This is a genomic window from Metabacillus sp. KUDC1714 (assembly GCF_014217835.1).
Taxonomy (GTDB): domain Bacteria; phylum Bacillota; class Bacilli; order Bacillales; family Bacillaceae; genus Metabacillus; species Metabacillus rhizosphaerae.
This window is the reverse complement of the sequence record NZ_CP055263.1, coordinates 735344-850686: the sequence shown is the minus strand read 5'-3', so window position 1 is coordinate 850686 and position 115343 is coordinate 735344. Positions and strand designations below refer to the sequence as shown.

Genomic DNA, 115343 nt, shown 5'->3' with positions numbered 1-115343 from the left:
ACAAGTTATATTACCGGTTTAACTGGCCCTAAGGATGAAGGTGATGTTGACGGTCCAGAGGAATTCCATCTTGTCATTGTTGATAATGGACGATCAAATATATTAGGTACTGAGTTCCAAAGTGCTCTTAATTGCATTCGTTGTGCAGCATGTGTCAATGTATGTCCTGTTTATCGCCATATTGGTGGTCATTCATATGGTTCAATTTATGCAGGCCCAATCGGTGCTGTCTTAACACCGCTATTAGGTGGTTATGAGGATTATAAAGAGCTTCCCTATGCATCATCTCTATGTGCTGCATGTACAGATGCATGTCCTGTGAAAATACCACTTCACGAATTGCTGATTAAACATCGTAGAAAAATTGTAGAGGATGAGAAAAAATCTCCTTTTGCAGAAAAACTTGCAATGAAGGGATATCAGTTAGCAGCCAGTTCACCAAGTCTATATAAGGCGGGGACAAAATCAGCTTCTACCGTTATGGCACCTTTTACACAATCAAACAGCATTCAAAAAGGTCCTGGTCCAATGAAACCATGGACAGATGTTCGAGATTTTCCTGCACCTAATAAAGAAAGATTTAGAGATTGGTATAAAAAGAGAGAGAAAGGTGAGGAATAGGAATGGGAAAAGGACAAGTTTACAATCGAGAATCATTCCTAAATACGGTTGTTGCTAAGCTTGGTCGTGAGCGAAAAACAAATGTCTCTAAGCCTGTTTGGACAACTACCCCACAATTCGAGGTACTAAAAGATGCATCACAAGATGAATTAGTGGATGTACTGAAAAAACACTGTGAAGTCATTCATACACAGTTTATTGAGACAAATCTAGAAAAGCTTACACAAACAATACGTAATGTATTTGAACAGTACGAGGTTGGTAGTATCGTGACTTGGAAAGACGAGCGCCATAGAGAATTTGGATTAGATGAAGGATTACTCACACAATTACCAAACGAAGGTACCAGCGTTCATATTTGGGATCCTGCATTAAAGGAAAAGAATATACAAGCCGCTGAAAAAGCAGATGTTGGAATCACCTTCAGTGATATTACCTTAGCAGAATCAGGTACGGTTGTGTTGTTCAGTAACGAAAATAAGGGTAGATCTGTGAGTTTATTACCGAAAACCTATATTGCAATTGTGCCAAAAAGTACGTTAGTTCCGAGAATGACACAAGCTACATCAATTATTAGTAAACAAGTACAAGCTGGAGAAAAAATCTCATCTTGTATTGACTTCATTACAGGGCCGAGTAATAGTGCGGACATTGAACTGAACTTAATTGTTGGAGTGCATGGTCCGATTAAAGCAACTTATATCCTGGTGAACGATAAATAAAAAGAATTTCAAAAATAAACAAAAAACATATTCAAAAATAAACAAACATATTGTATAATAAAAAACAGATAATCAAATGAAAAAACAGAAACAAACAATATAGAGGAGGAAACAAAATGGTACAAAGTTTATGGAATAAAGAGCAAGCTTCAGTATTACCTCAAGGGGTAGAGGAATTAGTATATCGTTCCAATCTAATCGGATCAGATCGCTCAGTTTGTAACTGGGGTGGCGGAAATACGTCAATGAAAACAATTGAAAAGGATTTCCGTGGCCGTGATGTTGAAGTTATGTGGGTAAAAGGAAGCGGATCAGATTTAGCAACGATGAAAACTCATAACTTTACAGGCTTAAAAATGGAAGACATCCGTCCTTTAATTGAAAAAGACGAAATGCCTGATGAAGAAATGGTTGCTTATCTTGCGCATTGCATGATCGATAGCAAGCACCCGCGTGCATCAATCGAAACACTTTTACATGCATTTTTACCATTCAAACATGTTGACCACACACATCCAGATGCAATCATCAGTGTTTGCTGTGCAGATAACGGTCGACAAATTGCAGAAGAAATTTACGGAGACCGCTTCGTATGGGTACCATATGTACGCCCAGGATTTACATTATCAAAAATGATCGCTGAAGGTGTGAAAAATAATCCAAATGCAGAGCTAGTTCTAATGGAAAAACATGGTCTAGTTGTTTGGGGAGAAACAGCAGAAGAAAGCTATGAAAAAACAATTTCAATTATCAATGAAGCAGAACAATATATTCAAGCTAGAGTTGTAGAGGAAAACGTATTTGGCGGACAAAAATACGAAGCACTTTCAGAAGAAGACCGCAAAAATGTTTTAGCGCAAGTAATGCCAGTTATCCGTGGTGCTGTTAGTGATGAAAAGAAAATGCTATTAACATATGACGATGCTGATGATGTCCTGCAATTTGTAAACAGTAACAATGCACCAGAACTATCACAAGTTGGAGCTGCATGCCCTGACCATTTAGTTCATACAAAAATGACACCATTATACATTGAGTGGAATCCACAAACAGAAGATGTTGCTAGCTTAGTAGAAAAAGTAAAAGCTGGAATTGAAAGCTTTAAAGAAGAGTACAAAGCATATTTTGAAAGAAATAAAAATGAAGGTGACCAAATTTCTGAAGCAGCTCCTCGAGTTATTTTAATCCCAGGAATCGGGATGGTTAACACTGGGAAGAATGTTGCGAATGCAAACGTGAGCGGAGCATTATACCACCGTGCAATTGCAGTTATGAAAGGGTCTACTACTCTAGGCAGCTTCGTTTCTCTGAACGAAAATGAATCTTTTAATGTTGAATATTGGCCACTTGAGCTTTACAAACTATCATTAGCTCCTGCTGAAGCTGAATTTTCAAGACAAGTAGCATTTGTAACTGGTGGTGCAGGTGGAATCGGAAGCGAAACTTGCCGTCAATTTGTTGCCGAAGGTGCACATGTAGTGATCGCTGACCTTAACCTTGAAGGGGCAGAAAAGGTAGCAGCTGAAATTAATGAGCAATATGGCGAGGGCCGTGCATTTGCTGTGAAAATGGATGTAACAAGCGAGGAAGCGGTTCAAGCAGCATTTGAACAGACTGCATTAACTTATGGCGGTGTTGACGTTATCGTAAACAACGCAGGTCTAGCAACATCAAGTCCATTTGATGAAACGTCTTTAAAAGAGTGGAACCTTAACATGAACGTACTTGGAACAGGATATTTCTTAGTTGCTCGTGAAGCGTTTAAACAAATGAAATCACAAGGCGTTGGCGGAAACATGGTATTCATTGGCTCTAAAAACTCTGTATATGCTGGTAAAAATGCAGCAGCTTACAGCTCTGTTAAAGCGATGGAGACTCACCTTGCAAGATGTATCGCAGCAGAAGGCGGAGAATTCGGAATTCGCGTAAACTCTGTACTTCCAGACGCAGTCCTTCAAGGATCAGCAATCTGGGGATCAAACTGGAGAGAAGAACGTGCTGCAGCGTACGGGATTCACCCAGACCAATTAGAAGAACACTATCGTAAACGTACAACTTTATTAGTGAACATCTATCCAAAAGATATCGCTCAATCGATTTTATTCTTTGCTTCTTCAAAATCAGATCGAACTACAGGATGTATGCTAACAGTTGACGGCGGAGTACCAGCAGCGTTTACTAGATAATTAACAAAAGCGCAAGCGACCGTTTAGCGACGAGAAACAAGAGCACTCCGTATGAGATAAAGCGAGACTTCCATCAGTGGTTTTCTGATGGATAGCGAGACTTATCGGATCTTTACTGGCAGTTATTATTTACTGACCGTTAAGGTGCGGCAAAGGAAACACGAAGAGCGTAAGCGATTCGATGTTGACTTAGCGTATAAGGAGTGTGAAGTTCACTAGTCGCTGGGAGCTGGGGCTGGATGTCAAAGCGCTAAATTCACATGTCTAGAAATTAATAAATTCCTAGTAAGTAATTAATTAACATCAAGGTGTAATAGGTTAAAATGCTATTACACCTTGATCTATAATTAAGAGATGAAAATAAATATAACCAATAATATGAAAACGCTTTACTTACGACGTTGACAAGGGACTATGCGTTAATTGTTTACTATGTGATAATATTTATTTAGAGCCTACAAGCGGAAGAATAACTTTTAGCACGTAAGCTCAAATCTCATAATATTATTTCCTCATTGTGAGTAACTGGGAGGGTATGAATACAGATGCTTGTAGCAGAAAGACATCGTAAAATTGTTGAAGTTGTAAATGAAAAACTAAGTGTAAGAGTAACTGAGTTAAGTAAGGCATTTAAAGTAACCGAAGAAACAATTAGACGTGATCTCGAGAAATTAGAAAAAGAAAATTTACTGCGCCGAAGCCATGGTGGTGCAGTTAGTATTCAAGATGAGCAATCAGAGGTTTCTTATACAGAAAGAGAAATAACAAACTCACTGGAAAAGAAATCTATTGCAATAGAAGCGGTAAAACTTATTAAACCTGGTGAGCAAATTGTTTTAGATGCAAGTACAACTGCATGGTATATGGCAAAGGAAATGCCAGATGTTCCATTAACTGTTATCACTAACTCAATAAAAGTGGCAGTGGAACTCAGTAAAAAAGAGCAGGTAAAAGTAATCTCAACTGGAGGTATGCTTCTACCAAAATCATTATCATATGTTGGCCCTTTAGCTGAAAGGTCACTTAACATGTATCATGTGAACAAGGCGTTTATTTCCTGTAAAGGAGTGCACATTGAAGGTGGATTAAGTGATTCAAATGAATGGCAGGCGTTACTGAAAAGACAAATGATGTTAATATCTGATCAAACCATTCTAATGGCTGATTCTACTAAGTTTGGCGTGCGAACCTTTGCTCATATTACTGAGATCGGGCAAGTTAGTTGTGTACTTACAGATTCAAATCTCGATGAAGCCTATAGTAGGGCATTAGAAGAAAAAGGTGTAAAGATCCAAACTGTTGGGGTTAGTCCGTAAAAGCGGAGGACTCAGGTGAAGAGGAAGCTTCCCCAACCTGATTAAAATAGTGTTAAAAGAGAGGGCGGACCTAAATTAGTCAGCCTCTTTTTCTAAAAAAATCAACAAAGAAAATCGTGAGGCATGATCATGAATTCTGACCTTTTACAAGAATTACTTCAATTAAATAGTGAGGAAAAACTGATGCTTCAACAACAAAATGAAGTAAAAAAGGAACTATACACAAGTCAGGATCATTTTGTCGTTGAAAGTGAGAAATTCCTAAAGCAAAATACAATGATTATGGTACGTAAGCATACGAGATTTGTTGATTTTCCAAAACATAAACACAATTATATTGAAGTAAATTATGTTTTTAATGGAATGCTTAAGCAAACAGTTGGAAATGAACGGTTTACCTTAAAAAAAGGGGATCTACTCTTTTTAAATCAACATATTGAGCACGAGCTAGAGGCATGTGGTGAAGAGGATATCATCATTAATTTTATTATCAGGCCCGAATTCTTTTCGTTTATCTTTTCCTATTTAACAACAGAAAACTTAATAAGTAATTTCCTAATTAATAGTTTATTTAACCGAACTCAAAATGGTCAATACCTTTATTTTGCTGTATCAGAAGTAGTAAGTATTCAAGAGTTGATTGGGAAAATAATTCTGGAAATTATGAATCCCTCTATTATGTCTGAATCGACGATCAAACTATACATGGGCCTTTTAATGGTAGAACTCATTAAGCATTCTGACAAGGTGAAATATAAGGAGGATTCACATAAACATCGAACAATTGTAGAGTCCTTAAAATATATAGAAGAGCAATTTAATCATGCTACATTATATCAATTGGCTGATAAACTAAATCAGCCACACTATACGTTAAGTAAGCAAATTAAAAAGGCGACTAATTTTACATTTAAAGAACTACTTCAAGAGAAAAAACTAAGTGTCGCAAAGGAATTATTAGAAAATACCTCGCTCTCTATTACTGCAATTATCGAGCAGGTAGGGTATGAAAATATTAGCTATTTTTATCGTGTGTTTAAAGGCAAATACGGATATACACCTAAGCAGTTTAGAGAGAAAATGCTTAAATAATTATGATGGAAAGTTCCTATCTTTCAAGTTTATAGAGGAAATATAGCTTTTATATCCTTAGAGGAGAGAAGTGCAAATAAGGACAATGAAATAGTTGAATTACGTTATTGGATCTTCTATTTATTTGTTCTATTATGTAAATAGGCAAACGTTTTCAATGAAGAGGGTGAAGATAATGAGCAAATATAGCTTAGCAGTTGATATTGGTGCATCAAGTGGGAGATTAATTCTTGGGCATCTTGAAAATGGAAAGCTGCAATTAAACGAAATTCATCGATTTGAAAACAATATTGTTCAGAAGGGTGAGCATTATTGTTGGGATGTAGACAAATTATTCAATGAAATAAAAGCTGGAATAAATAAATGCAAGGATTTAGATGTTAAGCCAGAAAGTATTGGCATCGATACTTGGGCTGTTGACTTTGTCTTATTAGATGAAAATAATAAGCCATTAACAGATGCGGTAGCATATCGCGATCCTAGAACAGATGGAATAATGGAAGAGGTTTTCAAGGTGATTCCAAAGGAAAAGCTTTACCTTGAAACAGGTATTCAATTCCAAAAATTCAACACGATTTATCAATTATATGCGCTAAAACAGAAGTCTCCAGAGGTTCTAAAAAAAGCGAAAGCGTTTCTTATGATTCCAGAGTATTTTAACTTTTTACTAACTGGTAAAAAAGCAAACGAATACACGAATGCAACATCGACACAACTAGTGAATGCATTTACGAAAAAGTGGGATCATGAATTATTGGACAAATTGGGGATAAATAAAGAGATGTTCCAGGATATTAAAACACCAAAAACGGTGTTAGGAACCCTTTCTGAAGAACTTGTATCCGAATTTGGCTTTGATATGAAGGTTGTTCTTCCTGCTACACATGATACAGGATCAGCTGTAATATCTGTCCCTGAATTAGAGGATACGATTTATATAAGCTCTGGTACATGGTCATTAATTGGCGTTGAAAATCGCTTCCCAATTTGTGTCCCTAAAGCTCTCGAATACAACTTTACTAATGAAGGTGGAATCGACTATCGTTTCCGTTTTCTAAAGAATATCATGGGACTTTGGATGATCCAGGAAGTAAAAAGGAATTACAACGACAAATACACATTTGCTGAATTAGTTGACCTAGCTCGCTCAGAGAAAGAATTCAACTCAATTGTGAATGTTGATGATGATCGTTTCTTGAAACCAGAAAATATGATTGAAGAAATTCAAAACTACTGTAAAGAAACAAATCAACAAGTGCCCCAATCTCCTGGGCAAATTGCAAAATGTGTGTATGAAAGTTTGGTAGACAGCTATAAACATGCTATCAATGAAATAGAAGAAATTTTCGAAAAGACATTCCCTAAGGTAAATGTCATTGGCGGAGGCTGTCAGAATGAAATGTTAAACCAAATCATCGCTGATGTGACTAATAAAGAGGTTGTTGCAGGGCCGATAGAAGCAACTGCAATCGGCAATATTGTTGCTCAGCTTATGGCTCTTGGGGAAATTAAGGATATTTCACAAGCTAGAACGATTATTAAAAATTCATTTGAGGTTAAAACCTACAAACAATCATTAGTGAGAGGATGAGAAATATGTCAATTAAACAAAGTTATGAATTAGCAAAGAAAGAATACGAAAAATGGGGCATCAACGTTGATGAAGCTTTAGAAAAGTTAAAACAAGTACCAATTTCAATTCATTGCTGGCAAGGTGATGATGTTAGCGGTTTTGAAGTAAACAAAGGTGAATTATCTGGTGGAATTGATGTAACAGGAAACTATCCTGGTAAAGCAAGAACACCAGAAGAGTTGAGAAGTGATTTAGAAAAAGCTCTTACGCTTATTCCGGGGAAGCACCGTGTGAACTTGCATGCGATCTATGCTGAAACAAACGGTGAAGTAGTAGAAAGAGACAAGCTTGAACCTAAGCACTTTGAAAACTGGGTAAACTGGGCTAAGGAAAACGGATTAGGTCTTGATTTTAACCCAACGTTATTTTCACATGAAAAGTCTGCTGATGGCCTAACTTTATCACATCCAGATCAAGAGATTAGAGAATTCTGGATTAACCATTGTATTGCAAGCCGTAAAATTGCTGAATACTTCGGGAAAGAATTAGGATCACCGACTTTAACAAACATTTGGATTCCAGATGGCTATAAAGATGTACCTAGTGATCGTCTTACACCAAGAGTACGTTTAAAAGAATCTTTAGATAAAATCTTTGAAGAAGAAATTGATGAACAATATAATATCGATGCAGTAGAAAGTAAGTTATTCGGTATCGGTTCTGAATCATATGTTGTCGGCTCACACGAATTTTATTTAGGCTATGCCTTAAAAAATAACAAACTATGTCTACTAGATACTGGACATTATCATCCAACAGAAATGGTATCAAATAAAATTTCTGCGATGCTTCTATACAGTGACAAACTAGCACTACATGTATCAAGACCAGTACGTTGGGACAGTGATCATGTTGTTACACTAGATGATGAGTTAAAGGAAATTGCTCTAGAAATCGTTCGTAATGATGCATTAGAAAAAGTCATGATTGGTCTAGACTTCTTTGACGCAAGTATTAACCGTGTTGCAGCATGGACGATTGGAACACGTAACATGATTAAATCCTTACTGAATGCAATGCTTGTACCGAATGATCATTTAAAACAATTACAAGAAGAAGGAAACTTCACTGAAAGATTAGCACTAATTGAGGAGTTCAAAACATATCCTTTCGGAGCAATTTGGGATTACTACTGTGAGCAAATGGGTGTTCCAGTAAAAGAAACTTGGTTAGAAGATGTGAAGAAGTATGAAAAGGAAGTTTTATCTAATAGATAAATTGCAAAAGGGCTTAAACCACTTATACGGTTTAAGCCTTTTTTTGATGATAAGAAAAGCTTTTTATTAACTTTTCATAGAAAACAAATGAAACACCCTGCAATTATTACATGAATTTTAAATATATAAATATACTTAAAATGATGATTTATATCGTAAAAATAATGTGTTTTAATAATATTTAACTAAAAAGTTGTTATGACAAAATAATGGCATTTTCTGATTGTGACAAAACTATGACATCTTAGTCTTTAATGTTTGTTTTCATCACCATATAATGAAAACGTATTCAAAATACATAAAAATTTCTAAGGGGGATATGGAATGAAAAGGGATATTTTATTTAAAATTATTGTATTTTTGGCAATCATTTCAATGGTTTTGACAGCTTGTTCATCAACATCTTCAACTAATTCTCAAAAGCCATCTGATACAAAGGCGAAAAATGCAGAAAACATTAACACTGAAGTACAAGTTGATGCACCGTTTGATGGATGGGTTGAAGGTTTACCTAAAATTACAGCTCCAGAAGGTTTTGATTGGAAGCAGTTTGAAGGAGTGGAGTTAAATGTTATCACTGAAAACACTCCACCCTCATCCGCACTTGCTGCAAACATCAATTTATTTGAAGATGTAACAGGAATTAAAGTGAATATTGAACAAAGTGATTTAGGAACAGTAGTTGAAAAAACAAGCCTGGATTTTAATGCAAAATCAGCGAAATATCATGTAATCTATGCGGATCCATATCAAATCTTAGCAAAGCATTCACAACATTTTGTAGACTTAAATGCATTTATTGATGAGAAAACAATGCCTGCTATCCCTGGCGGCTTAGAAGATTTCATCCCGAGTCAATTAGAAGTTAATGGATACATGGGGGATACGGAAGCACTTTACGCATTACCATATGATAACCCAACAATGGTTTTAGCATATCGTAAAGACGTATTTGAAAAATATAAAGACGAATTTATGGCTGATAAAGGATTTGATTGGACACCAGGACCTAATTTAACTTGGGAACAATATTATGAAGCTGCTAAGTGGATAACAGAAAAAGCAGCTGCTGGTGAAATCACTGAAGTAAAATATGGTGCAGGACACCAAGCAAAGCAACATGACTCCTTAATGAATGACTATAGTAATATCCTCGCTGGATATGGTGGAGATTATTTCGAAGATACAGAATTAGGGGCAGTAGGTAAATCAAATCCAGGAAAATCTGCAATGACTTCAGATGCTGCAAAAAAGTCTGCTGAACTTTATAAAAAAATCATTGATGTTTCAGCACCAGGAAGTACTTCTTGGGATTGGTCTGGATTAGGAGAAGGTTTTGCAGCTGGTGATATTGCGATGGCTCCAGAATGGCATGAGTTCTCATCTATGTTCGAAAACCCAGATTCATCCAAAGTTGTGGGAAAAGTATCATGGGCATCATTACCAAAAGGTGATGTTCGTCAAGCACATTCATACGGTGGAACAGGTATAGGTATTAACAAATATGGAACTGATGAAGAAAAGAAAGCAGCATGGTTATTCCTTGTTTGGGCAACCTCGCCTCAAGCACAATATATGATCTTAAAATCAGAAGTGGGTGGTTCAACGCCAACACGTCATTCTGTTTATGATATTGAAGAGGTACAAAAAGGTATGCAAGCAGGTACTGAAGAATCAAAACAAATGCCAAACTTATTACCAATGAAAGTTACGTTAGAGGCTTGGAAAGAAGAAAATGTGTACATGAGACCTAAAGTTCCTCAATGGCCACAAATAGATACATTTATTTTCACTGAATTATCGAAAATGTTAGCAGATCAACAAACTCCAGAGGAAACAGTTGAAGAAATTGCTAAACAAAGTGATCAAGCAACAGGAAATTAATGTATGTCTGAAAGATAGGAGGATTTCTCCTATCTTTCCTTAAAAGAAAGGAAGTGAAAATGCTTTGAGAACAAATGCGGAATATTCAAAATTAAAAGATAGCAACCAAACTAACTATAAAAAGGAAAAGTCAACTTCTTTTCTTAATCTATTAAACATAAAAAAATACAAAACAGAGCATTGGATGATTCTCCCATCGATAATTATTTTAGCTATTATCAGTATTTTTCCTTTCCTTTATTTGATTTATGCCAGTTTCATGGACTTTATGATCTCATCAGATCAGCCTACATTTAATGGGATTACCAACTGGAAGAAGGTACTAATAAATGACACGTTCTGGGCATCATGGGGACGTACACTTATTTTCGCTGTTGTCGGATTATTACTAGAAGTTATGATTGGCGTAGGAATTGCTTTAGCAATCTATGAGTTACCAAAAGGAAGGAATCTAGTTGTTACATTGTGGATGATTCCAATCTTTGTTGCCCCGATTGTAGCAGGTTTACTAGGACGTTTCCTTTTGAATTCAACATATGGACTTTATGCTTGGTTATTGAGTCTTGTAGGTATTGATGTCCAAATCTTGGGAGACGTAAAAACAGCATTAGCGGCTGTAATATTAATGGATGTTTGGGAATGGACTCCGTTGATTACCATGATTGTATTAGCAGGGCTTCAATCCTTACCAAAAGAACCACTAGAAGCTGCTCAAGTTGATGGTGCAAATTATATGCAACGTTTAATTAAAGTCGTGTTCCCGCTTGTTTCAAGAACAATTTTAGTTGCATTACTAATCCGTTCAATGGATATTCTCCGCTTTGTCGATACAATTAAAATCACAACAGAAGGTGGTCCTGCTGATTCTACCAAAGTAATAGGTTTCTATTTAATGGAAGTGGCTTTTAAATTCCAGGATTTTGGTGCAGCAGCTGCATTAGGATTAACGATGTTGTTTGCGACCATATTCTTAGGAAAACAATTCGTAAATTTCATGACGAAAGGAGACGAGTAACATGGCTGTACCAAATCATGTGAAAAAAACTGTTAAGAATACATTTCTTTATACAATTGTAACACTAGCATTAGTTTGGGCGCTCCTCCCAATTGTCTGGATGGTCATGTCATCAGTAAAAACCGAAGCGGGAATGTTTTCGATGCCTCCTAAGTTTTTCTTTAAGCCAAATTTTGAAACATTTAAATTCATGTTTTCAGAAGAAGGGAACTTTTTTAGCTTTTTAAGTAATAGTGTCATTGCATCAGTACTCTCAACCATTATTTCTTTAGTATTAGGTACTTTAGGTGGGTTTGCCTTAGCAAGAGGGAATTTTAAAAATGAAAAGGCCTTGTCTTTCTGGATCATTAGTACCCGTATGGCACCAATTCCAGCTGTTATTTTACCGCTCTACTTAATGTTTTCAAATCTAGGTTTAATTGGTACAATGCCAGGTCTTCTTTTTGCCTATACTACTTTTAATCTACCATTTGCTTTATGGATGATGATGGTCTTCTTTAAAGAAGTTCCTCAAGCATTAGAAGAGGCTGCAATGATTGACGGGTGCAGCCGTTTCCAAGCATTTTGGAGAATTGCCCTTCCACCAGTAGCACCAGGTTTGGTTGCAACAGGTATTTTATGCTTAATGTTTTCATGGAATGACTTTATGTTTGCTTCTGTGTTTTCAGGACATGACACACAAACAGTGCCTGTAGCAGCTTCTCTATTAATCACACAAAATGGTATTGCGTGGGGGCAAGCAATGGCAACAGGAACAGTTATTATTACACCAATGGTTATTGCAGGTCTAGCAGTCAGAAAATACCTTGTTCAAGGACTGTCAATGGGAGCTGTCAAATAGAATAATCTAAAGGAGAATGGATATGAGTATTCAAAATAAAGAAAGACCGATAGAAAAAATCGAAGTACCAAATGTAATGAAAGCAGCAGTAATGAATAAGCCATTTGATATTGAATTACAAGAGGTCGCAGTTCCAAAGGTTCTGGGTGAGGAAGTATTAGTTAAGGTAATGGCTGTTGGTGTTTGCGGTTCGGACATTCATTATTATGAACATGGGAAAATTGGTCGTTACGTTGTAGAAAAGCCAATTATTCTTGGTCATGAATGCGCAGGAATTGTAGCAGAGGTCGGTGAGAATGTTACAAAAGTTAAAGTCGGAGATCGTGTGGCTATTGAACCAGGAATTACTTGTGGCAGATGCGATTATTGTAAAGAGGGAAGATATAATCTTTGTCCAGATGTTCAATTTTTAGCAACTCCCCCAGTAGATGGAGCATTTGTGCAGTATATTAAACATCGTGAAGATTTTTTATTTCCTATTCCAGATGATCTTTCGTTTGAAGAGGCTTCATTGGTTGAACCATTTTCAGTAGGTATACATGCGGCCAAACGTTCTAAGCTTCAACCTGGTTCAACTGTAGCAATTATGGGGATGGGACCTGTTGGTTTGACTGCAATTGCTGCAGTTAAAGCCTTTGGAGCTGCAAAAATCATTGTCACAGATTTAGAAGCTAATCGTCTAGAAGCTGCAAAAAAGTTAGGTGCAACTCATGTAATCAATGTATTAGAAAACGATCCAAATGAAGAGATTTTTAACATTACAAACGGTAAAGGTGTTGACGTTGCTTTTGAAACCGCTGGAAATCCTAAGGCGTTAAAATCTGCTCTTCAAGCTGTCAAACGTGGTGGGAAAATGGCTATTATCGGACTCCCGCCACAAGATGAAATCGGTCTTAATGTTCCATTAATAGCAGACAATGAGCTTGATATTTTTGGTGTTTTCCGCTATTCAAACACATATCCTCAAGGAATTGAGTTCTTACAATCAAAATCGACTGATTTAAAAAGCTTGATTACAGATCGTTATTCCTTAGAAGAAACAAAGGCGGCCATGGAAAGAGCACGATTAAATAAAAAAGCAAGTCTAAAAGTAATCGTTTATCCAAATGGGATTATTGAAGAGTAAAGTCAAATGCATGGAAAGAATCGTAGAGTTCTAGATATAAAGGATTAATAGGTGGGGTTATCACAACCAAAAAGTACTAGTGAGTGTAAAGTGTTAGTCTATCTATTTAATTAATCTATTAATATTCCTGTTTTCATAGATTTTAAGTTTAATATATAATAGGGCATAAATAATATTCTAAAAACTTAAAATTCTATGAAAAGGGGAGATAGAATGAGTAAAATTCAATTACTTAGCTCAAGACAGGAATCATTACTACGGACACTATTATTTACAACTAAACCTGTTTCCTATAAACAAATATCTTCCCAGTTAAAATTAAGTACAAGAACGATCCAGAGGGAAGTTTCCGCTTTAAAATCAATCTTAGAAGAGTTTAATTTGAAAGTTGTAAGTAAGATGGGCTCTGGTATTATGATTGATGGTAATCTTGAAGACAAAGCTTTGCTTGATAAAACAATGTTAAAGGCAAATACATTTCAAATTTATTCCCCTGAGGAAAGACAAGAAGGTATGTTATTTGACTTACTTATTGCCACTGAACCCATTAAGTATTTTTTGTTGAGTAATAAATATGGAGTTACTGAAGCCACAATTAGTAACGATTTAGATAAGCTAGAATCTACATGTAAGAGAAATAATTTAACGATAATTCGAAAAGCAGGATTTGGTGTTTTGATTTATGGACTAGAAAATGACAAAAGATCTGCGTTATCTAAACTTCTTCATAAAGATATAACCTTTGAAGAGTGGTTTGAGTTATTTCAACTTTCAGAACAGGAGGGAAAAACAATTGAAAGCAGTCAACTTAATCAATCAGTTTGTAAGCGATTACGAAAATTTGTAGAAACTTCTAATATTTTAAAGGTAGAACATGCTGTAAAAGAAGTTCTTGACTCTCAAACTGTTATTGAGTTGTCTGATCGAAGTTATGTCAATTTAATTGTACATCTTATATTAGCGATAGAAAGAATTAATCATCAGGCCAATTATGCTTGTGAAGACGAAAGTATATTGCCTGAGATTGAAACAATGGAAGAGTATATTGTCGCAATACAAATTGTCCAAAAATTAGAGAGTATCTTAAATATTTCGATTCCTAAAAGTGAAATTAGTTATATTACACTCCATTTGTTTGGGGCTAATTTTTCTCAACAATATAATTCTTCAACCTTTAACAGTGATAACGATATCGAATGGTATGATTTAACGCAAAGTTTTATTCATGCTGCTGAAAAAGAGCTTTCAATTTCACTTAAAGAAGATTTATCTCTTTTTGAAGGATTGCTGGCACACCTAGTTCCCTCTGTAAATCGATTAAGATTAGGCTTGCAAATTCATAATCCAATGTTGAAAGATATTAAAGAACGCTATCCTGATATTTTTTCAGCGTGCCAAAAAGCAGGGGTTACGATATCTACTAAGATAGGAAAAGATATACCAGAAGATGAAATTGGTTATTTAGCTGTTCACATTGGTGCATCAGCCATTAGGATGAAAGAACATACAAAACATATTTATAAAGCAGTAATTGTTTGCGCAAGTGGAATGGGAACATCTACTTATTTAGCATCTAAAGTGGAAAAGGAGATAGCTAATCTCCAAATTGACTCTATTTTATCATTAACTGAACTTAAGGATAAGCTCAACAATCTCAAAATTGATCAGATCATTATTTCGACTGTTTCATTACCATTTTTACATCCTGATCATTATATACTAGTCTCTCCATTCTTGAGTGACGATGAGATCAAACTAATTTATAACAAATTAGGATCGCTTACAATGAAAAATGAAGCAGTATCGAAGGATAATATAGAACCACCGAATACGTTATCGATGGTAGGATCGGCAAGGTATGGAGAAGGAATGGTCCAAATCTTGAGGAATCTCTCTGTTTTCGAATTACCAGCGAGTTCAGGAAACTTAAAAAACGTAACAGAACTATTAAGTAATACTTCAATCGTAGTAAATCCAAAACAAGTCTTGCTGGATTTAGAAAGGAGAGAAAAGCAGGGGACATTTGTCTTAGATAATTTAGCGATGGTCCACTCAAAAACATCAGGTGTGAGTGAACTACTTCTTGGGGTTTTCCATTTTAATGGTTCAACCATTTGGGATGGATTTGAAATTCAAACTTTGTTATTGTTAGCTGCACCTGTTGATGCTACGAAAGAACATATAGAAATGATTAGTGTAATAAGTGCTAATTTAATAGAAGAGTCATTCCTTCATGTACTTTTGAAAGGATCAGAAAAAGAAATAAAAATTGAAGTGGAATCTCTTTTATCAAATGCTTTTTTCACAAAAGTAAAGGCCTTAATAAAGGAGTCTAGCACTAAATGAGGAAATTTGGACAATTACTCAGTGCAATCATTTATCAAAACATTGCAGTCATTATTGCAGTTGGGGTTATTCACGAGTTATTCGGAATTTATGGGTATTTTTATAATGACAGAATCCTACTTCTTGTTAACCCAATTTATGAGACACTATTACCTATTCTATTAGCCTATTCAGGAGGAAGGTTAATAGGAGGTGGGCGTGGTGCAGTGGTTGCTGCTTTAGTTGTTTATGGATTAACATTAGCGAGTTCAGTACCAATTATTATCGGTGCCATGATAATTGGTCCATTTACTGGTTTTGTCGTAAATAGAATTGAACGACAATTAAAAGATAGAATACCAATTGGTTTCGAGTTATTAATTTCAAATGTGATAACTGGGATTGTCGGTGTTTTTTTAACAATCATCTGCTTTTTATATGTAGGGCAAACATTATCAGCAGGAATAAAATTTATAAATAGCATGGTACAATCGGTTATTTATTCGGGATGGTTACCGTTAACTGCAGTGATTATAGAGCCAGCAAAAGTGTTTTTCTTTAACAATGTCATTAATTATGGGGTTTTAACTCCACTAGGAATCCAGCAAGCAAAGGAGCTAGGAAAGTCTATTTTTTTCCTATTGGAGTCAAATCCAGGCCCTGGTTTTGGCGTTTTATTAGCGTATTTTTTTAGGGCAGTTCGTGGGAAAAGAAAGTCAATTAAGCTTTCGATTGCAATACAATCATTAGGTGGAATTCATGAAATCTATTTTCCATATGTATTACAAAATTGGAAATTGCTTTTTGCTGTAATTGGAGGTGGAATATCAGGAAATTTGGTATTCCAAAAGTTTAATGTTGGATTAGTATCCATTCCTTCTCCAGGCAGTATTGTTACACTTATTGGGATGAGCCCGAGAGCTGATATACCAGGTATAATCATTGGAATATTCATTTCGGCTATTGTATCATTTCTGTTATCATATGCTATTTTAGGTCGTTCTTCGCTTAGTTCAATAGATCAAGAGTTTGAAACACAAATGGCCACGATAAATACATTACAAAATATCGACCATTTTTCGAAAGTCAAACATACAATCGAGATTAAAAAATCGGAATTGAAAATAAATGAGATTGAAGCAATTGATTCTCACAAACAAATAAAAAGGGTTTTATTTGTTTGTGAAGCAGGTATGGGATCAAGTTCAATGGGGGCTGCAATGCTAAGAAAAAAGCTAAAACTCGCTAGTTTAGAAATTGATGTAAATAATACATCGCTTCAGGATATTGACTCTAACGTTGATTTAATTATTTGTCATCAAGCATTTTTGAAAAAAGTGCAAGAAGCTGCTCCAGGTAAAATCTACTACTCTCTTCAATCTTTTACTAACTTTCAAGAGTATGATCAAGTTGTTGAAAAATTAAAAGCAGCAGAAAAGTTTACTAATAATAAATAGGCGGTGAAAAATGAACGTAAAATTGGGGATTTCAACAGGATTTACAATTAAACGTTGGGCTCATCCAGCAGACTGGGTTCGATTAGTAAAAGAGGAACTAGGTTTAGATATTATTCAATTTTCTTTTGATCAAATAGATCCGAGATCAACAAACGAATTTATTACTAAATATTGTGATCTTGTACGCTATGAATGTGATAAAAATAATGTAACTCTTCATTCAACATTTACAGGACTATCAATTTATTCACACAATCTTCTATACCATCCATTACTGGAAGGAAGGTTAGACGGCATCGATTGGTTTGAAAAGGCATTTGCTGTTACACAAAGATTAGGGTGTAACGCAACTGGAGGGCCATTTGGTGGAATGGATATTGCTACTTTCTTAAATAAAAACAATGAGAATAGCATCATACAAGCTAATGCGGAAGAATCATTAATCAATTTACTAAAAAAGGCAAAAAAATATGGTGTGATGGATTTTTACTGGGAAGCAACACCAGTAGAACGTGAAGGATCGATCACAATCAAAGATACTAAAGATTTTATTGAAAAAATAAATGATCTAGCAGGAGAGGAGGCAGCAACATTTTCCCTTTGTTTTGACGTTGGGCATACGACAAACCCTATTCTTAGCAAAGATGATAGAAATCCATATCAATGGATCGAATCACTATATGATCATATTCCAATTATTCACCTGCAACAAACCGATGGTCGCTTAGACCGCCATTGGGCATTTACAGAACAAAATAATAAGATTGGTACTATTAATCCAACTAAATTATTTGATTCCCTTGAAAAGACTAAAAAAGATGAAGTTATTCTCCTGCTAGAAATTGGTCATCCTTTCGAACAAGATGATAAGCTTGTTTTAAAAGAAATGAAAGATAGCGTAGATTATTGGAAAACAGCTTTGAGCAATAAAGTATATATATAAGGAGGGACTTATAATGGAACAACTTAAATCTTTGATGCTAGAAGAATTAAAGACTGCATTTTCATCGATTAAAGATGAAGATATTCAAGGGTTTATTGCCGAAATTTCTCAGGCTCGTAAAATATTTTTATATGGACTTGGAAGAGAAAGATTGATGCTACAAGCATTTGCGATGCGGTTGATGCATTTAGGATTAGATGTACACGTTGTTGGGGATGTCACAACACAAAGAATCCAAACTGGAGATTTGTTTATTTCAAGTTCTGGAACGGGTTATTTATCAACTGTTGAAGCCCTTTTGAAAATCGTAAAGGCAGAGAATGCAAGAGTCGTTTTTATGACAGCATCTAACGAATCACCTTTATTGCAATATGTAGATCAGCTTGTTCACATTGAAGCACAAACTATGAAAGATGATATTCATAAACGGACATCACCTCAACCGATGGGGGCTTTATTTGAGCAGGCGCAGCTACTGCTATTTGAGTTAATTGTCGTAAAATTAAAAGAGAAACTTTCAGTCTCAGAAGAAGCAATGGAAGTTTATCATACGAATCTAGAATAATAAGGTTTTAAATTAGACGAATCATAATAATGAGCCTAAGCCTGATTTGAAAAGGCTTAGGCTCTATAATTTGGATAATATCCATATTCTGTGATTTCTCTAAGGGGAAGATAGGAGTAAGTTACCAATTTTAGTTGTCAGCAAATGAACTTACTTTACCTTTGTTGTATTCAAAATATCAATCATATGCGGAGTAATTCCTTCAGAAGCTTCCTCATTTAGATAATGGATCGTAAACCTGATTAATTTTCCATCGATCTCTTTTACGACAATATTTGTTTGTGTTTTGCTATTAGTTCCATGGAGAAAAAATTCGGCATTTTGATAAAATGGGTGACTAATCCGTTTAGTTGAGTATTCAGTTATCTTGTTTCCTTTTAAATAGGCAATTGAATTTTCCTTAACATCAACCATGTTCGCTTTTGAATCTAATACTTCAATTCTTGAAAAATAGGAATCATTTTTTGTGTATTGGACAATGAATCTTCTTGGTTCTTCAGCGTCAAAAGTAAAGTCATTTTTAACTGTTACTTCTACGTTTACTTTTGAAGCATCATAATTTTCATCAACAGACTCCGTTTTTCCATTCTTAGCCACGATCAGTTTTTGGCCGATCAAAATAGTATTTGAGGTTAAACTGTTTATTGCCTTTAACTCACTAACAGTTAGTCCGTAATTCTTTGCAATGCGATAAAGTGTATCCCCTTTTTTAACAATAACATTTGTAGGAATGATTAGTTTTTCACCAGTGTAGATCGTATTAGAAGTAAGCTGATTTATATGTTTTAGTTGTGAGACAGTTGTATCGTATTTCTTTGCAATGCTGTATAACGTGTCGCCTTTTTTAATTGTAATCGTAGTTGGAATGATAAGCTTTTCGCCAATCGTAATGGTTGTAGAAGTAAGATTATTTACTTGCATGAATTGTGAAACTGAGAGATGACTTGCTTTAGCAAGACTATATATCGTATCACCCTTTTTAATTTCATGGATAGTTGAGGCATCTGCTTGAGTATGTCCAAAAGTAGCTGTAGTAGCTAAACCTAATGTTAAAACTGCAATTTTCAACAGCTTAAACTTATTGTTCTTCATAATAATCCTCCAATATTTTTGTGAATTTACACGGAAGGAGTAAGTGTTACCTTAGATAGCAGGATTATGAGTTGTTTTCCGTATTACTATATTAGACGTAAGATCATATTCAAGAGTTTCATATGGTAAAGCCTAACTTTAAAAGAAACATATTACGCTTGTTATTTGTTTTGAACGCTACTCTTAAAAAGAAAAAATCTCCAAAAATCTCTTTTACTCGAGATTTTGAAGATATCAATAAAATTATTCTAAATTCGCATGCCTACTAAACATTGAGTCAGAGTATAATGAATTTTTCTCCATATATCTTAAGATTAGGGCATCATAGAATACTAACAATGTTTGTTCGAATAAAGATGCCATCGGCTGAATTGTCATGTATTTACTTGTTTCTTTATCTTTAGGTGAACCTGGTAGTTTCACAGTTATATCTGCTAGTTTGCCAATTGTTGATTCAGGTAAAATTGTAACGATCGCTAATTTGGCTTCAAGACTCTTTGCTTTTTCAGCCATTGAAACTAAACTTTTCGTTTCTCCAGAACCTGAACTAATGATAAGCAAATCATTTTGTTCAACATTTGGGGTTACCGTTTCTCCTATGACATATGAGTTGATCCCCATGTGCATCATTCGCATAGCAAAGGATTTTGCTATAAGGCCTGACCTTCCAGCACCTGCAACAAAGACTTTTGATGAAGTTGTCATCATATTGACTAAGCTTTCAGCCTCAGCATCTGAAATTTGATTGATTGAATAAGATAACTCGTCTATCACTTTTGATAAATAGTAAGATGTTTCCATGAATTTACAACCTAACCTTAAACAAGTGCTTTTTGCTTCACTAATTTCTGCATCTGTGCAGCAACGCTCTTTTTATCTTCCTGACCAGTAATTCCACCGCCTACGATAACTAAGTCAGGCTGAGCAGAAATCACTTCTGGAAGAGTTTCTAATTTGATTCCACCAGCAACAGCTGTTTTTGCATGTTTTACAACACGTTTAATCTTTCTTAGCTGTTCAAATGAATTTTCACCTGCTGCTTGAAGGTCATAGCCAGTATGAACGCAAATATAGTCTACACCTAGTTCATCAACTTCTTTGGCACGTTGTTCAATATCTTTTACATTGATCATATCGACAAGTATTTTTGTTCCTTGTTTCTTACCTTCTTCAACAGCACCTTTAATCGTTGCATCATCTGTTGCACCAAGAATAGTAACGATCTCTGCACCTGCTTCAGAGGCTTTCATCACTTCATATCCACCAGCATCCATCACTTTTAAATCTGCTAAAACTGTTAACGAAGGAAAAGCTTCTTTGATTTCTTTTACCGCTCTCAGACCTTCATTAATCACAACAGGAGTACCGATTTCCACGATATCTATATGTTCCTGAACCTCGCTTACCACTTGTTTTGCTTCTTCAATATTTACTAGATCCAATGCTAATTGTAGTTCCATAATAATAATTCCTCCTAAAGTGTTTTAGTTCGTGCTTAGCTACAATTATCATTTAAAATGATTAGAAATAATAGTACGCACTTTAAATACATATAGTGTCTAAAAGTATACTATGAGATATAATAAGGGATGAGGTGATGGTTATGAGTCGTTTCGATGAAAAAATATTTAATTGTGAAAAAGAATTAACTTTAAATGTCATTGGCGGTAAATGGAAAATGTTAATTATGTGGCATTTGGGGAAAGATGGTACACTTCGTTTTAGTGAATTAAAAGCGTTAATCCCTGGTATAACCCAAAGAATGCTAGTCAATCAATTACGAGAGCTTGAGGAAGATTTTATCGTACATCGTGAAGTTTATCCTGTTGTTCCACCAAAGGTAGAGTATTCTTTAACAGAACAAGGGCAAACGTTAATGCCAATTCTTGAAGCTATGTATGAATGGGGTAAAAATTATCGTTCGAAATATTTTGACCATCTACAAATAAACGATGACGCGATTAAATAGTACCAGCCAATTTTAAAAGTAAAAAGCGTAAAGCGAGGGATCGCCTGGCTTTACGCTTTTTTGCATTCAACATTATTTATTATTTTCAATAAACGTTTTAATTAAGTTCATTGGAAGATGAAACTGATCTTTATTTATTTTTAACAGCATCTCCTCATTTTCGATAACTGCTGTTGTTTCTTTATAAGCTGTGATTTCTTTATTTAGTTGTTCCATCTTCTTATCTAATGCAGTGGCAGTTATAGCAGCTTCTTTTAGTTCTTGTACAAGTCTATTTGGTACTTCCTTATTGTATTTGTAGTAGATTTTATGTTCTAAGCTTGCCCAAAAGTCCATTGCAATTGTCCGAATTTGAACTTCAACGTAAACCAATTCCTCACGGTCAGACATAAAGATTGGAATTTCTAAGATGAGGTGAAGGCTTTGATATCCATTAGGTTTAGGATTCTTAATATAGTCCTTCCGTTCAATTACCCTAATATCCTTTTGGCTTTCAAGCATTTTACTCAACTCATATATATCCGAAATAAATGATACAGAAATTCTAATTCCTGCAATATCTCTTATTGTTTCTTTAATTGAGTTAAAGGATAAAGAACATTCCTTTTTAACAACCTTTTTGAAAATACTTTCCGGTGATTTTAATCGGGATTTTACATGTTCTATTGGATTATAATCGTGAATATAATTAAACTCATCCTTCAAAATATTAATTTTCGTATTCATCTCATCTAAAGCAAACTTATAGGCCATCATGAACCTAGTCATTTCAACTTTCATTTTCTTTATCTCATTAAGATCGATATGCTCTGTATTCAATAGCTCGTAGTCCTTTCAAAATATGCTTGTCTATTTTTTGTTCAATTTTAACTGTTTTAAGACATCTGGAGGAAACACCAAACGGCATATCACTTTAGCTAGTTTGGAGTAGTCCGCTTGGTTACCACATTCTGTAAGCTTTTCTGGGATTTTATCTGATAACACCATAATAGACCAGGATACTGTATCCAAATCTAAATCAGCCCATACAATTCCTTGTTCTCTAGCATTCTTTAAACTCACAAGAATCCTAGCATGTATTTTTTTTCTAGCCTCAGCTACAACTTCGGCTAATTGAGGATCCTTTAGCAACAATTCAGGTAATACTCGATGCAATCCTAGTCGATTAAGTCGTTTGTAATGTTGTTCTAAAAGTGTAGCAAAAAATGATTCTGGATCAACATTAGTCCAGTTTGGTTCAGGGGGAAGAAGCTTTTCCAATTGATCCTCCAAAAGTGACATCATAAGCTGCCGTTTATCTGTGAAATATCTATAAAAGGTTCCTGTTGCAACCCCGGCATGTGATGCAATCTCTTTTGCATTGGTTTGTTCGTATCCTTTCTCAATAAACAAGGCACGTCCACTTTCAAGCAACGCATCTCTTTTTTGCTGGGAACGTTTTTGTTTTGGTAAAGAAGGATATTCCCCAACTAGTTGTTCATCTTCATGCTCAGACATAGTATCACCTCAACATTATCATAACATAAAAAAACAAAACGTGAACTCGGGTTCATATTTATTGACGCAGCAATATCGAGATGTAATACTTGAACTATAATTCAATAATGGCGAAAAAAATGATATGAAATATTTTAAAATGGAGGAAAAATGGAGTTGCGTGTTTAATATTACTAGACTAGTATTTTCTCTAATTCCTTCGCTGAAATTCCATTCGTTATTAAACTGTTTTTAATTAATATAAAAATGGAGTGTAAAGTAAAAATGACAACTAATCAACTAGCTAAAGAAGGAGATAAAGTCCTCTTTGAACGAAACGGATTGGTTATAATCGGTGAAGTTTTTAAAGTTAGAGAGGCAAGTGTCATCGTAACAATTAGCAAATCTGATGCAGAAGGAATTAATGTTGAAACACCACTAACAGTAGTTTCTCACAAAAACTATCAACTTATTAAAAACTAATATTATAGTTAAAGGGTGTGAAATTAGATGGCAGCAGAAACTAATCATCCAATCACTGTTGATTCAACAATTTCTTTGAAAGGCATAGTAAAAGCAATTTTTAAAGATACAATTCATGTCCAAATAGGTGGAAAGGTTATTACTATGCCTATTTCGACAGAGGGGAAATTAAATGGGGATAATTAATTTATTGATTAGCCAATTCCTTTAATTTTAAATAACTGCATTTTTTTAGGAGAAAAGAGCGTAACTTAATGGAGTAAAATCCCCTATGTTACGCTTTTTGAAATGGAATGCAAGGTACTAGAGTTGCAAGAGTGCTAACTTTTTTTGAAAGAGAGTTGAAATTAGAATAAAATAAAGTCGAGATAAGTTTTCAACAAATCAGGAGTGTCCAAATGAATCATCAACAATTAGATCAATACCTGCGTAAACTCGACGATATTGAAAAAATACAAATCATCACACATGAAAATGTAAATGATTATGATGGAAATGAACTAATCGTTGAAAGTGATAGTTCAATCCCCCGTTTACAAGAGAAATATTTCTTTGATAAAGGACCAATCTACATCAGTAAACACCACCGTTTTGCTGAAATGCCCCTACATATGCACACGTTTATCGAAATGAACTATGTGTATTCAGGAGAATGTCAGCAATTCCTAAATGGAAGGGAAGTTAAACTGACTCAGGGGCAGATTTGTTTGTTAGATAAGGATGTACCACACAGTCTTCCTGCACTTGATGAAAATGATATTTTAGTTAACATTATCATGAAAAAAGAAACGTTTTCGACAGCCTTTTTGGGACAACTTAGCAACAAGGGAATCGTTTCGAGCTTTCTTGTAGATGCAGTGTCTGAAAATCAACGTCATGACCGTTACCTTTTATTTCACTCTCAGGATAATGAAAATTTACAATTTATTATTCGAAATATGCTTTGTGAATATTTTGATCCGCAAGATTACTCACTGGAAATGGTGAACTATTACATGCCAATCCTGTTTACTGAACTCATGCGCGTTTTCCAGTTAGACAAGAACTTCGAGCTTTCTAAAACATCAAGGAAAACAAATCTTATTGAAATTTTACAGTATATTGAGCAGCACTATAAAGAGTGTACATTAACCTCTTTGGCAGAAATGTTTAGTTTTAACGCGAATTACCTGGGGAATATGCTAAAAGAAAGAACTGGGAAAACGTTTCTCGAACTCGTGCAAACACAGCGAATGATAGAAGCTGCATCATTATTGAATGATACAGATAAAAGTATCGATGAAATTGCCTATCAGGTTGGTTATGATAGTCTAAGTTTTTTTTATCGTAAGTTTAAGGAGCATTATGGTGAAACTCCAAGTCGATTTCGGAAAAATAGTAAATAACCCCATGCAGACGAAGTGCACGAGGTTATTTTGCTTATAGATCATATTTTCGAATTAAATAAGTAGGAGTACAACTCCAGGCATGACAATAACTATTAATTAAATAGCTACCATATGGTGAAAAACTTTTGTTCTCTGGATCGTATAACTCCCAAAACGTGTCAGCACCGTCATTAATCATTTCTCCCCAATATGCTTTAAGTTGAGCGATAGCTTGTTCTTTTTCACCAACTAATATGAGGGCTTCCACGAGATAATGATACATATAAGGTGTGGTAAGACCAATATCTGGCTTGGTTGATAACAAGTGTTTAATAAGCTTACGGTTATCTTCTGGGTCTAAAACTTGAGCATGGACCATCCAAATTTGGCTAGCCCAAGAAATCTGACGCTCTGATCCACTCACAAAAAATTCGCTATCTTGATCCCAAAGGTGTGTGATTGTTGCGTCTACAGTCACTTGTAATTTTTGTTCTAATAATGTCAATTTATCACTCTTGAGAACTTCTGCCAACTTAATGGCTCTACGCAATGTGTGAATCAAAATTGCTTGTGAAGGAGCTTGCTTATTCAGCTTTTCTTGCCAATCAATAAATGACCACCAAGTCTCATCGTCCGTAACAATTCCTTGATCATCCAAACGCTCTAATGCAAGTTCAACTTGACGATAGGCAAGAGGCCATAGCTCTGTTAGCGTCTCAAGGTCTTTAGTTGCCTCAAAATAATCGAATAAGGTTGTTGTGAACAACAATGAATAATCAAATAAATACGTATCATCTGCAATAAGTGAAGGAGCGATAAACAAATTAGCGGCAATTCTCCCCTTATCATCTGGAACACCTGCAAATAAATACAAGCATCGTTTTACTAAATCATTCGTTTGGAATGTCTCATAATTAGCTAGAGCCTGTAAGCGTAAATCCCCAAGCCATAAACGACGATCACGCTTTGGACCATCTTCAAACACTTCCTGCATACAATCCTGTAACGTTTTAATACTCACTTTGTCAATTTCATTTAACATTGAATCTTTATGATTCAATTCTTCCACATGATATGAATCCCCCGAAGTCACTGTAAGACATTGGACATCATCAAATGCTACTCGATACTTACGCGATGTATCCAAAACCTCAATCTTTAAATAACGAAAACTGTAACGACGTGGTAATTCGATAACACCGGGCATGACATCAACATGTAACGTTTCCTCTTGTAGCCATGAAGAACTAATCCAACCATTATATTCAGAGAATGGCTCAGCCATTTCAACAGGCATTTCTCCAAACGTCAATTTAAGATGCAGTGGTGCATCAGGTGGGCTCCCAACTGGACGGATCTTCATTGATAAGTAACCAACTAGATGTGTACCAAAATCAAGAGTGAATTGATCACCTTTGCCATAATCATAGGCAGAGAGTTTATCTGCAGACTCAATGACCCCTGTTCCCCAGCCATGGATTTTCGTTGAGTCTTTTTCGATTTTCACGATACTCTGTGGTCTTACTGTCTCTTTTAAAAACTGTGGCATTAATTGTTCAGCTTTTGTGATGAATTCTTCGTTTCTAATGATCACTTGATTTTCTGTTTTTTGAATACCTGTCATTAAAGATTCCCCCTGAAAAAAGCTAGTTTATATTTACGCATTTTTTACCATTTTCGAATTTTCAATTGTTTCTTCTTTTTCAATGTTACGTGCATTAATCTCAGCACGGATTTTTGAGTAAATTTTATCTAAGTTATAAAAACACATGATTATCATTGAAATAACTACCATGCAAGCAGGAATAATCAAATAGTTCATCTTTATTGCGAATAAAGCTGAAGAAGTTTGAGTTTGGTTCGGAACATAATTGCCCCAGCTTAAAAATAATCCAGAAAGTGCTCCAGCAACTGCTAACGCAACTTTCCCAATAAATCCATTTAATGCCATCATGAGGCCCGCTGCACTAATTCCAGTTTTCCATTCACCATAATCCACAGGGTCTGCTTGCATTGAAAAATAAATACTTTGCCTTGCACCAAAGCCTAATGCGGCAATAACTGCCCCCATAATCAGGCCTGCAATATTTACATTTGCAATCAGCATGATAATGATACCTATAAGATTAATTGTACTAGCAATCATAAACCATGTACGTTTATACATCTTCTTTGAAATGAAAGGTGTGGCAAATGTACCTATAATTGGTACAAAAGCCCCGATACTAGCTACCACAGAAGCTAACTCTGGACGCTCAACATTGTAGGTGAAATAATAAATTAATGCACCTTGCATAAAGAAATGGGAGCCCCACATAAAGACGATGTTTACCGCAAAAATCAACCAAGGTGTATTACCTTTTAAAGATGAAAATGCTTGTTTTACAGTTACCTTTTCTTGGCGAAGTTTTACTTTCTCTTCAACGTTCTTAAATGTAACAAAGAAAAATAATGTTGCGATGATAGCGAAAATGACCATAGTCCAGAAAAAACCTTGAGCTTGCGACCCATTGCCTAATGCGTTTACCAATGGAAGTGTAATTGCACTGACTGCAGTAGCACCAATAAATGAGAAGATAATTCGAACGGTAGCAAGATTCGTTCGCTCATGTTCGTCACTTGTTAAACTTGGCAAGATCGATGCCATTGGGACATTAACCATGGTGTATGCAGTTGACAATCCAATATAGGTAAGATAAGCGTAAACGATTTTCCCAACTGGACCAATATCTGGAACGTAAAATGCAAGGATCGCTAGTAATCCGAATGGTATCGCTCCCAAAAGGAAGTAGGGTCTAGATTTACCCCAGCGAGTATTCGTTTTATCAATAATCACACCCATAATTATGTCAGTTATACCATCGACGATACGTGTTACTAGGAAGAGTACGCTTACCTGAACTAGTGCTAATCCCATAACATCAGTATAGAAAAACATTAAATAGAGCGTTATCATTTGCCAAATTAAATTACATGAGAAGTCTGAGACTCCATATCCCAACCTTTGACGCCATACGCCAGTTATAGTATTCATATAAATTCCTCCATTACTTTCACTAAATTTATTTAAAATTATTATTAAATTCTTTCTTTATATTAAAACGTTTTCTGAATGCGTAAACAATGATGGTTTTACAGGTAGAATTGCTCATTTTACAGGTTGGGAGGATGTTTTGTATTCTAAATGAACAATATGTCATAATTACCATGGTCTTTTGTCAATAATAGCATGCATTTATTTCTGAAAATCAGTTTATAATCACTACAAGTAAAGAGATATTAGACTTGGTGAGGAGGATTACGATGAGACTAAACATTTATGACTTAAGAGTTGAATACACTCAAAATCCGTTAGGGATTGATACATTAGCACCAAAGTTTGATTGGATACTAGATTCTACTGAACGCTCACAGGTTCAGACCTCCTATCAGATCCTCGTTTCTTCAAATGAGGAAAATTTAGCTAATGATGAGGCTGATATGTGGGTTAGTGGTGTAGTTGAATCAGATCAATCGATTCAAATCGTATATCAAGGGAAAGAATTGCAATCTAGTAAAACATATTTTTGGAAAGTAAGAGTGTGGGATAAACATAAAGTGGCCACGCCTTGGAGTCAAACGGCTTATTGGTCTATGGGCTTGTTAGATAAGCGTGAATGGAAGGGGCAATGGATAGGCGCAAAAAAAGAAACACTTGATCAGAAGGAATGGGAGAATCCTGAATTAATGCCAAGCGCTTTTTTGCGTAAGGAATTTTCTGTTTCTAAATCAATTGAATCAGCAACAATGTATATTACTGCACTAGGACTTTATGAACTACATCTTAACAATCAAAAAGTTGGAGACGCCTACTTTGCTCCCGGCTGGACTGATTATAACAAAAGAGTTCAATATCAAACTTATGATGTAACCAATCTATTAAAAGATGGGGAAAATACGATAGGAACAATCGTTGGGACAGGTTGGTATGCAGGACATGTAGGAATGCTAGGGACATGTGTTTATGGGGAGCAGCCATATGTATTAGTTCAGATGAACATTACGTATAAGGATGGTTCTGTTGAACAGGTCGTGACTGATCAGACCTGGAAAACGTCTGTTGGTCCAATTTTATATTCAGATATTATTAAAGGTGAGTACTATGATGCGCGTTTAGAATTGGATGGTTGGTCTACTCCAGGGTTTAATGATTCAAACTGGCAACAACCATTAATAAAAGACAGCTATGATGGAGAAATTGTTTCACAACTTGATCCACCAGTTCGAGTGACGAAAAATATGACACCAATTGAAGTGTCAAAATCACCTTCTAGTTCGACTATTTTTGATATGGGCCAAAACATGATTGGCTGGGCAAAATTAACGGTAAGTGGTGAAGAAGGAACTAAAATTACATTAAGATACGCTGAAATGCTAGAACGAGATGGAAGCTTATATACTGAAAACCTAAGAAGAGCGGACCCGGTAGACTACTATATATTGAGTGGTCATGGTGTTGAACAATATGAGCCACATTTCACGTATCACGGATTTCGCTATGTTGAGGTCATTTGTGAGAAGCCAGAGGCAATTCTTTCATTAAGTATTGAAGGGAAAGTCGTCCATTCAGATACACCAGAAACGGGATATTTTGAAACTTCAAATGAAATGGTTAATCAACTATATAGCAATATAACATGGGGGCAACGTGGGAATTTCTTAAGTATACCTACAGATTGTCCACAACGGGATGAGAGATTAGGCTGGACTGGTGACGCACAAATTTTCATTAGAACAGCAAGCTTTAATATGGACGTTGCTAGGTTTTTTACAAAATATGTAGACGATATGGTAGATGCACAGCTTGATAGTGGTGCTTTTACTGATGTTGTCCCAGATGGTGGCTGGATTGATTTTAAAAGAAGAAAGTATGATAAAGGGGAAACAATCTTAAGAGATGTGCTTCATCCAATTGAAAATTGGTTAACAGATGGAAATCCTGGCTGGGGTGATGCAGGTGTTGTTATTCCATGGACGATGTATCAAGTGTATGGGGATAAAACCGTACTTGTGAAACACTATGAGGCAATGTCTAAATGGATTGCCTATCTAGAAGCTAACAGTACAGACTTTCTACGACCAAATGACACAGTATATGGTGACTGGTTATCAATCGGTGCTGATACACCAAAAGAAGTGTTATCCACAGCGTATTTTGCCTACAGTGTAAAGCTAATGGCTAAGATTGCACATGCTCTAGATAAGAAAGAGGATGAGAAGAAGTACAGCAATCTGTTTGAGAATATTAAGATCTCCTTTAATAAAGCTTACATTACATCTGATGGAAAAATTAAGGGAGACACACAAACAGTTTATGTATTAGCTCTCAATATGGGATTAGTATTCAAAGAGCAGAAACAACTTGTTGCTAGCCATTTAGTTGACAATATTAAGAAAAATGATGGCCATTTATCAACAGGGTTTTTAGGTGTAGGTTACCTTCTGCCTGTTTTAACCGAAAACGGATATACAGATGTTGCATATGATCTATTAAACAAAGATACCTTCCCATCATGGTTATACTCAGTAAAACATGGTGCTACCACAATCTGGGAACGTTGGGATGGCTGGACAGATCATAAAGGCTTCCAAAGCGCACAAATGAATTCGTTTAACCATTATTCGTTAGGCTCAGTTGGAGAATGGATGTTTAGATATGTAGCTGGCATTGATGTCGATTCTGATATTCCTGGTTATAAGAAAATAAAAATCCAACCAAAACCTGGTGGTGGCCTTACTTATGCAAAAGGAGAATACCAATCTGTACATGGGAAAATTAAGTCAGAGTGGAAAATTGAAAAAAATGAGTTTACATTAAAAGTAAGTATTCCGGTTAATACAGAGGCAACAGTATATATGCCTGGTGTGGGACAAAATGAAGATCGTACAGATGTTCAATTAGTAGAGAATGCAAATAGTGTAACAATCTATCAAGTGGGCTCAGGCGAATATGAATTTGTATCTAAAATAGGCTGAAAATAAAATAATAGAAAAAGCAGTTTTTACCAACGATCATAGGTTAAAAACTGCTTTTTCGATATTTCTGAGGTGGAATCCCTATCTTTTTTACAAAAAGTGATCGGAAGTAATCCGTATTAGAATACCCTACTAGATGACTAATTTCTTTAATTGTGTAATCTGTTGAACGAAGTAAATCACAACTTCTTTCAATCCTTTTATGTTGTAAATACTCTGTGAACGTTTGGTTTGTGTATTTTTTAAATAAGCGTAAGAAATGGCGTTCACTTACGATCATTAATTTTGCCATATCTGTTAATGTTAGCGCTTCATGCAAATGTTCATCAATGTATGGAATGATTTCATCAATTGGATAGGCTGCTATTTTTGAATTAGTAGAATCGATCCGTTGCTCGATACGATACAAATTCACAAGGAGCTCTCTAAGTTTAGCTTGTATCACAACAGAGTAACCAGTTTGCTTTTGCTGAAACTCATAATACATTAAGCGAATTAGGCTTAGACAGCTTTCATGTTTATCGGCAAGGTACATATGGTTAATTGATTTAGTAGATAGAAGTTGTTGGCACCAATCTAAAAATGTAGAATCTACAAGATTGTTTTCGGAAAGCAAATGGTGAATTACTTTTGGATCAAAAAGGACATTATAAACAGTAAGCTTTTCTTTCGATCTTGTAGATGAAGGTCGATAAACATGAGAAACATCTATTGGGATGATAAATAGGTCACCTTTCGTAACAGAGAGAACCTGATCATCATTATAATGATAGCCCATGCCTTCTTCAACAATCGTAATTTCAATAAAGTCATGATAATGGTGTGGGTTTTCAAAGCCTTCTTGCCATCTATTTATATAAATTAATAGATCTTCTGAGAAATAAGTACTACCAATAAATTTTCTTTTCCGTTTCTCCAATCTACCATCCCTCCTTTATGTCATTAAAAATCATCTGAAAGATTTGTTGTTTCTTTTTTGTTTTTGTTTTATATCATATAATATATAAATGTTTTTAGATAGTTGGTTTTTTGATTGTATATTTTTGTTTTGTGAAATTTTGGAACTTTATGAAATGATCTCCATTATACAAAATAGGTATTTTGATTTAACTTTATATGAAGTGTAATTCTATTCAGCAGTACTCGCAAAAGGTAGGTTCAGTATATGAGAAATAAATTCCACAAGTTTTTTCTATTCTTTCGAATTAAAAAAATCAGAAATCGTTTTCTTGCAGTTATGATCGCTCTGTCAGTACCACCTATTTTCATAGTAGGTGTTGTTTCTTATAATACGTCTAAAGATACGTTAATAGAAAATCATTTACAAGCGAATGAAACTCATTTAAAAACGACAAGTGAAAAGGCAGATTTTTTGTTGCGTAATGTGATTAATATGGAACGATATATTTTATCGAATAAAGATTTGCGTCAACAACTAATTGAAAGCGGATCCATTTCAGACATGGAACAGGAAGCGCTAAAATTAAATATGTCAAGCCGCTTGCAACAAATCATGTCCGATTATGTAGTCGAGCAAAAATACATTGATTCCGTTTGTTTGTTTGATAATTACTTTCGAGCAGTGTGTTACGGTCGTTCTGATGATGCTGGACGTTATGAAAGAGAGAATAAGCGTTCAGAAATAATAGAAAGTGATTGGTACAATAAAGCAGTAGAAGCACAGGGGAAGGAACTTTTCTTTTCTGATAATGTTTTAGAGGAGTTAAATTGGAACAATACATTTTCTTCGGTTAAATTATTACGAAATCCAACTTCGAGTCAACAAGAAACAATTGGATTATTAATAGTGAATATCAATAAATCATTGTTTTCAGAAATGATGAACGAAACAAATAACAATGAATATTTAATTTTAGATGCCACAACAAATGAAATGAAAACAGTCTATGCATCTACCCCCTCCTACTATGAAGAGGTAGTTGGAAAAGATTTACCTTTTATTTTTGAGAAGAAGCAGGAAGAAGATTATGTTGTTAGCCACTATACAAATGAAACAACTGGCTGGACATTTGCTTATTTCATTAAAGAGCAGGAATTATTAAAACAGCCACACCAAATTAGAGCAGTTACGATATTAATTGCATTATTAATTTCAATTAGTGCTGTCATACTTTCAGTAATTTTGTCAGATACGATAACTCGTCCCTTGCTCCGAATCAAGAAAATGATGGTAGCATGGGCAAAGGGCTCTAGTGAATTTAATGAAACGTTTCATGACGATGAAGTTGGTGCTATTGGTGAAACCTTTAAACGAATGACAGCCGAAAATAAAGACTTAAGTGAACGTCTTATTCGTTCTCAATTAAAAGAGAGAGAAACTGAGCTAAGAGTTTTACAAGCTCAAATCAATCCACATTTTCTTTATAACACACTAGATTCAATCTATTGGATGGCGATGATTCATAATCACGAAGATATTGGAAAAATGGCTGTCTCTTTATCTGAAAGCTTTAAAATTATTTTAAATAAAGGTAAAGAGATCATACCACTTTATAGGGAGCTTAAGCATATTGAGCATTACATGACGATACAAAATATTCGGTATGGTGATCGATTCACTTATATTCAAGAAGTTGACCCTTTATTAATGGATCAAGAAATATTAAAGCTTTTACTTCAACCGCTTGTAGAAAATGCCATCTATCATGGGTTAGAACCAAAAGTTGGAGAGGGTATGATACGTGTTACAGGCAGTAAAGAGTCGGATTTCATTCTTTTTACAGTAGAAGATGATGGAGTTGGGATAAAAGACATGGCTATGATTGAGCAAGGCTATGGTCTAGGAAATGTTCGCGAACGTTTAACGATTTACTACGGACCAACTAGTTCACTAACAATTAAAAGCGAGGTAAATAAAGGGACTAAAATTGAAATTCGCTTCAATCCTAAAGAAGGGAGATGGATGAGAGATGCTGAAAGTCGCAATATTTGATGATGAATTCATTGTAATTGAAGGATTAAAAAAAATGATTGATTGGTCGAAGTACGGAATGGAGCTTGTTGGAACAGCTAAGGATGGAAATTCAGCTTTATCTCTTTTTCATTCCGAGCATCCAGATATTATTTTTACCGATATTAGAATGCCAGGTATAGATGGTCTACAGTTAATCGAAAAGGTTTTGGCAGAGGCTCCTGAGACAAAATGCATTGTTTTTAGCGGCTTTAATGAATTTGAGTATGTAAGGAGAGCGATAAGATTAGGGGTAATTGATTATTTAGAGAAACCAATTACGATTCCGATGATTGAAGAAGCCTTGCAAAAAATCACTCTACGAATCAATCAGGAAAAAGAAATGTCTGAGCTTCGATTAAGATGGGATAGAAATCGCCAGGAATTGCTTCAAAAAGCCACGTTAGATTTATTGCTTGAAGGGAAAGAAGCTATAACGAGATGGAGAGAATCTTTTGGAGATGAGGCAAAGCAAGTAATCGGAATTACTGTCATCGCTATCTCGGGTGAAAGGCCCTCCTTACAACTTAATGCTTCTTTTAAAGCTGTTCCAGTTTGGAATGGAACAACACAAATACTAGTGTTATTCCATTTTGAAAATAACCCTGAGCAGTTATCAGAACTTTTAATAGAATGGAGTGAACAGGAAGAAGTTACAATTGGATCAGGGCAGACATATTTGAATATTACTGATATATCTAAAAGCTATCGGGAGGCTCTACATGCTTTAAGGTACGGACGATTTTTAGATAGTAAGGGTTGGACAAGATTTGAAGAGGTTGGGAAAAACAATAAGATTCCAGAGGATCTATCAGCACAAGAGGAAGCTATCTTGTATTATATGCGGACTGGTAATAAAGAAGGGCTACTTGGGCAGCTGGACAAATATATTCAATGGCTCGATTCACAAAAGTTAAACCCTGATATGATGGAAAGTGAGTTTTTAAAGCTAGTATATCTTGGTATGGAAGTTGTAAAAGAAACAGGTGAGGAAACACAGCAAACAGGTTACTATCCTCAAAAGGATATTCGTGAGTTAAATACAAGAGAAGAAATGACTACTTGGTTATACAGCCAAATGGAAATGATGATAGAATTAATAAATTCCTCAAAAAAATCAAATAAACATAAAGCTGTTGAAAAAGCCAAGGAATACATGGAAAAGAATTACCATCAAGATATAACACTACAAGAAGTAGCAGATCTTGTCGGCATGAATCCAAACTATTTCAGTTTATTATTCAAGGAAGAGATGGGGCTTACCTACATTAAATATTTAACAAAATGCAGAATGGAAAAAGCTAAGGTAATGCTTAAAGAAGGTCAAAAAATATCAGAGGTTAGTGAGAAGGTAGGATATCTTACTTATAGGCACTTTTCTGAGGTGTTTAAAAAATATACTGGCATGACTCCAGGACAATTTAAAGAAAATAAATAAAGTTTTAACTATTAATTTATTGATGAAATTCCGTTACGGGAATTTCATTTTTTTTCATATATCGCAAAAGAGTTGTAAAAATACTCTGATCTAAATGTCAGTATTAATTAGCGAGTTTTCAAGAATTATCTGAGAAATACGGACATTACCTGAAAAATCAAGCGCTTACATTTTAGCTTTAGAATAGATAGAATTTAGGTAAGGGCTTAGAGAAGTTCTAAAAGAAAAATAACATAATTAAAGGGGCGAATATTATGAAGAAAAGTGCTTTATCAATCTTATTATCTATTGTATTACTTTTTTCAATAGTTGGTTGTAGTAGTCAAAATAATGATTCTAGTTCTTCTGGTGATGGAGAAGAGGGAACTCAGACACTCAAATTTATCTCAGAAGACACTGCTGATGAGTCGGATGCAAGCGTTGTTATGGGCCTTACTGAAGAATATGGAAAAACAAATATCGAAATTGAGACTGTCCTGCAAGCGAATTTAATGCAAAAGATTCAGTTGTTAACTGCTAGTAATGATTTACCAGAATTATTCAAGTTTGAATCTAATCAGTTAGGAGACCTAATTGATAATGATCAATTACTTGACCTAGAAAAAACATTTACCGATCTAGGCATTTATGACAAATTAAATCCAGGTGCAGTTAATTTATTAAAAACATTAAGTGGTGACCGTGGTCTCTATACGTTACCTGTTGAATTAAATATAGAAGGCTTTTGGTATAACAAAAAACTGTTCGAAGAAAACAACTTAGAAGTTCCGACTACATGGGATGAAATGCTCGCTGCTAGTGAAGTATTTATGGAAAAAGGAATTCAACCATTTGCAGTTGCTGGTAAAGAAAAATGGCCAATTACTCGTTTGATTAATGGTTATGTTATGCGTCTATACGGTGCGGATGTTATGGAACGAGTTAGCAAAGGTGAACTAAGTATTACGGATGAAGGATTTATCGAAGCTGCTACACTTGTACAAGATATGAATGCTAAAGGATATTTCGGTGAAGGTGTTAATACGATTGATTATGACACAGCAAGTAATACATTCCTTCAAGGAAATGCAGCAATGTACTATATGGGAAGCTGGGCACTTAACGAATTTAATGATGAGAATTTAAATAAAATTGGTGTTGATAATGTAGGGTTTTTCAATATTCCACTTGTTGAAGGTGGTAAAGGTACATTAGATGAATATTCCATGAATGCGGGACTAACACTTTCATTCTCGAAAGATAAATATAACGAGGAAGTTGGAGAATGGATGAAGCATGTATTCTCAAACTACGGTGATAAAGCAATAGCAGAACGTGGATTAATCTCCGGCTTCAAAGTTGAGAATATGCCTGAAAATGTTAGTGAATTAACAAAAACGACATTAGAAAAAGTAAATGAAATTGAAAATGGTGCACTTTGGTTCGAAGGATATTTTGATCCAAAAACAAAAACAGTATCTGAAGATGGAGCTCAAAACCTACTTAATGAGGGAACTACTCCAGAAGAATACATGTCTAAATTAGAAGAATCATTAAAAAATGCGTCAAAATAAGAACTAGGAAGGTTCGATTTCGAACCTTCCTGTTACCTTAAAGCTAGTTAGGAGTGAAAGAGTATGGATAAAATTTTAAGAGATCGCAAGGCAATTCTCTTATTAGTTGGACCAGCATTATTAATATACACTGTTATTCTCCTAATCCCTACAGTGTGGTCTACAATATATACATTCTATGAAGGATCACCAATTAGTGGTTTCGAATTTGTTGGGTTAGACAATTACTTAAATTTATTTAAAGACAGTGATTTCCTTTCAAGTTTGTGGCTTTCACTTAAATATATGGTCTTTGTTTCTGCTGGACAGGTTATATTAGGTTTATGTCTTGCACTATTATTTGTATTTTATATTAAGCGTTACTCTACTTTAATTCGAACACTCATTTTCTTTCCGGTAGTTCTTCCTGCTGTAGCGGTATCTCAATTGTTCGCAAAACTCTTCGAAATTGCTCCTCAGATGGGATTAGTAAACAGTTTACTTACTTTTTTAAACTTGGAAACGTTAGTTCAGCCTTGGCTTGGTCAAGGAGATACGGCATTTTGGGTACTTGTTACAATGGATATTTGGAAGTCATTAGGTTTTTACGCTGTTATTCTTTTTACCGGGTTAGTTGATATTCCAGAAGACGTTCTTGAAGCTGCAAAATTAGATGGTGCAAAGGGCTGGAAATTGACACAATTTATTGTCTTACCTTTATTAAAGCCAGTCTTAATTTCGGCAATTGTATTTAGTCTAAATGGAACAATTAAAGTCTTTGAATCAGCAGTTGCGTTAACAAATGGTGGACCAGGAAATAGTACCACTACATTATCTATTTATATGTATAACAATGCATTTACGTATAACCAATATGGATATGGAAGTACTATAGCGGTATTTCTATTGCTATTATCTCTTCTTATAACTTTAATAGTTTTCAAATTTGCAAAAAATGATGCGGCTTAACACGAGGAGGGGAATAAAGTGAATCAGTTATCTGGAAAAACAAATAGTATCGGTATGTTACTAGGTAAACTTGCCATATTCGTCTTACTATTAGTGGAAGTTTATCCTATTATATGGTTGCTGTTATCTTCAATAAAAGGACCAGATGAATTCAGTGCAAATCCAATGTATGCATTGCCAGAAGGCTTTCATTTACAAAACTATCTGGATGCATGGAACATAGGGAATATGGGTATGTATTTTAAAAATAGTATTATCGCCACTTTCCCAGCGTTGTTTTTAATAATTTTCTTGGGAGCAGGTGCTGCATTTGCCATCGAAAAAATGCGCTGGAAATGGAGTAAAGGTGTGATGCTACTGTTTACAGCAGGGATAATGGTTCCAGTACAAATTGTGCTCCTTCCATTGTTTACAATCTTTTTTAAGACAGGATTACTAAATAGTTTATGGTCACTTATTCTTGTGTATACAACATTTGGTCTGCCATTAACAATTTTAATGTTCTCTAGTTACTTTAAAGCACTTCCAAATGAGGTCATTGAGTCGGCAGTTATGGATGGTGCTAGCATTTATCAAATCTTTTTTAAGATAGCAATACCTATCGTCTCAAATGCAATTGTAACTGTTGCATTAGTTCAGTTTTTCTTTGTTTGGAACGATTTAATCTTTGCCATGACGTTTATAAGTGACACAGAACTCAGAACCATTCAAACAGGTTTAAATTCCTTTACAGGAGAATATGGACAAAAGCAATGGGGACCAATCTTTGCGTCAATTTCATTAGCAGTTGTTCCTACCCTGTTATTGTATCTATTTTTAAATAAACTTGTTATGAAGGGGATGACGAGTGGAGCTGTTAAGGGATAAGAGAAACCTGTAGTGTGGAATCGTTCTCCTAAATTAATGGGAATTCATATTTTAAAGCTAATACAGAAAAAGCCATCAGTGCCATAACTTCTCTTTTAATCGAAAACATAGATTAAAAGTAGAATTACAGCACCTTGATGGCTTTTTTTATGGTTCATATTTTTTTAGAAAATGTGAAAGGGGTTTCGGCTCTAAAGCCCCTCTCAATTACTCTAAATAGAATTATTTAAGTTTATCTACTAAAGAAATCAATAAATCAGCATTTTCATTTGAAATTGATTTTTCACTTTGAGCAGATACCTGGTTAATGTAAGCTTTGATTTTGCCTTCCATTGCTTCTGTATTGCCTCGCTCAGCTGCATCTTTAGCAGATAAAAGTTTTGTTTTAAGAGAATGAGCGATGTCCTTTTGATTTACAAAACTTTCTGTTAAATTGCTTAAACTGTCAAAGTCAACAGTAACAGTAAAAGTCGTTTCAACTTCTACCGTGTTTCCAGCTTTGTCAGTTGCTGTAGCTGAAATTTTATTTTCACCAATGGTGAAAGTATATGCCGAACCTTCAATGCTTGGGCATTTCGCAGTAGCGATTCCTGATAATTTATCAACAGCAAGACAGGAGATGGCGACCTTTGAATCTACTTCATAAGTTTCCTTATTCCCTGAGAACTCAATCACCGGGGCTGTTGTATCTAATATAATTTGTTTTTGATAGGCAGTGCTTATGTTTCCAGCTTTGTCTTTAAATTGAACAAATACAGTTTTCTCACCATCACCAGAAGGTAAAACAATATCTTTCGATGAAGCAAATTGATCCCATTCAGTCCAATTCTCTGAGTCAGTGGAAAAGCGAGATTGATTCACTCCGCTTAAATCATCTTCAGCATTAAAGGATAGAGTAACATTTTGGTCATTTGTGAATTCTGCTCCAGAGTTAATTGTAAAATCTCCAGTAGGTGCTGTTGTATCCTCCTCAACAATCATGATCCAACTGATTTGAGGATCAGGAGAACCTTGTACTCTACGAACAGTAAGGTCAAGCTTTCCATCCGTAATGTTTACATTTTTGTAGCCAAGGACGTCATATGAATCTGTAAAGACGTATCCTTTTGTTTTGGTTTCACCATTCAGTAAAATATCCGCTTTTCTACTTCCTCTCGTGGAAGTATACCAAGGGTCATAAAGCCCTGTATAAACTGTGTATTTTCCATTTTCTAAATCAAATTTATAAGAAAGGTCATCTCCAGAGCCGCTTAGTAGGTATCTTAGTGCAGAAAATAGATCTCCACCTTCACTGCCGGCTGGTTTCGTACGATCTCCTACAAATCCCCATGATTGCCCATTCTCTGGGTTATACTTTTGATCGATGATCTCTTTGTTGAGAAGTGTTTCTTGCATATAAGAAGACCATATCTTATAATCACTGGTTTCAGCACCACCAGCATGGACAAAATATCTTACATGATCAGGAATGACAAGTATTTTTGTCCTAATAACCTTATTGGCTAATTCAGAAAGTGTACCTTCAACTACAACAGTGCCAGGTTTTGAAAAATCTTCAGCATTGATTCCCCATGATACCGGCGTTTCCAATTGATTTCCTTCTGAATTTGTAACCTGAATAACATTCGGTAGTTTAGGCACTTGGTCTACAGCTACCTTTTCGGGTAATTCAGTGTTGATTGTTACTTTTCCCATTCTGTCTAAAATATCCACCTTCCACTCGTCATACCATTGTAAAATAATTTCATCATCTTGACCAAACTCAATAGGAAGCCATACATAACGAGAATCCTTTAAATTGCTTGAATTCCATCTGTCACCCATAAAAATAAATTTCCCCTTTTCTGGGTCGACAGGGATGACATTCGTGCTTTGTGAATCAAATGTTGTGGATGATTTCTCCCCAACAGCTGGATCACGTAATGGCTTCCATTCTTCAAAGATTTCATCGGCAACTGTATATCTTGCTGGGTTAGGTGACCATCCTGTTGCGCCTGATGTGATCATATAATACTTACCATTATATTTGAACATTGCAGGTGCCTCACGTTGTGCGCCAGGAAATACCCTTACGTAATCCTCACCATATACTGCTTTATAAGTCGAATCACGTTCAACATTTCCATCTCTATGCCAACCAACTACATCTGTATAACTTTCATTTAGTTTTGAAATATAGATCGTCATGTTTTCTTCACTAGAATAGATTAGGTAAGCTGTACCATCATCATCCTTGAATAGGTTCATATCACGCGCCATTCCGGGTTGATTAGGCTGGCCATTATATTCTGCATCTTCAGGGGCACGATCCATTCGGTTGCTTTCTTGGTAGATGAAAGGACCTGTTGGTGAGTCACTTAATGCATAACCAGCTTCAGCTTTTGCATACATTGCAGTTGATGTTTCTGAAGGACCATCTGTGTGCATCCACATGACATATTTCTTCGTTTTTTCGTTATAAATGACTTTAGGCCTTTCAATGACTCGGTCTGTGCCAATATCATTTAAGATATCTGCTTTATCTGTTCTTCCTTCATAAAGTTTCGAAATCAATGGATCTGTTTCAAATTGTGCCATTGATTCAATTGCGGTTAATGCAAGACCCTCATCCTGCCAATTATAAAGATCTGTAGAGGAATAAACTCTAACACCTCTTGCTGGAAGATAACCGTTTGTTTTATCTTCACCATACCAGTAGTATTTTTGAGTTTCTTCATCGTACATGATCCCACCGCCATGGGCTTGGATGTCGGCACCGTTCGTATCTCTCCATACTTGCCCTGGTTTAAAGGATTCATTTGGAATGTTTAGTGCGAGTCCTGTTATTGCTGTTTCCAAGTTCTTTATTGCTGCACGAATTTCCGTCTGTATTTCTTTTTTGTTTATATCCAAGTTATTGTCATTGATTTCTTTAACCAATGCCTCAGCTTGTTCGATCGTGGTATTAAGTGCATCTAAGCTAACCTTAGTATAAGTATCTGTCTTCTCAGCTTCAATTTTTGCGGTATTAATTTCGCCCTCTAAATCAGAGAGTGGTATGACTATATACTTTCGGACAATGATGTAATTAACTAAAGGGTCATTATAGTTTGTTAAACTAGCTGTTGCTGGTCCTTGAATGTTAACATCCAATTCTCCGTCCGTTACTGAAACCTGTTGATAGGTAACCTCTTTTTCAGCGGAATAGCTTCCAATATCATAATCTCCATTTGATAGATTTTGTCCCTCGCCAATAATATTAATACTTCGACCACTCCACGGATTCTTGAAACCTAAAGTAAGGTCATACTCACCATCAGGTAATTCAAACTTGTATTTTAATGCCTTTTCACGTATTTGAGGGCCGTTATAATATCTTAAAGATCCATTTTTGTCGGCTGGATTATTGACAGTTGTATTGCTTGTCGTGGTAACCAGTCCCCATTTTTTTCCTGTAACAGGGTCAGCGTCATACATCTGCTCCGTTTTGCTGGCATAGAGACCTATTTTATCGGTTCCTTCAGCAGTAGCAGGAGTTGGATCACCTGCATTCACAAAGTAGAGGATATAATTATTATCCTTAAGTTCTTGATCAGAAAATCCTGTTGTATTCCCTTTTGCGCTTGCTGCAAATGCTGGTGTGATTGAATAAGTAGACGATACGAGAATTAATACTGTCAGTAATAGTGAAATAACTTTTACTACCTTAGACAAGTGCATACCTCCTTATTGTTTTTGATATTGATAGATTTGAAATTTACTATGCTTCTTGTAGTGAGAAGGAAGATTTATGTAAATAGATTCAACAAGAAGCAGATGTTTGGTGTGTCATTCTTGAGGTGAGAAGTTATTACTTTAGTGATACTATTTTTCAAAAGAGGGGGAGGTTGGTTATTTTAGAATTTTCAAATAACTGCAACCGGTTTCAATATACTTTTTTTTAGTCGTTTTGTCAATATGTAAAATGAAACTGCATTATTAAGTATGAGGCTTTAAAAATCTCAATGCTGAGAAGATCATTTGACAAGAATTTCTAGAAGGTTTATAGTTTAATTGCAACCGGTTTCAAAAGAGGGGACCGTGAAATTGAATTAGAATTAAGACCATTGATAATATAATGGGGAAAAACGAATAAAAAAGGCAAGTTAATAGATACACATTTCATCATACGAGAATCGTCGAAAGAATGTAAGGAGTAGTTTCACCTTTGAAACGTCCTTCATTTCTTCGACTTTTTTTCTAGTGAAATTAACTATACTTTTGAATACGAATGAGGTGGATTTGAACTTGTATATAAAGTCTGACCAAATAAAAAAATTAATTTATGGAAAGAATGTTTCTCTTTTATTTTCAAACCAAAAGGAGCAGGACATTTGGTTTCATTCAATTAAGGATAAAACTTCATATCAGCCCTTACTTGAAGAGATTAGGGCTGAGGCGGAAAGACTACTCTTTGAACCTGATAAAGAATTAACATTTTCAAACTTTACTATTTTTAGAGAAATAGGTTCCCGTCTTGAGTACGAAAAGGTTTATTTTGCAAAAAGAAGACGGTTAAATACATTTGCCCTTATGGCTTTGCTTGAACCAAATCATCCAAATTACTTAGAACAGTTAGAAAATACGATTTGGTCAATATGTAATGAATATACATGGTGTTTACCTGCTCATTTAAAGAATAGTCCTGAAATGGCAACTGATATGGATGTTTCGATTCAATCGATACAACAGTCTAGTTATTCAATCGATTTATTTGCTGCTGAAACAGCATTTACACTAAGTGAAATGTTAACTTTAACAAAGAACATTCTTGATCCTTTAATACAAAAACGAATCCAAGAGGAAGTCTATCGAAGAGTATTATTTCCATTTATTAATCAACCACAATTTGGTTGGGAAACTTCAACACATAACTGGGCATCTGTTTGTGCAGGATCGATTGGTTCAGCTGCAATACATTTAATTGAAGATGAAGAAATCCTTTCAGTCATTTTAGAACGTGTTCTTAGTAGCATGGGATATTATTTAAAAGGGTTTAACGATGATGGTGCATGCATGGAAGGGTATGGATATTGGCAATATGGTTTTGGTTTTTATGTTTATTTTGCTGATTTATTGAAGAAAAAAACAGCAGGCGAAATTGATTTGTTTGATTCAGAAAAAGTACATCAAATTGCCCTTTTCCAACAAAAATGCTTTATCCATAAAAATCAAGTTGTTAATTTTTCTGATTCTAATCAACAGGCAACAGTATTTTTAGGTATTAGTCATTATTTAAAAAAGATTTTTCATGACATTGAAGTCCCTGAAAAAGGACTCCGTGCTCCATATACTGAAGATCATTGTAGTCGATGGGCGCCAGCGTTCAGAAATTTACTCTGGTTTAATGAACAAATTGAGGGGAGGCCTTGGCACGATAAAACATATTTTCTTAGTGACTCACAATGGTTTATTTCTAGAAATGATCCCTATGTTTTTGCTTGTAAAGGTGGTCACAATGATGAGCCGCATAATCATAATGATATTGGTCATTTTATCTTACAAAAAAATGGTGAAACATTCTTTAAAGATTTAGGTAGTGGGTTATACAGTGATGCATACTTTGGTGAAGACCGCTATACTATTTTTTGTAATGGCTCACAGGGGCACTCTGTTCCAATCATAAATAATCAATTTCAGGCTGAGGGAATTTCTCACAACGCAACAATTACAGAGGTAGCAATAGAGCAGGATATAGATATAGTGGAAATGAATATGACAAACGCATATAACATTGCATTATTAGAAACGTTAACGCGAAGATTTACGTTGATAAAAAATAAGAAACCAGAGCTAATTTTGACAGACACTTTTCAGTTCACTGAAAATCCAGAATCAATAGTTGAAAGATTTATCACACCTGTACTTCAAATTACTGAAGACCAGGAAGGAGTCATTCTGGAAGGAAATCAAAAAGTGAAATTAAAATTTAACCGCAAGCAATTAAATTTAGTGATAAGTGAGAATGAATTTTTAAATCATTTTGGTGAAAGAGAAGATCTACTTATTTTGGATTTTTCTGTGAAAAAGCCGGATAATACATGTTGTGTAGAATTTGTATTTCAGTTGCTTTAGGATGAAATGGAATCGTACTAAGCGATTAAAACTTAAATCATTAAGGTGGTAGTAACATGATAGAACATAAAATAGTGGTGGCAGGTTGTGGTGGTATGTCAAACACATGGTTGGATTACGCTGAAAGCCGTAAAAATGCTGAAATTGTAGGATTAGTTGATGTGAATATTGATGCTGCGAGAGGTATGGCAGAGCGTCGAAGCTTAGATGTCCCTGCTTTCTCTGATTTATCACAAGCGATTAAGGAAACAAATGCCAATCTTGTATTTGATGTAACTATTCCTGCTGCCCATAAACACATAGTAACGACAGCATTTGAAGCAGGGTGCAATGTGTTTGGTGAAAAACCGATGGCAGAATCTCTAGAAGATGCTAAAGCAGTATTACATATGTCTCAAAAAACAGGAAAAAAGTATTCTGTCATGCAAAACCGTAGATATTTAAAACAAATTCGTGCATTTCAACACTTATTGTCAAGTGAAGTAATAGGTAAAGTGGGCTCGATCCACGCAGACTTTTTCCTCGGCCCACACTTTGGAGGATTTCGAGATGTGATGGACAATCCCCTTATCGTCGATATGGCTATTCATACATTTGATCAGGCCAGATTTATTACTGGTGCTGATGCAATATCGGTTTACTGTCATGAATATAATCCACCTGGATCTTGGTACAACGGTAACGCATCAGCTATCTGTATTTTTGAAATGAATGATGGCTCTGTATTTACCTATCGTGGCTCTTGGTGTGCAATAGGAATGCAAACTTCATGGGAAGCTGATTGGCGTGTTACAGGGAGCAAGGGTAGTGCACGCTGGGATGGTAATCGTTTACCAGTCTATGAAGTGATTGATCATTCTCAACCAACTGATTTCATAGACCCGATTAAAACCGAAGAAGTACAGAGCAATTGGGAGGGACAAGAAGGACATTGGGGCTGTCTAGATGAAATGTTTGCCTCTCTTGAAGAAAATCGTCTAGCCGAAACCGATTGTAGTGATAACATAAAAAGCATGGAGATGGTTTTTGGTGCAGTGGAAAGTGCAAAAACGGGGAAGAAGATTTTATTATAAGTTTTTTAAAAAGGATAAATGAGAGTTATTTATTTTTTACTTAATTGGGCCTCTCTGCTACAGTTTAAGAAGGCAGAAGGTTCTCTTTTAAGAAAAAAATAGAGTCTTATATTTAACAAAAATAGTGTTATAGATATGACTATTAAGTAGTATCTAATAAAATGGATTAACAGCTTCTTATCCTTTCTTAAATTAAATGCTAAACCTTACAATAAAATGAAACCGTTATCATTGGAGCGTAAGAAAAATTAAAGTTTTTCTAATGATGTTATTTATTGAATAGTATGAGTCCAAAAAACAAAAGAAGAAAGGTGATAGGTATGACGAACAATTTGGAATGGGTAGATGAGGCGTGGCAAAAAGTTCAAGCAAAGATTGACAGAACGAGTAAAAAAATTGGAGCCAATTTCCCTCATGCAAGTGTCAATGGAACGTACCAATTAGAGGAACCTCATTGGTGGACTGCAGGATTTTGGCCAGGCTTACTATGGTTAGTATATCGTGAAAGTAAGGATGAGTCGATAAAGCAATTAGCTGAACAATGTGAGGACAGACTTGACAGTGTGATTACAGATTATTATAGGCTTGACCATGACATGGGGTTTATGTGGACGTTAACAAGTGTTGCGAGATTTAAGCTTTTAGGAGAAGAAGATTCAAAAAGACGTGCACTATTGGTCGCTAATTTACTTGCAGGAAGATTCAATACATCAGGAAATTATATTCGAGCATGGAATCCATGGCAGGAAGGGGAAGATAATTCAGGATGGGCAATTATTGATTGCTTAATGAATTTGCCGCTATTATTCTGGGCCACAGAGGAAACCGGTGATCCAAGATTTAGTGCAGTAGCTAAAAAACATGGAGAGACAGTACTCAAAAACTTTATCCGTGAAGATGGCTCTGTTCATCATATTATTCGATTTGATCCAGTTACAGGTGAAAGAGTGGAGGCGTTAGGTGGGCAAGGATTCGCCCCTGATTCTGCATGGTCTAGAGGAGCATCTTGGGCAGTCTATGGATTAACATTATTGTTCCACCATACAAAAGAGGATAAGTATCTACAAGCGGCAAAAAATGTTTCCCACTTTTTTATCGCCAATTTACCAGAAGATTATGTCCCGCATTGGGATTTTAGGCTTCCAGAGGAGGTAACGAAATACCGTGATTCTTCAGCTGGCGCAATCGCATCATGTGGACTGTTACTACTTGCTAAGCATGTCCCAGCAACCGAAGAGAAAATCTATAAAGATGCTGGAGTGAAAATCCTTAAATCCTTATATAAAAACTATGGTGATTGGGAAAATCCAGAGCAGGATGGGCTAATCCTCCATGGCACAAGCCATTATCCAGAAGGAAAAAATATTGATGTCCCACTTATATATGGTGATTACTATTTTGTAGAAGGACTTGCTATCTTAAAAGGTGATAGAAAGCTATTTTGGTAATCTTGTTAGATGGAAGAATAGAAAAAATCCACAAATGATTAGGAGTGAATTTAGTAAATGCCTACCTTACATACTACCTTTTCAAAGCATGAAATAAAAACTAGAGAAGACCTTAGTGAAGTATTAAAACAAATATGTGATCCCTTAAAACCTTATTATAGTAAAGGGTATGCAGGCTTGAGTTTAGGAAGTTCTGGTGCAGCTTATACGGATTCGACTGCTCAAATGGAAGGTTTTTCACGCGTGTTATGGGGCCTTGTTCCTCTTCTAGCCGGAGAAAGTAAGGAATATGAATTATGGGAAAGTCACCTCCAAGGAATAAAAAATGGCACAGATCCTCATCATGAGGAATATTGGGGCGATATCCATGATTATGATCAGAAAATCGTAGAAATGGCGGTGTTTGGTTTAGCACTACTATTAATACCTGAGAAGATTTGGGAGCCTCTTAATGAACAAGAGAAACGAAATCTAAGTAATTGGCTGAAGCAAATAAATCAATGTAAAGTCTGGGATTGCAATTGGCTCTTCTTTCCGGTTCTTGTTAATTTGGGTCTCAGAAATGTCGGGCTTCCATATGATCAAGAAGGAATTGAGAAAAATTTAGATAGAATCGATCAATTCTATTTATCTAATGGCTGGTATTCAGACGGAATAAACGGGCACAGTGATTACTACGTCCCGTTTGCCATCCATTATTATGGTCTCATTTATGCAAAGGTGATGGAAGTGGAAGATCCCGTTCGTTCACAGCGATATAAAATGAGAGCGGAAGCTTTTGCAAAGGATTTTATCTATTGGTTTTCAAAAGATGGCTCATCATTACCGTATGGCAGAAGTCTAGCATATAGATTTGCCCAGTCAGCATTTTGGAGTGCTGCTGTTTTTGCAGAAATTGAACCTTTTTCATTAGGTGTCATGAAAGGTCTACTCCTTAGAAACTTGCGCTGGTGGTTTAACCAACCTATTTTTAATGATGCTGGTATCTTAACAATAGGTTACACGTATCCGAATCTAGTGATGGCTGAAAACTATAATTCTCCTGGTTCGCCTTATTGGTCATTGAAAACGTTTTTACCACTTGCATTACATGCTGAACATCCATTTTGGCAGGCTGAGGAAGAGCCACTTCCAGAGTTAAGTAGCACTGTGATTCAAAAGCAGCCACACATGGTGATTTGTAGAGATGATGAGAGAAATCATATTCTAGCTTTTAACTCGGGGCATCTGTCTTCAAACGAGCATACACACACTTCTGCCAAATATGAAAAGTTTGTTTACTCTAATTTCTTTGGATTTAGTGTACCGAGGGCAGAGTGGGGGCTTTCGCAAGGTGCTTATGATTCAATGTTAGCCCTAAGTGAAGGTGATAATATCTATCGAGTCAAAAGACATTGCGAGGAATACTTGATAGAAGATAACTATATCTACACGTATTGGAAGCCTTGGAATGATGTAGAAGTAAAAACCTGGATCATACCTGGTACTCCTTGGCATTTACGAATACACTGTATAAAAACAAGTAGGCTATTGGATGCTGCTGACGGTGGCTTTGCATTAGGGATTGAAAATAAGAATGCAGATCGTGCAGATTTTGATAAAGTCCAGAACGAGAATGAATGCTTAGTTAGATATTCATGGGGTGCAAGCGGAATTAAAAGTCTTCGCACTGAGGGAAAAGCTGAGCTAATCTATCCAAATGCAAATACCAATCTACTAAATTCTCGTACTGTTATCCCAACAATAAAAACAAGAATAGACCCTGGAACTAGTTGGTTAGTTAGTGCTGTTTTTGGCGAGCCAGGGATAAGTGAAGATAAATGGAACAATCCACCTTGTGTGGAAATTGAAAGCGACAAAGTAATTGTACATTTACCGAATTTTGATAAATTTGAATTTTCAATAAAAGGTATTAAACTATAAGAACAATTTAGAATTTTCAAAATGGTATAAACATGTGTTGTTTTTTAATTAAAACACATCTAAAAGCGATCATCGCTCCAACAACAGTTGGGATTGCAGCAGCAAGACATACTGCACATGAATTAGTTGAACTTTAGCATGTTAAAGGTTGATAGCTTTTTTTAAAAAATAGCCTTAACAATTATCGGGCAAATAATTATGGTATTGTAGAAGGAGAAGTACTAAAGAAAAGGAGAGAGATAAAATGTACGAACACCTCGTAATTTTTAAATTTAATGAAAACATCACGCCTGAAAAAGAACAAGATCTACTTAATCAACTTCTAGCATTTAAAGGGGAAATTCCTGGGATCGTAGAGCTCTCGGCAGGATTTAATGTAACAGAAGAAATTGAACAAAAACAAGGATATTCTTTGGGGTTACGAGTAACCTTTGAAAATAAGCAAGCGCTTGATGATTACCAGCCACATCCAGTTCATCAAGACTTTGTTTCTTCATTGTCTGGAATTATAGACAATGTCATTGTAGTAGATTATCAAATTTAATAGATTTCTTTATGAAAAAATAGACGGAAGTAAATAAAAAGTTGCTCTCCACATTTAGTAATAGAGGAGAGCAACTTTTTTGGGAACTAATTAAATTGTTAGGGATTTACGATCCTTACTTAAACCAACCCTTTTCCTTTGATTGAGTAATCGCCTCAATCCTATTCTTTACATCAAGCTTTTCTAATATCGTAGAAATATAATTTCGCACAGTTCCAGTTTTAATACTAAGCTGATCAGCGATTTCTTTTGTATTCATGCCATCTGCCACAAGCTCTAAAACTTCCCTTTCACGTTCAGTAAGGGGATTTTCTTCACTATAGACATCATCCATTAGTTCTGGAGCATATATTCTTCTTCCTGACATAATGCTGCGGATCGAGCTAGCTAGCTCTTCACTAGGACTGTCCTTCAATAAATAGCCGCTGACACCGGCCTTTAAAGCCCGTTGAAAATAGCCTGAGCGGGAGAACGTTGTTAGGATAATAACTTTACAACCTTTACCTTTTAGCTTTTCAGCTGCTTCAAGTCCAGTCATTCCAGGCATTTCAATATCCATGATGCATATATTTGGTTGATGCTGCTGAACAAGTGTGAGGGCTTCTTCGCCATTACTTGCTTTTCCTACGACTTCCATATCATCTTCTAAATTAAGTAGTGAACCTAAAGCACCCAAAAGCATTTGCTGATCTTCAGCAATGACAATTCGAATCATAAATGCTCCTCCTAATCAGTTTGCTTAACGACATTTGGTACTTTTATTAATAGAGTAGTGCCTTCTTGAGAAAGAATGTCCAAGGTTCCATTGACAAATTCTAGACGTTCCTTCATTCCAGCAAGTCCATTGCCTTTAGTGAAATTTTCGTTTGTTCCAATGCCAATTCCGTCATCACGTACGGTAATTACTGTCTCATTTTGCGATTGTTCGATGGAGACATAACAAGTAGAGGCCCCACTATGACGCACTACATTGTTAACAGCTTCCTTTAAGCACATACTAAGAATATTCTCAGTTAACAATGGAACATTCGTTAAGGTGAAATTATCATCAGTCACTAAGTTAATTTGAGCGGCTTTGAGTATCTGTTTTATATGGATCATTTCCTCTACTAATCTGATGCCCCTCATTTGTGAAACCATCTTTCTTACTTCATTCAATGCAGTTCTAGCAGTCTGTTGAACGTCTTTCATTTCATTTCGTGCTTGTTCAGGGTCCTTGTATATTAATTTTCTCGCCAAATCACTCTTTAACCCAATCATAGAAAGCTTTTGACCCAATGTATCATGAAGGTCACGGGCGATACGCTGGCGTTCCTCGATTTTTACGAGCTCAGAAATTCGTTTGTTTGCATCTTCAAGTTTTTCTTGGAGTTGGCCACGTTCTTTGCGATTAAAAATACTGAATGGTAGAAAGATCACACTAAGACAACTAATGATTACAAATGGCAATTGTTTTAAGAGTAATTCTTCGTGCAGCACGATGCTGAAGTTTATCGAAACAGCAGTGCTGACTAAGTGAACGATATACAAAGTAATAAAAGGAAACCGATCCTTCATATTGCCGATAAAATAGGCGATATAAAAAGAAAAATAAAAATAGTTGAAAAGATATGTCGATGTAAACGAAATACCAATAAGGACGCATGTTAAAAAGTAAACATGCCATCCTTTTGCAATAAAGGCATATCGAAATGTGATGAAAAATAAAATTGTCAAAACTATCCCGACAATTATTTCAATTGTAGATGAAGATTGAAAAATAAAATAAAACGGCAATATGCTAAGAAACGCCCAAATATAAGGAGAAATTCCATTGCTTTTTTGAAGAATTGCATATCTTTTTTTCATGATCAAACCCACTTTATTTAGGATACATAAACTTAAGTGTCATTTTATCATATTTTATCTAAATAATGATTAAACGCCCATGATGATGGGTTTATTCAGTGTCTTACTAAGATCTCATTTACTTAGTAACTTTAGATAAATAATTGAATCCGACAAATCTTTTGTTTTGTGTGTCCCATAAACGGAATGTTAGTGATTTCAAGCTTGTTGCTAAAGTGATCGTAGGAACATTTTGTAATGGTTGCGTATTATTGTGAACTTCTTCAAGTTTATAGTTTGGTACCCTTGGACTTAAATGATGAACATGATGGTAGCCGATATTTCCTGTAAGCCATTGTAGAAGCTTCGGAAGCTTATAGAAAGAACTTCCTTCTACGGCTGCTTTCACATAGTCCCAATCTTTATTTTCCTCAAAATAAGAATCCTCAAATGTGTGTTGTACATAAAAGAGCCAGATACCAAGAGAACCTGAAATAAGAAAGATAGGTCCTTGTATTAAAAGGAACGACTGTGTTCCAAGTGTCCAACAAAAAAATGTAACCAAAGCAACGATTGAAAGATTTGTAATATACGTGTTAATGCGTTCATTTCTTCTTGCACCTTTTTTGTTAAAACGATTTTTAATTAGAAATTCGTAAATTGGTCCTATGCCAAACATAACAAGTGGATTTCGATAAATGCGATAAGCAATTCTACGAACAAGTGGCTCTGCTAAATATTCATCTACCGTTAGCACCCAAATATCCCCTGTTCCACGTTTGTCTAAGTTACTGCTTGTTGCGTGATGAATTGAATGATCATGCTGCCACTGACTATATGGAAATAAGGTTAAAACCCCTGTTATTGTTCCGAGCACCTTATTTGCAGTCCGATTTTTAAAGAAGGCAAAATGACAACAATCATGAAAAATAATGAAAATTCGGACCAAAAATCCTGCAGCAACAATGATAAATCCAAATGATAGAAAATAAGAAATTGATAAGCTTTGATAAGCTAGGATCCACAAAATAAGAAATGGTCCTATCGTATTAATAAGCTGTCGGATACTGTCCTTTATATTTGCTTTTTCATAGGGAGCAACTTGCTTCCTTAAATTTTTTTGTAGTTGTTTAGACATTTTTTTAATTCCCTTCCTCAGTTGTTAATTAAATTATAATCTTATAATCAATACTTTTGCAGACATAGGTGTCATGTACAAGGTATGACAAATGTCATATCTAATATGGAAGGATTAGTAAAGAGTCCATTAGCTAAGGATAAGAATACCTTTTTATAGAAAAAGATATCAGGTATTTAACAAGTTTCAATCACTTTTCCTACATTTATTGTTAACTGATATAATATAAATTAATATTAATTTTTTGATAACTAGGAGAGAATTCCATGTTTTTTCGAATTGTATTTTGTATTTTCTTACTTTTAATTGTAAGCGGGTGCAATATTGGACCTAAAATAACGGAGTATGAAGTCATCTATAATGGACATAACGAACAAAAGCAAGCGGAGTCAACTCAAAATCATAAAAACTACACGATTGCTGTTATTCCTAAGGTAAGTGGGATTCCTTACTTCAATGCAGTTGAAGAAGGAGTCAAAGAAGCTGGGAAAGATTTAGGAATAAATGTTCTTTACTCAGGCTCATTAATTGCCGATTGGAAGCAACAAGAAGCTATTATCAATGGGTATATTGAGCAAAAGGTAGATTTAATAGCTATTTCTGCCAATGATCCTGAGAAGCTAGGAACAGTTTTAAAAGAGGCTAGAAAACAGGGAATAAGAGTGATTACTTGGGACTCAGATACAAATTCTCACTTTCGAGAGCTGTTCATAAATATGGTAGATCCAGAAATGGTCGGGCGTCATATCATGGATACATTATCATCAAGAGTGAATGAAAAGGGAAGTTTTGCAATCATAACTGGCTCTAGCGATGCAGCGAATTTGAATGAGTGGATTAATTGGATGAAAGTTCAGCAAAAGGAATATTATCCAAATATGAAGCTTGTTGATATTGTAGAAACAGATGATGATCCTAAAAAGGCTTATAGCGCTTCAAAGAATCTATTAAATAAGCATCCGGAAATTAATGGGATTATTGGAAGTTCATCTGTTGGTCCACCAGCAGCTGCTCAAGCTGTGAAAGATATTAACAAATCGGGTGAGATTACAGTGGTAGGGTTATCAACGCCTAATCTAATGAGGGAATATATAAAAGATGGCTCTGCACAGGTTGTCACACTATGGAGCCCTAAAAAACTTGGTTATTTAACAGTTAGTATTGCAAAGGAACTACTAGATGGGCAAGAGATTAGTGATAACCAATATATTTCAAATATAGGGAATGTTAGAGTAAAAGAAGACACAGTCATAATGGGACAACCCATTGATTTTACGAAGGAGAATATTGATCAGTATGATTTCTAAATTAATGGAAGCGTTAAGATTAAAGAACTTCCAGCTAAAAACAAAATTAATCATTACCTACATTCTTCTCACTGTCATTCCAATGGCTGTATTGGGCTATATCACCTACTATCAAAATACAAAGGCAATCGAAGAACAGGTAGGAGAATATGTTCCTAGGCTCTTAAATCAGGCAAATAAAAACATTGAAAATGAAATCAATGAAATAGGGAATTTACCAAATTTAATTTACAACTCTAGTGATGTGATGGCTGTTTTACGAGCAAATCCATATAAGGATCAATCGTCAATGCTTCAAGATCAATTCACTGTAGAAAGCTTTCTTTCTCGGACATACCTTGGTAGTAATAACACGAACATTTTAGGGGCATTTTTATTATCTACTAATGGTTCATTTATAAGTACTAGAGTAGCCTATGAAGGATTTGATTTTAACAATACCCTTTTACCGTATGGAGAGGCCCACGATTTAGGGGGGGACACTAAGATCTTACTTCCAAATGAAGTCAACTTGACGTTTGAGGGAGATCCATCTTATATGCTAGTAGTAAAAGAGATAGTTGACCTTGATAACCGGGAAAATCTCGGTACGTTGTTTTTAGCGGTTAAGTTAACGTTTATTGAAGAGATTCTTCAAGATCTAGATGAAGAAGAAAGAGCAACGATGTGGGTAATGGATGACCAAGGACAAATCATCTATCATCCACTTCAGAAGAAAATTGGTACATATTTTGAAGAAATAGATGACTATCCAATATTAAATGGAAGCTTTCGTACAACAATTGAGAAAGATCGAACATTAATTAGCATTAATCAATCTGCAAAACAACAATGGGTTCTTGTTCATAGTATTCCAATTACCTACTTAACAGAGGGAACAGATGTCGTAAAAACGGTGGCAATCATAATTTTCCTTATCCTCGTTGTTATTACAACCTTGATTTCTATTATTGTTGCCTGGAGTGTAACAAAACCAATTAATTTACTAGGTAGGATTATGAAGGATGTTGAAAATGGCAATCTTTATGTGAAGATCCCGATTGATTCAAAAGATGAGGTTGGCGTACTAGCTTCAAGCTTTCAGTCAATGATAAGTAAAATTAGAGACTTAATTAAAAAGAATGATCATATTGAAATACGACAAAAGGAAGCAGAATTATATGCATTACAATCACAAATCAATCCTCATTTTATGTACAACACATTAGAAACAATCGGTGCATCAATAGAGGATGGGGAATCAGAGCTAGTCGTTGATATGGTTGCGATTTTAGGCAGAATGCTGCGCTTTTCATTAAGCAATAAAGATAAAATTGTTCCGATCTCACTAGAGGTTCTTCATATTGAAGATTATTTAACCTTGCAAAAGTTTCGATTTGAAGAGAGGATTTCATTCAACATTCAAAATGATTATGAGCATGATGTATATTTTACTCCAAAATTTATTTTGCAGCCAATTGTTGAAAACTCGGTTAAATATGGTATGCAGAAAAGAAAAGCACTAAAGATAGAAATCGATTTTATCCATGAAAAAAGCGAAATAAAAGATCCTCATATTATTATGATTGTTAGAGATAATGGTCCCGGTATTAATGAAGAAGAGCTGAAGAATTTGAATGAGTTTTTACAAAAGGACCCAATGATTAATCGAGATTCAGGATTTGGGATCATAAATGTTCATGCACGAATCGTGATGATGTTTGGTGATCAATATGGATTGACCATTAACAGTGCGGTAGATAAAGGTACAGAGGTGATGATCAGAATTCCTCAGCTTTTAAAAAAACAAGTAAGAAATGGTGATGAATAATGTCTTCGATTAAAACAATTATTGTAGACGATGAAAACAGAATTCGTCGTAGAATGGAACGGCTAGTTCAATCCTGTGGTGAAGAGTGGCAGATCATTGGTATGTATTCAGATGGACAAGAGGCCTTTGACGCCATTACGAATGAGTCGATCATATTTGATCTTCTTATTACAGATGTGCAAATGCCTGAAATGGATGGATTAAAGCTAGTTAACCAATTAAAAAAAACGAATTCCTTTACGTCCATCATTGTTAGCGGGTATGATGACTTTTCCTATTTACAGACTGCGATGCGTGAAGGAGCAATAAATTATCTTCTCAAGCCTGTCGACAAAAAGCAATTTATTGAACAAATGGAAGAAGTCAAAAATAAAATTTATCAAAAATGGGCAGAAGAACACGAGTGGACTGAAGTACAAGAAAAGGCTTCCCAATTAGAATATGCCAAACAAATTCAATTATTAAGTGAAGTAACCTGGAATGATGAATTAGACTTATCACTTCTTGATTGGACCCAGCAGTTTCCTAAAGGAACATATAAATTAGTTTATATAAGCGTTGATCAACTTGCCATTTCAGCCAATGAACTAGATGCTTCTGAAAACTGGGATCGTGAAATTAAAGCTCTTTTTCAACAACACATTGAAAATGAATGTGGAGATTCAGATATCATGTATTGGTGGTGGAGAAGTGGAAAGCTTCATTATTGGTTATTGCTTTTTAATAAGGAAAGCTATGATCCTAATTTTGATAAAAAAACGATTCAATGCATTTACGACTGTAAAGATTTGATCCAACGGTCTACTCCTTATACTGTTTCGATTTCATTAGGAGATATGTTTGAAGACTTAACTTTATTAACGAGTATAAAGGATCAGCTTCTGTCACTAAAACAGTACCGAATCATCCATGGTGGAAATAAAGTTTTTCGGATTGATCTACTTAAAAATCTTACTGATCAACAATCAAAAAATGTTACGTCTTCTATTTATAAACATGTGCAACAAATTATTTCTGCATCAGAGGGAAAAAATGAAGCTGAGACTATCAAAGCTTTACAAGTATTTTTTCAAGAACTAGAGACATTAAAATCACCAACATTAATAGAGGAAGCAGTCCATTATTTATGCCTTCAGATTGTAAATAGATGGATGGAGTTCGATATATTTAAAGAAACACCAGATCTATTACCAGAGGTTCTTCAGTTAACAAAACGTGCAGCAAATTTTCATCAGCTTAAAGATAGTATTAAACATTGGGTATTGCAGCAGAAGGAGAAACTAGATATTAGGAAGAAGCAGACCTCGTCAGACCCCATTCAACGTGCAAAAGAATGGATTCATCAAAATCTTGGGGAAAACATAACGATAAAAAAAATCGCAGAACATGTTTTTATGAGTCCAACGTATTTTAGTAACTTTTTTAAAGCGCAAACGGGTGAGACGATTTTAGATTATGTGACCAAATGTCGTCTCGAAAAAGCAAAGGACCTATTAGGAACAACTGATTTGAAGATATATGATATTTCAACACAGCTTGGCTATCAAGATACAAAATATTTTAGCCGTCTTTTTAAGCAGTGGTATGGACAATCACCATCCCAGTATCGTGAACTTCATTTTAAATCATCGTAAAAAAGCTTGTGGAGTGCCGCAAGCTTTTTTTATGTGAGAATTGTCGAATTGTCGATAAATTTGTAAAATCGTCGATAAATTTGTAAAATCGAAGATAAATTCTGAAAATCGAAGATAAATTCCGAAAATCGTTGATAAATATCCAAAATCGAAGATAAACATAGTTTGAACATTTTAGTATTACGATGTAACCCTTTTCAAACTTCTTAATATCCTCCCCCATACCTTAGTTTTGTCTCCTACCATTGATAATAGAAGTTTTATATAGTAAGAGTAACCCAATTAGAAAGCGCAATCAGCAATCGCTTACAATAAATGTAAGGGTATTCCTAATCGTTTAATACTAATTTGCGCTATAAAATGAAAATTTGATAGGGGGAACAAAGTTGATTAGAAAATCTAGCATTATGTTTGTTTATAAAGATCAGTTTGACGAATACAAGCGTCGCCATGATGAACTTTGGCCAGAGATGGAAAAGGAATTAAAAGCACATGGAGTGCACAATTATTCAATCTTCTTAGATAAGGAAACAGGACAGTTATTTGCGTATTTAGAGATAGAGGACGAAGAAAGATGGGGAAAAATGGCTGAAACTGATATTTGCAAAAAGTGGTGGGCTTATATGGAACCATTGATGGAAACAAACCCAGATAATAGTCCAGTTACGAAAGAATTAACGAACGTATTTTACTTAGCATAGACATTGATTTTGCTTGGAAGGGAGTTTTAGCAAATGGCTGGAAAAAAAGGAATGAAGTCTACTATCACTGTTGCGATGTCGAACTATTTAGAAGCCGGTTCGATCGTTGCAGGTGCTGGTGGATTAACACTATGGATGGAATATTTAAATTTAGATGATTTTAAACTAGGCTTGTTAGGTGCATTAAGTGCAAATGGATTTGGTGCAGCAGTAGGGGCATTAATCGGTGGAATCTTAGTTGATAAGTATGGACGTAAATTAATTTATAAATATGATCTATTAGTTTATATGCTTGGTGTATTATTGATCGTGTTTTCATTTAATTTTCCAATGTTATTAATCGGATATATTATTACAGGTATCGCAGTAGGTGCTGCCATTCCTGCAGCATGGACGTATATCGCAGAAGAGGCACCAGATAACGAGCGGGCTGCGCGCGTAGGATATGGACAATTAGCTTGGTCAATAGGTCCAGCTGTTTCATTATTACTATCTGTAGCATTGGCTCCATTAGGTCTACTAGGCAGTAGAATTATCTTTGCACAATTGTTTGTAATCGCTTTAGTAACATGGATTTTGCAACAACAAATTAGTGAATCGACAATTTGGGAAGAAGAAAAACAAAAAGAAGCAAAGTTAAAGGCATCAGGGCAAAAAACGGAGAATCCTATAAAGGAACTTTTTACAATAAAAGCAAATCGCCGTGCAATCACTTTATTGTTAGGAATTTATGTGTTCTGGAATCTAGTAGCTGGGGTAATGGGCTATTTCATGCCATATATTTATGAAACAGTCGGTGGACTTTCTTCTGCACAAGCAAATTTATTACAAGCATTTTTATGGGTGTTAACAGTTGCTTCAACATACTTTGTCTTTATTAAACTAGGAGATAAGGTAAGTAGAAAAGTATTATATACTGTCGGTGCTGTAATGGGAATCATTGCTTGGGCTGTCCTATCATTAGGTAATATGGGATTAACAGAATTATTTATCTTTGTTATCTTTTGGGGAATTGCAGCTGGTTTTGGTGCACAAGCATTTTATGGTCTTTGGGCTAGTGAGTTATTTCATACAAAATATCGTGCTAAAGCACAAGGCTTCTTATTCTGTATTGCTCGTGTAGCTGTTGGTCTGATTTCATTGATCGTACCAACTATGATTACACTTCTTGGATTTAAACTTTCAGGGCTAATCATGATTGGGTTCCTTTTAATCGCAGCAGTCATTGGCTATGTCATGGCACCTGAAACACGAGGGAAATCATTAAAACAAATTGAACAAGAACGATACAGTGCATAAAAAGTAATAGTTGTTAATTTTTAGACAAATACATCTAGTAAAAAACCCTTCTGATTACGAGATTTTTCAATCAGAAGGGTTTTTACTTTGCATATTTTGTCTAGAATTCATGTATGAAGTAAAGCAAAAAGAAGTAGTCTATACATTATCCTTACATAATGGAGGAGCATAATGAAGAAGAAAGTAACTATCATAGGTGGAGCCGGAACAATTGGCAGTATATTAATGAAGGGACTAAGTGAAAAATACGAATTTTTCGTTCTTGATAAAAACATCCCCGCTCAAACTGAGAACTACAAACAGATAGATGCAACAAATTTTGAACAGTTATTAAAAAACATTCCTAAAGATTCACATGCTTTAATAAATTTACTTACGATCAAAACAGAGAATGACTTGAAAAATATCGATCAGTTTCAAAAAATGACGGATATCCACTTTACTTCCTCCTTCTATATACTACATGCAGCGATTACACTAGGAATCCCAAAGGTTGTATATGCGAGCAGCAATCATACAACAGATTATTATGAAAAAGATGGTATCTCTTCCTTAGGTAGAGAAATCACAACGAGTGATTATCCGTTTCAACGAGGGCTTTACGGCGTGTTAAAGCTAGCATCGGAAAATATTGGACATATTTTAGCAAGAGAAAAAGGTCATAATCTTTCGGTCATAAATTTACGAATTGGGAGTGTTCAGGAAGACGAGCATAAGGCAGTGAGAGAAAAGAAACGATTACAACATACTTTATTAACTCATCAAGATACAGTACAGCTCTTTGATTTAGCGCTACAATCGATGGTTGAGTATGGTTCATACTACGGTGTTTCTGACAATCCAGGAAAACCTTGGTCAACAGAAAATGCTAGGCAAGAATTAGGTTTTGTATCGAAGAAAAATGCCATGGATTTATTATAGCCTGATTGAGAATAGAATAGGATACTCCTTACTAATGGCGCCCTTTAACACATAGAGGGTTGCTTTTTTTATTGTCTAAGAAACCTGTGTACTGTGGATAAGTGCTTTGACATCCAGCGCCTAATGAACTTCACACTCCTTATACGCTAAGTCAACATCGAACGCTTGCGCTTTTGTACTAAGCAAAATAATCCATATAACATGATAGGGAAATCCATTGTTTATTGAGGGTGGGTGCTGTAATCTAACACTACTCATTAAGGAAGAAGGAGGGGTTTTTTGAAAACACGGCCAATATTTCATCAACATCTTTTTCAGCATAAATGGGGTTATTTACTAGGATCAGGGTTATTAACGATCTCACTTGTCCTCCAATTAGGTGTCCCGCTTTTATTAGAAGATTTTACAGATGGCATTCAGCATTTATCCATTCAAGTCTCAGATCTCTGGAACTTGGCAGTTTGGTTTATTGTCTTGGGTATTGGAATTTTCTTATTTCGTTCATCAGGTCGCATCTATATTTTTCGTTTATCACGAATGCTTGAAAGAGATTTACGTACAAAATTGTTCTCACATTGGGAGACATTGCCGGCTGATTACTATCAACAAGAGCGAATTGGAAATTTAATGGCACATGCTGTCAATGATGTGAACATTCTTCGGCAAATTGGCATGCAAGGTGTATTCCAAACAGTTGAGGCAATGGTCTTAATCTCGATCACTATTTCCATGATGGCGGGAACCATTGACTTGTATTTAACCTTACTTGTTTTGATCCCTCTACCTGGTTTAACCTATTTAGCATATCGATTCCGAACCAATATCCGGATGCATTCGAGCAAGGTTCAAGAAGCAATTGGTACACTGACAAGTAGAGTACAAGAATTTTGCACAGGAATTAGAATTATTAAGACCTATGTACAAGAACAGGAAGAAATGAAAAAGTTTACTAAAGAAAACGTTGAAAATGTTAAAGCAAATAAACGATTAATTCGTTCCAACTCACTATTTACCTCACTTAGTCAAGGAATCGTTGGTCTTAGTTATTTACTCTCTGTCGTGTTTGGTTCTATTTTAGTTATGAAAGGGACAATAACGCTTGGTGAGTTTGTTGCATTTAATACGTATTTATCTTTTTTAGTCGCACCAATTGAAAACTTAGGTAAAGTTATTAACCTATTTCAGCAGGGAAAAGCAGCAGATATGAGACTTAGCGATGTTCTTGCAACCACTCCAGATATCAAAGATGAAGAAGGAATTTTTCGCTTGAACAAATTTGAAGGGGATATTAGGATCCAGAATTTATCTTTTCAATATAAAAATAGTAAGGGATATGCTTTACGAAATATTAATCTAACCATCAAAAAGGGAACTAGCATAGGAATTGTAGGGAAGATTGGTAGTGGGAAATCAACACTTGTAAATTTACTTTTGCGTGTATACAATCCCCCTAAAAAATCTATCTTTATAAACAATTATGATATTCATGATCTCCCATTAAAAACACTTCGAACCTCAATAGGATATGTACCACAAACGAACTTTTTATTTTCTTCAACCATCAAAGAAAATATTGCATTTGATCCATCTATTTATCAAGACAAGGATATTTATAAAGCAGCAAAACAAGCACATGTTTATGAAGATATCATCGATTTTCCTGAAGGGTTTGATACACCTTTAGGTGAGAGAGGGCTTTCATTATCAGGGGGACAACGACAGCGTGTAAGTATTGCCCGTGCAATGATAAAAAAATCGCCAATTATGATTTTTGACGATAGTCTTAGCGCTGTTGATGCAAAAACAGAAGAGCTGATTCTAAAAACATTACAAACAGAAATGAAAGGGAGAACATCAGTCATTATTAGTCATCGTATCTCGACAATACGTAAGGCAGATCAAATTATTGTGTTAGACGAGGGCAAGATCGTAGAACAAGGTACACACGAATCTCTTCTTGAAAGAAATGGAACATATAAAAAAATGTTCGTGCAACAATCCAATGAGTTTACATTAGAGGATTCAATTCCCTCGTCCTATAGTGAAAGAACGGTTCGGATTAAAAAGAGGAGGGGTTAAATATACGTAACCAAGCAGATAAAAAAAGTGTGAATCTAAGTGATAGCCAGTTATTGCACAAAATGCTTTCCTTCGCCAAACCATATTGGAGGCGGATACTATTATCGATTTTACTAACAGGTTTAATTGTCATCGCAACGTTAGCACAACCGTACATAATTAAGGTAGCAATCGATTCGTATATAAACGGAATCTACTCACCAATGATCTCAGTTGAAGAATCTAGAGGGAATGAACTAGAAGAGGAATTGGAACAACAAAAGCTTACCTATGAGAAATCTGCATCGTTTCAAAAAGAGGTCTATTTTCGAATCAAGGATCCCCTACCTACAGATGAGCTAGTAAGTGATACTGAAAAAGCTGCAATTGTTTCAATTAAGAACGTCCATTACCTTGTTTACGGGTGGAATGTAGGTCTCTCGGGCTCAGAAAACTATCAGCTACAAAAGTCAGCAAATGAAATTAGAATTGATGGAAAGATGTATCCTGTTACACAATTAAGTTCAAAAGATGTTGATCTTTTTAGAAACAATGATTACGAAGGGCTAATTTTATTAGGGATCTTATATTTCTTATTAATTATCGGATCATCCATATTCATGTACCATCAACATAATATACTCCAATTTACTGGGCAATCGATTATTTACGATATAAGACAAACAATATTTAACCACCTTTCAAAAATGCCGATTTCGTTTTATGATAAAAATCCGATTGGGAGATTAGTAACAAGGATCACTCATGATGTAGAGGCACTTAATCAATTATACTCTCAAGTTATTGTAAATCTAGTAAAAGAAGTGCTTATCCTGATTGGGATTGTTATCATTATGCTACACATGAGTTTAAAATTAACACTTATAAGTTTGATTATGATTCCAGCTGTAGCACTTACGACATTTTATTTTAAGACGGTTATGAGAAAAGCTCAAAGGTATATTCGGCTTATTCTTTCTAGACTTAATTCCTTTCTTGCCGAAAATCTCTCAGGAATGACTGTCATTCAACTTTTTGCACGTGAAGAAAAACAATTGGAGAGATTTAATGAACTTAATAAACAGCATTACCGTGCAGGAATGCGTCAAACTATACTCAACTCTATTTTCAACCCTTCTATTGGTCTTTTCGGGAATATTTCACTGGCCTTGCTCGTTTGGTATGGTGGAAGTAATGTATTGGAAGGTGCGATTACGTTTGGAGTTGTCTATGCTTTTACCCATTACGTAAGGCAATTTTTTGAGCCATTAAGAGGATTGGCTGATCAGTTTAACCAGATTCAAGCTGCTCTTGCCTCAGCTGAAAGAATATTTGAAACCTTGGATACGAAACCAACAATCGTAAATCCAAGTAATCCTAAAAAGTTTGAAAATAAAGTCCGCGGTAAAATTGAGTTTCAGCATGTCTCGTTTGCTTATAAAGATGAGGAATGGGTACTGAATGACATCGATTTTTCTATAAAACCAGGTGAAACGATTGGTATTGTTGGAGAAACAGGTGCTGGAAAAAGCTCGATTATTCAGCTTATTAACAGATTCTACGATATCCAAAAGGGACGGATTACTCTTGATAATGTAAATATTAAAGAGGTACAAATATCAGAGCTCAGAAGGCATATCGGCATTATTCAGCAGGACGGCTTTGTGTTTTCTGGAAATGTTTTTGATAATATTCGCCTTAACAATCTGAATATAAGTAACGAGGAAATTATTAAAGTTGCGAAATCAGTTAATATTGATACTTTTTTTCGTTCATTACCACAACAATATGAAACAATGCTTGGTGAGCAAGGTACTGTATTGTCAACAGGGCAAAATCAATTGCTCTCATTTCTAAGAGCAATCATCGCAGACCCTGACGTATTAATTCTTGATGAAGCAACAGCTAATATTGATACAGAAACAGAAGCAGTTGTTCAACAAACATTGAAAGCCATTTCTAAAAATCGAACCACGATTATCATTGCTCATCGTCTTTCAACAATCCAGCATGCAGATAAGATAATTGTCTTAAAGAAAGGTAAAGTGATAGAAATGGGAAATCATCAGGAGTTATTGAGGAAGAAGCAGGCTTACTATCAATTATGCAGAAGTCAAAATAAGAGCAAATCACAACGAACAAAACTGAAAGTATAGATGTTTTAAAACGGGAACGGAACAATATTTTACGCTTATAATAGTAAGCAAAAATATTGTTCCGTTCTTTTGGCTCATTTTTAATTCGCTTTTAGATAGAAAAATTAATGCCGTATATAATTTAATTTATGTATATAAAACGCTTTCAAACTTAGTTTGAATCCGGTACTAATTTTTGATCATCACAGAATTGTGAAGGGGATACACCGACAATTCTCTTAAATATTCTACTGAAATAAAGTTCATCGATATACCCAACATTTTGGCTAACCTCTTTGATACGTACATCAGAAAGGACGAGCAGTTCTTTAGCGCGATCAATTCGTAGATGTGTTAAGTAATCAATCGGACTTAATCCAATATATTTTTTGAATAGTCTTGAGTAGTGACTTACACTTAACCCTGCTATATTTGCTAAGTCAGACAAGGTTATTGGATGATTGTAGTGATCAACCATATATTCGATCGTTCCTTCAATTGCTTTTTTACTATCACCGGTAATCATTTGGGAGCGGAAGTCTTGGATGATGGTTAGTAAAAGTTCTTGAAATAGAACCTTCTGCTGAAAAGAAACCGTTTCTCCTCGTCTTTTTGATAAAGCATTGAGCTGTTCTAATAGTACAACGATTGCTGAGTTATTATTAATTGTATAGACACCATGAAGAGGAAATGAAACATCCCTAGATTGTTTAAAATGCCACGTTTCTTTTTCCTCAAATGCCATTGCATATGAAAAACGAACAAAATAAAATTCTAGAGGATGATTTCTAGAAGTCTTTTTATCACAAACCATCTCAGGTGTGAAAACTACTAGTTTACCAGGACATAACTTATGTTTTTTACCGTTTAAAATTACTTCTCCTTTTCCTTTTGTGACAAACCACAGAGAATGATGCTTAGGCTGTGTCCCTTGTCTACGCCATTCTGGAGGACAAGTTTTATAGCCAGCTAACAAAAGGGAATAGGTTAATTTATTTAGATTTGCTGTTAGATTGCACATCTTTACACACAAAAGGAATTCACCCCTAACAGATAGTTTACTTATTAACTATAATCATACGCTTTTAAAAAGAAAATATAACAATATATGCTTGTATAGAAATAGCCAGATTAGTAATAGATACCTTGATTTAGTGCTTTTAGAACTAGTTAAAAGTTCATAATCATTTTTAACTTATATACTCACTAGCATCCTTTATTAGTATTTTATAGGACCTTATCCTTATCCTGAAGAAATTGATTATATTTATTATTATTATTCCGAGTATATAATCATACTTGCAAGAAAATATCAATGGAAGGGATGAAGGCTATTGAGAAAGAGATGGAGAGGTTTCCGAAAAGGTCTACTCATTACGATCATGTTTTTGCTAGCTATGACACCAGGATTTAGTGTTTTTCAAAATGAAAGGGCTTACGCGGAAGAGGTTGTTCAAGAATATGCTTCTATTTATGAAGCAGAAGATGCAGTTATCACTGATGCAATCATTGATTCTCAGCATCCAGGATACACTGGAACAGGTTTTGTTGATTATAAACCAAATGCTCCTGGTGGAACGATTACTTGGACTGCTTCAGATGTTCCGTTAACTGGGGAATACACACTTGAATTTCGTTATGCAAATGGTGCAGCAGAAAATCGACCAGCGGAGATAAAGGTAAATGACCAAGTTGTTGAAGCTGAGCTTGCATTTGATTCGACGGGTGAATGGACAACTTGGAAAACGGTTATTACAAAGGCTACCCTTCAAGCAGGAGAAAATGTGATCGTTGCGACAGGTAAAGGAGCAAGCGGTGGAGCAAATATTGACCATTTACGCATTCATAATTCAGAATCTGATTCAAACACTGATGGACCACAACCAGTAGAGGTAGAAGAAGTATCTATGGAAGAATTGGTTGAGGGAATCACCTTAAAGAAACTAAAAACAGAAGGAATCGTCTCATCCAACAAGGTAAATAAAGATAAAGAGATAACCAGAGTTGAGTTTTTTGCTAATATCAATAAAATCTTAGGCTACTATCCTCAGGATATCTATAAAAATATTGATCTTGAGCATAATGTTTGGGAAGTGCCTAAAGACAAGTGGTGGAGTTATGTTGTAGAAACTGCTAAACAAGAGGGATATGTATCTGCTGATCAAGATGGTAATATCTATCCAAATGAAGGCATTACCCGTAGAGATGCAGCAAAAATCATTGTTGAAGTATTAGACTTAAAACCAGGAAAAGGTAAACAGGATTCCCAAGGGAATGGAGAAGCTGCAGTGGGTGCGGTTGTTTCAAATGGTTATATGACTAGTAAACCGGGATTTGGCAAGAATGACCGATTAACATTCGAAGAAGCAGAGATCATTTTTGGAAAAATAGCAACTTCTGTAGATCATCAATCAAAGCAAGTTCATGTCGTAAGTGCCCAAGCCGTTGCATCTAATTTAGTGGCTGTGATGGTAAACGGCCGATTTGCCGATTTTGATGTGAAATCATTTGCAGTAAAGGCTGCAACCGGTAGCTTTAAAGGATTAAATCCGTCTTTACAAAATATGTATCCAACTCGAGCAGCGGTAGGAGAAAATAAATTTGGTGATACAGTCATTATTTATGAATTACAAGAATCATTACAAGAAGGGAAACTAGTTAGGAAAGAAGAAAATAAATTCTCTGGAGATATAGAAGAGCTGAAAAAACAAGCAGACAATTTAGTTTCATGGCAAATGGAGCATGGTGGTTGGACGAAAAGTATGGAAAATGAGTACAGCCGTCCTTGGGATGGTCAGGAGAAACGGTCTAAACAATTTGGACCAAATGGAGAAGAATTAGGTACCATCGATAATAATGCAACAATTAACCAAATTCGGTTTATTTCTGAAGTTTATCGTGAAACAAAGGACGAAAAGCTGAAGGAAAGTGTGCTTAAGGGAATTAATTTTCTGTTAACCATGCAGTATGACAGTGGTGGGTGGCCACAGGTATACCCAATGCGTGGTGAGTCGCCAGAAGACTCAGTGTATTATTCAAATTTTGTTACATTTAATGATAATGCGATGATTAATGTCTTAGAGCTTTTTGATGATTTGAGAAATGAGGCATATCCGTTTGATAAAAGTCTGATAAATGATCAATATGATGAGAAGTTAGAAATGGCAGTGGATAAAGGCATTGATTATATCCTAAAATCACAAATTGAGGTTGATGGAAAGCTAACAGCATGGTGTGCTCAACATGATCCTGTTACATATGAACCACAGCACGCTCGTGCATATGAGCATCCATCCATTTCAGGAAGTGAATCTGTTGGGATTGTTAAATTTCTAATGTCACGTCCTAATCAAACGCCAGCTATTCAAAGAGCTGTCAATGGTGCGCTTCAATGGTTTGATGATGTGAAGTTAGAAGGAATTCGCTACGTAAGCGGAGATCCGAATGGTGTGTATTTTGTTGAAGATCAGCAAGCTGTTACTTGGTATAGATTTTATGAGATAGGAACAAATAAACCAATTTTCTCTGGTAGAGATGGTGTGATCAAACATACAATCCAGGAAATTGAGCAGGAACGCCGTGATGGCTATTCATGGGGAGGCAGCTATGCAAAACAGCTGTTAGAAATTGCGAAAACAACCGGATATTTTGAGAATCATGTATTTGTTGAAGTTTTACAAAATGATGAAGTGGATCAGTTTGGTAGAAAACTGGTTAAAGGAGAATTAAAGAGAGTGGAAGATGCTACAGAAGAATTAAGCGCTATTTCTAGCAAGCTAGTTGTTGCAATGGATGGTAGTGGAGACTATCAAACAGTTCAAGAAGCAATTGATGCAGTCCCAGCAAATAATACAGAGCCTGTTGAGATTTTCATTCACAATGGTGTGTATAAAGAAGTGGTGAAAATACCTGCAAATAAACCATTTATCACATTAATCGGAGAAAGTGCTGAAAAAACAATTTTAACGTATGATAACTATGCGAAAAAACCGAAACCAGAAGGTGGTACTTATGGAACAAGTGGAAGTGCAAGTGTGTACCTTTATGCTAGTGATTTTGTCGCAAAAAATTTAACAATGGAAAATTCCTTTGACGAAAGCTTAGTAGAAGGGGGATCCCAAGCCGTTGCCGTTTATACTCGAGGTGATAGAATGTCATTTCATAATGTTCGCTTTATCGGGAATCAGGATACCCTTTATGTAAACGCAGGAACTCAATATTTTAGTCAGTGTTATATTGAAGGAGATGTTGACTTTATTTTCGGAGGTGGAAGAGCGGTATTTGATGACTGTGATATCATTTCTGTCGATAGAGGGTCCACGACAAATAATGGATATATTACAGCAGCAAGCACTAATATTAATGAACCATATGGCTACCTCTTTTTAAATAGTCGATTGAAAAGTGAAGCAGCAGATGGAACTGTGTACTTAGGAAGGCCATGGCATCCTGGTGGTGATCCAAGTGCAATTGCTAGTGTTGTATTTAAAAATTCTGAATTAGGGGCTCATATCCATGAGGCAGGATGGACAGATATGTCTGGCTTCAGTGCTAAGGATGCACGATTTTATGAATATCAAAATGAAGGACCAGGAGCTAATTCATCTCGTCCGCAGCTGACGGATGAAGAGGCAAAAATGTATACAATTGAAAATGTGCTAAAAGGCTGGAATCCTAAAAAATGATAAGCAATGTAAGGAGTACAGGGATGGACAGAAAGAAAAAAGAATTGGTAGACCACTTGGATAAATTGGAAGATGTATACAGAGACTTTTTTCACTGGTTAGCAGGTCAGTATGATCCAACGTCAGGAGGATTTTACTATGCTAAGAGTTCATCTACCAATAGACAATTTGCTCCAGATATTGAATCGACTGCACAAGCCTTGAATATAATCATTCGAAATAATTTGCTTAAGGACATGCCAGAAAAAATGAAACTAGCAATGATCAGTTTTTTCAAGGGGAAACAGGATCCGGCTACAGGTTATTTTTTCGATGATCATCCGGCGATGAAAAAAGATGAAGTGATGGTGCACAGAGCACTTAATTATTGTACGAGTGCACTTCAATATTTAGGAAGTGAGCCACTTTATGCACTTCCTGTGGAGGCAATGGCAGCACCTGATTATATAAAATCACCCGAAACCTACTTGGGAAAATGGAAAAGCATTGATTTACGAAATAGTTGGAGAGGTTGTGATTTGCTAGCAACCTCATGTGTATACATTGGACAAATGGAAGAAAATGAAAGAATACCATTTTTAAAGGAAGCAGTAAGTTTCCTAGAAAGTATTCAAGATCCAAAAACGGGTTTATGGGGAGAAGGCAGCTTATATGTAAGAATATCAGGTACATTTAAGCTCCATACCTTTTATAGCAGTTTTCAAATTCCAATGCCAAAAACTGATCGAATCTATCAAAGTATTTTGCACTGTTTGCGTACTGAAGAGGCTGGGGATATGTGTTATATTCGTAATCCTATTGATCTTCTTTCTTATGCAAATCTACAAATTCCACATGGTGAATTAAAGGAAATTATTGATATTACGATTAAAAATATGAGGAAATTAAAACGACCAGACGGTGGGTTTTCTCGGGAAATTGAAACATCACCACCAGCTCCAAATGTAGCTCAAATAAAAGCAGGAGAGGTATATCCAGATATGCCTGAGCCTGTTGTTTTAAGCAAGGGGTTATATGAGGGTGATATGAATGCTAGCACACAAACAACATTGATTCGTCAGCAGCTTTACAAAATGGTAGGAATCCCCATTGTTCCATTAAAAGAATCGTTAGACTTTTTTAAGCTGTACTTTAATGAATAGGATATTACCCATATATTCTGCTCTAACCTTTATATAGCTCGTAAGAAGCCATAACCTTAGCCAAAAGCTAAGGTTATGGTCAGTTTTCTATAAGCCTTGCTTAGAGAGCCAGCTTTGACATAAGTCAGTCCATTTCCCAACAATTAAATCATCCTCAGCAAGTCCTAAGCCGTGACGTCCATTAGGGAAGATATGCAGCTCATAAGGAATCTTAGATTTACTTAAAGCTTGTGCATAAAGAAGACTGTTTTCAACAGGAACCGCTGCATCATCAGCTGTATGCCATAAAAATGTGGGCGGTGTAGAAGTCGAAACATTTTGTTCATTAGACAAGAAAGCACGTAGCTGTTCAGTCGAATTTTCTCCTAATAAGTTAGTCATTGAGCCTTCATGAAAATGCTGAGTAAATGAGATAACTGGATAACAAAGGATCGCTAAATCAGGTCGGCAGCTTTCTTGGTCTATTGTATCACTTGTTTCAGTGTTCTCTTCACTATTATTGGTAGAAACAGTTGCTGCTAGGTGTCCACCTGCTGAAAAACCTAGTATTCCAATTTTTTGTTTATCAAGATTCCATTCTTCTGCATAGTGACGCACATAGCGAATTGCACGCTTGGCATCTAGCAATGGAACAGGATGTCTAAAGGGTGAGACGCGATAGTTTAACACAAAAGCAGATATGCCAAGATCATTTAGCCATTTTGCAACAGGTTCTCCTTCATGATTGGCACGATGTTGATAGCCACCACCTGGACAAATAATAATTGCACCATGCTTGTTTTCGCGATTAACTAAGTAGGGAGTAATTGTCGGGGAGTATTCCTGTTCCTCTGCCTTTAAAAATGGTGCACCTTCTGGCCATAATAAATATGTCATGCTATAACCTCCTATATACTCAGATTGTTTTTATTAATCTTTCATAATATAAATCTGATTATATATGAAGATTAGGATACTAGGTATAATCATTATGTTATATCATATTCATTACATCACTTATTTGAGTTAAAGTTCTTATATCTTCCTGATGATTATAGATGTCACACCATTTTTTAGATATGTTAAACCCATCACATTGGTGAAGAGAAGGGAGACATAAAAATGAAAGAAAATATTAAAGTGAAAACACCTCTTTACTGGGCAGAAAAATTAACTGATACGATAATGAAAACATACACTCCAGAACAACTACCACCAGCAAGTAGATGGCACTATCATCAGGGGGTTTTTTTATGCGGAATGATGAATATCTGGACAAAAACAAAAAAATGAAAAATATTACCAGTACTATAAACAATATGTGGATCATTTAGTTGATGAAAATGGGAATTTCTATTTTAGAAGAGATGAATTAGATTCCATTCAAGCTGGTTTACTTTTGTTCTCACTTTATAAAGAAACAGGAAATGAAAAATATAAAATAGCTGCTAAAAAGCTTAGAAGCTTATACCATACATTAAATAAAACAAGTGAAGGAGGCTTCTGGCATAAAGATAAATATCCATATCAAATGTGGTTGGATGGTTTATATATGGGCGGACCATTTGCATTGCAATATGCAAAGGAATTTGCTGAACCTGAGTTAATTAACATGGTGATTCACCAGGAAGAGCTAATGAGAAAGCATACGAGGGATACGAAGACAGGATTGTATTTTCATGGCTGGGATGAAAAAGGTGAAATGCAATGGGTAAATCATGCGACATATGCTGCTCCGGAAATATGGGGAAGAGCATTAGGATGGTATGGTTTAGCTGTTATCGACATGATTGATCTATTACCAGAGGGTCATCCGAAACGATTAGAATGGATTGGGGTCATTCAAGATTTAGTTGCAGGTCTAACAAAATATCAGGATGAACAAACAGGACTATGGTATCAAGTTGTTGATAAAGGGGGTATGGAGGGTAATTGGCTTGAATCATCAGCTTCGAGTTTATTTATTTATACTATTGCGAAAGCTGTTACAAACAAGTATGTAGGTCCAGATTATGCAGAGGTCGCAAGCCTGGGATTCAAAGGTCTAGTAGAGAATAAAATTGAAGAAACAAGTGATTCAGTCGTGATCAAAGATATTTGTATTGGAACATCAATTGGAGTTTATGATTATTATGTGAATCGTGAACGCAGTGAAAATGATTTACATGGTGCTGGAGCGTTTATTCTTGCATGCATGGAGATGGAAAAGTTAAATCATTTTTAAGAGAAAAGTGACACGATCATACAGAAAAATAGAACAAATTGGAGTGGTTCTACATATGAGTAAAATTGGACAATGGGAATATGCCGAGCCTGGTGTGAGGCGTAAGGTTTTCCAACCAGGGACTGGCTTAATGATGATGGAGGTACAATTTGAGAAAGGTGCAGAAGGCTATGAGCATAGCCATATTCATGAACAAATGAGTTATTGTATAAAAGGGAAAATCGCCTTTCGGATTGCCGGGAAAGAAACAATTATTTCCGAAGGAGAAACCATTTATATCCCAAGTAATGCAAAACATGGTGTCACTGCACTAGAAGAATCAACCCTCCTCGATACCTTTACACCTATTCGTGAAGATCTGCTGAAATAATTACCATATATATAAAGGTATGACTCCGACGATTCGGGGTCTTTTTTTATTTCAAATATCAGTTTCTTCTATATTATATACGTTTCCTAACTTCGAAAAAAAGCTATTTATATGCCTCATAAAATCCATAACAAATAAATATTATCCTGACATTTGCCTGACACATTCCAAGCTTATTCTAGTAACTGTAAACAACATAAGTTACTAACAAACAAATAAATACTACTAATAATAGAAGGAGGCACGTTAATAGAAGGTTTAATAAGATCAATAATCTACTAAACATATTTTAAAAAAAGGAAGGAAGAAAATAATGAAAAAATGGATAATAAGCATCGTAGTGGTTGTATTAGTAATTGGTGGCGGGGCAACAGCATATGGAATTTTCAATAGTAAAAAAGAAGCAGCAAGTGTACCTGTGACGGAAACACAAACTGCAGTGGCTGAATTAGGAAATGTTGAGGTGAAAGTTAGTGGTACTGGAAGTATTTCAACAATAAATGAAGAGATCATCACGGCGGAAGAAAATAACGCTGTTGTTGAAGAGGTATTAGTTACAGTTGGTGATACAGTTGAAGAGGGTGATGACTTAATCACGTTTGAAGATGATGATCTAGATCCAATTGAAGCTCCATTCTCTGGAGAAATCACGACGTTAAATGTGGAAGCAGAAGATACACTTTCGATGGGTACGGAAATGATAGAAGTAACTGATTATAGCAATCTACAAATGGTTGTAAACGTGGATGAACTAGATATCGCTAAGGTGAAAGTGGGACAAACCGCACAAATCGATGTTAGTGCACTTACGGACTCAGAGTTCACTGGGACAGTTACAAGCGTGTCGAAAGAAGCTAATGAATCAGAAAGCAGCAGTGTTGCACAATATGCAGTAAATGTAAAAATCAATAAACCAACTGGTATTAAAGTTGGAATGACAGCAGAGGCCGTGATTACAACAGAAAGTAAAACAAATGTCTTAACTGTTCCAATTGAAGCTGTTCAAACACAAGATGATCAATATTATGTGCGTGTACAGTCATCTGATGTAGTAAGTACAACAGAACAAACAAAGGAACAAGTACAATCAAGTTCTGATTCTAGTACGAGTGAAGAAGCAAGTACTCAAACACAAGCAACTCAAAAAACAGTTGAGGTTGGTCTGAAAAATGAAGAAGTGGCTGAAATTATTAGTGGATTAAGTGAAGGGGAAGAAGTTGTTCTGCCAACACTTCAATCAAGTGATGATTCTGAAAGTGGTATGCAAGATATGAATATGATGAAAGGCTTTCCTGGTGGTGATATGCCTCAAGGCGGCATGGGACAAGGCGGCGGTAATAGAGGAGGCAACAATCAATGATTGAAGAACAACGAATAGTCGAAATCCGAAATGTAAGCAAGTATTATACACTTGGCGGTGAAACGGTAAAAGCGTTAGATGATGTTACTTTTTCTGTCAATAAAGGGGATTTCATCGCGATTATCGGTCCATCAGGTTCTGGTAAATCGACACTCATGAACATGATAGGCTGCCTCGATGTTCCTGACTCAGGCGAATACCACCTAGACGGGAAAAATGTTTTTTCACTTAAGCAAAGGCAATTAGCAGATGTACGGAATCAGAAAATCGGGTTTATCTTTCAATCGTTTAATCTATTATCGAAGCAATCCGCCTATGAAAATGTTGAACTTCCGCTTATTTACCGAGGTTTAAATGGTAATAGTCGAAAAGAAGTTGCTATGAGTGCATTAGAAAAGGTTGGTTTGGCTGATCGTGCTGGACACCGGCCAACTGAATTATCTGGAGGACAGCAGCAGCGTGTGGCGATTGCCCGCGCACTTGCTGGAAATCCCCCGATCTTGCTTGCTGATGAACCCACAGGAGCATTAGATAGTAAAACAGGGATAGAAGTTATGAATCTAATAAAAGATTTAAACAACCAAGGGCACACGATCATTTTAATTACACATGATTTAGAAATTGCCAAACAAGCAAAACGTGTCATTCGGATTCAAGATGGGAAAATTTCTGAGCGAAGGGAGGCGTTGGTCCATTGAAATTAGGTCAAGCTATAAAAATCGCATATAAGAATATCGTTACGAATAAACTTAGAGCTTTTTTAACAATGCTCGGAATTATCATAGGAGTTTCAGCTGTAATCGCTCTGGTATCACTAGGACAGGGGGCCTCGCAATCTGTATCGGAAGATGTTTCATCATTAGGTACGACAATGGTATCTGTCAATATTCAAGGAAACTCAACAAGTGAAGAAGTCGTAGATTATGACGAAGTAATGGCATTTGAGGAATATTCTGAGGTAGAAGCAGTATCACCAACTGTTTCTGGAACCGGTACAGTTAAAAACGGTACAACAAGTATGGATAGTGTTTCAATTAGCGGGGTAACACCAACCTATGAAAATGTCCAAGATACGACGGTTAGTTCAGGGCGATTTATTTTAGAGATCGATCAAGAAAATCGTAACAAAATAGCCTTGTTAGGTTCCAATGTGGCGACAGAGTTATTTGGTTTTACGAGTCCTGTTGGAAATAATGTCAAAATAGATGGGACAACGTATAAAGTAGTTGGAGTCCTTGCGGAACAAGGTGAAGAATTACAAGGCTCTGTCGATGACATGGTGCTTATCCCTTTTCCAACAGCACAACGTTTTTTAGGCCAAATAGTTATTAACTCAATTGATGTAAAGATGACTTCTGAAGATACTGTAGAACTTGGAATGGCAAAAATTGAACGTTTCCTTTACAACCAATTTAGTGGGGATGAAACAAGCTACAATGTTCGCAATCAATCAGATGTCGCAGATGCTTTAACATCTGTAACAGATACAATGACATTATTACTCGCGGGGATTGCTAGTATTTCACTTATTGTCGGTGGAATTGGAATTATGAATATTATGCTAGTATCTGTAACTGAAAGAACGAGAGAAATCGGAATTCGTAAAGCTATTGGTGCGAAAAAGAAGGATATATTAACACAATTTTTAATTGAGGCAACAGTTTTAAGTAGTCTCGGTGGATTATTAGGTGTCCTAATCGGCATTGGTAGTGCAGAAGTGCTTGCTCAAGCTTTAGACATGGCCGTATCAATCTCTTGGCTAGCTGTTGGAGTTGCCGTGAGTTTCTCAATTATAATTGGAGTTGCCTTTGGAATTTTCCCAGCAAACAAAGCAGCAAGCTTAAGTCCATTAGCGGCATTAAGACATTAATAGCTTCCTTTGATTGGAGTTTGACATGCTAGGTTGTCAAACTCCTTTTTTCTATAATAGGTAAAGGGATGTAAATTCTCTTACTGTTTAATAATTTCTAAATGAATGCTCGATCACACCTTGTGGTGATAACCGATAGGAGTTTTGTGAAAAGTTAAGTATAATCTAAAGGAAAAAGGATAAATGACTATGAAAACAATTTTAGTTGTAGAAGATGAAATTGCGATTTCAATGGTGCTTGGTGCATATCTAGAGAAAGACAGATATGTTGTGCATTATGCCTACAATGGTATCGAAGCATTACAAAAGGCTGAGGAAGTAAAGCCCGCGCTTATCTTATTAGATGTTATGATGCCACAACTCGATGGCTGGGGGGTATTAGAAAAAATTCGCGAGAAAAGCTCTTGTCCAGTGATCATGATTACGGCATTGTCAGATATGAATCAAAAATTACAAGGTTTTGACGGTGGTGCAGATGATTACATCACAAAACCATTTATCGCTGAAGAGGTACTTGCCAGAGTAAGTGCCGTTTTAAGAAGATCACCACAGCTTGAAGAAGCAGATAAAGTAAAATTATATGGGCCACTAAAAATTAATTTTCTTGCACATCAGGTTTTCCTAAATGGAGTTGAAATCCAATTTACTCCAAGAGATCTATCTTTATTTCTTTTTTTAGCAGAGCATCCAAACCAAACATTCACAAGAGAGCAGCTAATCGAAAGTGTATGGGGCTATGATTATGAAGGAAGTGATCGGGCGGTAGATCTTGCAATTAAACGGATACGCAAATTATTAAGTGGGTGGGATACATCAGATGGAGAGATTAAAACGCTTCGAGGCTTGGGTTACCAATTCTATGTTAAATAGAAATAAGTCAAAAACGCCATTATTATATTATTGGACAAGACGTTATTTAGTTACACTTGTGATTGGACTCATCATTATCGCGGTTGTATCGATACTTTGGATTAGACATAACACGATTGAGAGTAAACTAGAATTAACTAAATTAGTTGCTCAAGAGCTATCAGATCGTGCAGTAGATGAGACAGGAAGTATTATGGTAAGTCCGAAGCTTCCATTTATTTTAGAGGATCGAGAGAAATTTCTTAATAATCGTGAGCCATTACATTTCTATATTAAAACAATCGATGGCAATCTCCTGTCACCAGGTTCAAGAGGTATGGGACCTGAAAAAACAAAAGAAGACCAACATAAGGATCTAGTTGAGTTAATGGAAATACCTGAGGAATTAACGGTTGAAAAAATCTCTTCAAACCAATACCGCACGGCTTATGCTGTTCTTTCACCAATTGTTTATGATGAAGAGATCATTGGGGCTGTTATTATCATTCAACCCATTGCAGATTTAACAAATATAAACACAGAGGAATATCAGTTATTAGCTTTACTGCTTATCGGGTTAGCTGTATTAGGCTGGTTCGTCATCTATTCTTTATCAAGAAAATTAGCTAGGCCAGTTGAAGAAGTGGCAAATGCTGCTGGGGAGCTAATGAGAGGGAATTATGAGATTGAACTAAATGAGGATGTACAAGAAAAGGAACTGCATCAGCTTGTAATCTCTTTTAAGGAAATGACAAATCGACTGAAGCAGCTTGAAGCGTTAAGGTCTGAATTATTAGCTGGTGTAACACATGAATTAAAAACACCCATTACATCTGTAAGTGCATTGATTCAAGCAGTAAAAGATAATGTTGTATCAGATGATAAGAAACAACAATTTTTACAGATGTCATTAAATGAATCAAACAAATTACAGAAAATGGTTGAAGACTTATTGGACTTTAATAGTTTTAGTGCAGGATCGATTAAAGTCAATCCAGAAAAAATGGATATATGCCGAGTAGTAAAAGAAATAATCTATCAATGGGAAATCGTTTACCAGCCGCAAGTTGAACATATAAACCTTAAATTTACTACTCATGAGGATCAACTTTTCGCAATAGCTGACCATGTTAGGCTCCAACAAATCTTAGTGAACTTATTAAACAATAGTCTTCACGCAGTTAAAAGAAGAGAGCATGGGGAAATTTCTGTAGAACTTTTCCGGGATGGGCAATTTATTACTATGGACGTAAAGGACAATGGCTATGGAATCATAGAACAAGAACAACCATTTATTTTTGAACGGTTTTATCGTGGTGAGAATAAAAAACATGTTGAAAGAGGACTAGGTTTAGGATTGCCGTTTAGTTTACTTCTAGCAAAGGCTCAAGGCGGAGATATGTATTTGAAGAAAAGTATTGGGGAGCAGACAATTTTTTCACTGCAATTGCCAGTTGCAAGTAATTAAGAAAAGCTAAGGTTGTCTTGACAGAATCGACAGGAATTAAGACGCCCAGGAATAGAAGACGTTAAATAGTTTTATGACCCTTTTTCAAAGAAATGGGGTTTTTTCTTTGCTGAAAGTACACTTATATTTTAATAGTTAGCAAAAATTGAAAGTTTTGGGTTAGTAACTATTTTTTTACTTTTTAGAATTGACAGTTAATTTCATTTGTCATACAATTAAAATAAGTTAAATGAATTGTATGACAAATAAACAAAAGGATTATCTGCCTGTACTGAGTATATAGGATGAAAGAAGTGATAAACGTGGAAATTAAATCAGTCAATCGCAAAACACTTTCTAAACAAGTATTAGATGAAATTATCGATTTATTATTAAGCGGTCAATTAAAATCCGGTGATCGTTTGCCCTCTGAGTTAGAGCTTATGGAAATGTTTGACGTAAGTAGATCGGTTATTCGTGAAGCATTAACTTCATTAGAATCAATGGGGATCGTTAACCGTAAAACTCGTAATGGTACATTCTTCTCAGAAAAGATCGGCAGTAAACCATTCTCAATGATGTTAGCGCTTTCTGCTGGTAATTTACCTTCAATAATTGAAACTAGACTATCACTTGAGTTGGGATTTGTTACATTAGCAGCAGAAAAAATAACAGATAAGGAACTTGATCAATTAAAGCAAACAATTGATGCAATGTCTTCTGCAACAAGTGATTATACAGAAATTGATAAAGAGTTCCATAAGATTATTGCACACAGTGCAAGTAATCCTTTGTTAGAAGGTGTTATTACTCCATTGTTAAATCTGTATGATCGTACCCTAGAGCAAATACCCAATCGCCATAGGGATTCAAAAGCAACAATCCAGCAGCACATTGATATTTATGAGGCATTAAAAAAACGTGATCCTATTCAATCATCAACAGCCATGTATCGCCACCTAGATTATGTTAGAAAGAAAGTTCTTATGAATTTAAACGACATGTAGATTTCAAGATGATTCTTCATCTTAAAATATATTAATTAGGTGAAAGGTAGGTTTCAATGATGACGATTGAGAGAAAAGCTCCAACAGGTATTTTAGGATTTCCAGTTGCACCCTTTAATAATAGCGGGAAGCTAGATGAAAAGGCGCTTGAAAGAAATGTGCAATTCCTGATAGACGAAGAACTATCATCTATTTTTATTGCTTGCGGATCTGGAGAATTTCACGCATTAGATAAAGGTGAATATCAGACAATGATAGAAGTAGCTCTCTCTGTGGTATCTGGCAAGGTCCCAGTCTATACAGGAGTTGGTGGGAATATTTCTCAAGCTATAGAGCAAGTAAAACTATCTGAAGATTTAGGTGCTGATGGATACTTAATTCTTCCCCCATACTTAATAGAAGGTGAACAAGAGGGCATTTTTAATTATTATAAGGCCATCCTTGAGAGTAGTGATTTAAATGCTATTGTTTATCAACGAGATACGGCTATTTTACAAGTAGAAACACTTCAAAGATTAATAGAATTTCCTCAAGTTGTCGGGTTTAAAGAAGGACATGGAAATATGGAATTAACTGTAGAACAAACGCAAACAATCGGAGATCGCTTAGAATGGATCAATGGAATGCCATTTGCGGAAATTACAATGCCAAGCTATGTTTCTTTAGGCTATAACACGTATTCATCAGCGATTTCAAACTATATCCCACATATTTCTCGGTTGTATTTTAAATCATTACTAGAAGGTAATTATCAATTGGTAAGAGATTTGTATGTTGATGTCCTATTACCAATTAATCGTATTCGTAAATCAAGAAAAGGTTATGCTGTATCACTTATCAAAGCAGGTATGGAAATTGTAGGGCTCCCTGTAGGAAATACAGTTAGACCACCAATCAGTCAAGTTGAGAAAGAGCATTACAAGGCATTAGAGCAAATAATTAGATCAGCCTTTGATAAATATCCTGTGGATAATAAGGAAGTAAGTCATTAATCTTAGTAATTGTAAGCGTTTTATATATTGGATTTTTGATAGAGTAGGAGGATTATAATGGCAGTAGAAACAAAGGTAAACACATATTTAAATTATATTAATGGTCAGTGGGTTGCTTCATCAAGTGGTAATATTGGTGAAAGTAATAATCCTGCAAATACAAACGATATCGTAGGCTTCGTGCAAAATTCTACAAGAGAAGAACTTGATCAAGCTGTATTATCTGCTAAAAGTGCACAAAAAAAGTGGCGAGCATTAACTGGAAATGAGCGGGGGGCATATTTATACAAAACTGCTGACATTTTAGAAAGCAGACTAGAGGAAATTGCAAAAACTATGACACGTGAAATGGGGAAAACATTACCAGAGGCTAAAGGAGAAACAGCAAGAGGAGTTGCAATTCTTCGCTATTATGCAGGTGAAGGGATGCGTAAAGTTGGAGATGTTATACCATCAACAGATCCAAAAGCGATAATGTTTACAAGTAGAGTTCCTTTAGGTGTTGTAGGAGTTATTTCGCCTTGGAATTTTCCAGTAGCTATTCCTATTTGGAAAATGGCACCAGCACTAATTTACGGTAATTCAGTTGTTATTAAGCCAGCACAAGAAACAGCTGTTACATGTGCTAAGGTGATTGAATGCTTTGCAGACGCTTTGATACCTGCTGGTGTTCTAAATATGGTAACAGGTTCTGGCTCTGTTATTGGCCAAGGGTTGGTCGATCACCCGGACGTAAATGGAATTACGTTTACTGGCTCAAATGAAGTTGGGAAACGAGTGGGCCAAGGTGCTTTAGCAAGGGGAGCAAAATATCAGCTTGAGATGGGTGGAAAAAATCCTGTTATTGTGACAGCTGATGCAGATTTAGATTTAGCAGTGGAAGGTACAATTAGTGGGGCATTTCGTTCATCAGGTCAAAAATGTACAGCGACTAGTCGTGTCATTATTGCTAGTGAAGTATATGAACAATTCAAAACAAAACTACTAAAAAAAGTGAAAGAAATTACGATTGGTGATGGGCTAGAAGAAGGCATCTGGATGGGGCCAGTGGCCAATGAAAATCAGCTTCATACAGTGCTCTCCTACATAGAGAAAGGAAAACAAGATGGTGCAACACTTCTTGCAGGTGGAAACAGATTAAACGGAGCTTCGTATGATCATGGATATTTTGTGGAACCAACAATTTTCGATAAGGTAAAATCAGACATGAGTATTGCCCAAGAAGAAATATTTGGTCCGTTTATTGCGTTAATCAAAGTGGATTCAATAGAAGAAGCGATAACAATTGCAAATGATGTGAAATTTGGATTAAGTGCCTCAATTTACACGAGTAATATTCAGAATATGCTGTCATTCATTGATGAGGTGGATGCTGGGCTTGTCCGTGTCAATGCAGAAAGTGCTGGAGTTGAACTGCAAGCACCATTTGGAGGAATGAAGCAGTCAAGCTCACATTCACGTGAGCAAGGAGAAGCCGCGAAGGAATTTTTCACAGCTATTAAAACTGTTTTTGTAAAGTAATGGTTTATGAGGAGGGTAGAAGTTTCTCTCCTCGATCTATTAAAATTGTAATTATATTTTTTACTAAAACAAGGTGGTGTTACGATGAATCAACAACTGAAAAATCAAAAGATAAATGATTACATCTCTTCTAGCACTCCTGTCATTACTGAAATGCTTGTTATTCCTGTTGCTGGTCATGACAGTATGTTACTTAATCTAAGTGGTGCCCACAGCCCCTTTTTTACTCGTAATGTGGTTATTTTAAAAGACAATGCAGGAAATACAGGAGTTGGTGAGGTACCGGGTGGAGAGAAAATTCGCCAAACATTAGAAGATGCAAAGTCATTGGTTATCGGGGAGTCTATCGGTAAATACAACAATATTTTAAACAATATAAGAAGGAAATTTGCTAACCGTGACACTGCTGGACGGGGGCTGCAAACATTTGATCTTCGCATCACAATTCATGCAGTAACCGCGATAGAAGCTGCATTATTAGATTTAGTTGGTAAATTCCTAGGTGTACCTGTTGCTGCATTGCTTGGAGAAGGACAACAAAGAGAAACAGTCGAAATGCTAGGGTATCTATTTTATATTGGAGATAGGAATTTAACAGATCAACCATATTTAAGTGATTATGATGCTGTAGATGATTGGCTTCGCCTACGTCACGAAGCAGCACTTACCCCAGAAGCAATTGTCCGACTTGCTGAAGCAGCATATGAACGTTATGGATTTAACGATTATAAATTAAAGGGTGGCGTTCTTCGTGGAGAAGAAGAGATAGAAGCAGTCACTGCGTTAGCTGAAAGATTTCCGAATGCTAGGATTACGTTAGACCCAAATGGAGCATGGTCTTTGGAGGAAGCAATTAGACTTTGTTCGAATAAACAGCATATTTTAGCTTACGCTGAAGATCCATGTGGAGCAGAAAATGGCTATTCAGCTCGTGAAGTGATGGCTGAATTCAGAAGAGCAACAGGACTACCGACCGCTACTAATATGATTGCCACAGACTGGCGTGAGATGGGCCATTCGATCCAATTAAATTCGGTTGATATTCCACTAGCAGATCCACACTTTTGGACAATGCAGGGATCAGTCCGAGTGGCACAAATGTGCAATGATTGGGGATTAACATGGGGATCTCATTCGAATAATCACTTTGATATATCATTAGCAATGTTTACCCATGTTGCAGCAGCAGCACCTGGTAAAATAACAGCGATTGATACACATTGGATCTGGCAAGATGGGCAACGATTAACGAAAGATCCGTTAAAAATTGTTAACGGCAAGGTAGCTGTCCCTGAAAAGCCGGGTTTAGGAATCGAAATTGACATGGATCAAATTGAGAAGGCCAATAAACTTTATAAAGATAAAAAGTTAGGTGTACGTGATGATTCACTTGTGATGCAGTATTTAATTCCGGGCTGGAAGTTTGATAATAAACGTCCATGCTTAGTTCGCTGATGCAATAAATTCTAAAATTTAACATAGGTGATATTAGAAAAATGTAAGCGTTATCCAAATTTGAGTTTACAACTTAATAGTTAAAGATATCAAAGGGGGATGTAAAATGAAGCGTTTATTGTATTTTATAACAATGCTTTTAGTAATCGGACTACTTTCTGCATGCTCAGCTCATCAGGGAACATCTTCAAATGCATCAGGAAATGAGAGTGAAGGTTCGAAAGAAAGTGATTTCCCAACTAAACCGATCTCGGTCATTGTTTCGTACGATGCAGGTGGTGGTACAGATACAACTGCTCGTACGTTAACACCGTATCTTGAAAAAGAATTAGGTGTTCCTGTAAATGTCATAAATCAACCGGGGGGAAGTGGTTGGGTAGGCTGGACGGCACTAGCAACTGCAAAGCCAGACGGTTATACAATTGGCTATCTAAATTCTCCTAATATAGCAGGTGGACTTGTAAATCCTTCTGTTAAACGTGATGTGACTCTTGACAGTTTTGAAGTGCTTGCAAACCATGTGGCAGACCCAGGAGTCATAGCAATTCGTACAGATGAGGATCGTTTTACAAACATTGAAGAGTTAATTGAATATGCGAAAACAAATAAACTAAAAGCAAATGGATCTGGAGTTGCAAGTGATGAACATTTGGTATCTTTATTAATGAATCAAAAGCTTGGGACAAAGATTGATGCAGTTCAGTTTGAAGGAACGGCAAATAGCTCAACTGCTTTCTTAGGTGGTCATATTGATATTTTAGTGACGAGTGCAGGTGAAGCCTATAATCTACATAATAGTGGGCAATTAAAGGTCATCGGTGTAGCAGCAAAAGAAAGATCAGCATTTTTACCTGAAGTTCCAACTCTTGAGGAAGCGGGATATGAAGGGGTTTATTCTCAAGCAACAAGGGGATTGGCTGCTCCAAAAGGTGTTGATCCTGAAAAGGTAAAAATCCTTCAGGATGCTTTAGAAAAGGCGATTAACAATGCTGAACATGTTAAGAAAATGGAGAAGTTAGGAACACAGGTAAGTTATGCAAATAGTGATGACTATCTAAGTATGCTCGAACAGGATATAAAGGATATTACTGATTTAAAAGATTTATTAGGCTGGTAAAAGAACAAAAGCTCAGGGCGCCTTGAACAGCCTCGGGCAATAAGATGATTTAGAATAGAAGGCGTTCTTTGCCTTCAATTCTAAATTAGCTAGACCCTAGAGGAGCTCGGCGCTGGAGCTGGATGTCGTGCGCTTATCCAAAGTTAAAGAATTTTATAATTTCCGAAACGATGAATAAGCCCGGGTTTATAGGATAGATATATTTTTTTGATGCAATTTTGGAAGTCGGAAGGAGTGGTTAACTTGAAAAATATCGGTGTCTGGGTAGGCGCTTTTCTCTTGATATTTTCTGTTGTTATTTTTTGGCAATCTCTATCCTTAGAGTATTATGGGCAATATGGTGCAGGGCCAGGATTACTCCCGATTTGGTTAAGTGGTTTACTGGGGGGGCTATCTATTCTTTATATCATCAATAGTTTAAAAGAAGAACATGTCAATCTATTCGATTTACTTCCAAAAGGAAAGGTTTTAGTTAAGCTATTAACGATTGTTGGTTCAATTTTTCTTTTCATTATCATTTCTCCTTATACAGGGTTTATCATAGCGAGTATCATTGTTTTGCTTATATTGCTTACACCAGAATACAAATGGTATTCAGCATTCGGTATTTCTACGGCAATTACGTTTGTGTTATTTTTCGGATTCAAAATAGTTTTGAATATTCCATTACCAGTTAATTTATGGGGATGGTAAGGAGGGGATAAGGATGGAGGTATTTAGTTATCTATTAGCTGGTTTTGAAACGGCTCTAACTTGGCAAAATCTATTGTATTGTTTAATTGGTGTATCTGTTGGGATGCTGGTCGGGATCCTACCAGGTTTAGGTCCTAGTGCAGGGACAGCGCTTTTAATTCCAATGACCTTTGCAATGGACCCAATTCCTGCAATTATTATGTTGGCTGGTATTTTTTATGGATCAATGTATGGTGGTACAATTACAACTGTTTTAGTGAATGTACCTGGTGAGGCAGCATCTGTTATTACAAGTCTGGATGGCTATCCAATGGCAAAGAAGGGACGAGCTGGAGTTGCTCTTGGTTTATCAGCAATCGGCTCTTTTATCGGAGGAACTTTGTCTATCATTGGCTTAGTAATTGTAGCACCGTTATTAGTGGATTTTGCATTGGCATTTGGCCCTCCTGAATTTTTCGCTTTAATTATCTTTGGGATGACAATGGTCATTGGGTTAGCTGGTAAATCAATAATTAAAGGTGCTATTGCAGTTACAATAGGACTAATATTAGCTTTGGTAGGTATTGCTCCTGGATCGGGTATTGTCCGTTTCTCTTTTGGATCTACACATCTCTTAGATGGTTTTGATTTTGTTACGATAGCGATGGGGCTGTTTGGTTTATCTGAAATCTTATTAAGTGCTGAACAGCAACTTAAAAAGCCTGATGATCCTCCAAAGATGGGTGGACTTTTTCCTCAACGAAACGAATGGAAGCCCTCACTTATGTCAATGGGAAGAGGTACACTATTAGGGTTTTTCATCGGATTAATCCCTGGTACCAGTTCAGTTGTTCCCGCCCTCATGTCATATTCATTAGAAAAGAAGCTGGCGAAGGATCCTTCTCGATTTGGTAAGGGAGCAGTGGAAGGCGTAGCCGGACCTGAAACAGCTAACAACTCTTTTTGTGGAGGAGCACTTATTCCATTATTCTTATTAGGTATTCCTAGTTCTGCTACGATGGCAGTGCTATTAGGTGCCTTTATCTTACATGGTCTTACTCCAGGTCCAACAATGTTTGTTCAAAATTCTGAGTTTGTCTGGGCAGTTATCGCAAGTATGTTTATAGGAAATGCTTTGTTGTTATTTATGAATTTACCGATGGCGAAATTGTGGGCAAAAGTTGCAAATATTCCGTTTAAATTACTCTTCCCAATCATCATAAGTGTCTCAATTGTAGGTACATATTCTATTAGTAATAGTCTTTGGGAGGTTGGTGGGTTCCTTGCTTTTGGCATAATCGGTTATTTGTTTAAAAAGGCAGATATCCCTGTCGCTCCGATCGCTTTAGTCTTTATATTAGGAGGATTAATGGAAGAATCACTGTTACAATCATTAAATCTCTTTGATGGCAATCTTTTAGCGATCTTATCAAGGCCGATCTCAGGTACTTTAATTGTTCTTTCTGTTATTGTAATAACTCTTAGTATCATCGCTGGTATTAAGCAAAAGAAAGATAATTTTATGGATGTTGAAGTATAGAATAAGAAAAAATATAGACAGAAGCCCATTTATTACAGTATAATGAAATTAAATAAAAGAACGAACCATAAGAAACTTCCACCGTAAAGGGGAGTAGCGTCAGGATTATCCTGAAACAAAGTCGTCATTACATGAACCTTGTTCATCGGCTTTGTTGGCATATTATTGTGCTTAGCGAGACCTTTGCCACTTTGGCAAAGGTCTCTTTATTTTTGTGGTGAATAACTATTTTTGAATTTATTAGAATTTGAAAGTAGTAAAATATAATTTTTATAGGAGGTACACAAATGGAAATGGAATTTCTCACTGCACTTTTGTCTATTATAGTGATTGATTTAGTTTTAGCTGGAGATAATGCCATTTTGATTGGTCTTGCGGCAAGAAATCTGCCAAAACACCAACAAAAGAAGGTTATTTTATGGGGCTCTGTAGGAGCAATTGCAATTCGAATCGTAGCAACTTTAGCGGTTGTTTGGTTATTAGAAATCCCTGGTCTTCATTTAGTTGGTGGACTTCTATTAGTCATTATTGCTTACAAATTGTTAGTAGATGACAATGATCACGGTGATGTGAAAGCTGGAGATAACTTTTGGGCAGCAATTCGTACAGTTATTATCGCTGACGCATTAATGGGTCTTGATAATGTTTTAGCTGTTGCAGGTGCTTCTCATGGGAATATGCTTCTAGTTGTACTTGGATTATTAATTTCTGTTCCAGTTGTAATGTGGGGAAGTACACTTATCCTAAAATGGATTGATAGATACCCAATTATTGTTACATTGGGTGCAGCCGTATTAGCTTGGACAGCATCAAAAATGATCGTAGGAGAACATTTCTTAAGCGGATTTTTTGAAAATGGCTTTGTGAAATATGGTTTTGAAATTTTAGTAGTTGCAGGTGTTATTTTAACTGCTAAATATGCTCAAAAGAAAGCAGCTGCAAATAAGCAAGAGGAAGCAGTATTATTGAAAGCTGGATCAAACTAAACTAGAAAAAGACGGTCAGCCTCATGTGTTTCGTGAGGTTTGACCGTCTTTTATTTATAATAGGACATGTACATAATCATATTATTTCTGGTTAGTTGAATAATTTTTTCCTAATCCTAATGAAAAATCAATACTTTCAACATACTGAGGAAAATCAATCAGGGGATTTCTATTTTTTTGAATAGAGTAAATAGCCATATTGCGATGTTTTTCATAAGTTGAGACGCGAAAATCATTATGCCACTTTATAAGCAAATCAATGTCTTCATTACTGTATTGGCTGACTTCACCCGGATATCTTAATAAAAAATACAATGTTGCCCTTGCAACCTCACCTTTGCCTCTTTCTGGTTCGAACTTATTATCTTCGTATTTACCGCAATTTGCTCTGATTTCTTCTATTTTCATTTTCGGGGAATAGTCTTTGAAATCATGGTAAGGAAAATTGGATCTTGATGAATTACATTTTATTTCACAAGTAAAAAGATGATGCAAATCTCCTCTCATTGGATTTTCCTTTTCAAACCATGATTGAGGCACAACATGTTCACAATTATACATATTATCACTTTCAATTGACGCAATCGTCTCTTTGACTTTCATCAGATCCTTTAAATCATTTGATAATAAAATTTGATATGCTTCTTTTCTTTTCAAGTCTGCTTCGAAATCCTCTTTCATGACTTGTTCAGGTTCCTTATCCCCTCCTGAATAGATGCTTTTTAATTTTCCATTTAATTGGAGGTCTACCCAAGTATAAAGATAATTTCTTGTTGTTGCATTGTAAGATAGCTGATTAAGATGTGTATTAGTTACTAATAGATTTAGTTGCTTGAACAGTTCCTGCTTGTCCGCTCCAACAAAATTTATCTCTTGGTAATAGCTATTGATTAAAGTTTGATCCTTTTCTTCTTCGTAATATTCGTTTTCATTTACAATTCTTTTTTTATTCTGCTCCAATTCAATTAAAGCTCTTTTTAATTCTACGTTTTCACTAGCGTCCAATCTCTCTCGATTATTCAAAATGCTTCCTCCTTCTGGTATGGAAACTTTCTTGCACTTAGTGATTTGATTAAATAGGTGTTTGACAGTCAGGCTTTCAGTAAACAAAACGGACAATGATATTCTAATCACTATCCGTTAAGTTTAATGGCATCCACAGGTACTAGATTATTCTAAGTGGATAATAAAAGTTGAGTTTCTAGTCTTACTCAATTTTACTACCAAACTATTAATTTTTTGTTTCAATAAGATTAATTCTTGCAACATTGATAATCTCACGTACTTTGTCTACTAAGTCGAGTAAGAGAAAACCATTACCTTCAGAGCTTTTACGATTTCCTAGAGGTAAAGTTCTTCTGACTAGCTGTGCATAGATTTCAGTTTCAATAAGAGGTCTACCAAACTCTTTTTCACTTAAGTTAATAAGTAAAGCTAATGCACCTGCTACGTGTGGAGTTGCCATTGAGGTTCCAGATAGTGACGCATATTGATTATCTAGATATGTTGATACGATTTCAACACCAGGAGCGACAAGATCTACTTCTGCATTTGTATTTGTAAACGGTGCAAGGTTTAAATCATTACTCACAGCACCTACTTGAATGACTTCGTTATAACTACCTGGATAAGAATACTCAAACGTATCTTCTCTATCATCACCTTCATTTCCTGCTGCAACAACGACTGATATATTATGATTAACCGCATTTTGTATGGCTTTATGAAGCTCTGGAACATCATGTGGACCACCAAGTGACATTGAAATGACACGAACTCTTTGGTTTTGTGGACCACGCCAGTCAACAGCATAGTTAATAGCATTTATGATCCATTCATAATCTCCAGAGCCTTCTCCTGTCAAAACTTTTAAACTTAAAATTTTTGCTTTTGGTGCAACCCCTACAACACCTTTATTATTTAAACTAGCAGCAATGGTACCTGTTACGTGTGTACCATGACCATTATTATCTTTAAAAATAGTTGGATTTGAATGATGATCAGTTGTAAAATTTCTTCCGCCGATAATTTGATCCTTTAGATCTGGATGATTCTTGTCAACACCAGTATCAATAACTGCAATAACAATGTTTTCACCATGGCTGCTTTTCTCCCAAATCATAGGTGCTTGTATTAAACGAACACCCTCTGGAGTTTCATTTGTGTTTTCGACAATTGAATTAATCGTATAAGGAACCAATTTGACTTGTAACGGTGTTTTAGTCATGTTTACCTCCCGAATTTGAAATTTTAACTGACCTACTCTTTATGTATACCAAATTGTGGATGGTTTTTAAATGAAAAGCAATAAATTTCTCATTTTTGATTAATTAGCCTTATAAAGTCGCTTAATCGAGGGAAAAAGAACTAATAATCCAACTTGAATTATTGATTTAGCTTACTTTTTCACTGTTTATCATTCTCTTAGACTCTATCATTCGAAATCTACTAAGTATTACTCTTGAATGACAAAATATCGATAAAAATATACAAGTGACAACTTTTATTCATAAGGAAATCAACATGATTTCCTTATGAATAAATACTCATTTTTGAGAATCGGAACAGAAAAAGAATCAAGGTAGCTTATATATATAATAAGTGTCTATATAAAACAAAGTAATGTAATAGAAAAAAACAGAAGGGAGGGAACATTGTGAACACAGATCAAGCATTTTACATGTTAAAGGAAGCAGGATTATCGGATAGTAGAAGCATTCAAACAGTAAGACGTTGGTTAAACGAAGGCAAGGTTAAATATGATGGAACAGGGAGTAGGAATACGGAAGCCTTTTCGGTTTTTGACAATGCAGCTTCAGCGCTAGTTAAGGAAAGAACTGATCAAGATAAAGACAAAGATGAGATCATCCGCTATTTAAAATTAAAAATAAAAGAAAAAGATGTATATATAGAAGGGGTAGAAGAACTACATAAAACAGCAACAAAAGTATTATCCCACCAAAGAGATATGTTAACTAACGAAATAATCCAATTAAAGAATGAAAAAAGAAAATTACATAATGAAACAATGGATTTATTAAAAGAAAATATTCAATTACGAGAAGAACTAATAAAATTAAAAGAAGAAAGGCTTACAGGTGAAAATAGCGAAAATGACAAACTTTACAATACTGTCCAATATGATCTTTTGCAAAAATTCGGTCTATCAAAAAAGGCGAGCAGTAATGAAGTGTTATCAGCATATAAAGAATTACTGAAACTTACTCATCCTGATCATGGCGGCAACACAAAATTATTTCATTATATTAAAACTGACTACGATAATTTTAGAAATAGCATCAAATAATAAGTCATTCATTGTGTAAAATAAAATCAACTATTTATTCGTTAAGACGACATATACAAAGCTAAAAAACATATATACATATAAAATTTATTTACTATCAAAATGCATCAGATAACAATTTATCAGGTGCATTTTTGTTTTTTTCTTAGCTATTTTCTCAAAAAGTTTGATTTCATGAAATTTCTCAATTATATGAAGTAGGATAACGAAGGGATGGAAGAATAAGGGTCATCTAAATATGTTGCTAATGATTTTTTGAGATGGTAACATTTAATCATATAATAAGTAGGATTGTTACTGGTCACACAGGCAAAACCTTAAAACCATGAAATAACGTAAAGGTGATCAAGATGAAAATAGCAAAAATTATTAATAACAATGTCATAAGTGTTTTCAACGATCAAAATGAAGAATTAGTCGTTATGGGTAGAGGGCTTGCTTTTCAAAAGAGACCGGGAGATGACGTTGAAGAAGCGAAAATCGAGAAAATATTTGCATTGAAAAACAAGGATATATCTGAGCGATTTAAAACACTCTTATATGAAGTGCCTATGGAATATATGGATGTTACGGAAGATATCATTATGAATGCAAAAGCAAAACTTGGCAGGGACTTAAACGATAGTATTTATGTTTCTCTTACCGATCATATTAATTTTGCAATTGAAAGAAATAAAAAAGGTCTCGATATAAAAAATGCGTTGCTGTGGGAAATAAAACGACTTTATAAAGATGAATTCTCAATCGGAAAAGAAGCTCTAATCCTAATAGAAGAAAAACTTCATGTTTCTCTACCAGAAGATGAAGCAGGCTTTATTGCGATGCATATTGTAAACGCTGAACTTAATGAAGAAATGCCAAATATCGTAAACATTACAAATGTGATGCAAGATATCCTAAACATTGTAAAGTATCACTTTAAAATCGATTTTAATGAAGATTCTTTGAATTACTACCGTTTTGTTACACACTTAAAGTTTTTTGCCCAAAGACTTTTTAGTAAAACATATTTGGAAAGTGAAGATGATTTTTTATATGAAGCTGTAAAAAATAAGCATAGTGATGCGTACGAGTGTACAGAAAAAATTAATGGTTATATAAAAAAAGAATTTGATTATGAATTAACGAGTGACGAAAAATTGTATTTAACAATTCATATCGAAAGAGTTGTCAATCGCTAATCGGATTCAAATACAAGTTCCTTTTGAGATAATCCCAATTTTTCTTTATTTAAAAGAAAGCGTTGACACATTTTTTATTTCATGATAAATTATGTTCATAAGTTAATTAAATACTTTCAATCATAGGATTGTTACTGATTAAGCAGGCAAAACCTAAATGACGAACAGAGTAGGAAAATGTATTTTTCTTCTGTCGTGATTTAGGTTTTTTTATTTAATTAAATTCTATGAAAAAGTTAAAAACTAAATACGAATAACTATAAAGGATTGTTACTGGTTAAGCAGGCAAAACCTAAGTTACTGTCAATGGAAGGCTATTTATGTCTTTAAAGCATTGATTTGTAATTTAGGTTTTTTTTATTGGTAGCTTTATGGAGGTGAAGGTGACGAAAACGAATGATCCGAACTTATTTTTACTTATTTTGTATAAAAGCCTTTTAATAATTTAAATGGACCGGGGCTGCCACCCCAGTCCAAACAAATTAATTTCCCCCAATAATAGGAGGTATATACACATGGATTATAATAAAACATCAAAAGAGATCTTGCAACTTGTAGGTGGTGAGGAAAACGTTCAAAGTGTTATTCACTGTATGACAAGATTACGTTTTAATCTATATGACAACAGCAAAGTAGATCGTAGTAAATTAGAAAAGGTTTCTGGAGTAATGGGAACGAATGTAAGTGGTGATCAATTTCAGATCATCATTGGAAATGATGTACCAAAAGTTTATAAAGCGATTTTGTCCAACAGTAAACTTAATGCAGATCAAGCAAGTGAGAAAAAATCTGGTGGAAAGAAAAATGTGATAAGTGCCATTTTTGATGTTATTTCTGGTGTGTTCACACCAATCTTACCAGCGATTGCTGGTGCGGGTATGATCAAAGGAATCCTAGCAATTGCTTTGACGTTTGGTTGGATCACTAATACGAGCCAAACTTATATTATATTAAATGCTATTGGTGATGGAGCGTTTTATTTCTTACCAATATTACTAGCTTTTAGTGCAGCAAGAAAATTTGGAAGCAATCCTTATATTGCAGGTGCGATCGGAACAGCGATTTTATATCCGAACCTTACAACACTCTTAAGTTCAGGTGAAAAAATATCTTTTATCGGTCTACCTGTAACGGCTGTTACGTATTCATCGACAGTTATCCCGATCCTTCTAGCAATTTGGATCGCTTCATATGTAGAAAAATGGATTGATAGAATCATTCCAAGTTCATTAAAATTAATCTTGGTTCCAACATTTACTTTGTTAATTGTAGCGCCACTTACTTTAATTGCAGTTGGCCCGCTGGGTGCAATTCTTGGAAACTGGTTATCAGTGGGAATTAGTGCATTGTTTGAACATGGAGGCATATTTGCAGGCTTACTACTCGGTGGTACATGGTCACTTATCATTATGACAGGTATGCATTATGCTTTAATTCCAATTGCACTCAATTCTATTGCACAAAATGGATTCGATTATTTGCTTGTTACAATGATAATGGCTAATTTAGCCCAATCTGGTGCAGCATTTGCAGTAGGCTTACGTAGTAAGAACAAAACATTTAAATCACTAGCATTTTCTACAAGTCTTACTGCTTCAATGGGTGTCACTGAACCAGCAATGTATGGGGTTAATATGCGTCTTAAAAAACCATTTATTGGTGCTTTAATTGGTGGAGCAATTGGTGGTGTTTTCTGTAGCATCTTTGATGTTAAATATTACATTCTTGGAGGAAGTGCCGGATTACCAGGGATCACTTCATTTATCGGTCCTACATTTTTCTATGCATTAATCGGTTTAGGAATTTCTTTTATCGCAGGAACAGTAGTTACCTATATACTTGGTTTTGATGATGTCGAAGGTGAAAAAGAACAGGATAAACCTGCTACTACAAACGTTGTAGATGAAAATATTGAACCAAAAACAGCTGTTATCGTAGCTGCTGAAGAACTTTTCAGCCCAATTAAAGGTGAGGTAAAACCATTAAGTGAAGTGAATGATCCAACGTTTTCTGCTGGAATCATGGGACAAGGTTTAGCAATCCAACCTGAAAAAGGTTTAGTAGTCTCCCCTGTATCAGGAAAAGTAACGACAATATTCAAAACAAAACATGCGATTGGAATTACAAGTGATAATGGAGCAGAAATATTAATCCATGTCGGTTTAGACACTGTAAAACTTGATGGAAAACACTTCATTGCACATGTAAAAGATGGTGATTTCGTAGATGTAGGAGATCAACTTGTTTCATTTGATATGGATGCGATTCAAGCAGAAGGATATGATTTGATTACTCCTATTATCATAACCAATACTGATCGTTATGAAGAAATCAAGCCGGTTAAAGAAGGAAAGGTTAACACAAAAGAATCATTTTTGGCCTTATTAGCTAAATAATTTATTGAATTTAGATTAGGTAAGGAATGAGGCTGATCTCAAGCCAGCCTCTTAAAAATATTGGCTCTTTTCTAAAAGATTGTTGTTTTTGAACAAAACTGATTAGGTTGATTGGAACGGATATGCGAGACTCCTGTGGGAGTAGCGGGACAGATGAGACCCCGCAGGCGCTTCGCGCTGAGGAGGCTCATCGCCCGCCCCACGGAAAGCGAGCATCCTCTCGCTGCAATCAACCAATCCAATACTATTTTAAAAGCAACAAAGTTTGTTAAACAGCCAAAATATTAGACGAGGTGAAGGAATATGACTAAGATGAATAAAAATTTCCCTGAAAATTTTCTTTGGGGCGGTGCTGTAGCAGCAAACCAAATTGAAGGTGCATATACAGAAGGTGGAAAAGGGCTTTCAACAGCAGATGTTTCTCCAAATGGAATTATGAGTCCGTTTGATGAATCAATGAAAAATTTAAACTTATACCATGATGGAATCGACTTCTACCATAGATATAAAGAAGACATTGCATTATTTGCTGAAATGGGTTTTAAATGCTTCCGTACTTCAATAGCTTGGACAAGAATTTTTCCAAATGGAGACGAGCTGACACCAAATGAAGAAGGCTTAGCATTTTACGATAAGTTTTTTGATGAATTATTAAGTCACAATATCGAACCTGTGGTAACGATTTCACATTATGAAATGCCATTAGGACTTGTTAAAAATTATGGTGGCTGGAAAAATCGTAAAGTAATTGAATTTTACGAACGTTATGCAAGAGTTGTATTAGAGAGATATAAAGGAAAAGTGAAATACTGGATGACATTTAACGAAATAAATGTTGTTTTACATGCACCTTTTACAGGTGGAGGACTTGTTTTTGAAGAAGGAGAAAATAAGCAAAATACAATGTATCAAGCAGCACATCATCTATTTATTGCAAGTGCTCTAGCAGTAAAAGCAAGTCATGAAATTAATCCAGACGCACAAATTGGCTGTATGATCGCATCAATGACAACATATCCGGTAACACCAAATCCTGAAGATGCTTTTGCTGCTTTGCAACAGGATAGAAAAACATTATTATTTTCAGATATCCAATCAAGAGGATATTACCCTTCTTACTTAAAGCGATATTTTATCGAAAATGATATTACGATTGAAATGGCTGAAGGTGATGAAGAAATTCTGAAACAGGGCACAGTCGATTATATTGGTTTTAGTTATTATATGTCTTTTGTAGCAACCGCAGATCCTGCAGAATTAGAAAAAGCTTCTGGGAACTTATTAGCTGGAGTGAAAAATCCATATTTGAAATCTTCTGAGTGGGGATGGCAAATTGATCCTAAAGGCTTAAGAATAACATTAAATCAATTATATGATCGTTATCAAAAACCATTGTTCGTTGTTGAAAATGGATTAGGTGCAGTGGATGTTGTGGAAGAAGATGGAACGATTAATGATGACTACAGAATTGACTATTTAAGCGAGCATATTGCTGAAATGAAAGAAGCAATAGCAGATGGTGTTGACCTAATGGGATATACTGCATGGGGTCCAATTGACCTTGTTAGTGCTTCAACAGCTGAAATGAAGAAGCGTTATGGCTTTATCTATGTTGACCGAGACAATGAAGGAAATGGAACATTAAATCGTTTTAAAAAGAAAAGTTTTAATTGGTACAAACAGGTAATTAAAACAAATGGAGAAGAATTATAATAAGTCATGATAATAAGAGAAGATAAGTAAAAATCTTATCTTCTTTCTTTTCAATAGATAATAGATGACTACATATGAAAGAAAACGGAGGAATAGCACATGAAGCATACTAATTTAAAGAAATTCCCTGATGCATTTTTCTGGGGAGGTTCAACATCTGCTTATCAAATTGAAGGTGCTTGGAATGAAGATGGAAAAGGACCTTCAGTTATTGACATGGCAAATCACGTTGAAGGTGTAACTGATTTTAAAGTGGCGAGTGATCATTATCACCGCTATCAAGAAGATGTAGCATTATTAGCAGAATTAGGCTTTAAAGCATATCGTTTTTCTATAGCTTGGACTAGAATATATCCACATGGTTCAGGAGAAGTAAATCCAAAAGGTATCGAATTTTACAATAACTTAATTAACGAACTTATTAAAAATAACATCGAGCCAATTGTGACAATGTATCATTTTGATTTACCATATGCACTTCAACAAAAGGGAGGATGGTCAAATCGTGAAACAATTGATGCATTTGAAACATACTCAAAAACTTTGTTTGCGAATTTTGGAGATCGAGTAAATTACTGGTTAACGATTAATGAGCAAAATATGATGATTCTACATGGTGACGCAATAGGTACAATTGATCCAAATTTAGAAAATCCTAAAAAAGAATTGTATCAACAAAACCATCACATGCTAGTTGCTCAAGCGAAAGCAATGAAATTGTGTCATCAAATGCTCCCTGAAGCTAAAATAGGGCCTGCACCAAATATTGTGTCTATTTATCCTGCAAGTGCTAAGCCTGAGGATGTGTTAGCTGCAGATAATTTTGCAGCGATCCGCAATTGGCTATACTTAGATATGGCTGTATTTGGCCGTTACAATAACGTTGTTTGGAGCTATTTAGAAGAAAACGGGTATACACCAACAATCGTTGAAGGAGATATGGATATTCTGGCAAATGCAAATCCTGACTTCATCGCCTTTAACTATTACACATCTCAATCTGTTGCAGAAAGTACTGGAGATCCTAGTGATATCAATCATACTGGTGATCAGCATATCACTATTGGCGAACAAGGTGTTTATAAAGGTCATAAAAATGAGTACTTAAAAACAAATGAATTCGGTTGGGAAATTGACCCAGTAGGATTTAGAACAACTCTTCGTGAAATCTATAGTCGTTATCACTTACCATTAATTGTGACAGAACTAGGTTTAGGTGCATTTGATCAATTAGAGGAAGATGATATTGTCAATGATTCATATCGAATTGATTTCTTGAAAAAGCATCTTGAACAACTTCAATTAGCAATTAGTGATGGTGTCGAAGTTTTCGGCTTTTGCCCATGGTCAGCAATTGATCTTGTAAGCACACATCAAGGATCAAGTAAGCGATATGGCTTTATTTATGTTAACCGCGATGAATTTGATTTAAAAGACCTCCGTCGAATCCGTAAGCAAAGCTTTTACTGGTATCAAGGGGTCATCGCTTCAAATGGTGATAAATTAGACTAAAATATAAAGAGAAGCTAAAAACAATTTTGGCTTCTTTTTACCTTTCTCTTCTATTGATAAAAAAAACTCCTTACACTACAATATGTAATGGAAGGTGATGAAAATGAACATAAACAATTTTCGCTATGATGAAGTTGGTTTAAATCGGTTCTTTGGTCCTTTAGAAGCAAAAATCATGGACATTCTTTGGGAAGGCTCTGAAAAGAGTATAAAAGAGGTTCAACAGCAGCTTGAAAAAGAAAAAGCGACGAATTTTAATACAGTTATGACCGTAATGAATCGGCTAGTTGAAAAGAAAATACTAGAAAAAAGAGCAGAAGGTAGATCATCGCTTTTTAAACCTGTAAAAACGAAGGATGAATTCATTGAAGAGCAATCAAAAAAGCTAACAGAAAATCTGCTAGATGAATTTGGCGGACTAGTTGTCAATCATATGCTCGATTCTTTGAAAGAAGTTGATCAAAGTTTACTCGATCGACTAGAACAAAAAATTGATCAATTAAAAAAAGGAAAAAGTAAATAATGTGGAGATACAAATCACTAGTCGTTTTAGGTCTAGGTCTTTTCTTTGCGATTTTGCTGTTTGTTCAAATGGGGATGTATGTACTTAATCATTTGTTAGGAACAATGATCAATCTAAATATCTTTCAACTTTGTATAAGCTTATTTAGGGGAAATACAGTTGTTTATCATTCTGTTTTATTAGGTGTAAATACTTTTATTGCCTATACCTGTTTCATTCTTTGTAAAAAAGTAGTCCATCAAGTAATTGATATAAATAGAGTTAAGAAAAAAATTGCATTACTAAAAAATAGTCAGTTGACTGAACAAATAAATAAAAAATACTATCGTAAGCACATGGATATTCATGTAATAAATTGTCATGAGCATATTGCGTTTACCTTTGGGTTTTTTAAACCAACCATTGTTCTTTCTACAGAACTTATTGCGATGTTAGATCATGCAGAGCTAGAAGCAGTTATTTATCATGAATCCGCTCATCAAAGGTACTTTGATCCACTCAAAGTATTTGTTCTCCAAATGATTTCTGAGGTTATGTGGTATATTCCACTGACGAAATGGGCGTATCAAAATTATAAAATTATGATAGAACTTGCTGCTGATGAATATGCGGTTAATCGAATGGGTTCAGAACTGGGACTTGGTAGTGCACTTCTTAAACTTGTAAAAACACGACTAAAAGGGAACGCAACATCTGTACTTGTCCCATTTGCAGATGGAACTGTAGACTTTCGAATAAAACAATTAATTGAGCCAGAGTCGTCAATCCCTGTAAAGTTACAGACAAAATCGGTTTTTATCTCGATTAACATGATCTTGCTCTTAATGGTTTTAATGGTTATTGTTTGAGTGTTTAGCTTAGTGGTTTACTTGATAATAAAGTGTTATGTCTTGACCAATATGTATATATACACTACAATGTGTAGTGTATATATATGAAATAAGCAACAGCATCTTTTTTTTACACACTTACACTACGTGGTGTAGTGTATTGGATGTTGTTTCTATTAAAATATGAAGGGAGAAAAATAAAATGAAGTCTTATGAGGTTGGTACATTTATTCTACGAGTTTTTTTAGGTCTATCATTTGTCATTCATGGTTTAGCAAAGTTTCAAGGTGGGATTGGGAATACAGCAGGTTGGTTTGATAGCATTGGTATACCGGGATTTATGGCGTACATAGTTGCTGGGATTGAGTTACTTGGAGGGCTAATGTTAATTATAGGTTTAGGCACTCGCTATATATCTGCGCTGCTTTTTGTCATCATGATTGCTGCAACAGTAAAAGTGAAATTATCTGCTGGATTTATGGGGAATGGTCAAGGTGCTGGCTATGAATTAGATTTAGCATTTGCAGTGATTGCTCTCTTCCTCTTTCTAAATTGGAAGTCACCTCTATCTCTTGATGCAAAGCTAGCAAATAAAGAAGCGGCCTAAGCTAATTAGAACGAACAATATAAAAGAAGGTGTCCACATGTCGAAAGGAAAGAATAGTAAAAAAAAAACAAAAAGACAATCTCCAAAGATCATTTTCTGGATCGTAGGTTTACTTGCGATCTGTATGGGAGGTTTACTTTTTTTATCAAATACAACATCAAAAGTTGAGGCAATTGATTACAATAAACAACCGTTTCTTGGTGAGGAGTTAGCACCCGTTCAAATTGTTGAGTTCGGTGATTACAAATGCCCAATTTGTAAGAATTTTAATGAGTCATTTCTTCCTCAAATTCAAAAGGATTTTATTAATACTGGGAAGGCTAGATTTTATTTTATGAATTACTCGTTTATTAACGTTGATTCAATTCGTTCGGCGAAATTCGGAGAGGCTGTTTATAAGGAGCTAGGGAATGAAACCTTTTGGGAGTTTCATGAACTTCTATTTAACAAACAGCCTAACGATTTAAAATATGAAAGAATGGATATTTTTACAGAAGAATTTCTTGAAGATGCGCTAAAGGAAATTGTTTCTGAAGAGGAAGCGCAAAAAGTAGTGAAAACATTTCATAATAAAGAGTCCGAGTCAGCTTGGGATAATGATATGAAAGAAGCTAGCAAATTAGAAATAACTGGAACGCCAACTCTTTTTGTGAACGGTAAAAAATTTGAAGGTAATAGCTATGAAGATTTCAAAGAAATGGTTGAAAACGCAGCAAAAGGGGAGTAATTACTCGATGAATAAAGCATTGCTAGTCACATGGATTACTTCTCTCATTGCGACATTAGGAAGTCTGTATTTTAGTGAATTTTTACATTATACGCCATGTACTCTCTGCTGGTATCAGCGGATTCTTATGTATCCACTAACACTTTTACTAGGAATTGCTTTTTATTATGGGGATCGTAAAGTCTATAAATATGTATTGCCGATATCAATTGTAGGAATGCTCATTTCAGCCTACCATTATTCTTTGCAAAAAATCCCAGTACTGCAAAAGTTTGAGATGTGTACAAGTGGTATCCCTTGCTCAGGCGAGTATATAAATGCATTAGGATTTATCACGATCCCATTTTTAGCTTTCATTGCATTTAGTATGATTACGATTATGATGTTCGTCCTTAAAAAAAATCACTGATGATTAATTTTAGGAATCTTTAAATAGGTTCCTATTTTTTATTGTTTTGGAAATTATAAAATTCTTGAAGCGCCTAGCCCCTAGAGGGGCTGGTCAAGGCGCTTGCGCTTTTGTTCTTGAAAAAGAAGCGAGAGAAGATTCTCGCTTCCTAGTAGTGAGTGGATAGTGTAAATAATAGAAGGGGGTTAAAAGAGGATATTACAAGGATTAATTAGTTGTAAAATGATGCACCAACAATAATTAATAGGATAAACAAAACAACGATTAAAGCGAAACTGTTACCTCCATTGTAGCCCATATAGTTCACCACCTTTATTAAGTGATAATACATCTTATGAACAAGGAGCTTGTTTTGAATGGTACATGCATGGAGATAAAAAAAATGGGCGTTTTTTTAGTGAAAATTATGGAGAAATAATAAATAGTTAAAATATATAGAAAAATGCCGATATATATTCATATAGGACATCTAATGCTAAATACAAAAAAGAGAGGTAAAAAAAAAGTGAATAAACAACAATATCGGTTATCAGGGACAAAATTTAATTTGAAAGCAAAATTATATATAACATTTGCAGTTATGCTAATTGTTCCAACCTTAGTAGTGGGTCTCTTAGCATATAATAGTGCGAAAGAACAGCTAAAAGAAGAACTATTAGATGGTGCTGAAGATAATGTTAAGCTACTAAACTCGAATATTAATAACACGATTGCACCTAAAATACACGATACAGATTTTTTCTCAGAAGAAATTAGTGCCCAACTCTATGACAAAGGTAGTGAAAACTCAGAGGTAATATCAAAATTAAAACAGTACATCGATTTACATCCAGAGGTTCAGACAATTTACGTCGGGACAACTGATGGACTTATGATCACGTATCCTAAAATAGAGTTACCGAGTGATTTTGATCCTAGAGAACGACCATGGTATCAAGAAGCAGAACAGAAAAAGGGAGAAAGTATCGTTACTAGTCCATACATTGATGTAGATTCGGGTGATATGGTAGTAACAATGACTAGAACATTAAATGATGGTTCTGGTGTAATAGGTATTGACTTAAATATAAAAAATTTAAAAGCAACAACGGAAGAAGTTAGAATTGGGAAAGAAGGATATGCGATCCTTTTAGATGCACAAAAAAACTTTATTGTAAGTCCAATAGCGGAAACCGGTTCACAGGCAAAAGAAACATTTTATAATAATCTCTACACAGAACCGTCAGGACAATTTCAATATAAATTAAACGGATTGGCAAAAGAAATGTACTTCCTCACAAATGAACTCACAGGCTGGAAAGTAGCAGGAACAATGTTTTCCAATGAGGTAAATGATACAGCAAAGCCAATATTAAATACAACAATGCTTATTATCGCGATATCGGTCATTGTTGGTGCTGCAATAGTAGTAGTTATTGTGTTATCCATAACAAACAGACTAAAAGATTTGCAGCAAAAAGCAAAAAAAATAAGTGAAGGTGATCTAACTGAAAATATCAAAATTACCTCAAAAGACGAGATTGGTGATTTAGGACAGTCATTTAGTGATATGCAGTCTAGCCTTCGTACATTATTAAAAACGGTAGAAGATAATTCGGTACAGGTTGCATCAGCTGCAGAGCAACTTACGGCTAGTGCAGAACAGACAGGTATTGCTACACAGCAAGTTGCAACTGCCATTCAAGAAGTAGCTGGTAGTGCTGAAAAACAAACCTATGGTATAGATAAAAATGTTGATTCTCTTGAAGAAATCTCACAGGGCGCAAACATAATTGCTCAGAACTCTTTGAATGTAACAGATCTTTCAAAAGAAACGATCTTTAAAGCCGAAGAAGGAGGAAAATCTGTTAAGAAAACGGTTGACCAAATGAACTCTATTTTTCATTCAGTCAAAGAATCTAATGAAATGATTCAATCCCTTTCAGATCGGTCTAAAGAAATCAGTTCAATAGTAGAAGTGATTACTGGTATATCAGATCAAACAAACTTATTAGCATTAAATGCTGCGATTGAAGCGGCAAGAGCTGGTGAAGCAGGTAAAGGCTTTGCGGTAGTGGCGGATGAAGTCAGAAAGCTAGCAGAGCAATCACATGTTTCCGCCCAACAAATCGTTCAACTCATCCATGCGATTCAGCAAGACACTAAAAATGCTGTAAACAAAATGTCTAAAGTAACAGATGATGTTAAGGATGGTTTAACGGTTTCAGATGAAGCCATAAAAAAGTTCCAAGAAATATTATTAAGTATGAAAGAAATAACCCCTCAGATGGAATCTGTATCAGCAACCGCTCAACAAATGTCTGCAGGAGTACAAGAAGTAGCAGCAACAGCAAATGAAATAGCGGATGTTGCAAAAAGCAATGCCGCAACATCTGAGGAAGTAGCAGCATCGACTGAGGAACAATTAGCTTCAATGGAAGAAATAACGTACTCTGCCAAATCACTCTCAACTATGGCAGATGAATTGCAAAGTGTGATCCAAAAATATAAATATTAAAGAGAGTAAAAAACTATTAATGTAGAGGAGGATAATTCAAAATTCTTTATATAAAGACTTTGGGTTTGCCTCTATAAAATTAATAAAAGGATCAAAAAACAACCTTCACTCAAGGTGAAGATAAGCTTGGAATAGTGTTTGAAAGCTTAGGATTAGGAAAGCCAAGCTTAAATACAGAAGTGAATAGCTAATGAAATAAGGAAATTAACTTTCCTTTTTCTTTAAAAATGACTACCAGTCCGAAGTATTATCGTGCTGGTTTTTTAACGTTTTGGTGACTTGAACAGTAGTATTGTATGTCTTTAGACCTTGAAACAAAAGATAATATCGGAATTATTCTAAATAGGTAAAATTCTACTAAAAATTAACATGAAAAAAGTCATAAAATATGATTGAATTACCATATTGTTCTTAATAACGGTGCGTATTATACTATAATAAGAACGGATTTTGAGTAGTTCTAAAACACTAAAACCAAATGATTGCATGGAAGGAGGTGAAACTTTGAGAATAGTTAAACGTTTTTTGTTTAGTTGTTTACTTATTTGTGCATTGTCCATTCCAGCTTCTACATTTGCAACATCTGGTAGTACATATTCAAACCAAAATTTCTTTCAAACTGTTTTTGATTTTATTTTTTCCGAAGACAATGGAGCGGAGTATTGGGGAAATAAGAGTTCGAATGGAAATGATTGGTTTGATTATGAATGGGTTAATAGTTATGGCCAAAACCAGTGGGACGATTGGAAAGAAGATCGGGATGATCAAGACTTGGGGAATTGGGATGGCTGTCTAAAACATGAGAATCGTTGTATTGAGTCTATCGATATTTGGAGAGATTGGTACTGTGGCAAGGAAGATAAAGATCATAAACATGATTACGCATGGGCTAATAATAAAGGTGATAGCTGGGATAAATGGAATTGGTGGTAATACATTGAATATGTAGGCTGATATTTTTATTTATATTGTGAATTATTACGACTTGCCTTTGGGTAGGTCTTTTTTTAATTCCTCTTGTCTAAGAAGTATTAGCAAAGACCTACCTGAAACATTGATAAATAATTAAGATTCCCAATAAAAGAACACACTACTGTTAATCATTTCCACAAATTAAGAACGCTGGATTCCAGAAGTAGAATAACTTTTAATCATCTTTTGTAAATTTCTATGTCCTTCGCGTAATTTAATTGTTTCTTCTATAATTTTTTGAAATCCTTCCAAGTCTTTATCGGATGCATTTAAAACGGACTTCGGAAGACCTTCAGCGATTTGTTGTAAGGTTATATCGTCTCTCAACAACAACTACCACCTTTCCTTAATTTGATAGACTAATATTTTGTCCTCTTTAATATTTTACGGTGAGGATCGCTTTTTCCTGCATGTAGCAGATAAAATTTATCTACATCTATCATCAGATTGTATGAAGAAAGGTGAAGAATATTGTTTTTTTAACAAATAACGACGGAAAATTATGGGGCTCTTGCGCTTTTGTTGCATCTATTCTTTTAATCTATTTATCACTTTATCTAATTCGCTCGTTAGATTACTTAAATCATTGACTACTTTAAATGTCTCTTCTGTCAGTTTATGTTGTTCATCTGTTGTACTTGCCACCTGTAAAGTGCTTTTTACAGCACGGAGAATCAATAATAAAAAATACCTATTACCCAGTTTGACGGAGTGGGGAATAGGTATTTTTTATATAATATGTATTAAATAACACTTGATAAAACACGCTTATTTTGTTGTTTATGAATATTTTCACCAACTAGAGTAATGCCATTGGAGGTAAGGTCAACATCGTCTTCTACCAAGACTCCTGATCCAACCACGGCTTTTTCGATATGTACATTATCTCCTATTACTGCATTCGGTAAAATGACAGAATCCTTAATAATTGCTCCTTTTCCTACTTTTACGCCACTAAAAAGTACGGAATTTTCAACAGATCCATAAATTTCGCAGCCCTCACTGATAAGCGACTGTGTCACTCTTGCATCTACATCAAGATACTGTGGAGGATGGGTTTGTTCAACCGTGTATACCTTCCAATCTTTTTCATTAAGAAGAATATTAGTTTCCCTTTTAAGTAAATCCATATTTGCTTCCCAAAAACTATCGATTGTTCCAACATCTTTCCAGTAGCCATTAAATTCATAGGCAAATAGTTTAAGATTATTTTGAAGCATAGCAGGGATTATGTCTTTCCCGAAATCTTTCGTGGAGAATTGATTGTGTTCTTCTTGTTCTAAATAATATTTTAATGTCTTCCAATTAAAAATGTAGATTCCCATGGAAGCTAAATTTGAGGTAGGATTTTTTGGTTTTTCAGCAAAATCTATGATTTGACCTGTATTTTCGTCCGTTTTCATGATTCCAAATCTACTTGCTTCATTCCACGGAACTTCGATGACCGAAATGGTGGCATCTGCTTTAGACTTCACATGCTGTTGAAGCATTTTGGTGTAATCCATTTTATAAATATGATCACCAGAAATAACGAGTACATGTTCAGGGTCATATTGTTCGATGATATGTTTATTTTGATAAATAGCATGTGCAGTGCCTTCATACCAGCGCTCCCCATTTTCACATTGGTACGGAGGGAGTACACTTAAACCACCTTCTCTTTTGCTTAAGTCCCATTCCTTTCCATCTCCAATATAACTTTGAAGAACATGTGGGTGATACTGGGTTAGTACTCCAACTGTATCGATGCCAGAATTTCTGCAATTGCTTAATGTAAAATCAATGATTCGGTATTTCCCGCCAAAGGGAACGGCAGGTTTTGCTAAGTTTTCTGTTAAGTCTTTTAATCTTGTTCCTCTTCCACCAGCTAATAGCATTGCAATACATTGTTTCTTCAAAGATTGTCCCTCCTGAAAAAAGTTTCTTGATTTTATATTAAGCTTTTATAAGCGATCTTCTTCCCACAACTTATAAAAGTATTCTAACTCTTCCTCATCGATAGGAACTTGTTTATGTTCCTCATCATGGTTTACTGAATAAACGAACTCTTCCATTGAAATCCTCCTCTAAGTTGTCCTAATCAACAGGTTTTATCATAACAAAATTCAAGTATTATAATAATCAAAATATTACGCCTAATTTAGATCAGTCTCGACAAATGGGAGGGAATAACTACGTTTCGACGTTTTTATTTTAGATAATCTTGTAGAAATTAACATGATTCTTAATAAATTTGTCGAAACTTTTTTAATAGATATAGATAGTTTGGGTTATCATTCGTTTCTTTCACTAGTGTTAAGATGATAAATGGGGAGATATTAAAATCTTATTCTTTCAAATTCAAAATAAAAGGAGATGAGGAAATGAATTATAAAATAATTCAAGAGGAAGCATTTGTTATTATTGGAAAGGGTTTTAGAGTTTCAATGGAAAATGGTGAAAATAACAAGAAAATCCCATTACTTTGGAAAGAATCTAATCAAAATGGATTTTCAGAAGCTCTTGCAAAGCAAGCTGGTGATTTAGGTTTATTGGGGGTTTGTTTAGACTTTAATCATCAAGAAAATGAATTTACTTATTTTATTGGCGCTGAGAAAACAACAGAACACTTTTTACCTGATTGGGAACTAAGAAAAATTCCTGCAGCGACATGGGCAGTTTTTGAATCCATAGGGCCAATGCCAGATACTATACAACAGGTCTGGAAAAATATATATTCTGAATGGTTTCCTTCTACTGGATATGAGCATGCCAATGGACCTGAATTTGAAAGTTATTCTGAAGGTGATCCAAATTCAGAGGATTATCGCGCGGAAGTTTGGATTCCAATAATTAAAAAATAAGTAGTTTATCAAAAGAGTTTTGCATAATCAGATTTATTGCGACGTGATTCTGGTTGATTTAAAAATTAAAACCTCTTACTTAACGTTTCCCTTTATCTTTGCTAATAACCATAATGTTATAAATAAATTTAGACAATCAAGTTATCACCTTGTCCTCTGCATTTGAATATACTGTAGGAAAAATACAACAGGGTGATGCAGGTGAAAATTGTTAAGTTTTTTACTGACTGGTATCATGCTTATAAGGAGAAACACATTGCTAAAATGAAAGAACAGGGAAAGTGTCCTGTATGCCGTGGGCATGGTTTTTCTACAATAACAAGTCCTTATACAGGAAATACAATTGACTGCCATTTGTGTAATGGAACTGGCTTGTATGCCGAATGGGAGAAAAATAAATAAACAAATGAACCTTTTGAGAACTTCTGACTTCAGTTAGAAGTTTTTTATTTTGTCCTGCATAAAAGTTTCCATACAGGGGATGATAAGCAAAGATTTATATTAATTAGGAAAGGGGAATGACCATGAATAAAAAATGGTATCTCATGATGACAAGTATTTTATTAGCTGCGATGGTGTCAGTAGGCTGTAACAATGCGGATCCGGATCCAGCACCTCCAGAAGATGACACCGGTGTTGAGGAAAATGGTGCAAACAATGACGCTAACGATATAATCGAAGGTGAAGAAAACGTACCTGGTGTAGATGAAAATGATACGATGAATAAAGATGACGAAAATGATGCGGATCCTGACCCTGAAGATCCAATTGAAGATGCGGAAGATATGGGTGACAATAATAATAAAGATGAATAGGTATATGAACGAGTCCTCACCTGAGGGCTTTTTCTTTTTTTTTATAGACTATAACAAAGTATCATCTACATCAACAGGATAAAATTGATATATTTTTAAATCAATCGTATTATCATTCTTTAAAATAATTCCTTCATCCTCTAGAAATTGTTTTTGAGTAATAAAAGAATCATTATCTCTAAAACCAATTTCCCCTTTTGCATTAATAACTCGATGCCATGGAAGTTGATGTTTAGCGCTCATGGAATGAAGGATTCGTACAACCTGCCGTGCCCCTCTTGGACTTCCTGCCAATCTTGCAATTTGTCCATATGTCATGACTTTTCCTGTTGGAATGTTTTTGATGATAGTGATTGCTCTTTCAGTAAAAGAAAGCATGATATCTACCTCTTTCATTAAGATAATAATTTATAATACTATTAATACGGTTTTAAGGACAGAGTAATTGGGAAAATCATATATAGTAGGAGAATTACTTTGTTTTGGCACTTTGTTTATTGGAGCTTAACGCCTGCAACGGAAATCTCCAACCAAGTTTAAAGAGCAAAAAGTTAAAAAAATTAAGAAAACACGTCCGATTTCCCACTAATTTTCATGTATACTAGTGTTTTGAGTCTAAATTACATAGAAATAGGTGGAGAAATTGAACGGAACTGCACATGCAACAATTGGGGCTGGAGTTGGTTTTATCGTTTCCCAGACAGTTCATGCTGATCCAACTACAACATTATTACTAGTAGGAATGGGTGGAGTATCAGGATTGATTCCAGACATTGACATTGATGGGAAATTAAGCAACAAAATTACGTTATCACACACATTAATTCGATCGGTTGCACAATTAATTGGTATTTTGATGATCATCTACATTTTACTTGAAGGAACTGGTACAGAGCAATGGATGGGGATTGGTGCAGGAGTCGCCATTATTGTTATTTCATCCTTTATAAAGCAACGGCATATGCTGACAATTACCGGTCTTGGAGTGCTCGCAGGAGGGGTTTCATTACAAGAACTCTGGTTAATCTTACTTGGGGTCTATATCATTATCGCTTCTTTTGTTCCACACCGAAGCTATACTCACTCACTATTAGGAATTGGTTATTTTGCCTTCATTGCATATTATTTAGAACAAGCTTTTTCAATCGAGGGGATCTTTCTTGCATGTTTGATCGGATATTGTAGTCATTTAGTTGCCGATATGAAGGTTTTACCTTTTAATAAGCGCGGCGTGAAATTTTTCTTGCCTTTTTCTTCGAAAGAATTTTGAGGCTTGGATTTAAATAGTGAACCCTTAGTTCCTAAAAAAGCAACTAAGGGTTTTGTCAAATTTAATCTAAAATTTTAACTTCAACTTCTTGTCTTCCCCATTTTTTTGCTTTTGATTCTGATGGAATAAATACATCAATTCTGTTACCAGTTATTGCCCCACCAATATCCCCAGCAATGGCTTCACCATAGCCTTCTACATGCACTTTAGAACCTAATGGGATTACATCTGGATCAACAGCAATTACCTTTTTATCTGGATTTGCTATTAAGTCAATACCTGTTTTCGTTGTACCAGAACAACCTTCACAGTTTGCTGTATAAGCTGTTGCCGTTACTGTTAACGTTTCTTCAACAGAAGGTTCGGTTGATTCTTTTGAATCAATTTCAACTTTTGACGCTACTTTTTGTTTTGGTGTAGCTTTTGTTTGTTCTACTTCCTCGGAGTTCACATCTTCAATGATCAGCTCGTCACCGGGGTGGATAATATGAGAGTCAATATCATTCAACTCTTTTAACTCATTAATAGAAACGTTATTTTCTTTAGCAATATCCCAAAGAGAATCGCCTTCTACAATTTCATAGTGCTCTTGAAGCTTTAATTTATCTTCAGGATGAATGATATCACCTGATAAGTCATTCCATTCTTTTATATCTTCAACTGACAAATCTTTTTGATCGGCTAGATCCCAAAGAGTGTCGCCTTCTTCTACCGTAACTACTGCTGCAGACGCGTTCGCTGCGAAGCCTACTGATAAAGCTGTAGCTGTTATGATTGATAAAATGCCTTTTTTCATGTTATTTCCTCCTTGTTAGCTTGCTTTGTGCTAATCAATGAGTCCTATCTTAACATGAAAAACAGTCTATTAAAGGTCAAGCAGTTAACAGTTCCTTTACGTTGTTACAGTTATGTAATAGAAAGGTTACAAACTTGACCATAAACGACCAGTAGTGCCAATTTTTGTTAATTTTAAACTATGGTATCCATTAAATGAAATTTTATCCTTTCTTAATATCCTACTTTTAAACATGTGATAGATTTGGTGAAACGGTATTTAGTCATATGTATGGAATGGACTAAGGGAGAACTGATTAAATAGTTATAGTAGAAAGTAGAAATGAAGCCTTTATTATTAGGATGATAAGACTTAAATTTAAAAACATAACCCAACTTTCGTACTAATTGCGATTTCTAACACTGAGTCTACTTCGGGCTTAGAAATCATTATTCACACTAGAAATAGAGAAGATTATTGTATTCAAGTAATTTTAAGTAGTAGGGTTGTAAATAGATTTAAGAAATTTAGCCTATTTTTCTTCACACAATCAATATTTAGTTGTAATCATAAATACATATTAGGTAAACATTTCTTATCTAAAATAAATTCAGTACTCATATTTTAGTTAGGAGATGACTTAAAATGAACAAAAAATTATTAATAGGAGCAGGTGTTGCATTCACCTTGCTATTTAGTCCACTGCATCAAACATTTGCAGCAGAATCAATAGGTGATCTAAGGAAGGTTGATAATGTAGCTCATCGTGGTGCAGCAGGATATGCACCAGAAAACACAATAGCTGCGTTTGATAAAGCAGTCGAGATGAAAGCGGATTACATCGAAATCGATGTTCAAAGAAGCAAGGATGGAGAATTAGTAATTATTCATGATACAAGCGTTAACAGAACAACAGACGGAACTGGGAAAGTTGGAGATTTAACGTTTACTGAACTTAGGAGCCTTGATGCAGGAAGCTGGAAAGGTGAACAATTTAAGGGAGAAAAAATACCAACCTTTGCTGAAATCCTTGATCGTTATCATGGTAAGGTTGGGATTTTAATCGAACTAAAAGCACCAGAGCTTTATCCAGGCATTGAAGAAAGTATTGCCCAGGAATTAACAGCTAGAAACCTAGATGTGCCGCAAAATGAAAAAATTATTATCCAATCATTTAACTTTGAATCTATGAAAATCATGAATGAATTACTTCCAAAAGTTCCAATCGGAGTTCTTACATCATCAAAATTACACACAACACCAGAAGCATTACAAGAGTTCTCAACGTATGCAGATTACTTTAATCCTAGCTATGGTATTGTAACAAAAGATTTAGTAGATCAAGTCCACTCAATTGGAATGAAAATTTCATCTTGGACAGTCCGAAGCCAAGAAGCGGCAGATTTCCTTTTAGAAATGGATGTTGATGCGATTATTACAGATTATCCTGATTATGTTGATCCTAGAAATTAATATATTTCAACGAACAAAAAAGCAGCATCTGCTGCTTTTTTGTTCTATCAGTTAAGAATATTTGTTTGATGTAAAAGATCATATAATGAATGGTATATGTCAATGCTTAAAATGAGGTACAATCAAATGATTTCTTTTAGATGGCAATTTAGAAGGTGAAAGAATTAGAAATACTTTATTTAAGGAGTTATAGATCCCTACCATACTTTTAAAATATTTTTGGTCATATTTTAATTATTCTTATTCAATTCATTTATATTTTTTAATTCCTCGTGATCTTTATCCCAGCCTACATGAACTTTTCCTATACCATTACAATTAGGACACTTCTTTTTAATAATAGAGAAGAAATGATCACGAATATGTCCTTCTCCTTTACAAGATCTGCAAATCTTAATAAATGACACAAAAAGCCACCCCCTTATATTGGATTCCAAACTACAAGATCTTTATGTTTAAAAAATAAATAGTTGGGTGATGGCAGTTATTTTCCGTAACATTTTTCTCACTATGACTTAATCTTTCAGCTGCACCAGATCTTGATTAGAAGCAACACGAAAAATCATTTCCAACGTTATCTCATCTTCTCTAATACCCTTAGCCTTACAAACACTATCTTGAAATGATTTATTATATTCAATCATCATTAATAAATCATTTATATCTGCAACCCCAAAAACCTCTTTTACGATATCTCCGTATTTCAGTTGTGAACCAGTCGCGAATTTAATGATGCCTGCCTCAGGATTTTCTAGATAGTAGATCGTTTCTACATTGAGTTCCAATAGTAACATCCTTTCAAACAAAGTATTTTAATTCATACTTAAACGGGTAGTAAGACCATATGGAATGAAGTCTCACTTTATTTTATATCTGGTCCAGACTGGATATGTGGGCTGGAATAATAAATAGCCATGTTTATTTCACTTACATCTTCAGTATGATTTTGATATACCTGATAAACATCAGAAGAGAAGGACATCGTGTCACCTTTATTTAAAGTAATAGCACTATCTTCCCCAATTTTAATGGACAAAATGCCGGAATGGACGGTTAACGATTTTAGTACTCCTATCCCTGAAGGGGCGGAGTGATGCATACATCCCGGCAATAATCGAATTCGAAAAATTTCTAATGGAATTCCAGGAGAAGCAAACGTATTATATGTTTCAAATAAATCGTTATCTTCTTTAAAGAATGGTTGTTCATCTTTCTTAATAATCTTTATAGAGGGATCTCTTATAAGAAAGGAAGCAAACGGTATCTGTAACCCAGAAGCTATTTTCCATAGGATTGCAACGGTTGGATTAGAACTTCCACGTTCAATTTGTCCGAGCATTGGTTTACTTACACCAGTTAGTTCTGCAAGATCATCCAAAGATAATTGGCGTTGCTGACGGTAAAAACGTAATCGCTGACCAATTTGATTAGATAGAAAGTTTTTATCCATAGAAGACTCCTAAAAATGTATGTTATATTGAGGTATTAAATATATTATAACATATTTTATCGAGAGTCATTTTCTGAATATTTTGTTTAAAGGCTTGAAAGGTAGGTATTGTGTGTTATATGATATAGAAATATTATTATAACATACGAAATGGGTACTGTTTTTACAAGATAGCTCCCATCAGTACGAGAGTAATTGTTTGAATATTTTTAATTTTACAACTCACAAAAAGGAAGGGACTTTTTATGAATTACTCATTTGCAGAACAAACAAAAAACTTTAAATCATCTGCTGTTAGAGATATTCTTGCTGTTATTCAACAAGGTAATGTTATTTCATTTGCAGGAGGATTACCTTCTGAAGAATCATTTCCTTTGAGGGAAGTTCAAATAGCCTATGAAAAAGTCTTTTCATCAGGAAAATCGTCTTTACAATATGGTCTAACCGAAGGATATAAGCCATTAAGAGAAGCGATAAAAACTAAAATGGAAGGAAAAGGGGTGGTAACACCTCTTGAAAACATGCTAATTACAACAGGTTCACAACAAGCAATTGATTTATTTTCAAGAGTCATTCTCTCGACTGGTGATGTTGTATTAACGGAAGATCCTACTTATTTATCAGCTTTACAGGTTTTTAGATCCTACGGGGCGAATGTAGTTGCGGTCAACAGTGACGAACACGGAATGGAGTTTGCGGATTTAGAAGCAAAAGTTAAGACTTATCAGCCAAAATTCATTTATATTATCCCTACTTTCTCAAATCCAGAAGGTAAGGCTTGGAGTATTGAACGTCGTCAACAACTTTTAGAGCTTTGCTATAAATATGATGTACTGGTCTTAGAAGACGATCCTTATGGTGATATTAAATTTCATGACGAGGAAGAATATCCAACAGTCGCATCATTTGATCACGGACAAAGCCATGTAGTGTATACGAGCACTTTCTCAAAGTCAGTTGTTCCGGCATTACGAACAGGCTGGGTAACAGGGCCTTCACCAATCATAAAAATGATGACACAGGCAAAGCAGATGGCTGATCTGCATTCAAGTTCGATTGATCAACAGGCACTTTATTTTTTGTTGCGTGACTTTAATCTTGAAGGACATATTCAACATTTGAGAAGTGAATATTATCATCGAATGACAATCATGAGAGACTATTTAAATAAGTTAGAGCCAGGGGTGTTTACTTGGAAAGAGCCAAAGGGTGGAATGTTCTTGTGGGTTGAAGGACAGGAGCATCTTAATACACCAACTTTGCTTAAGAGTGCGGTAGAAAAAGGTGTTGCCTTTGTTCCTGGAGCACCTTTTTATGTTGATAAACCAAAGTACAATACATTCCGCTTAAACTTTAGTCATTCCACACCTGAAAAAATTAAATTAGGAATGGACCGTTTAGTAGATGTCTTATTAAGTCCAATTACGATCTAAGTATAAAATACCTATACTTTCTTAATCATAAAAGGATGAACTAAAATTACAGTTCATCCTTTTATATCGCTTGTATGAGATAAGATAAGAAGATTTACCTTTCAAGAAAGTAATCAAAATTAGAACAGTTACTTACTATTAAAGACCGATCTTTAATAATTTATCATCATCTTTCTTCGGAGTACCTCTTCCATCTCGATTATTTGTTATCGTATATAATTGTGATTGTTCAATATAAACATCACGCATTCGACCACTATTTTCATGCAAGATATTCACAGATTTTGTTAATATATCAAAGCTTCGAATTTTTGAATCCCGCAGTGTAGCAATGTAGAGCTTCCCATTATGATAGCCAATT

Annotated in this window: 97 protein-coding genes, 1 pseudogene and 1 riboswitch (2 of these 99 running past the window's edge); of the genes and pseudogenes, 73 read left to right on the top strand and 25 right to left on the bottom strand. The window is 35.3% G+C overall.

Features of this window, described 5'->3' with window-relative positions:
- The 15 genes from HUW50_RS04115 to hxlB (HUW50_RS04045) form a co-directional block, all read left to right on the top strand.
- Positions 1–621, top strand: partial view of a LutB/LldF family L-lactate oxidation iron-sulfur protein gene (locus tag HUW50_RS04115; protein ID WP_066340301.1) — the 3' portion only. 804 nt of this gene lie to the left of the window's left edge; 621 of the gene's 1425 nt are visible here — the last part of the coding sequence; its start codon lies beyond the left edge, outside the window; the stop codon is at positions 619–621.
- 2 nt (positions 622–623) lie between these two features.
- Positions 624–1343: a LutC/YkgG family protein gene (locus tag HUW50_RS04110; RefSeq protein ID WP_066340299.1), complete on the top strand. Its 720-nt coding sequence runs from the start codon at positions 624–626 to the stop codon at positions 1341–1343.
- 116 nt (positions 1344–1459) lie between these two features.
- Complete coding sequence (locus HUW50_RS04105; RefSeq protein WP_066340297.1) at positions 1460–3529, top strand: bifunctional aldolase/short-chain dehydrogenase; 2070 nt, start codon at positions 1460–1462, stop codon at positions 3527–3529.
- Between the two features lie 545 nt (positions 3530–4074).
- Positions 4075–4845 carry a DeoR/GlpR family DNA-binding transcription regulator gene (locus HUW50_RS04100; protein WP_066340294.1) on the top strand — a complete coding sequence of 257 codons (771 nt, stop codon included), beginning with the start codon at positions 4075–4077 and terminating at the stop codon, positions 4843–4845.
- Between the two features lie 129 nt (positions 4846–4974).
- Positions 4975–5937, top strand: coding sequence for an AraC family transcriptional regulator (locus tag HUW50_RS04095; RefSeq protein ID WP_066340291.1), 963 nt, complete (start codon positions 4975–4977; stop codon positions 5935–5937).
- A 175-nt stretch (positions 5938–6112) separates the two neighbouring features.
- A complete protein-coding gene (gene rhaB / locus HUW50_RS04090) occupies positions 6113–7528 on the top strand; it encodes a rhamnulokinase (RefSeq protein ID WP_066340287.1) in 1416 nt (471 codons plus the stop codon).
- Between the two features lie 5 nt (positions 7529–7533).
- Positions 7534–8787 carry an L-rhamnose isomerase gene (rhaA, locus tag HUW50_RS04085; RefSeq protein ID WP_066340284.1) on the top strand — a complete coding sequence of 418 codons (1254 nt, stop codon included), beginning with the start codon at positions 7534–7536 and terminating at the stop codon, positions 8785–8787.
- Positions 8788–9111: 324 nt separating this feature from the next.
- Positions 9112–10671, top strand: coding sequence for an extracellular solute-binding protein (locus tag HUW50_RS04080; RefSeq protein WP_185653717.1), 1560 nt, complete (start codon positions 9112–9114; stop codon positions 10669–10671).
- A gap of 64 nt (positions 10672–10735) precedes the next feature.
- Positions 10736–11686, top strand: a complete 951-nt coding sequence (locus HUW50_RS04075) for a carbohydrate ABC transporter permease (RefSeq protein ID WP_260445661.1) — start codon at positions 10736–10738, stop codon at positions 11684–11686.
- Between the two features lies 1 nt (position 11687).
- Positions 11688–12527: a carbohydrate ABC transporter permease gene (locus tag HUW50_RS04070; protein WP_066340282.1), complete on the top strand. Its 840-nt coding sequence runs from the start codon at positions 11688–11690 to the stop codon at positions 12525–12527.
- A 22-nt stretch (positions 12528–12549) separates the two neighbouring features.
- The gene (locus HUW50_RS04065; RefSeq protein ID WP_232329103.1) at positions 12550–13653 is read left to right on the top strand and encodes an NAD(P)-dependent alcohol dehydrogenase; all 1104 of its coding nucleotides are present in this window, start codon (positions 12550–12552) and stop codon (positions 13651–13653) included.
- Between the two features lie 213 nt (positions 13654–13866).
- Positions 13867–15999 carry a BglG family transcription antiterminator gene (locus HUW50_RS04060; protein ID WP_066340277.1) on the top strand — a complete coding sequence of 711 codons (2133 nt, stop codon included), beginning with the start codon at positions 13867–13869 and terminating at the stop codon, positions 15997–15999.
- Positions 15996–17435, top strand: a complete 1440-nt coding sequence (locus HUW50_RS04055) for a PTS transporter subunit EIIC (protein WP_066340273.1) — start codon at positions 15996–15998, stop codon at positions 17433–17435. The genes HUW50_RS04060 and HUW50_RS04055 overlap by 4 nt, the downstream gene beginning before the upstream one ends.
- 10 nt (positions 17436–17445) lie before the next feature.
- A complete protein-coding gene (locus tag HUW50_RS04050; RefSeq protein ID WP_066340264.1) occupies positions 17446–18378 on the top strand; it encodes a sugar phosphate isomerase/epimerase family protein in 933 nt (310 codons plus the stop codon).
- 13 nt (positions 18379–18391) lie between these two features.
- On the top strand, positions 18392–18943 hold the full coding sequence (hxlB, locus tag HUW50_RS04045) for a 6-phospho-3-hexuloisomerase (protein WP_066340262.1): 552 nt from the start codon (positions 18392–18394) through the stop codon (positions 18941–18943).
- A gap of 150 nt (positions 18944–19093) precedes the next feature.
- Here hxlB (HUW50_RS04045) and HUW50_RS04040 read toward each other — a convergent pair whose 3' ends face one another.
- The 3 genes from HUW50_RS04040 to hxlA all read right to left on the bottom strand — a co-directional run bounded on the left by HUW50_RS04040 (position 19094) and on the right by hxlA (position 21495).
- The gene (locus tag HUW50_RS04040; RefSeq protein WP_066340259.1) at positions 19094–20035 is read right to left on the bottom strand and encodes a LysM peptidoglycan-binding domain-containing protein; all 942 of its coding nucleotides are present in this window, start codon (positions 20033–20035) and stop codon (positions 19094–19096) included.
- 243 nt (positions 20036–20278) lie between these two features.
- The gene (gene hxlB, locus HUW50_RS04035) at positions 20279–20836 is read right to left on the bottom strand and encodes a 6-phospho-3-hexuloisomerase (RefSeq protein WP_066340253.1); all 558 of its coding nucleotides are present in this window, start codon (positions 20834–20836) and stop codon (positions 20279–20281) included.
- A gap of 17 nt (positions 20837–20853) precedes the next feature.
- Positions 20854–21495 (bottom strand): 3-hexulose-6-phosphate synthase, encoded by a 642-nt coding sequence (gene hxlA / locus HUW50_RS04030; protein ID WP_185653716.1) that lies wholly within the window; start codon positions 21493–21495, stop codon positions 20854–20856.
- A gap of 143 nt (positions 21496–21638) precedes the next feature.
- Between hxlA and HUW50_RS04025 the strand changes: the two genes are divergently transcribed.
- Positions 21639–22004 (top strand): winged helix-turn-helix transcriptional regulator, encoded by a 366-nt coding sequence (locus HUW50_RS04025; protein ID WP_066340245.1) that lies wholly within the window; start codon positions 21639–21641, stop codon positions 22002–22004.
- A gap of 72 nt (positions 22005–22076) precedes the next feature.
- Here HUW50_RS04025 and HUW50_RS04020 read toward each other — a convergent pair whose 3' ends face one another.
- Positions 22077–22784, bottom strand: coding sequence for a GTP pyrophosphokinase (locus HUW50_RS04020; RefSeq protein WP_066340242.1), 708 nt, complete (start codon positions 22782–22784; stop codon positions 22077–22079).
- 69 nt (positions 22785–22853) lie between these two features.
- Complete coding sequence (locus tag HUW50_RS04015; protein WP_066340240.1) at positions 22854–23501, bottom strand: TetR/AcrR family transcriptional regulator; 648 nt, start codon at positions 23499–23501, stop codon at positions 22854–22856.
- A gap of 264 nt (positions 23502–23765) precedes the next feature.
- Between HUW50_RS04015 and HUW50_RS04010 the strand changes: the two genes are divergently transcribed.
- The 3 genes from HUW50_RS04010 to HUW50_RS04000 all read left to right on the top strand — a co-directional run bounded on the left by HUW50_RS04010 (position 23766) and on the right by HUW50_RS04000 (position 25348).
- A complete protein-coding gene (locus tag HUW50_RS04010) occupies positions 23766–23963 on the top strand; it encodes a DUF2187 family protein (protein ID WP_185653715.1) in 198 nt (65 codons plus the stop codon).
- Positions 23964–23990: 27 nt separating this feature from the next.
- Positions 23991–24149 carry a hypothetical protein gene (locus tag HUW50_RS04005; protein WP_185653714.1) on the top strand — a complete coding sequence of 53 codons (159 nt, stop codon included), beginning with the start codon at positions 23991–23993 and terminating at the stop codon, positions 24147–24149.
- A 212-nt stretch (positions 24150–24361) separates the two neighbouring features.
- Positions 24362–25348, top strand: a complete 987-nt coding sequence (locus HUW50_RS04000; RefSeq protein ID WP_066340228.1) for an AraC family transcriptional regulator — start codon at positions 24362–24364, stop codon at positions 25346–25348.
- Positions 25349–25382: 34 nt separating this feature from the next.
- Here the strand turns inward: HUW50_RS04000 and HUW50_RS03995 are convergent, their stop codons facing one another.
- Together HUW50_RS03995 and HUW50_RS03990 are read right to left on the bottom strand one after the other, a co-directional pair.
- Positions 25383–26954, bottom strand: coding sequence for an alpha-L-rhamnosidase-related protein (locus tag HUW50_RS03995; RefSeq protein ID WP_066340224.1), 1572 nt, complete (start codon positions 26952–26954; stop codon positions 25383–25385).
- 33 nt (positions 26955–26987) lie between these two features.
- Positions 26988–28364: an MFS transporter gene (locus tag HUW50_RS03990; protein ID WP_066340220.1), complete on the bottom strand. Its 1377-nt coding sequence runs from the start codon at positions 28362–28364 to the stop codon at positions 26988–26990.
- Between the two features lie 269 nt (positions 28365–28633).
- Between HUW50_RS03990 and HUW50_RS03985 the strand changes: the two genes are divergently transcribed.
- Positions 28634–31345: a glycoside hydrolase family 78 protein gene (locus HUW50_RS03985; protein WP_185653713.1), complete on the top strand. Its 2712-nt coding sequence runs from the start codon at positions 28634–28636 to the stop codon at positions 31343–31345.
- Positions 31346–31388: 43 nt separating this feature from the next.
- Here HUW50_RS03985 and HUW50_RS03980 read toward each other — a convergent pair whose 3' ends face one another.
- Positions 31389–32264: a helix-turn-helix domain-containing protein gene (locus HUW50_RS03980; RefSeq protein WP_066340215.1), complete on the bottom strand. Its 876-nt coding sequence runs from the start codon at positions 32262–32264 to the stop codon at positions 31389–31391.
- A gap of 246 nt (positions 32265–32510) precedes the next feature.
- Between HUW50_RS03980 and HUW50_RS03975 the strand changes: the two genes are divergently transcribed.
- From HUW50_RS03975 to HUW50_RS03955, 5 genes are all read left to right on the top strand, one after another.
- Complete coding sequence (locus HUW50_RS03975) at positions 32511–34298, top strand: cache domain-containing sensor histidine kinase (RefSeq protein WP_066340214.1); 1788 nt, start codon at positions 32511–32513, stop codon at positions 34296–34298.
- The gene (locus HUW50_RS03970) at positions 34276–35754 is read left to right on the top strand and encodes a response regulator (protein WP_066340211.1); all 1479 of its coding nucleotides are present in this window, start codon (positions 34276–34278) and stop codon (positions 35752–35754) included. The genes HUW50_RS03975 and HUW50_RS03970 overlap by 23 nt, the downstream gene beginning before the upstream one ends.
- A 254-nt stretch (positions 35755–36008) precedes the next feature.
- Positions 36009–37307, top strand: a complete 1299-nt coding sequence (locus tag HUW50_RS03965; RefSeq protein ID WP_066340208.1) for an ABC transporter substrate-binding protein — start codon at positions 36009–36011, stop codon at positions 37305–37307.
- A gap of 63 nt (positions 37308–37370) precedes the next feature.
- Complete coding sequence (locus HUW50_RS03960; RefSeq protein WP_066340204.1) at positions 37371–38255, top strand: carbohydrate ABC transporter permease; 885 nt, start codon at positions 37371–37373, stop codon at positions 38253–38255.
- A gap of 18 nt (positions 38256–38273) precedes the next feature.
- Positions 38274–39122 (top strand): carbohydrate ABC transporter permease, encoded by an 849-nt coding sequence (locus HUW50_RS03955; RefSeq protein ID WP_198165170.1) that lies wholly within the window; start codon positions 38274–38276, stop codon positions 39120–39122.
- A gap of 222 nt (positions 39123–39344) precedes the next feature.
- On the opposite strand, the gene HUW50_RS03950 is transcribed toward HUW50_RS03955, so the two are convergent.
- Complete coding sequence (locus tag HUW50_RS03950) at positions 39345–42815, bottom strand: family 43 glycosylhydrolase (protein ID WP_185653712.1); 3471 nt, start codon at positions 42813–42815, stop codon at positions 39345–39347.
- Positions 42816–43388: 573 nt separating this feature from the next.
- On the opposite strand from HUW50_RS03950, the gene HUW50_RS03945 reads away from it, so the two are divergent.
- From HUW50_RS03945 to HUW50_RS03925, 5 genes are all read left to right on the top strand, one after another.
- On the top strand, positions 43389–45215 hold the full coding sequence (locus HUW50_RS03945; RefSeq protein WP_066340199.1) for a heparinase II/III domain-containing protein: 1827 nt from the start codon (positions 43389–43391) through the stop codon (positions 45213–45215).
- Between the two features lie 56 nt (positions 45216–45271).
- Positions 45272–46288 carry a Gfo/Idh/MocA family protein gene (locus tag HUW50_RS03940; RefSeq protein WP_066340195.1) on the top strand — a complete coding sequence of 339 codons (1017 nt, stop codon included), beginning with the start codon at positions 45272–45274 and terminating at the stop codon, positions 46286–46288.
- 320 nt (positions 46289–46608) lie between these two features.
- Positions 46609–47736 (top strand): glycoside hydrolase family 88 protein, encoded by a 1128-nt coding sequence (locus HUW50_RS03935; protein ID WP_066340192.1) that lies wholly within the window; start codon positions 46609–46611, stop codon positions 47734–47736.
- A 57-nt stretch (positions 47737–47793) separates the two neighbouring features.
- A complete protein-coding gene (locus tag HUW50_RS03930) occupies positions 47794–49659 on the top strand; it encodes a DUF2264 domain-containing protein (RefSeq protein WP_185653711.1) in 1866 nt (621 codons plus the stop codon).
- 244 nt (positions 49660–49903) lie between these two features.
- Complete coding sequence (locus HUW50_RS03925; RefSeq protein ID WP_066340186.1) at positions 49904–50203, top strand: Dabb family protein; 300 nt, start codon at positions 49904–49906, stop codon at positions 50201–50203.
- 115 nt (positions 50204–50318) lie between these two features.
- Here HUW50_RS03925 and HUW50_RS03920 read toward each other — a convergent pair whose 3' ends face one another.
- The 3 genes from HUW50_RS03920 to HUW50_RS03910 form a co-directional block, all read right to left on the bottom strand.
- Positions 50319–50918, bottom strand: a complete 600-nt coding sequence (locus HUW50_RS03920) for a response regulator transcription factor (protein ID WP_066340175.1) — start codon at positions 50916–50918, stop codon at positions 50319–50321.
- A gap of 11 nt (positions 50919–50929) precedes the next feature.
- Positions 50930–52051, bottom strand: coding sequence for a sensor histidine kinase (locus HUW50_RS03915; protein ID WP_066340174.1), 1122 nt, complete (start codon positions 52049–52051; stop codon positions 50930–50932).
- A 118-nt stretch (positions 52052–52169) separates the two neighbouring features.
- Entirely contained in the window at positions 52170–53168 is a 999-nt protein-coding gene (locus tag HUW50_RS03910) for a Delta(5) desaturase DesA (protein WP_066340165.1), read from the bottom strand.
- A 266-nt stretch (positions 53169–53434) separates the two neighbouring features.
- Here HUW50_RS03910 and HUW50_RS03905 point away from each other — a divergent pair, with 266 nt between their 5' ends.
- The 8 genes from HUW50_RS03905 (at position 53435) to HUW50_RS03870 (ending at position 65054) form a co-directional block, all read left to right on the top strand.
- Positions 53435–54475 carry an autoinducer 2 ABC transporter substrate-binding protein gene (locus tag HUW50_RS03905; protein WP_066340162.1) on the top strand — a complete coding sequence of 347 codons (1041 nt, stop codon included), beginning with the start codon at positions 53435–53437 and terminating at the stop codon, positions 54473–54475.
- Entirely contained in the window at positions 54465–56285 is a 1821-nt protein-coding gene (locus HUW50_RS03900; protein ID WP_066340159.1) for a cache domain-containing sensor histidine kinase, read from the top strand. The genes HUW50_RS03905 and HUW50_RS03900 overlap by 11 nt, the downstream gene beginning before the upstream one ends.
- Positions 56285–57919, top strand: a complete 1635-nt coding sequence (locus HUW50_RS03895) for an AraC family transcriptional regulator (RefSeq protein WP_066340156.1) — start codon at positions 56285–56287, stop codon at positions 57917–57919. Before HUW50_RS03900 ends, HUW50_RS03895 begins: the two co-directional genes overlap by 1 nt.
- A gap of 386 nt (positions 57920–58305) precedes the next feature.
- On the top strand, positions 58306–58620 hold the full coding sequence (rhaM, locus tag HUW50_RS03890; protein ID WP_066340150.1) for an L-rhamnose mutarotase: 315 nt from the start codon (positions 58306–58308) through the stop codon (positions 58618–58620).
- Positions 58621–58653: 33 nt separating this feature from the next.
- Positions 58654–59919 carry an MFS transporter gene (locus HUW50_RS03885; protein ID WP_066340147.1) on the top strand — a complete coding sequence of 422 codons (1266 nt, stop codon included), beginning with the start codon at positions 58654–58656 and terminating at the stop codon, positions 59917–59919.
- A gap of 171 nt (positions 59920–60090) precedes the next feature.
- Positions 60091–60840, top strand: a complete 750-nt coding sequence (locus HUW50_RS03880) for an NAD-dependent epimerase/dehydratase family protein (RefSeq protein WP_066340145.1) — start codon at positions 60091–60093, stop codon at positions 60838–60840.
- 279 nt (positions 60841–61119) lie between these two features.
- Complete coding sequence (locus tag HUW50_RS03875) at positions 61120–62919, top strand: ABC transporter ATP-binding protein (RefSeq protein WP_185653710.1); 1800 nt, start codon at positions 61120–61122, stop codon at positions 62917–62919.
- Between the two features lie 29 nt (positions 62920–62948).
- Complete coding sequence (locus HUW50_RS03870) at positions 62949–65054, top strand: ABC transporter ATP-binding protein (protein WP_260445660.1); 2106 nt, start codon at positions 62949–62951, stop codon at positions 65052–65054.
- A 151-nt stretch (positions 65055–65205) separates the two neighbouring features.
- Here the strand turns inward: HUW50_RS03870 and HUW50_RS03865 are convergent, their stop codons facing one another.
- Positions 65206–66066 (bottom strand): AraC family transcriptional regulator, encoded by an 861-nt coding sequence (locus HUW50_RS03865; RefSeq protein ID WP_232329101.1) that lies wholly within the window; start codon positions 66064–66066, stop codon positions 65206–65208.
- Between the two features lie 301 nt (positions 66067–66367).
- Here HUW50_RS03865 and pelA point away from each other — a divergent pair, with 301 nt between their 5' ends.
- The gene (gene pelA / locus HUW50_RS03860) at positions 66368–69718 is read left to right on the top strand and encodes a pectate lyase (protein ID WP_083964815.1); all 3351 of its coding nucleotides are present in this window, start codon (positions 66368–66370) and stop codon (positions 69716–69718) included.
- Between the two features lie 23 nt (positions 69719–69741).
- Positions 69742–70860 carry a prenyltransferase/squalene oxidase repeat-containing protein gene (locus HUW50_RS03855; RefSeq protein WP_185653709.1) on the top strand — a complete coding sequence of 373 codons (1119 nt, stop codon included), beginning with the start codon at positions 69742–69744 and terminating at the stop codon, positions 70858–70860.
- Positions 70861–70947: 87 nt separating this feature from the next.
- On the opposite strand, the gene HUW50_RS03850 is transcribed toward HUW50_RS03855, so the two are convergent.
- Complete coding sequence (locus HUW50_RS03850; RefSeq protein WP_066340133.1) at positions 70948–71736, bottom strand: alpha/beta hydrolase; 789 nt, start codon at positions 71734–71736, stop codon at positions 70948–70950.
- A gap of 225 nt (positions 71737–71961) precedes the next feature.
- Here HUW50_RS03850 and HUW50_RS03845 point away from each other — a divergent pair.
- The 15 genes and pseudogenes from HUW50_RS03845 to HUW50_RS03775 all read left to right on the top strand — a co-directional run bounded on the left by HUW50_RS03845 (position 71962) and on the right by HUW50_RS03775 (position 88249).
- Positions 71962–73063: pseudogene (locus tag HUW50_RS03845) on the top strand (glycoside hydrolase family 88/105 protein).
- 55 nt (positions 73064–73118) lie between these two features.
- A complete protein-coding gene (locus HUW50_RS03840; RefSeq protein WP_066340126.1) occupies positions 73119–73433 on the top strand; it encodes a cupin domain-containing protein in 315 nt (104 codons plus the stop codon).
- A gap of 313 nt (positions 73434–73746) precedes the next feature.
- Positions 73747–74793: an efflux RND transporter periplasmic adaptor subunit gene (locus HUW50_RS03835; protein WP_185653708.1), complete on the top strand. Its 1047-nt coding sequence runs from the start codon at positions 73747–73749 to the stop codon at positions 74791–74793.
- Positions 74790–75491, top strand: a complete 702-nt coding sequence (locus HUW50_RS03830) for an ABC transporter ATP-binding protein (protein ID WP_066340120.1) — start codon at positions 74790–74792, stop codon at positions 75489–75491. The genes HUW50_RS03835 and HUW50_RS03830 overlap by 4 nt, the downstream gene beginning before the upstream one ends.
- Positions 75488–76663, top strand: coding sequence for an ABC transporter permease (locus HUW50_RS03825; protein WP_066340117.1), 1176 nt, complete (start codon positions 75488–75490; stop codon positions 76661–76663). The genes HUW50_RS03830 and HUW50_RS03825 overlap by 4 nt, the downstream gene beginning before the upstream one ends.
- Positions 76664–76852: 189 nt before the next feature.
- Positions 76853–77533 carry a response regulator transcription factor gene (locus HUW50_RS03820; protein ID WP_066340109.1) on the top strand — a complete coding sequence of 227 codons (681 nt, stop codon included), beginning with the start codon at positions 76853–76855 and terminating at the stop codon, positions 77531–77533.
- Positions 77481–78980 (top strand): HAMP domain-containing sensor histidine kinase, encoded by a 1500-nt coding sequence (locus HUW50_RS03815; protein ID WP_185653707.1) that lies wholly within the window; start codon positions 77481–77483, stop codon positions 78978–78980. Before HUW50_RS03820 ends, HUW50_RS03815 begins: the two co-directional genes overlap by 53 nt.
- Before the next feature lie 284 nt (positions 78981–79264).
- A complete protein-coding gene (locus HUW50_RS03810) occupies positions 79265–79966 on the top strand; it encodes a FadR/GntR family transcriptional regulator (RefSeq protein WP_066340106.1) in 702 nt (233 codons plus the stop codon).
- Between the two features lie 59 nt (positions 79967–80025).
- Positions 80026–80958 carry a 5-dehydro-4-deoxyglucarate dehydratase gene (kdgD, locus tag HUW50_RS03805; RefSeq protein ID WP_066340403.1) on the top strand — a complete coding sequence of 311 codons (933 nt, stop codon included), beginning with the start codon at positions 80026–80028 and terminating at the stop codon, positions 80956–80958.
- Between the two features lie 57 nt (positions 80959–81015).
- Complete coding sequence (gene gucD / locus HUW50_RS03800) at positions 81016–82479, top strand: alpha-ketoglutaric semialdehyde dehydrogenase GucD (protein ID WP_066340103.1); 1464 nt, start codon at positions 81016–81018, stop codon at positions 82477–82479.
- Positions 82480–82563: 84 nt separating this feature from the next.
- Positions 82564–83934, top strand: a complete 1371-nt coding sequence (gene gudD, locus HUW50_RS03795; protein WP_066340099.1) for a glucarate dehydratase — start codon at positions 82564–82566, stop codon at positions 83932–83934.
- Between the two features lie 106 nt (positions 83935–84040).
- Positions 84041–85051, top strand: coding sequence for a tripartite tricarboxylate transporter substrate binding protein (locus HUW50_RS03790; RefSeq protein WP_185653706.1), 1011 nt, complete (start codon positions 84041–84043; stop codon positions 85049–85051).
- A gap of 243 nt (positions 85052–85294) precedes the next feature.
- Positions 85295–85744: a tripartite tricarboxylate transporter TctB family protein gene (locus tag HUW50_RS03785; RefSeq protein ID WP_066340089.1), complete on the top strand. Its 450-nt coding sequence runs from the start codon at positions 85295–85297 to the stop codon at positions 85742–85744.
- Between the two features lie 13 nt (positions 85745–85757).
- The gene (locus HUW50_RS03780) at positions 85758–87263 is read left to right on the top strand and encodes a tripartite tricarboxylate transporter permease (RefSeq protein WP_066340088.1); all 1506 of its coding nucleotides are present in this window, start codon (positions 85758–85760) and stop codon (positions 87261–87263) included.
- A gap of 76 nt (positions 87264–87339) precedes the next feature.
- A riboswitch (yybP-ykoY riboswitch) is annotated at positions 87340–87436 on the top strand.
- A gap of 114 nt (positions 87437–87550) precedes the next feature.
- A complete protein-coding gene (locus tag HUW50_RS03775) occupies positions 87551–88249 on the top strand; it encodes a TerC family protein (RefSeq protein WP_066340087.1) in 699 nt (232 codons plus the stop codon).
- 81 nt (positions 88250–88330) lie between these two features.
- Here the strand turns inward: HUW50_RS03775 and HUW50_RS03770 are convergent, their stop codons facing one another.
- Together HUW50_RS03770 and HUW50_RS03765 are read right to left on the bottom strand one after the other, a co-directional pair.
- The gene (locus tag HUW50_RS03770; protein WP_260445659.1) at positions 88331–89272 is read right to left on the bottom strand and encodes an endonuclease I family protein; all 942 of its coding nucleotides are present in this window, start codon (positions 89270–89272) and stop codon (positions 88331–88333) included.
- A gap of 208 nt (positions 89273–89480) precedes the next feature.
- Positions 89481–90476 (bottom strand): S8 family peptidase, encoded by a 996-nt coding sequence (locus HUW50_RS03765; protein WP_066340084.1) that lies wholly within the window; start codon positions 90474–90476, stop codon positions 89481–89483.
- 429 nt (positions 90477–90905) lie between these two features.
- Between HUW50_RS03765 and HUW50_RS03760 the strand changes: the two genes are divergently transcribed.
- The 10 genes from HUW50_RS03760 to HUW50_RS03715 all read left to right on the top strand — a co-directional run bounded on the left by HUW50_RS03760 (position 90906) and on the right by HUW50_RS03715 (position 101454).
- Positions 90906–91556, top strand: a complete 651-nt coding sequence (locus HUW50_RS03760; protein ID WP_185653705.1) for a J domain-containing protein — start codon at positions 90906–90908, stop codon at positions 91554–91556.
- A gap of 350 nt (positions 91557–91906) precedes the next feature.
- A complete protein-coding gene (gene licT / locus HUW50_RS03755) occupies positions 91907–92737 on the top strand; it encodes a BglG family transcription antiterminator LicT (protein WP_185653704.1) in 831 nt (276 codons plus the stop codon).
- Between the two features lie 515 nt (positions 92738–93252).
- Positions 93253–95133 carry a beta-glucoside-specific PTS transporter subunit IIABC gene (locus HUW50_RS03750; RefSeq protein WP_066340075.1) on the top strand — a complete coding sequence of 627 codons (1881 nt, stop codon included), beginning with the start codon at positions 93253–93255 and terminating at the stop codon, positions 95131–95133.
- Between the two features lie 303 nt (positions 95134–95436).
- Positions 95437–96846, top strand: coding sequence for an aryl-phospho-beta-d-glucosidase (locus HUW50_RS03745; protein WP_066340069.1), 1410 nt, complete (start codon positions 95437–95439; stop codon positions 96844–96846).
- A gap of 99 nt (positions 96847–96945) precedes the next feature.
- Entirely contained in the window at positions 96946–98358 is a 1413-nt protein-coding gene (locus HUW50_RS03740) for a glycoside hydrolase family 1 protein (protein WP_066340067.1), read from the top strand.
- 103 nt (positions 98359–98461) lie between these two features.
- Positions 98462–98881, top strand: coding sequence for a BlaI/MecI/CopY family transcriptional regulator (locus HUW50_RS03735; protein WP_066340064.1), 420 nt, complete (start codon positions 98462–98464; stop codon positions 98879–98881).
- On the top strand, positions 98881–99729 hold the full coding sequence (locus tag HUW50_RS03730; protein WP_066340062.1) for a M56 family metallopeptidase: 849 nt from the start codon (positions 98881–98883) through the stop codon (positions 99727–99729). The genes HUW50_RS03735 and HUW50_RS03730 overlap by 1 nt, the downstream gene beginning before the upstream one ends.
- A gap of 184 nt (positions 99730–99913) precedes the next feature.
- Complete coding sequence (locus tag HUW50_RS03725; RefSeq protein ID WP_066340060.1) at positions 99914–100318, top strand: DoxX family protein; 405 nt, start codon at positions 99914–99916, stop codon at positions 100316–100318.
- A gap of 37 nt (positions 100319–100355) precedes the next feature.
- On the top strand, positions 100356–101045 hold the full coding sequence (locus tag HUW50_RS03720) for a DsbA family protein (protein ID WP_066340058.1): 690 nt from the start codon (positions 100356–100358) through the stop codon (positions 101043–101045).
- Positions 101046–101052: 7 nt separating this feature from the next.
- Positions 101053–101454: a disulfide oxidoreductase gene (locus tag HUW50_RS03715; protein ID WP_066340054.1), complete on the top strand. Its 402-nt coding sequence runs from the start codon at positions 101053–101055 to the stop codon at positions 101452–101454.
- Positions 101455–101665: 211 nt separating this feature from the next.
- Here the strand turns inward: HUW50_RS03715 and HUW50_RS03710 are convergent, their stop codons facing one another.
- The gene (locus HUW50_RS03710; protein WP_157094534.1) at positions 101666–101752 is read right to left on the bottom strand and encodes a YjcZ family sporulation protein; all 87 of its coding nucleotides are present in this window, start codon (positions 101750–101752) and stop codon (positions 101666–101668) included.
- 282 nt (positions 101753–102034) lie between these two features.
- Between HUW50_RS03710 and HUW50_RS03705 the strand changes: the two genes are divergently transcribed.
- Both HUW50_RS03705 and HUW50_RS03700 read left to right on the top strand, forming a co-directional pair.
- Positions 102035–103951, top strand: coding sequence for a methyl-accepting chemotaxis protein (locus HUW50_RS03705; RefSeq protein WP_083964822.1), 1917 nt, complete (start codon positions 102035–102037; stop codon positions 103949–103951).
- A gap of 504 nt (positions 103952–104455) precedes the next feature.
- A complete protein-coding gene (locus HUW50_RS03700) occupies positions 104456–104884 on the top strand; it encodes a hypothetical protein (protein ID WP_066340047.1) in 429 nt (142 codons plus the stop codon).
- 180 nt (positions 104885–105064) lie between these two features.
- Here the strand turns inward: HUW50_RS03700 and HUW50_RS03695 are convergent, their stop codons facing one another.
- Together HUW50_RS03695 and HUW50_RS03690 are read right to left on the bottom strand one after the other, a co-directional pair.
- On the bottom strand, positions 105065–105250 hold the full coding sequence (locus HUW50_RS03695; RefSeq protein ID WP_066340045.1) for a hypothetical protein: 186 nt from the start codon (positions 105248–105250) through the stop codon (positions 105065–105067).
- Between the two features lie 416 nt (positions 105251–105666).
- Positions 105667–106821, bottom strand: a complete 1155-nt coding sequence (locus HUW50_RS03690) for a glucose-1-phosphate adenylyltransferase (RefSeq protein WP_185653702.1) — start codon at positions 106819–106821, stop codon at positions 105667–105669.
- Positions 106822–107286: 465 nt separating this feature from the next.
- On the opposite strand from HUW50_RS03690, the gene HUW50_RS03685 reads away from it, so the two are divergent.
- The 3 genes from HUW50_RS03685 to HUW50_RS03675 all read left to right on the top strand — a co-directional run bounded on the left by HUW50_RS03685 (position 107287) and on the right by HUW50_RS03675 (position 108581).
- A complete protein-coding gene (locus tag HUW50_RS03685; RefSeq protein WP_066340043.1) occupies positions 107287–107766 on the top strand; it encodes a GyrI-like domain-containing protein in 480 nt (159 codons plus the stop codon).
- Between the two features lie 201 nt (positions 107767–107967).
- Positions 107968–108168, top strand: a complete 201-nt coding sequence (locus tag HUW50_RS03680) for a hypothetical protein (RefSeq protein WP_066340040.1) — start codon at positions 107968–107970, stop codon at positions 108166–108168.
- A 122-nt stretch (positions 108169–108290) separates the two neighbouring features.
- Positions 108291–108581 carry a hypothetical protein gene (locus tag HUW50_RS03675; RefSeq protein ID WP_066340035.1) on the top strand — a complete coding sequence of 97 codons (291 nt, stop codon included), beginning with the start codon at positions 108291–108293 and terminating at the stop codon, positions 108579–108581.
- 48 nt (positions 108582–108629) lie between these two features.
- Here HUW50_RS03675 and HUW50_RS03670 read toward each other — a convergent pair whose 3' ends face one another.
- Positions 108630–108959 carry an MGMT family protein gene (locus HUW50_RS03670; RefSeq protein ID WP_066340033.1) on the bottom strand — a complete coding sequence of 110 codons (330 nt, stop codon included), beginning with the start codon at positions 108957–108959 and terminating at the stop codon, positions 108630–108632.
- A gap of 265 nt (positions 108960–109224) precedes the next feature.
- Between HUW50_RS03670 and HUW50_RS03665 the strand changes: the two genes are divergently transcribed.
- A complete protein-coding gene (locus HUW50_RS03665; protein ID WP_066340028.1) occupies positions 109225–109851 on the top strand; it encodes a metal-dependent hydrolase in 627 nt (208 codons plus the stop codon).
- A 61-nt stretch (positions 109852–109912) separates the two neighbouring features.
- On the opposite strand, the gene HUW50_RS03660 is transcribed toward HUW50_RS03665, so the two are convergent.
- Positions 109913–110647 carry a LysM peptidoglycan-binding and 3D domain-containing protein gene (locus HUW50_RS03660; RefSeq protein WP_066340024.1) on the bottom strand — a complete coding sequence of 245 codons (735 nt, stop codon included), beginning with the start codon at positions 110645–110647 and terminating at the stop codon, positions 109913–109915.
- A gap of 624 nt (positions 110648–111271) precedes the next feature.
- Here HUW50_RS03660 and HUW50_RS03655 point away from each other — a divergent pair.
- Positions 111272–112099 (top strand): glycerophosphodiester phosphodiesterase, encoded by an 828-nt coding sequence (locus HUW50_RS03655; protein WP_066340017.1) that lies wholly within the window; start codon positions 111272–111274, stop codon positions 112097–112099.
- A gap of 230 nt (positions 112100–112329) precedes the next feature.
- On the opposite strand, the gene HUW50_RS03650 is transcribed toward HUW50_RS03655, so the two are convergent.
- From HUW50_RS03650 to HUW50_RS03640, 3 genes are all read right to left on the bottom strand, one after another.
- Complete coding sequence (locus tag HUW50_RS03650) at positions 112330–112506, bottom strand: hypothetical protein (RefSeq protein WP_157094526.1); 177 nt, start codon at positions 112504–112506, stop codon at positions 112330–112332.
- Between the two features lie 108 nt (positions 112507–112614).
- Positions 112615–112884: a hypothetical protein gene (locus HUW50_RS03645; protein WP_066340010.1), complete on the bottom strand. Its 270-nt coding sequence runs from the start codon at positions 112882–112884 to the stop codon at positions 112615–112617.
- Positions 112885–112961: 77 nt separating this feature from the next.
- Positions 112962–113549, bottom strand: a complete 588-nt coding sequence (locus HUW50_RS03640; RefSeq protein WP_066340007.1) for an XRE family transcriptional regulator — start codon at positions 113547–113549, stop codon at positions 112962–112964.
- A 245-nt stretch (positions 113550–113794) separates the two neighbouring features.
- On the opposite strand from HUW50_RS03640, the gene HUW50_RS03635 reads away from it, so the two are divergent.
- Positions 113795–114982 (top strand): aminotransferase-like domain-containing protein, encoded by a 1188-nt coding sequence (locus HUW50_RS03635; RefSeq protein WP_066340003.1) that lies wholly within the window; start codon positions 113795–113797, stop codon positions 114980–114982.
- A gap of 138 nt (positions 114983–115120) precedes the next feature.
- On the opposite strand, the gene HUW50_RS03630 is transcribed toward HUW50_RS03635, so the two are convergent.
- Positions 115121–115343 carry the 3' end of a PQQ-dependent sugar dehydrogenase gene (locus tag HUW50_RS03630; RefSeq protein WP_066340001.1) on the bottom strand. The gene runs 860 nt beyond the window's last position, so only the last 223 of its 1083 coding nucleotides appear in the window; the start codon falls outside the window, past its right edge; its stop codon occupies positions 115121–115123.

Excerpts from the sequence above, each read along its gene's own strand:
- HUW50_RS03815 (WP_185653707.1), top strand. The coding sequence starts at position 77,481 with ATGGAGAGATTAAAACGCTTCGAGGCTTGGGTTACCAATTCTATGTTA.
- HUW50_RS03910 (WP_066340165.1), bottom strand. The coding sequence starts at position 53,168 with ATGTCTAAACAACTACAAAAAAATTTAAGGAAGCAAGTTGCTCCCTAT.
- HUW50_RS03995 (WP_066340224.1), bottom strand. The coding sequence starts at position 26,954 with ATGACAGGTATTCAAAAAACAGAAAATCAAGTGATCATTAGAAACGAA.
- HUW50_RS03960 (WP_066340204.1), top strand. The coding sequence starts at position 37,371 with ATGGATAAAATTTTAAGAGATCGCAAGGCAATTCTCTTATTAGTTGGA.
- HUW50_RS03675 (WP_066340035.1), top strand. The coding sequence starts at position 108,291 with ATGAATAAAAAATGGTATCTCATGATGACAAGTATTTTATTAGCTGCG.
- HUW50_RS04100 (WP_066340294.1), top strand. The coding sequence starts at position 4,075 with ATGCTTGTAGCAGAAAGACATCGTAAAATTGTTGAAGTTGTAAATGAA.
- HUW50_RS03730 (WP_066340062.1), top strand. The coding sequence starts at position 98,881 with ATGTGGAGATACAAATCACTAGTCGTTTTAGGTCTAGGTCTTTTCTTT.
- HUW50_RS03835 (WP_185653708.1), top strand. The coding sequence starts at position 73,747 with ATGAAAAAATGGATAATAAGCATCGTAGTGGTTGTATTAGTAATTGGT.
- HUW50_RS03900 (WP_066340159.1), top strand. The coding sequence starts at position 54,465 with ATGATTTCTAAATTAATGGAAGCGTTAAGATTAAAGAACTTCCAGCTA.
- licT (WP_185653704.1), top strand. The coding sequence starts at position 91,907 with ATGAAAATAGCAAAAATTATTAATAACAATGTCATAAGTGTTTTCAAC.
- rhaB (WP_066340287.1), top strand. The coding sequence starts at position 6,113 with ATGAGCAAATATAGCTTAGCAGTTGATATTGGTGCATCAAGTGGGAGA.
- HUW50_RS03720 (WP_066340058.1), top strand. The coding sequence starts at position 100,356 with ATGTCGAAAGGAAAGAATAGTAAAAAAAAAACAAAAAGACAATCTCCA.
- HUW50_RS04110 (WP_066340299.1), top strand. The coding sequence starts at position 624 with ATGGGAAAAGGACAAGTTTACAATCGAGAATCATTCCTAAATACGGTT.
- HUW50_RS03705 (WP_083964822.1), top strand. The coding sequence starts at position 102,035 with ATGCTAATTGTTCCAACCTTAGTAGTGGGTCTCTTAGCATATAATAGT.
- HUW50_RS03820 (WP_066340109.1), top strand. The coding sequence starts at position 76,853 with ATGAAAACAATTTTAGTTGTAGAAGATGAAATTGCGATTTCAATGGTG.
- HUW50_RS03670 (WP_066340033.1), bottom strand. The coding sequence starts at position 108,959 with ATGCTTTCTTTTACTGAAAGAGCAATCACTATCATCAAAAACATTCCA.
- HUW50_RS04010 (WP_185653715.1), top strand. The coding sequence starts at position 23,766 with ATGACAACTAATCAACTAGCTAAAGAAGGAGATAAAGTCCTCTTTGAA.
- HUW50_RS04060 (WP_066340277.1), top strand. The coding sequence starts at position 13,867 with ATGAGTAAAATTCAATTACTTAGCTCAAGACAGGAATCATTACTACGG.
- HUW50_RS04005 (WP_185653714.1), top strand. The coding sequence starts at position 23,991 with ATGGCAGCAGAAACTAATCATCCAATCACTGTTGATTCAACAATTTCT.
- HUW50_RS04050 (WP_066340264.1), top strand. The coding sequence starts at position 17,446 with ATGAACGTAAAATTGGGGATTTCAACAGGATTTACAATTAAACGTTGG.
- HUW50_RS03930 (WP_185653711.1), top strand. The coding sequence starts at position 47,794 with ATGCCTACCTTACATACTACCTTTTCAAAGCATGAAATAAAAACTAGA.
- HUW50_RS04105 (WP_066340297.1), top strand. The coding sequence starts at position 1,460 with ATGGTACAAAGTTTATGGAATAAAGAGCAAGCTTCAGTATTACCTCAA.
- HUW50_RS03855 (WP_185653709.1), top strand. The coding sequence starts at position 69,742 with ATGGACAGAAAGAAAAAAGAATTGGTAGACCACTTGGATAAATTGGAA.
- HUW50_RS03660 (WP_066340024.1), bottom strand. The coding sequence starts at position 110,647 with ATGAAAAAAGGCATTTTATCAATCATAACAGCTACAGCTTTATCAGTA.
- HUW50_RS04040 (WP_066340259.1), bottom strand. The coding sequence starts at position 20,035 with ATGAAGAACAATAAGTTTAAGCTGTTGAAAATTGCAGTTTTAACATTA.
- HUW50_RS04000 (WP_066340228.1), top strand. The coding sequence starts at position 24,362 with ATGAATCATCAACAATTAGATCAATACCTGCGTAAACTCGACGATATT.
- HUW50_RS03915 (WP_066340174.1), bottom strand. The coding sequence starts at position 52,051 with ATGAAAAAAAGATATGCAATTCTTCAAAAAAGCAATGGAATTTCTCCT.
- hxlB (WP_066340253.1), bottom strand. The coding sequence starts at position 20,836 with ATGGAAACATCTTACTATTTATCAAAAGTGATAGACGAGTTATCTTAT.
- hxlA (WP_185653716.1), bottom strand. The coding sequence starts at position 21,495 with ATGGAACTACAATTAGCATTGGATCTAGTAAATATTGAAGAAGCAAAA.
- HUW50_RS03935 (WP_066340192.1), top strand. The coding sequence starts at position 46,609 with ATGACGAACAATTTGGAATGGGTAGATGAGGCGTGGCAAAAAGTTCAA.
- HUW50_RS03895 (WP_066340156.1), top strand. The coding sequence starts at position 56,285 with ATGTCTTCGATTAAAACAATTATTGTAGACGATGAAAACAGAATTCGT.
- HUW50_RS03810 (WP_066340106.1), top strand. The coding sequence starts at position 79,265 with ATGAAAGAAGTGATAAACGTGGAAATTAAATCAGTCAATCGCAAAACA.
- HUW50_RS03780 (WP_066340088.1), top strand. The coding sequence starts at position 85,758 with ATGGAGGTATTTAGTTATCTATTAGCTGGTTTTGAAACGGCTCTAACT.
- HUW50_RS04065 (WP_232329103.1), top strand. The coding sequence starts at position 12,550 with ATGAGTATTCAAAATAAAGAAAGACCGATAGAAAAAATCGAAGTACCA.
- gudD (WP_066340099.1), top strand. The coding sequence starts at position 82,564 with ATGAATCAACAACTGAAAAATCAAAAGATAAATGATTACATCTCTTCT.
- HUW50_RS03765 (WP_066340084.1), bottom strand. The coding sequence starts at position 90,476 with ATGACTAAAACACCGTTACAAGTCAAATTGGTTCCTTATACGATTAAT.
- HUW50_RS03745 (WP_066340069.1), top strand. The coding sequence starts at position 95,437 with ATGACTAAGATGAATAAAAATTTCCCTGAAAATTTTCTTTGGGGCGGT.
- kdgD (WP_066340403.1), top strand. The coding sequence starts at position 80,026 with ATGACGATTGAGAGAAAAGCTCCAACAGGTATTTTAGGATTTCCAGTT.
- HUW50_RS03920 (WP_066340175.1), bottom strand. The coding sequence starts at position 50,918 with ATGATTCGAATTGTCATTGCTGAAGATCAGCAAATGCTTTTGGGTGCT.
- HUW50_RS04015 (WP_066340240.1), bottom strand. The coding sequence starts at position 23,501 with ATGTCTGAGCATGAAGATGAACAACTAGTTGGGGAATATCCTTCTTTA.
- HUW50_RS03750 (WP_066340075.1), top strand. The coding sequence starts at position 93,253 with ATGGATTATAATAAAACATCAAAAGAGATCTTGCAACTTGTAGGTGGT.
- HUW50_RS03975 (WP_066340214.1), top strand. The coding sequence starts at position 32,511 with ATGAGAAATAAATTCCACAAGTTTTTTCTATTCTTTCGAATTAAAAAA.
- HUW50_RS03740 (WP_066340067.1), top strand. The coding sequence starts at position 96,946 with ATGAAGCATACTAATTTAAAGAAATTCCCTGATGCATTTTTCTGGGGA.
- HUW50_RS03840 (WP_066340126.1), top strand. The coding sequence starts at position 73,119 with ATGAGTAAAATTGGACAATGGGAATATGCCGAGCCTGGTGTGAGGCGT.
- HUW50_RS03925 (WP_066340186.1), top strand. The coding sequence starts at position 49,904 with ATGTACGAACACCTCGTAATTTTTAAATTTAATGAAAACATCACGCCT.
- HUW50_RS03965 (WP_066340208.1), top strand. The coding sequence starts at position 36,009 with ATGAAGAAAAGTGCTTTATCAATCTTATTATCTATTGTATTACTTTTT.
- gucD (WP_066340103.1), top strand. The coding sequence starts at position 81,016 with ATGGCAGTAGAAACAAAGGTAAACACATATTTAAATTATATTAATGGT.
- HUW50_RS04070 (WP_066340282.1), top strand. The coding sequence starts at position 11,688 with ATGGCTGTACCAAATCATGTGAAAAAAACTGTTAAGAATACATTTCTT.
- HUW50_RS03830 (WP_066340120.1), top strand. The coding sequence starts at position 74,790 with ATGATTGAAGAACAACGAATAGTCGAAATCCGAAATGTAAGCAAGTAT.
- HUW50_RS03985 (WP_185653713.1), top strand. The coding sequence starts at position 28,634 with ATGAGACTAAACATTTATGACTTAAGAGTTGAATACACTCAAAATCCG.
- HUW50_RS03735 (WP_066340064.1), top strand. The coding sequence starts at position 98,462 with ATGAACATAAACAATTTTCGCTATGATGAAGTTGGTTTAAATCGGTTC.
- HUW50_RS03775 (WP_066340087.1), top strand. The coding sequence starts at position 87,551 with ATGGAAATGGAATTTCTCACTGCACTTTTGTCTATTATAGTGATTGAT.
- hxlB (WP_066340262.1), top strand. The coding sequence starts at position 18,392 with ATGGAACAACTTAAATCTTTGATGCTAGAAGAATTAAAGACTGCATTT.
- HUW50_RS03685 (WP_066340043.1), top strand. The coding sequence starts at position 107,287 with ATGAATTATAAAATAATTCAAGAGGAAGCATTTGTTATTATTGGAAAG.
- rhaA (WP_066340284.1), top strand. The coding sequence starts at position 7,534 with ATGTCAATTAAACAAAGTTATGAATTAGCAAAGAAAGAATACGAAAAA.
- HUW50_RS03905 (WP_066340162.1), top strand. The coding sequence starts at position 53,435 with ATGTTTTTTCGAATTGTATTTTGTATTTTCTTACTTTTAATTGTAAGC.
- HUW50_RS03725 (WP_066340060.1), top strand. The coding sequence starts at position 99,914 with ATGAAGTCTTATGAGGTTGGTACATTTATTCTACGAGTTTTTTTAGGT.
- HUW50_RS03850 (WP_066340133.1), bottom strand. The coding sequence starts at position 71,736 with ATGACATATTTATTATGGCCAGAAGGTGCACCATTTTTAAAGGCAGAG.
- HUW50_RS04080 (WP_185653717.1), top strand. The coding sequence starts at position 9,112 with ATGAAAAGGGATATTTTATTTAAAATTATTGTATTTTTGGCAATCATT.
- HUW50_RS03710 (WP_157094534.1), bottom strand. The coding sequence starts at position 101,752 with ATGGGCTACAATGGAGGTAACAGTTTCGCTTTAATCGTTGTTTTGTTT.
- HUW50_RS03635 (WP_066340003.1), top strand. The coding sequence starts at position 113,795 with ATGAATTACTCATTTGCAGAACAAACAAAAAACTTTAAATCATCTGCT.
- HUW50_RS04095 (WP_066340291.1), top strand. The coding sequence starts at position 4,975 with ATGAATTCTGACCTTTTACAAGAATTACTTCAATTAAATAGTGAGGAA.
- HUW50_RS03885 (WP_066340147.1), top strand. The coding sequence starts at position 58,654 with ATGGCTGGAAAAAAAGGAATGAAGTCTACTATCACTGTTGCGATGTCG.
- HUW50_RS03880 (WP_066340145.1), top strand. The coding sequence starts at position 60,091 with ATGAAGAAGAAAGTAACTATCATAGGTGGAGCCGGAACAATTGGCAGT.
- HUW50_RS03940 (WP_066340195.1), top strand. The coding sequence starts at position 45,272 with ATGATAGAACATAAAATAGTGGTGGCAGGTTGTGGTGGTATGTCAAAC.
- HUW50_RS04055 (WP_066340273.1), top strand. The coding sequence starts at position 15,996 with ATGAGGAAATTTGGACAATTACTCAGTGCAATCATTTATCAAAACATT.
- HUW50_RS03970 (WP_066340211.1), top strand. The coding sequence starts at position 34,276 with ATGCTGAAAGTCGCAATATTTGATGATGAATTCATTGTAATTGAAGGA.
- HUW50_RS04020 (WP_066340242.1), bottom strand. The coding sequence starts at position 22,784 with ATGAAAGTTGAAATGACTAGGTTCATGATGGCCTATAAGTTTGCTTTA.
- HUW50_RS03990 (WP_066340220.1), bottom strand. The coding sequence starts at position 28,364 with ATGAATACTATAACTGGCGTATGGCGTCAAAGGTTGGGATATGGAGTC.
- HUW50_RS03640 (WP_066340007.1), bottom strand. The coding sequence starts at position 113,549 with ATGGATAAAAACTTTCTATCTAATCAAATTGGTCAGCGATTACGTTTT.
- HUW50_RS03790 (WP_185653706.1), top strand. The coding sequence starts at position 84,041 with ATGAAGCGTTTATTGTATTTTATAACAATGCTTTTAGTAATCGGACTA.
- HUW50_RS03655 (WP_066340017.1), top strand. The coding sequence starts at position 111,272 with ATGAACAAAAAATTATTAATAGGAGCAGGTGTTGCATTCACCTTGCTA.
- HUW50_RS04025 (WP_066340245.1), top strand. The coding sequence starts at position 21,639 with ATGAGTCGTTTCGATGAAAAAATATTTAATTGTGAAAAAGAATTAACT.
- HUW50_RS03715 (WP_066340054.1), top strand. The coding sequence starts at position 101,053 with ATGAATAAAGCATTGCTAGTCACATGGATTACTTCTCTCATTGCGACA.